Source organism: Neptunomonas marina, assembly GCF_004005935.1.
Lineage (GTDB): Bacteria > Pseudomonadota > Gammaproteobacteria > Pseudomonadales > Balneatricaceae > Neptunomonas > Neptunomonas marina.
Genome location: NZ_SACQ01000008.1, coordinates 54,887 through 148,067, shown reverse-complemented (window position 1 = coordinate 148,067; position 93,181 = coordinate 54,887). Strand labels below are relative to the sequence as shown.

At 51.7% G+C, this 93,181-nt stretch carries 79 protein-coding genes (1 of these 79 only partly in view); 54 read left to right on the top strand and 25 right to left on the bottom strand.

Going from position 1 to position 93,181, the window contains the following annotated elements; translation table 11 throughout:
* The first annotated feature begins 424 nt into the window (after nt 1-424).
* Nucleotides 425-718 (top strand): hypothetical protein, encoded by a 294-nt coding sequence (locus EOE65_RS15900; protein WP_127695529.1) that lies wholly within the window; start codon nt 425-427, stop codon nt 716-718.
* Between the two features lie 345 nt (nt 719-1,063).
* On the top strand, nt 1,064-1,360 hold the full coding sequence (locus EOE65_RS15895; RefSeq protein WP_127695503.1) for a hypothetical protein: 297 nt from the start codon (nt 1,064-1,066) through the stop codon (nt 1,358-1,360).
* 115 nt (nt 1,361-1,475) lie between these two features.
* On the opposite strand, the gene EOE65_RS15890 is transcribed toward EOE65_RS15895, so the two are convergent.
* Entirely contained in the window at nt 1,476-7,823 is a 6,348-nt protein-coding gene (locus EOE65_RS15890) for an AAA family ATPase (RefSeq protein ID WP_127695527.1), read from the bottom strand.
* A gap of 8 nt (nt 7,824-7,831) precedes the next feature.
* Nucleotides 7,832-8,548: a two-component system response regulator TorR gene (gene torR / locus EOE65_RS15885; protein ID WP_127695525.1), complete on the bottom strand. Its 717-nt coding sequence runs from the start codon at nt 8,546-8,548 to the stop codon at nt 7,832-7,834.
* Nucleotides 8,549-8,883: 335 nt separating this feature from the next.
* On the opposite strand from torR, the gene peaA (EOE65_RS15880) reads away from it, so the two are divergent.
* The 14 genes from peaA (EOE65_RS15880) (at nt 8,884) to EOE65_RS15815 (ending at nt 21,999) form a co-directional block, all read left to right on the top strand.
* On the top strand, nt 8,884-10,482 hold the full coding sequence (gene peaA, locus EOE65_RS15880; protein WP_127695523.1) for a quinohemoprotein amine dehydrogenase subunit alpha: 1,599 nt from the start codon (nt 8,884-8,886) through the stop codon (nt 10,480-10,482).
* A 51-nt stretch (nt 10,483-10,533) separates the two neighbouring features.
* Nucleotides 10,534-11,967, top strand: coding sequence for a quinohemoprotein amine dehydrogenase maturation protein (gene peaB / locus EOE65_RS15875; protein WP_127695521.1), 1,434 nt, complete (start codon nt 10,534-10,536; stop codon nt 11,965-11,967).
* Nucleotides 11,968-12,294, top strand: coding sequence for a quinohemoprotein amine dehydrogenase subunit gamma (gene qhpC / locus EOE65_RS15870; RefSeq protein ID WP_127695519.1), 327 nt, complete (start codon nt 11,968-11,970; stop codon nt 12,292-12,294).
* An 11-nt stretch (nt 12,295-12,305) separates the two neighbouring features.
* Nucleotides 12,306-13,439 carry a quinohemoprotein amine dehydrogenase subunit beta gene (gene peaD, locus EOE65_RS15865; protein WP_127695517.1) on the top strand — a complete coding sequence of 378 codons (1,134 nt, stop codon included), beginning with the start codon at nt 12,306-12,308 and terminating at the stop codon, nt 13,437-13,439.
* A 146-nt stretch (nt 13,440-13,585) separates the two neighbouring features.
* Nucleotides 13,586-15,334 carry an ABC transporter ATP-binding protein gene (locus EOE65_RS15860; RefSeq protein ID WP_127695515.1) on the top strand — a complete coding sequence of 583 codons (1,749 nt, stop codon included), beginning with the start codon at nt 13,586-13,588 and terminating at the stop codon, nt 15,332-15,334.
* Nucleotides 15,324-16,031, top strand: coding sequence for a subtilisin-like serine protease QhpE (gene qhpE, locus EOE65_RS15855; protein ID WP_164847135.1), 708 nt, complete (start codon nt 15,324-15,326; stop codon nt 16,029-16,031). The genes EOE65_RS15860 and qhpE overlap by 11 nt, the downstream gene beginning before the upstream one ends.
* Complete coding sequence (qhpG, locus tag EOE65_RS15850; protein ID WP_164847134.1) at nt 16,028-17,353, top strand: flavin-dependent monooxygenase QhpG; 1,326 nt, start codon at nt 16,028-16,030, stop codon at nt 17,351-17,353. The genes qhpE and qhpG overlap by 4 nt, the downstream gene beginning before the upstream one ends.
* 162 nt (nt 17,354-17,515) lie before the next feature.
* Nucleotides 17,516-18,091, top strand: coding sequence for an exopolysaccharide biosynthesis protein (locus EOE65_RS15845; RefSeq protein ID WP_164847133.1), 576 nt, complete (start codon nt 17,516-17,518; stop codon nt 18,089-18,091).
* A gap of 122 nt (nt 18,092-18,213) precedes the next feature.
* Entirely contained in the window at nt 18,214-18,507 is a 294-nt protein-coding gene (locus EOE65_RS15840; RefSeq protein WP_127695505.1) for a hypothetical protein, read from the top strand.
* A gap of 343 nt (nt 18,508-18,850) precedes the next feature.
* Nucleotides 18,851-19,147, top strand: coding sequence for a hypothetical protein (locus EOE65_RS15835; protein ID WP_127695507.1), 297 nt, complete (start codon nt 18,851-18,853; stop codon nt 19,145-19,147).
* A gap of 379 nt (nt 19,148-19,526) precedes the next feature.
* Nucleotides 19,527-19,820, top strand: a complete 294-nt coding sequence (locus tag EOE65_RS15830) for a hypothetical protein (RefSeq protein WP_127695505.1) — start codon at nt 19,527-19,529, stop codon at nt 19,818-19,820.
* A gap of 346 nt (nt 19,821-20,166) precedes the next feature.
* A complete protein-coding gene (locus tag EOE65_RS15825) occupies nt 20,167-20,463 on the top strand; it encodes a hypothetical protein (protein ID WP_127695503.1) in 297 nt (98 codons plus the stop codon).
* Nucleotides 20,464-20,656: 193 nt separating this feature from the next.
* Complete coding sequence (locus tag EOE65_RS15820) at nt 20,657-21,298, top strand: YceH family protein (RefSeq protein WP_127695501.1); 642 nt, start codon at nt 20,657-20,659, stop codon at nt 21,296-21,298.
* Nucleotides 21,299-21,333: 35 nt separating this feature from the next.
* Nucleotides 21,334-21,999, top strand: a complete 666-nt coding sequence (locus EOE65_RS15815; RefSeq protein ID WP_127695499.1) for a 2-hydroxychromene-2-carboxylate isomerase — start codon at nt 21,334-21,336, stop codon at nt 21,997-21,999.
* A gap of 38 nt (nt 22,000-22,037) precedes the next feature.
* On the opposite strand, the gene EOE65_RS15810 is transcribed toward EOE65_RS15815, so the two are convergent.
* A complete protein-coding gene (locus EOE65_RS15810; RefSeq protein WP_127695497.1) occupies nt 22,038-23,537 on the bottom strand; it encodes an aldehyde dehydrogenase family protein in 1,500 nt (499 codons plus the stop codon).
* Nucleotides 23,538-23,880: 343 nt separating this feature from the next.
* Here EOE65_RS15810 and peaA (EOE65_RS15805) point away from each other — a divergent pair, with 343 nt between their 5' ends.
* The 7 genes from peaA (EOE65_RS15805) to EOE65_RS15775 all read left to right on the top strand — a co-directional run bounded on the left by peaA (EOE65_RS15805) (nt 23,881) and on the right by EOE65_RS15775 (nt 33,766).
* Nucleotides 23,881-25,479 carry a quinohemoprotein amine dehydrogenase subunit alpha gene (peaA, locus tag EOE65_RS15805; protein WP_127695495.1) on the top strand — a complete coding sequence of 533 codons (1,599 nt, stop codon included), beginning with the start codon at nt 23,881-23,883 and terminating at the stop codon, nt 25,477-25,479.
* A 47-nt stretch (nt 25,480-25,526) separates the two neighbouring features.
* The gene (gene peaB, locus EOE65_RS15800; protein ID WP_127695493.1) at nt 25,527-26,960 is read left to right on the top strand and encodes a quinohemoprotein amine dehydrogenase maturation protein; all 1,434 of its coding nucleotides are present in this window, start codon (nt 25,527-25,529) and stop codon (nt 26,958-26,960) included.
* 1 nt (nt 26,961) lies between these two features.
* Entirely contained in the window at nt 26,962-27,279 is a 318-nt protein-coding gene (gene qhpC / locus EOE65_RS15795) for a quinohemoprotein amine dehydrogenase subunit gamma (RefSeq protein WP_420846535.1), read from the top strand.
* Nucleotides 27,280-27,295: 16 nt separating this feature from the next.
* The gene (gene peaD, locus EOE65_RS15790; RefSeq protein WP_164847132.1) at nt 27,296-28,450 is read left to right on the top strand and encodes a quinohemoprotein amine dehydrogenase subunit beta; all 1,155 of its coding nucleotides are present in this window, start codon (nt 27,296-27,298) and stop codon (nt 28,448-28,450) included.
* A 178-nt stretch (nt 28,451-28,628) separates the two neighbouring features.
* Nucleotides 28,629-30,575, top strand: coding sequence for a sigma-54-dependent Fis family transcriptional regulator (locus EOE65_RS15785; protein WP_127695491.1), 1,947 nt, complete (start codon nt 28,629-28,631; stop codon nt 30,573-30,575).
* A gap of 354 nt (nt 30,576-30,929) precedes the next feature.
* Entirely contained in the window at nt 30,930-32,375 is a 1,446-nt protein-coding gene (locus tag EOE65_RS15780) for a solute carrier family 23 protein (protein WP_127695489.1), read from the top strand.
* 116 nt (nt 32,376-32,491) lie between these two features.
* Entirely contained in the window at nt 32,492-33,766 is a 1,275-nt protein-coding gene (locus EOE65_RS15775; protein ID WP_127695487.1) for an MFS transporter, read from the top strand.
* A 93-nt stretch (nt 33,767-33,859) separates the two neighbouring features.
* Here EOE65_RS15775 and EOE65_RS15770 read toward each other — a convergent pair whose 3' ends face one another.
* From EOE65_RS15770 to EOE65_RS18375, 3 genes are all read right to left on the bottom strand, one after another.
* Nucleotides 33,860-34,567 carry a response regulator transcription factor gene (locus EOE65_RS15770; protein WP_127695485.1) on the bottom strand — a complete coding sequence of 236 codons (708 nt, stop codon included), beginning with the start codon at nt 34,565-34,567 and terminating at the stop codon, nt 33,860-33,862.
* Nucleotides 34,568-34,593: 26 nt separating this feature from the next.
* Nucleotides 34,594-37,455, bottom strand: a complete 2,862-nt coding sequence (locus tag EOE65_RS15765; protein ID WP_127695483.1) for a cache domain-containing protein — start codon at nt 37,453-37,455, stop codon at nt 34,594-34,596.
* 179 nt (nt 37,456-37,634) lie between these two features.
* Nucleotides 37,635-37,760, bottom strand: a complete 126-nt coding sequence (locus EOE65_RS18375; RefSeq protein ID WP_276317531.1) for a hypothetical protein — start codon at nt 37,758-37,760, stop codon at nt 37,635-37,637.
* Nucleotides 37,761-37,870: 110 nt separating this feature from the next.
* On the opposite strand from EOE65_RS18375, the gene EOE65_RS15760 reads away from it, so the two are divergent.
* The 7 genes from EOE65_RS15760 to EOE65_RS15730 all read left to right on the top strand — a co-directional run bounded on the left by EOE65_RS15760 (nt 37,871) and on the right by EOE65_RS15730 (nt 43,956).
* Nucleotides 37,871-39,502 (top strand): acyl-CoA synthetase, encoded by a 1,632-nt coding sequence (locus tag EOE65_RS15760; RefSeq protein WP_127695481.1) that lies wholly within the window; start codon nt 37,871-37,873, stop codon nt 39,500-39,502.
* 275 nt (nt 39,503-39,777) lie between these two features.
* Nucleotides 39,778-40,581, top strand: coding sequence for a hypothetical protein (locus EOE65_RS15755; protein WP_127695479.1), 804 nt, complete (start codon nt 39,778-39,780; stop codon nt 40,579-40,581).
* Nucleotides 40,578-41,624: a 4Fe-4S binding protein gene (locus EOE65_RS15750; RefSeq protein ID WP_127695477.1), complete on the top strand. Its 1,047-nt coding sequence runs from the start codon at nt 40,578-40,580 to the stop codon at nt 41,622-41,624. Before EOE65_RS15755 ends, EOE65_RS15750 begins: the two co-directional genes overlap by 4 nt.
* Nucleotides 41,621-42,334, top strand: a complete 714-nt coding sequence (locus EOE65_RS15745; RefSeq protein WP_127695475.1) for a sulfite exporter TauE/SafE family protein — start codon at nt 41,621-41,623, stop codon at nt 42,332-42,334. Before EOE65_RS15750 ends, EOE65_RS15745 begins: the two co-directional genes overlap by 4 nt.
* Complete coding sequence (locus EOE65_RS15740) at nt 42,331-42,924, top strand: MotA/TolQ/ExbB proton channel family protein (protein ID WP_127695473.1); 594 nt, start codon at nt 42,331-42,333, stop codon at nt 42,922-42,924. Before EOE65_RS15745 ends, EOE65_RS15740 begins: the two co-directional genes overlap by 4 nt.
* Nucleotides 42,914-43,315 (top strand): ExbD/TolR family protein, encoded by a 402-nt coding sequence (locus EOE65_RS15735; RefSeq protein ID WP_164847130.1) that lies wholly within the window; start codon nt 42,914-42,916, stop codon nt 43,313-43,315. The genes EOE65_RS15740 and EOE65_RS15735 overlap by 11 nt, the downstream gene beginning before the upstream one ends.
* On the top strand, nt 43,312-43,956 hold the full coding sequence (locus EOE65_RS15730) for an energy transducer TonB (RefSeq protein ID WP_127695469.1): 645 nt from the start codon (nt 43,312-43,314) through the stop codon (nt 43,954-43,956). Before EOE65_RS15735 ends, EOE65_RS15730 begins: the two co-directional genes overlap by 4 nt.
* A 110-nt stretch (nt 43,957-44,066) precedes the next feature.
* Here the strand turns inward: EOE65_RS15730 and EOE65_RS15725 are convergent, their stop codons facing one another.
* Together EOE65_RS15725 and EOE65_RS15720 are read right to left on the bottom strand one after the other, a co-directional pair.
* The gene (locus EOE65_RS15725; protein ID WP_127695467.1) at nt 44,067-46,190 is read right to left on the bottom strand and encodes a TonB-dependent receptor; all 2,124 of its coding nucleotides are present in this window, start codon (nt 46,188-46,190) and stop codon (nt 44,067-44,069) included.
* 137 nt (nt 46,191-46,327) lie between these two features.
* Nucleotides 46,328-47,245, bottom strand: coding sequence for a LysR family transcriptional regulator (locus EOE65_RS15720; protein WP_127695465.1), 918 nt, complete (start codon nt 47,243-47,245; stop codon nt 46,328-46,330).
* 112 nt (nt 47,246-47,357) lie between these two features.
* Here EOE65_RS15720 and speB point away from each other — a divergent pair, with 112 nt between their 5' ends.
* From speB to EOE65_RS15690, 6 genes are all read left to right on the top strand, one after another.
* Nucleotides 47,358-48,323: an agmatinase gene (gene speB, locus EOE65_RS15715; RefSeq protein WP_240657018.1), complete on the top strand. Its 966-nt coding sequence runs from the start codon at nt 47,358-47,360 to the stop codon at nt 48,321-48,323.
* 285 nt (nt 48,324-48,608) lie between these two features.
* A complete protein-coding gene (locus tag EOE65_RS15710) occupies nt 48,609-50,096 on the top strand; it encodes an aldehyde dehydrogenase (RefSeq protein ID WP_127695463.1) in 1,488 nt (495 codons plus the stop codon).
* 121 nt (nt 50,097-50,217) lie between these two features.
* Nucleotides 50,218-50,577, top strand: a complete 360-nt coding sequence (locus tag EOE65_RS15705; RefSeq protein WP_127695461.1) for a hypothetical protein — start codon at nt 50,218-50,220, stop codon at nt 50,575-50,577.
* Nucleotides 50,578-50,677: 100 nt separating this feature from the next.
* Nucleotides 50,678-52,069, top strand: a complete 1,392-nt coding sequence (locus EOE65_RS15700) for a TolC family protein (RefSeq protein ID WP_127695459.1) — start codon at nt 50,678-50,680, stop codon at nt 52,067-52,069.
* 10 nt (nt 52,070-52,079) lie between these two features.
* A complete protein-coding gene (locus EOE65_RS15695; RefSeq protein WP_127695457.1) occupies nt 52,080-53,789 on the top strand; it encodes an efflux RND transporter periplasmic adaptor subunit in 1,710 nt (569 codons plus the stop codon).
* Nucleotides 53,790-53,799: 10 nt separating this feature from the next.
* A complete protein-coding gene (locus EOE65_RS15690) occupies nt 53,800-56,949 on the top strand; it encodes an efflux RND transporter permease subunit (protein WP_127695455.1) in 3,150 nt (1,049 codons plus the stop codon).
* Between the two features lie 27 nt (nt 56,950-56,976).
* Here EOE65_RS15690 and EOE65_RS15685 read toward each other — a convergent pair whose 3' ends face one another.
* The 3 genes from EOE65_RS15685 to EOE65_RS15675 form a co-directional block, all read right to left on the bottom strand.
* Nucleotides 56,977-57,813, bottom strand: coding sequence for a LuxR C-terminal-related transcriptional regulator (locus tag EOE65_RS15685; RefSeq protein ID WP_127695453.1), 837 nt, complete (start codon nt 57,811-57,813; stop codon nt 56,977-56,979).
* Between the two features lie 158 nt (nt 57,814-57,971).
* On the bottom strand, nt 57,972-59,360 hold the full coding sequence (locus EOE65_RS15680; protein WP_127695451.1) for an aspartate aminotransferase family protein: 1,389 nt from the start codon (nt 59,358-59,360) through the stop codon (nt 57,972-57,974).
* Nucleotides 59,361-59,588: 228 nt separating this feature from the next.
* Entirely contained in the window at nt 59,589-60,308 is a 720-nt protein-coding gene (locus EOE65_RS15675) for a GntR family transcriptional regulator (RefSeq protein WP_240657017.1), read from the bottom strand.
* A gap of 210 nt (nt 60,309-60,518) precedes the next feature.
* Between EOE65_RS15675 and EOE65_RS15670 the strand changes: the two genes are divergently transcribed.
* The 6 genes from EOE65_RS15670 to EOE65_RS15645 all read left to right on the top strand — a co-directional run bounded on the left by EOE65_RS15670 (nt 60,519) and on the right by EOE65_RS15645 (nt 67,112).
* Nucleotides 60,519-61,856 (top strand): glutamine synthetase family protein, encoded by a 1,338-nt coding sequence (locus tag EOE65_RS15670; RefSeq protein ID WP_127695449.1) that lies wholly within the window; start codon nt 60,519-60,521, stop codon nt 61,854-61,856.
* Nucleotides 61,857-62,106: 250 nt separating this feature from the next.
* Nucleotides 62,107-63,198 carry a polyamine ABC transporter substrate-binding protein gene (locus tag EOE65_RS15665; protein ID WP_127695447.1) on the top strand — a complete coding sequence of 364 codons (1,092 nt, stop codon included), beginning with the start codon at nt 62,107-62,109 and terminating at the stop codon, nt 63,196-63,198.
* 182 nt (nt 63,199-63,380) lie between these two features.
* On the top strand, nt 63,381-64,550 hold the full coding sequence (locus EOE65_RS15660) for an ABC transporter ATP-binding protein (protein ID WP_127695445.1): 1,170 nt from the start codon (nt 63,381-63,383) through the stop codon (nt 64,548-64,550).
* Complete coding sequence (locus tag EOE65_RS15655) at nt 64,547-65,503, top strand: ABC transporter permease subunit (RefSeq protein WP_127695443.1); 957 nt, start codon at nt 64,547-64,549, stop codon at nt 65,501-65,503. The genes EOE65_RS15660 and EOE65_RS15655 overlap by 4 nt, the downstream gene beginning before the upstream one ends.
* A complete protein-coding gene (locus tag EOE65_RS15650; protein WP_127695441.1) occupies nt 65,500-66,321 on the top strand; it encodes an ABC transporter permease subunit in 822 nt (273 codons plus the stop codon). Before EOE65_RS15655 ends, EOE65_RS15650 begins: the two co-directional genes overlap by 4 nt.
* Nucleotides 66,322-66,389: 68 nt before the next feature.
* Complete coding sequence (locus tag EOE65_RS15645; protein WP_127695439.1) at nt 66,390-67,112, top strand: glutamine amidotransferase-related protein; 723 nt, start codon at nt 66,390-66,392, stop codon at nt 67,110-67,112.
* Between the two features lie 77 nt (nt 67,113-67,189).
* Here EOE65_RS15645 and EOE65_RS15640 read toward each other — a convergent pair whose 3' ends face one another.
* Nucleotides 67,190-68,308, bottom strand: coding sequence for a polyamine ABC transporter substrate-binding protein (locus EOE65_RS15640; RefSeq protein ID WP_127695437.1), 1,119 nt, complete (start codon nt 68,306-68,308; stop codon nt 67,190-67,192).
* 162 nt (nt 68,309-68,470) lie between these two features.
* Nucleotides 68,471-69,814, bottom strand: coding sequence for a glutamine synthetase family protein (locus EOE65_RS15635; protein WP_127695435.1), 1,344 nt, complete (start codon nt 69,812-69,814; stop codon nt 68,471-68,473).
* 214 nt (nt 69,815-70,028) lie between these two features.
* On the opposite strand from EOE65_RS15635, the gene EOE65_RS15630 reads away from it, so the two are divergent.
* Genes EOE65_RS15630 through EOE65_RS15615 form a run of 4 tightly spaced genes read left to right on the top strand, consistent with a single transcriptional unit; the run spans nt 70,029 to nt 72,984 of the window.
* Nucleotides 70,029-71,306 (top strand): NAD(P)/FAD-dependent oxidoreductase, encoded by a 1,278-nt coding sequence (locus tag EOE65_RS15630; RefSeq protein WP_127695433.1) that lies wholly within the window; start codon nt 70,029-70,031, stop codon nt 71,304-71,306.
* A gap of 18 nt (nt 71,307-71,324) precedes the next feature.
* Nucleotides 71,325-71,978: a TetR/AcrR family transcriptional regulator gene (locus EOE65_RS15625; RefSeq protein ID WP_127695431.1), complete on the top strand. Its 654-nt coding sequence runs from the start codon at nt 71,325-71,327 to the stop codon at nt 71,976-71,978.
* Between the two features lie 22 nt (nt 71,979-72,000).
* Nucleotides 72,001-72,639, top strand: a complete 639-nt coding sequence (locus EOE65_RS15620) for a cupin domain-containing protein (protein WP_338067683.1) — start codon at nt 72,001-72,003, stop codon at nt 72,637-72,639.
* 54 nt (nt 72,640-72,693) lie between these two features.
* Nucleotides 72,694-72,984 carry a DUF1272 domain-containing protein gene (locus tag EOE65_RS15615; RefSeq protein ID WP_338067682.1) on the top strand — a complete coding sequence of 97 codons (291 nt, stop codon included), beginning with the start codon at nt 72,694-72,696 and terminating at the stop codon, nt 72,982-72,984.
* Between the two features lie 80 nt (nt 72,985-73,064).
* Here EOE65_RS15615 and EOE65_RS15610 read toward each other — a convergent pair whose 3' ends face one another.
* From EOE65_RS15610 to EOE65_RS15565, 10 genes are all read right to left on the bottom strand, one after another.
* Nucleotides 73,065-76,190, bottom strand: coding sequence for an efflux RND transporter permease subunit (locus tag EOE65_RS15610; protein WP_127695427.1), 3,126 nt, complete (start codon nt 76,188-76,190; stop codon nt 73,065-73,067).
* Between the two features lie 5 nt (nt 76,191-76,195).
* Nucleotides 76,196-77,278 carry an efflux RND transporter periplasmic adaptor subunit gene (locus tag EOE65_RS15605; RefSeq protein ID WP_127695425.1) on the bottom strand — a complete coding sequence of 361 codons (1,083 nt, stop codon included), beginning with the start codon at nt 77,276-77,278 and terminating at the stop codon, nt 76,196-76,198.
* A gap of 192 nt (nt 77,279-77,470) precedes the next feature.
* Complete coding sequence (locus tag EOE65_RS15600) at nt 77,471-78,976, bottom strand: Na+/H+ antiporter NhaC family protein (RefSeq protein WP_127695423.1); 1,506 nt, start codon at nt 78,974-78,976, stop codon at nt 77,471-77,473.
* Between the two features lie 49 nt (nt 78,977-79,025).
* Entirely contained in the window at nt 79,026-80,309 is a 1,284-nt protein-coding gene (locus EOE65_RS15595) for an NAD(P)/FAD-dependent oxidoreductase (RefSeq protein ID WP_127695421.1), read from the bottom strand.
* A 248-nt stretch (nt 80,310-80,557) separates the two neighbouring features.
* Nucleotides 80,558-80,764 (bottom strand): transcription antiterminator/RNA stability regulator CspE, encoded by a 207-nt coding sequence (gene cspE / locus EOE65_RS15590; protein ID WP_127695419.1) that lies wholly within the window; start codon nt 80,762-80,764, stop codon nt 80,558-80,560.
* 286 nt (nt 80,765-81,050) lie between these two features.
* The gene (locus EOE65_RS15585; RefSeq protein WP_127695533.1) at nt 81,051-82,397 is read right to left on the bottom strand and encodes a sodium-dependent transporter; all 1,347 of its coding nucleotides are present in this window, start codon (nt 82,395-82,397) and stop codon (nt 81,051-81,053) included.
* A gap of 338 nt (nt 82,398-82,735) precedes the next feature.
* Nucleotides 82,736-83,539 (bottom strand): DODA-type extradiol aromatic ring-opening family dioxygenase, encoded by an 804-nt coding sequence (locus tag EOE65_RS15580; RefSeq protein WP_127695417.1) that lies wholly within the window; start codon nt 83,537-83,539, stop codon nt 82,736-82,738.
* A 14-nt stretch (nt 83,540-83,553) separates the two neighbouring features.
* Nucleotides 83,554-84,552: a hypothetical protein gene (locus EOE65_RS15575; protein WP_127695415.1), complete on the bottom strand. Its 999-nt coding sequence runs from the start codon at nt 84,550-84,552 to the stop codon at nt 83,554-83,556.
* A 20-nt stretch (nt 84,553-84,572) separates the two neighbouring features.
* On the bottom strand, nt 84,573-85,043 hold the full coding sequence (locus tag EOE65_RS15570; RefSeq protein ID WP_127695413.1) for a DM13 domain-containing protein: 471 nt from the start codon (nt 85,041-85,043) through the stop codon (nt 84,573-84,575).
* A gap of 9 nt (nt 85,044-85,052) precedes the next feature.
* On the bottom strand, nt 85,053-86,084 hold the full coding sequence (locus EOE65_RS15565; RefSeq protein ID WP_127695411.1) for an NAD(P)H-dependent flavin oxidoreductase: 1,032 nt from the start codon (nt 86,082-86,084) through the stop codon (nt 85,053-85,055).
* A gap of 156 nt (nt 86,085-86,240) precedes the next feature.
* Here EOE65_RS15565 and EOE65_RS15560 point away from each other — a divergent pair, with 156 nt between their 5' ends.
* Nucleotides 86,241-86,573 carry a DMT family transporter gene (locus tag EOE65_RS15560; RefSeq protein ID WP_127695409.1) on the top strand — a complete coding sequence of 111 codons (333 nt, stop codon included), beginning with the start codon at nt 86,241-86,243 and terminating at the stop codon, nt 86,571-86,573.
* Between the two features lie 10 nt (nt 86,574-86,583).
* Here the strand turns inward: EOE65_RS15560 and EOE65_RS15555 are convergent, their stop codons facing one another.
* Together EOE65_RS15555 and EOE65_RS15550 are read right to left on the bottom strand one after the other, a co-directional pair.
* The gene (locus EOE65_RS15555) at nt 86,584-87,105 is read right to left on the bottom strand and encodes a carboxymuconolactone decarboxylase family protein (RefSeq protein WP_127695407.1); all 522 of its coding nucleotides are present in this window, start codon (nt 87,103-87,105) and stop codon (nt 86,584-86,586) included.
* Between the two features lie 43 nt (nt 87,106-87,148).
* A complete protein-coding gene (locus EOE65_RS15550; protein ID WP_127695405.1) occupies nt 87,149-88,357 on the bottom strand; it encodes a cation:proton antiporter in 1,209 nt (402 codons plus the stop codon).
* Nucleotides 88,358-88,602: 245 nt separating this feature from the next.
* Between EOE65_RS15550 and EOE65_RS15545 the strand changes: the two genes are divergently transcribed.
* The 7 genes from EOE65_RS15545 to EOE65_RS15515 all read left to right on the top strand — a co-directional run.
* Entirely contained in the window at nt 88,603-88,857 is a 255-nt protein-coding gene (locus EOE65_RS15545) for a GIY-YIG nuclease family protein (RefSeq protein WP_127695403.1), read from the top strand.
* 138 nt (nt 88,858-88,995) lie between these two features.
* Nucleotides 88,996-89,724 carry a HAMP domain-containing protein gene (locus EOE65_RS15540; RefSeq protein WP_127695401.1) on the top strand — a complete coding sequence of 243 codons (729 nt, stop codon included), beginning with the start codon at nt 88,996-88,998 and terminating at the stop codon, nt 89,722-89,724.
* A 4-nt stretch (nt 89,725-89,728) separates the two neighbouring features.
* Nucleotides 89,729-90,484, top strand: a complete 756-nt coding sequence (locus EOE65_RS15535) for a substrate-binding periplasmic protein (protein ID WP_164847129.1) — start codon at nt 89,729-89,731, stop codon at nt 90,482-90,484.
* 78 nt (nt 90,485-90,562) lie between these two features.
* Nucleotides 90,563-91,189, top strand: coding sequence for a DUF2796 domain-containing protein (locus EOE65_RS15530; RefSeq protein WP_127695397.1), 627 nt, complete (start codon nt 90,563-90,565; stop codon nt 91,187-91,189).
* Nucleotides 91,190-91,197: 8 nt separating this feature from the next.
* Entirely contained in the window at nt 91,198-91,914 is a 717-nt protein-coding gene (locus tag EOE65_RS15525) for an ABC transporter ATP-binding protein (protein WP_127695395.1), read from the top strand.
* Nucleotides 91,904-93,154: an ABC transporter permease gene (locus tag EOE65_RS15520; protein ID WP_127695393.1), complete on the top strand. Its 1,251-nt coding sequence runs from the start codon at nt 91,904-91,906 to the stop codon at nt 93,152-93,154. Before EOE65_RS15525 ends, EOE65_RS15520 begins: the two co-directional genes overlap by 11 nt.
* A gap of 23 nt (nt 93,155-93,177) precedes the next feature.
* Nucleotides 93,178-93,181 carry the start of a DUF3299 domain-containing protein gene (locus EOE65_RS15515; RefSeq protein WP_240657016.1) on the top strand. The gene runs 554 nt beyond the window's last position, so 4 of the gene's 558 nt are visible here — the first part of the coding sequence; the start codon lies at nt 93,178-93,180; its stop codon lies beyond the right edge, outside the window.

Below are 93,181 nucleotides of genomic sequence, written 5' to 3'. Positions count from 1 at the left end.
TGACGGATTTTAGTTGCTCAGAGCAGCATCATAGTGAGAAAACTGGGGCTAAATGGCTCATTTGAAGTATTGTTGGCGTGCGAGCAAGTCAGACCAAAATTACCTGACTTGTTCGTAGTATCCTTAAACCAGAAGGAGGCCTTGGCCTCCTTTTTTGTGTGTGAAAAATAAAAAGCACTATATAACCGGAGTGCGCCTGTTTGTTTTCTAACATACGTCTGTTTGTTTTCTAAGGGTTATAGTTGGAAGTGACTTTGTATTTTTATAAGGCGTAATTTAAAAAATAAAAATATGTATTTCTTTGAATTAATCTAATTTCTTTCAGTTTCGTTTCAGATTGATCTTTTAATCTACACCCATCAAAACGACATTCAAGGCGCTGATCACGCATCACCGCCGACAACAGATTAAAAGGATCATCACCATGAAAACCGTTATCGCTTCTACACTTTTCGCCGTACTGGCTAGCTCTTCTGCCTTCGCTGCGAACGACCTCAGCCAGTTCTCTGATCACTCAGTACAAGCAAACTTAGCCGTGGGCCACAGCAGCACAGCAACCGGCTTTAACACCGCTAACCCTTTGTCTGAACTGGGTAATTCTAAAGAAGCACATCTTGCTTCTGAGACACGTGTTGCTGATGCGAATACACAGGGTGCGGTACTGGTTGCCTCTTACGGTCTTGATGTACCGAGCGTATCCAGCGAAGCAACATTGTAATACCCCACTTTTTTCATCACTGTTCCACCCCCTCTATCCTCAGGTTTACAGTACACACGTTGGGAGCTTCGGCTCCCTTTTTTTATGGCTGCTATTTGCGATTTTTTGCAGTGATAAAAACATAAAATGCCTATTGTTTTTCTCTGTTTATAACCTGCGGTTTAAAAGGCTTTAACAATAGGTTTAATCGGATTTTGCTGCGTATTTTTAACTAAAAATAAATAAAAGTTTTCAGGTTTTTTCAGTTTCGTTTCAGATTCGTCATATACATTTAACCCATCGAAACAAGCTATGAAGGCCACCAACAAGGTGAGCCACCGACAGAATCAAACAAGGTAAACGATCATGAAAACACTACTTAACACAGCCATCATCACATCCGCTCTTTTCGCAACGTCAGCGTTTGCGGTGAATGACCTCAGCCAGTTTGGTGCTAACTCGGTCGAGAGCAACCTCGCGGCACACACCGTCGCAACAGAGCAGGGTTTTGAAGCAGCAGTCAGCCCACTGACAGCGTTTGGTGCGTCAACAGAAGGTCACCTATCTGCTCAAGTGGACAGCGCGCCAACGTACAACGCTGATAGCAGCGTGGCATCGTTTGGTTTGGAAGTACCGGCTAACTCTAACGAAGCGCTGTTGTAATAAAGCACCACAGTAAGCTCCGAGTTTTATCGCTAAGCCCCGCTTAGCACAGCAGTAGCAGACGCATACTCTCATCATTGGACATCTTCTGTCAGGAGGCTTCGGCCTCCTTTTTTTATGCCTCGCGTTCTATATAGCTACGTAGCTGCAATAAGCTTTCGTCACCTACCACCGTTAGACTATTGAGTTGCTCAGGCGTTAGCGTTGCGCCCAACTGCTCGTAACCGCGGCACTTCACTGCCAGTTGATCAAGGCCAAAGTTTGCAGCGGCTCCGGCCAGTTTATGTAAAGCCTCTTGCTGCTGTTTGGCCGCTTGTTGCTGCACTAATTGCTCGAAGAGTGCCTGTACTTGTTGTTCAAGCTTGCCAATCAGGGAGATAAACGCAGTATCGCCTAATGCGCTTTGGTGCTGTTCAATTCGGCTAATATCTAGCAGGTGGTGGTGCACGTTGGGCTCCTCCATGGTTTGGGCTGTTTGCTTTCCGAGCAAGTGCGAGAGGGCGGCGAACTCCAGAGGTTTGCCAAGCACGCCATCGATTCCTGCTGCATGGTAATTATTGACCTGCGCTTCGGAGATGCTGGCAGTCAGAGCGATGATGCGCACATTCGCCTTGGATGTATCAGGGTGAGTGCGCATCTTACGGGTGGTTTCCATGCCATCCATATCGGGCAAATGGATATCCATCAGCACAATATCGTAACGGTTTTCATCGTGCAGGCGCAGCGCTGTGTAGCCATCGGCTGCAATATCAACGTGGTGGCCTTCGCTTTCGAGCAAACCACTCGCTACCTGTTGGTTGATGGGGGTGTCCTCAACAAGTAGTACTCGCAGCGGTGCGGTTGATGCTAACGCCGAATCGGGCGTTTGATCTTGGCTGCAGTGCTCGTCGGTACACTGGTAGGGAAGTTCAAACCAAAACTCACTCCCTTGGCCCTCGCTGCTGGTAAAACCTATTTTACCATGTTGGGTTTCTACCATCTGCTTGGCGATGGCTAGCCCTAAACCGGTTCCGCCATAGCGGCGTGTGATTGATGAGTCTGCTTGTGTGAAATGCTGAAAAATTCGGCTGTGGGCTTCAGTAGGGATACCAATACCGGTATCTCGGACGCGGCAACTGAGCACCATTTCAGATGCTTGTCGTGTGCAGCTGACCGCTAAGGTGATAGTACCCTCTTCAGTAAACTTGATGGCGTTTGAGCATAGATTCATCAAAACCTGCCCAAGCGCACGACGATCACCTATAACGTTTGCAGGAACCGCAGTGGGCACATCAAACTTAAATGCCAGCCCCTTAGATTGGCACAGTGAATCAACAATCAGGGTGGTTTCATCGAGTACTTTTTGAATCGAAAAACGGGAGGCTTCGGGTTGAAACTGGCCAGCTTCCACCTTGGTAAAATCAAGTACATCATTGAGTATCGACAGCAGAGATTGGCCCGATTGATAAATCGCCGCGACTTGTTGCTGCTGCTCGGCAGAAAGAGGGCTCTTCTCCAGTAGTTGCGCCATACCCAGAATACCATTCATCGGGGTACGAATTTCATGGCTCATCGAGGCCAGAAACTCTGATTTTGCTTGGCTTGCGGCCTCCGCTTTCTCTAGCTCAAGTTCTGCTCGACGTTGCTGTGTCAGCGCTTTTTCCCGTTCAACCCGTTCGGTGATATCTGTCACTGAACCTTCATAGTAGTTGGGCTGCCCGTGGGCCTCACTACGCTGGCGGACAGAGATTGAAACGTCCACCCGTGAGCCATCACGGCGTTGCCATTGTGTTTCAAATCCGATCACCTCAGCATGGGTGTTGAGACGGTCTTGCAGGCGCTGGTAGTCACGGCTGTGGGTAAAGCACTGACGCTCGATATCATCAATACCCGCTAAGCACTCAGCAGGAGAACTGTAACCCAATAGTCTGGCTAGCGCGGGGTTGGCGGATAGTAGTTTGCCGAATGCGTCGGTTCTAAAGATCGCTTCGACGGCGTGCTCAAACAGCGAGCGATACTCCTGCTCGGAACGTGCCAAACTTGAGTAAAGTTTCGCGTTTTCGATGGAGATCGCTGCTTGTGCCGACAATATCTGCAGGGTTTCCATGCGTGTACGGTCAAAGACATCGCGGCTTTCGTTGTTCTCCAGATAGAGAATAGCGGTGAGTTCGCCATGATAAAGAATCGGCATACACAGCAGCGAGCGAGGTTTGCGCCGCTGGATGTAGGTGTCTTGCATAAACATCTCATGGCGATGTGCGTTACTCAGTACCACATCGTCTTTAGTGCGTGCGACGTAGTGCACCACGCTAATCGGCACCAAGTGAGTATCGTTTAATGCCTGTGCCGTAAAGAAGGTTGGTGGACTATCGAGCTGGGCCTCAGCTTCAACAAAGAGCCCCTCCGTTTGGTTTAATACGAGAATCGCACGTTGCGCGCCAGCGTTCTCAAGTGCTAGCGCCATCAAGCGTCCGAGTAGCTTTTCGAGCTTAATCTCATCAGAGATGGCGTGTGATGCGCGGATGATCGCATTGGTATCGAGGTGCTGATTCGATAATCCATCTTGGATATCGACGACCTCAGGCTCAAGGGCCGTCGTTTGCATGGTGCGATGGGCGAAAATATCAGGGTAACGCGCGCTGAGTTGGCGCAGTTTAGCGCTCAACTTTAATGCTTCATAGGCACTCCACGCTTCACTCAGGTAGGTGCGAGCGATCTGGGTTTTGTCCCACTCAAGATAGCAGCGGCCCGCCAACTCATTGGCCAGAGCGCTGATCAGGTGGAATCCTTGGCTACGGCTTTGGTTAATGGCGGCGTCATAAAAATCCATCGCGAGACTAAACTCCTGCTTACTGCGATGCAGCTCAGCTTGGGTCAAGCTCAACAGGTGCTGATAGTTCTCGGGGCAGTGCTCTGCCCATAGCCTCAGTTGGCGCAAGTTGTCTTGGATACGCCTGAACTTATGGGGGTGGTGCAAAATGCTGAGTTTGGGCAGCTGTCTGATTTCAGCCAGTGTGGAGATAAAGACAAAACACGGGCTGGTGTAGGTAGCATTGATATGAGCGAGATAGCGTTGGCCTGCTTGGCTATGTTGCAACGCTTTTTCGTCGGCATCGAATAGATAGCATAATAAGGTGCTGTAGTAGTGATAGATACTGATGGCCGTGCGGTGATCTTCGCGGTGGTTTTCGGTTAGCATCTGTTGGTCAAAGAAGCGGCCACACAGATACGTTGGATCTTCGCTATTGCCTAGCAGGTTATCGATCGCTTGCAGCGCGAGCAGCGAGTACTGTAGCGATTGCTTTTGGCCGTAACCGGCTAAAAGCTCGGTGTATTGCTCTAACAGCGGCTGGCGGCTAGCAAAGTCTGCCGTTAGGTTAAAAGCGTACTGGATATAGGCCGCGAGACAGTAACTTCCCCACTCGATATCGCCGCCATCCAACGCTAACTGGTGCCCCTCTAAAAGCGAGTCCAGCGTGTTTGCTAGAGGCTCTTTCCAATGCCGCACGTAGGTGTTGAACAGGTAAAGTGTTTTGTGGCGGATCAAGCGGTTGGTGCTGCTGTTTTCGGGCCGCTGATCAAGCTCCATAGCAATGTTGCCCAGGGCGTAGCCATCGACAATTTTTTGCTCTTGGCCACACAGAATCCCTCCGTAGCCAGCCAACGCCATGGCCGCATGGGGTGTAATGCCGTGAGAGAGCGTCAGTTCCACCTGTTTCGCCATGACGATTGGGCGCAGGTTTGAACTTGAGAACTTCACCACTCCAAACATACTCGCCAAAATCGACAGCGTGGCGCGCTGGTGCGGATCTTCAATCGCGGGAGCGCTTAATAGCTGGTGTTGCTGCTGGCGGCGCAGTAACCACTGAGTCCGCCACATCCCCAGCTTGGTTTGCCAGCGGCTTGGATGGCGGGGCAGATCGACCTTGAGGAGCTTGAGTGTCTCAAGCGCGATATCCAGTGCTGCATCAAACTGGTTGCGGGCAATCAACGCCTGCATATGGATCTCATCAACACGTACCCGGTCTAAGCGCTCACGCGCATGGGCAATAACGGTATCGATAAAGCGCTGCATGGTATCGAACTCACCGCGAATATACGCAACCTCCGCGCCATGGGTATGCAGTGCTAGGGCCAGCGGATAGTGTGCCTGCCACGCATCGTGTGGCAGCAGCGCTACTCCCTCTTGCAGGTAACTGAGTGCCGCATCGAAAGCTGCCGACCCCAACGCTTGTGCGCCGGCTTGAGCGTTCAATTTAGCAAGCTCTAGTTTCGCATCGGGCGTATCGATCAGTGCTAACGCCTGATTGAGATGGTTGGTGATCTCGAAAACCGCGCTACTGTCGGTTTCGGTGGGCAGTTGCTGCTGTAGAATCCGGCCAATTTTTAGGTGGAGATCGGGTTGCTGAGCGGCGGGAATCAGCGAGTAAGCGGCCTGTTGGATACGATCATGGACAAAGCGGTAGCGCTTTTTATTGAAGGTCAGGCCAGAGTGTGACGAGTAGTTACTGTCCACCTGAAGTAGCAGGCCTTCACTGACTCCGGCACTTAAATCAGCTTGTGTCTGTTGCTGTGATTGCGACAAGATCGTGGATAGCGTTTGCAGGTCAAATGGACTGCCGATGCAGGCGGCAAGACGCAGAGCCTCACAGGAACTGGTGGGCAGCTTCTGAATTTTGTTCACCATAAGATCGATAACATTATCGGTCATTTCGCGTGAACGGATACGCGCTTCATCCCAGTGCCAGCGGTTCTCTTTAAAAGTGATTAACCCCTCATCATGCAAAGAGTAAAGAAACTGGGTAAGGAAAAAGGGATTGCCCTGGGTTTTGCTCAAGCAAAGCTGCGCGAGCACTTGGCAGTGGTGTGTTTCGCGGCGCAGCGTATCGGCGATTAAGCGTACGATCTGATTGTGGTTGAGTGGCTCGAGTACGATCTCATCAAGGTGCGCCGGACTGCTATGCAATTTCTCTAGGGTACGGCGTAGCGGATGTGCGGGGCTGACTTCATGGTCGCGGTAACTGCCGATAATCACAAGGTTGGTGAGATCCTCACTGTTGGCGAGCGATTCCAGCAGGTGAAACGATGCCAGATCTGCCCAGTGCAAATCATCGAGGAACAGCATTAAGGGGCGTTGTGAGGTGGCGAAGACCTGCAGCAGGGCAATAACCAAGCGTGAGAAGCGGTTTTGCTCCTCCATCACTGATAAGCGCGGAGCATCTTGCTGTGGGCCGATGATTAACTCCAGCTCAGGCACTAAGCGGATCAGGGCTTGAGCGTTATGTCCTAGTGCTGCTGTTAAAGCCTCGCGATAGCCTGCGATCTCCTGCTCATTTTCGGTGAGCAACTGCCGGATCAGCCCTTGCAGCGCCAAGAAAAGCCCTAGATAGGGGCGGGTGCGACGGTATTGGTCAAACTTTCCGCTGATAAAGCGCCCGTTTTGTTGATGGATATAGTGGCGCAGTTCGTGAACTAAGCTGGACTTTCCCACCCCTGCATAACCGGTGATGGTGACGATCTCTAGTGGCTTGCGGGTGGCGCGATCGAAGCAGTCACGTAACCGCTGAATCGTCGCCGCGCGGCCATACAGGCGCTGTGGTACCGCGAAGTGCTCAGAGACATCTTGCTGAGCAAGGGTAAAGTTGGTGATGTTGTGATGTTCGCGCCATTGATCTTCACAGCGTTTTAAATCTTGCAGCAGGCCAAAGCTGGATTGATAGCGCTGCGATGCGTCTTTTGCCAGCAGCTTAAGGACGATGCGGCTGAGCATCTCGGGCAGATCGGGGTTAAGCTGGTGCGGCGCAGGCGGATGCTGTGCGATGTGGCTGTGGATCAGCTGTGCCGGCTCTTTGCCGTGAAACGGTGTACGCGAGGTAAACAGCTCGTACAGTGTGGCGCCAAGGCTATAAAAATCACTGCGGTAGTCGATATGGCGGTTGATCCGGCCCGTTTGTTCGGGCGCTAGGTAGTGCAGAATATCGGGCTGTAATTGTTGGGCGTTCCAGCTGGCTTGTTCACGAGTTACGCGCGTGGCCATGGCAAAGTCGATCAGGCAAATATCGCGGCTTTCCGGAATCCACAAGACGTTATCGGGCGAAATCTTTTTGTGTATGACGCGTGCCGAATGCAGCAGGCCCACCAGATTCGCCAGCTGAATGGCCACGGGCAGTACTTGATCCCAGCGGTAGTGGTTGCGCTGCATCATTTGCCGCAGGGAGATCCCCCCCACATCGGGAAAGACGATCGCGGGGGCGGTTTTATGTGCCACCCAGCGCAGCGGCTTGATCACGCCTGCGACCTCAATATCGGACAGCAGCGCGTATTCATGCTCAAACTGCGCACATTCGGCAGCACTGGCGGTGCCGTTTGCCTGCTTGATGATTACCGGCTGATGATCGCTCTCTTGCAGCGCGCGGCTGACGGTGCTGTTTTTACCGCGGTGTAGTATCGTCTGAATCTGGTATCCCGGAAGGTGATGCAGCATAAGGTGGCCTAGTCTAAGGTGCCAGCAAACATATATCCGGCACCATGAGCGGTGAGGATAAAGTGTGGATCGGCTGGGTTGTCACCGAGTTTGCGGCGCAAACGGCCTATCATTACGTCCACTGAGCGGTCATTCGGTGTCCAAGCGCGGTCGTGGATCGCATCCATTAGCTGGTCTCTGCTGAGGACTTGGCCGGGCTTAGTGATCAGCGTATGCAGCAGCTTGAACTCTCCTTCTGGAAGGCGTTCGGTGCTGTTATCTGGGCTACTGAGTAACCGGCGGCTGCTGTCGAGCGACCAGCCCTCGAAGCGGATCAAACTATCGGTTTCTGCCGGTTGCGTGGCTTGGTCGGTCACGCGCCAAATAAGGTTCTTCGCGCGTACCAGCAATTCGCGTGGATTAAAGGGCTTTGTCACGTAGTCGTCGGCGCCGAGCTCAAGGCCCACGATGCGGTCGATCTCATCGCCTTTACTGGTGACTAAGATGATACCCACCTTGGATTGTACGCGTAGCTCGCGTGTTAGTGTGAGGCCGTCTTTACCGGGTAGGTTAATATCCAGCAGCACCAGATCGATATGCTCTGTTTGGATGCGCTGTAGCAGATCGTCCCCGTGATCGATTTCAGAAACGCGATAGCCCGCGTTCTCAAAATAACTGACCAGCAGGGCGCGAGAAGCAAAATCATCCTCGACGATCAAAATATGGTGTGGGTTAGCGTGTGTCATTGTCGTGTTGTGTCGCTATCTAGGCCAGCTCTTGGGCGTGTTGTTCGAGTGTAGCAACCCCACAAAGGTGAGAGAAGTGGCCGAAAAACGAAAGAAAGTTAAGTTGTTAATATGATAAAAGTTATTGAAAACAAAGGGTTGTAAATATAAAGGTGCTGTATTGTTACATTTTGTTACATACCTGCACAACTTAACACAAAACAAGGCAAGTTTATTTACACCGCGCCGGTAAGTTGGCCATTGTGTATAAACCGACACGTTCCTTAACTCGATGGGCCTGCATCGCTTTTGTGAAAGTGATGCTGCGACAATAATTCTTACAGGAGTAATTGGCCTTGAATAATAATAAATCCAAGCGAGCCCTACTGGGCGGAAGTGCACTGGCTTTGTTGGGGGCGATTGCTGCGCCAACAACCGTGTCTGCGATGGATGGTGCGAGCGTACTGCAAGAGAAATGCCTGATCTGCCATACCCGCACTGGCGATCCAGAGGCTCCCTATTCACGCATCAGCCAGCAGCGTAAAACCCCGGAAGGGTGGCACATGACCATCAACCGCATGCAGCGTTTGAATGGACTCGTTATCTCGCCGCAAGAGAAACAAGCTGTCATTCAATACCTCGCTGATACGCAAGGCTTGGCGCCATCTGAAACCGCGCCATATCGTTATGTATTAGAGCAGCAGCCCAACGTTGTTGAGCAGGACATAGATCCCGCTTACGTTGAGATGTGTGCGCGTTGCCACTCCAGCGCGCGCTTTGGCCTGCAACGCCGAACAGAAGCGGAGTGGAAGTTGCATGTCAACACCCACATGGCGATCAACCCAACCACTGAACTGCACGCCTTAGCGCGTGACCGCTCTTGGTACGATATCGCGTTAAACGATACGGCACCCAAGTTGGCAAAAGACTTTAACTTCCACGATGCTGCGTGGAAAAAGTGGCAAGCCGCGCCTAAACCGGAGCTTGCGGGCCGCTGGAGTGTTGCAGGCTTCTTACCTGAGCAGGGCGACTACAGTGCCACACTGACGATTACGCCAACCTCTAACAACCGCTTTGAGCTGACCCTCGATGGCCACTTTGTTGATGGCACTGCACTCAAAGGTAGCGGTAAAGCCAAACTATACGCAGGCTACGAGTGGCGTGCGCAATTGAACGTGAACGGTACCAAGATGCGCCAAGTGATGGCGGCATCTGAAGATGGCCAACAGCTAACGGGCCGTATGTATCAAGTGGGACGTGATGAGATGGGTGGCGAGATCAACGCACATGTTGGCACCGCTATCGCAGGTGTATCACCCGCTGCAATCAAGCAAGGTGCTGTACAAGAGATCACTATCATGGGTAGCGAGCTGAAGGGTAACGTCTCGTTAGGCCGTGGTGTTAGCGTTGAAAAAGTACTGACACGCGATAACGACCGCATCGTTGTGCTAGCGCGTGCCCAGAAGAACGCCACTGTCGGTGCGCGTGATGTTCGCGTTGGCCAATCCCGTGATCAGCAAGCGCTGGCTGTTTATGATCAGGTTGCGCGTGTGGCGGTGGTTCCGGCTGAGTCGATCGCTCGGGTCGGTGGTAATGGCGGCCTGGTACCGAAAGTGCAATCCACTTACCGTGCGCAAGCCTTTAGCGCTGGTCCAGATGGCAAAGCGGGTACAGCCGATGACCTCAATCTTGGCTATATGCCAGCGAACTGGTCTGTTGCGCCATTTAACGAAACAGCTGAACACGATAAAGATACGAAGTACGCCGGTTCAATCGACCAGCAGGGTATCTTTACACCGGGTGACGCAGGTCTTAACCCAGAGCGTAAGTTCTCGACTAACAACTTGGGTAACCTGAAAGTGGTTGCATCCATGGGTGAAGGCGATGAACAAGTTTCGGGTGATGCGCACCTACTGGTCACAGTGCCTGTGTATATCAAGCGAGCTGTTCAGTAGCCATAGGTGTGTGATAGCACCGGCGAAGTAGAATAATAAGAGGACGACCAAATGGGATCGTTAACACTCGTAAAACCCAACATGCATTTGGTGGATGTGGACGAGCGCCGCATGATGTTCCATGTACCGACAAGCAGCCTTTTCGAGTTGGATGCGTTGTCGGATGAGTTGATACAACTGTTTTCGGAAGAGGCGGAAGTATCAGCAGCACACATCAAAGCGCGCTTTGGCGGGCGCTTCCAGGTTGATGATGTGACGGAGACGCTAGCTGAGCTTAAGAGTCTCAAGATCATCGCAGATGCGGGCAGTGCCGCACAAATCAATATGGAGCCTCAAGCGGTGGAGTCATTTCCACTGACAACCATTGTGCTCAACACCAATACCGGCTGTAACTTGAGCTGCACCTATTGTTACAAAGAGGATCTGACGACCCCGTCCAAGGGCGACAAGATGGGCTTTGAAACGGCTGTGCAATCGATTGAGATGATGCTCAAGGAGTCGCCCAATCAGCGCCAGTACAATGTGGTTTTCTTTGGCGGAGAGCCATTGACCAATATGCCGCTGATCCGTGATGTGGTTGCCTACTGTGAAGAGCGCTTCGCTGCGCTTGAGTCAGAGGTGAGCTTCACAATGACCACAAACGCCACCATGCTCAATGAAGAGCTCGTGGATTGGTTTGATGCGCACCGCTTTGGCTTGACCATCTCGATGGATGGGCCAAAAGCGATGCACGATAAAAACCGTATCACGGTGGGTGGTCAGGGCACATATGACGTGGTGAAGCAGAAGGTAGCGATGCTGCTATCGCGCTATAAATCTCGTCCTGTGGGGTGCCGCGTCACACTGACGCGTGGGATTACCGATGTGGAAGCGATCTTTGATCACCTCTATAACGATCTTGGCTTTGCTGAAGTGGGTTTTGGGCCAGTGACCTCTGGCGATATTACCTCCTTTAACCTGACTGCCGATGAGATGGCAGAGGTGTTTGCAGGTATGAAGCGCTTAGGTAAAAAGTACCTGAAAGCTGCGCTTGAGGGCCGCAATATGGGCTTTGGCAACATGCATATGCTGATGACCGATATCCATGAGGGCAATAAAAAACAACTGCCTTGTGGGGCGGGTGTTGGGCTTTTAGCCGTGGATACAAAGGGGGGAATCAATCTTTGCCATCGCTTCACAGGTTCAGACCAGCCGCTGTTTGGTGATGTCAGCGAAGGGCTTGATAAAGCCAGCCTCGCGACTTTTGTGGAGACGCGTCTTGATCGCACGGATACCGGCTGTGAAACGTGCCGTATCCGCAATATCTGCTCGGGTGGCTGCTATCACGAAAGCTACGCAAAATATGGTGATGCAACCGTACCTTCCTACCACTACTGCGACCTACTACGTGACTGGGTTGATTATGGGGTAGAGGCGTACACACGCATCATGCTAGAGAATCCGAGTTTCTTCGAAGCTCATGTCTCTCCTAGAAGGAGTGCTTAAATGAAACATCTAAAGTCTTTTAACAAGAAAGCAAAAATGCTCGACCAAGCAACCTCTCAGAATGAGGTTGAAGAGGTGGTCGCGATGCAATCTGTGGTGGGCTGTACCTCCACGAATGATCCCGGCTGGGAAGTTGATCCATTTGGCGGGCTCGGTTCCTTGTGTCAGCCGATGGAGTCGGACCTTTACGGTTGTGCAGATGCGTGCTGGTGGCCAGCTCAGGTGCCTGACACCATGAGCAACTATCCAGAGTGGTCACAAGATGTGGCGAAAGCGAATGAAGATTGGCGCAAGCTTGACGGCATCTTCCCAGAGAACGACCAGTAACGGAGGCGCAGATGACTTTTTCTCGATTGTTTAAAGCGGTTGCGCTAATGGGTGCTGCCAGCGGTGCGGCCTTGTTAACCGGTTGTGCGGCTAACCCCATGGCTGAGCAGGGTATGAAAGCGGGTGGTCACGAATATGTACTGACGGTAACGCGCCCGAACCAACTGCATATCATTGATACAGAAACAAAGGATGTGGTGCGTAGCTGTGATGTGCCGGGCACCTTTGGTAGCGGCTCAATTGCTAGCTCACCCGATGGACGTATTGCGTACGTGTTAACCGCCGGTACTGAGAAGGTGGTGGGTTTTGATATTCGCAACTGCGACATCGTGTTTGCAGCAAACCAGTCAATCAATGGCGAGCGTGTAAAAACCTTTGTCTCGTTGGCGGTGAGTAACGATGGTAAAGAGCTATACACCGTGCAAAACCCAACGCGTAAGCTGAATGATCGCTACGATGTTCTGCAGCCGCGCTTAGCGGTTTATGACACGGCAGCTGGCCTCAATGCTAAGCCGCTACGCACGTATCCTGTGGATCGCCGTATCACTAAAATCGCTGTCATGGGCGATGGTCGTATCGTCTTGGGCGGCGCAGATCTGACTGCGATCAACCCGAACACGGGCGAAGTGAAAATGTTGAGCAAAATCCAGAACTGGAATCGTGCGGGCAGCTGGGTTCCACCTGATGCCTTCGCGATGTTCAACCAAGGTGAGCACGTGGGTGAATACATCATGCCGTACTTCACGATTAAGTGGAACGGCGCACCTGGGGATATGGAGAAAGCTGAGTTCTGGTGGGGTATGAACCGCATCGATCTGGCATCGGGTGAAGTAGAAGAGACTGAAACGGTGCCGTTTGAGTTTATCGTCTTCAACTGGATTACTGATCCGCTTAACAAAGATATTTTGTACGGCGCATTTAACCAGCTATCGAAGCACGATATCAGCAAGAAAGAGACCGTTGCGGCAGTGGATCTGGATCACACGTTCTACAGCATCAACATGGACAGCAACCGCACGATCTACATCGGCGGTGCATCTAGCGATATCTCAGTACATAACCCTGATACGCTGGAGAAGATCGCTTCCATCCAGCTAACTGGCGATATGTCTTCTGCGGACCTGCGAGTTGTTAAACTGCACTAATCAGGCTCAACAGTAGATATCGGTGAAAAAAAGGGCTGTCTTGGATAGCCCTTTTTGCGTTTCTCCAAGGTGATAGATTGGCACTAAAGCGCTGGTGGTTGCTCTTGGCGGCTGCTATAAAAAAGAAAAAATAATAAGGCGTTCAAATGGTTAAGTGGTTAGCAGCAGCGGTTGACGGAAAAGATCCTGCGAAATTAGAGCAGGCGTTCCGCTGGCTATATACCTTTATTCGGCCCCATCGGCGCGCCATTATCGGTCTATTGGGATTATCAATGCTCGGCTCAGCCTTTGTGCTGCTACAGCCTTGGTTGACCAAAATGTTGATCGATGATGCCTTGCTCGCGGGTGATTACAATTTGTTACTGGTGATGGCTGGCGCCATGATCGGGGTGGGCATACTGAGTACGATACTGTCGGGTGTGAATCGCTATCTGCACACTCAGCTCTCAGGACGCATCCTGTTTGCGCTGCGTGAACATCTGTATTGCCACCTACAAACACTATCGCCACGCTTTTTTGGCGGACGTCGTATCGGCGATATTCTCTCGCGCTTAGATGGCGATGTTTCTCAGATTCAACGGTTTGCGGTGGATAGTCTGTTCTCTGCGTTTAGCAGTGTTTTGGGCTTAGTTGGTGCATTGGTATTGCTGGTGTCACTCTCGTGGCAGCTCTCACTGTTGGTGCTGGTGCTGATCCCATTAGAGGTACTTTGGTTGCGCTGGATGCGGCGTAAAGTAGAGCGCCAAACCCGCATTATGCGTGAGCGCTCCGCTGATCTTAGCTCCTTTTTGGTGGAAACGCTGCCTGCCATGAAGTTTATTCAAGCCTCTGCACAAGAGAAACGTGAAGCGAACAAGCTCAACGGCTTAAGTGATCGTTACCTCGGCGAGCTTCTCAATCTTCAAGTTGTGGAGTTTTTTACGCAAGCGATCCCCTCGACATTGACCTCTTTAACCCGCGCCGCTGCATTTTTAATCGGCGGCTACTGGGTTATTCAGGGGCAGTGGCAGCTTGGTTCGCTTATCGCGTTCTCAACCTATTTGGGGATGGCGACGGGCCCTGTGCAAAGTCTCTTGGGGCTTTACGTTGCGATTCAGCGGATGTCGGTAAGTCTAGACCGAGTCATGGAGCTGCGCCGCGCAACACCAGAGGTCAGCTTGCCGGAGCAGCCGGTCACACTGCCTGAGCATGTGCAGGGGGATATTGTTTTTGAACAAGTGACATTCGGTTACCAAGCAGACCGGCCCATCTTATCGCAAGCAAATGCTCGCTTTAGCGCTGGTCGCAGCACGGCTTTGATCGGCCCATCGGGTGTTGGAAAATCAACTGTGATTGATTTGCTGCTGCGCTATTACGATCCGTCGCAGGGGCGGATTTTGCTAGATGGTGTCGAGCTGCGTCATATTCCGCTGGATCAGTTACGCCAACATATCGCGGTTGTAAGCCAAGAAGTGACACTATTTCGCGGCTCACTAGCCGACAATATTCGCTATGCTGCGCCCTCGGCAACTCAAGAGCAATTGCTCCACGCAATCGAGATGGCACAGCTAACTGACTGGGTGGCCACGCTACCGCAAGGGATCGAAACACCGATTGGCGAGCGGGGCAGCCAGCTATCGGGCGGCCAAAAGCAGCGTGTTGCCATCGCCAGAGCGCTGCTGCAGCAGCCATCGATCCTTATCTTAGATGAGGCCACGTCGGCGGTGGATGAAGCGACTGAACGTGAAGTGATCACCAATGTGAATCGGCTTTTCAGTGGCACAACGCGCATTGTCATTAGCCATCGTGCCTCAACACTGGTGGACGTTGATGAGCGTCTCCTGCTGCATGAACAGCAACTGCTAGATGATCTACCGCGTCACACAGATACAACGGGAGTGCAGGGTGCCAGTTAAGGTTGGAATGGTGGATAGCGGGTGCGGTTTTAGCCGTTCTGCGTTTTTAGACGTTAATCAGCGGGTTGTCGCGCAGGCGAGTTTTGTCTTTCGCGATGGTGGCGTTGAACAGGTGGCACCGATGGCGGATCAGCTCGGCCATGGCTCTGCTCTATTAGGTATTATTGGCCACTGCGCACCTGATGCGGAATTTGTGGTGGCGCAGATATTTCGCGAGCGCTTAACGACAACAGCAGCACAGGTAGCGGCGAGCATTGACTGGCTCGTTGATGAGCAGGTTGATGTAATCAACCTGAGTTTAGGGTTGCGCCAAGATCGCGATGTTCTGAAGCTAGCGTGTGATCGAGCACGACGAAAGGGCGTGATCTTGGTGGCCTCTACACCGGCACGGGGAGAACCCGTTTTTCCCGCCGCGTACGAAGGCGTGCTGCGTATGACAGGCGATGCGCGCTGTCAGCCAGATGAGTTTTCCCGGTTGCAAACGCGTTTAGCTGACTTTGGCGCGCATGTAAAAGGGGAGAATGGCGTTGTGGGGGCCAGCGCTGCGACAGCTTACCTAACTGGGTTTATAGCCCAGCACTTAATGGAGCACCCTCAGCATGATCTTGAGGCGCTCACGCGATGGTTGTGTGATGCTGCCACCTATCAAGGCGCAGAGGTGCTGCCATGGCAGCAAGCAGACGGAGAGCAAGCATGACAGATCCTATTCTGGTGTTGGGAGGTGGGCCCGCAGGCGGTGCCGTTGCGCTAGGGTTGGCCAAGTTAGGCTTCACGGTTGCGGTGGTGGCGACCCCGCGGCCATTTCGGGCGATGGAAGGCGTGTCTGAGCGCGTTGTCGAAGGTTTGCGCAATGTCGGTTTTCGTTATGCGCTTGAAGCGCTGCCTGCGCCCACACCACGTATGGCGAGCTGGAATGGCACGGCCGCGACAGCGAATACCGAGCGTCTGGTCGATCGTGAGCAGCTAGATGCTGGAATTCTTCAAGACTTGCAAGCCGCTAGTATCCGAGTGATCACAGGGCGCGTTAGTAAAGTTGAAGAGCATAACCATGGCTTTGATGTTTACCTGAAAGGGCAATCTGAGCCGCTTACGACCTCTTTTCTGGTTGAGGCTCGCGGGCGTAGTGCTCCAAGCGCCAGTTTGCCTCGTAAGCGCGGCCCAGAAACCGTCTCGTTGCTGCAGTATTGGCAGGGTGCTCCTATTGCGCCTTGCTCGGCTGCAGCTAGCTTTACAGAAGGATGGGCATGGATGGCTGCAGGTGCAGATGGGACCCGCTATCTGCAATTAACCTTTGATGTGGCGAGCAAAACGCTGCCGGAAAAGTCACTTCTAGTGGCGCACTGTAATCAGATTCTACTCTCCTTGCCGCAGGCTCAACACTTTACCCAAGACGCTGAACCGACTGGCGAGCTTCATGCGCGAACCAGTACCCCCATTCTTTGCGAACAAGCGGTTGGTGAGCGCTGGATTCGTGTGGGTGATGCTGCCATGGCGGTTGATCCGCTCTCGGGTAACGGTATTTTTCAATCGCTATCCAGTGCTTTACAGGCTCCTGCCGTGATCAATACCTTGATTAACAAGCCCGAGAATGCAGCTCTGGCGCAACAGTTCTATCAGCAGCGAGTTGATCACCTGTTTCATCGCTTTGCTCGCATTGGCCGCGACTTCTATGCATTGGAAGCGCAATGGCCGACACAGCCGTTTTGGCAACAGCGAGCCTGCTGGCCCGATACAGCACCGCTGCACCAAATAGCAGACCCAAGCTCCATTGAGGTCGTGATGATGCCGGTGGTTAAAGGGGGCTTTATAGAGCTTGCTGAAGTGGTGACCACCAATGATCAGCCACTGGGAATATGGCACCTCAATGGTCAGCCACTTGCACCCATTGCAAAAGCCTTAGCGCAGCGTAAGTCTCACGAAAGCTCTGAGGCCTGCTTTACACGAGTACTGGGGATGCCAGCCAAGGCTGCGGCCCAGTGGGCACTTTGGGCGAGTCAAAACGGTTGGGTTACTGAATAGAGCGCTGCGAACTAATTACAGCAGATGTTGTAAATGCTACAGGCAACGTCTCTGAAAATTGGGCGTGAAGCCCTCTTTTGTATGGTATGTATTTTGCTTTTCCTTTTGTACGTGTGACTTAACGCTAACGTGAGTTTGGTATGCAGGTACAAGGGGGATATTGTGAGAAACGGCTTAACTGATCTTTTGGAAAAGCTGGTAGACGACACCGAGGGCGACGATACGTCAATTGGTGAACTGGTCAAACAGTTGGAGAGCCGAGGGCTCGGCGCGATGCTCATCGTACCGGCCCTGATTGGTATTTTACCCACCTCTGCTGTACCTGGTGTTCCGAGTCTATGTGGAATCACGATTTTTTTGATAGCGATTCAGGGAGTCATGGGGGATCCATCGCCATGGCTACCGAAACGCTTAACCTCAATCACCCTGAGTCGAGACCGTTTTCTCAAAGGTGTGAACTACGCCCGTCCCTTCGCACAACGCTTGGATAAGATATTTAAACCGCGACTCAAATTTATGACACAGCAGTGGTCTAAGCGCGCCATCGCTTTTGCATGTGGGATCACGGGTTTGTTAATGATCCCTTTAGAACTCGTTCCTTTTTTAGCAGCATTACCTGCTTTAGCAGTTTTATTTACAGCGGTAGGCATTACCACAAATGATGGCGTCGTTGTTATCGCAGGTTGTACGTTTTCAGCTGGAAGTATTTACTTAGTATTAACTCAAGTTTCTATCTAGATAAATAAATAGATAGTTTTCAGTTTCATTTCAGATTGATCTTTTAATCTACACCCATCAAAACGACATTCAAGGCGCTGATCACGTATCACCGCCGACAACAGATTAAAGGGATCATCACCATGAAAACAGTTATCGCTTCTACACTTTTCGCCGTACTTGCTAGCTCTTCTGCCTTCGCTGCTAACGATCTTAGCCAGTTCTCTGATAATTCAGTGCAAGCAAACCTTGCAGTGGGCCATAGCAGCACAGCAACCGGCTTTAACACGGCTAACCCATTGTCTGAGCTAGGTAATTCTAAAGAAGCGCATCTAGCATCTGAGACACGTGTTGCCGATGCGAATGCACAGGGTGCGGTACTGGTTGCCTCTTACGGCCTTGATGTACCGAGCGTATCCAGCGAAGCGACACTGTAATACCCCGCTTTTTTCATCACTGTTCCATCCCTGCCATCCTCAGGTTTACAGTACACACGTTGGGAGCTTCGGCTCCCTTTTTTTATGGCTGCTATTTACGTTTTTTACATTGATAAAAAGATAAGGGAACTACGGTTTTTCTCTGTTTATAACCTTAGGTTTAAAAGGTTTTAACAAGAGGTTTAATCGGATTTTTCTGCGTATTTTATCTAAAAATAAATAAGAGTTTTCAGGTTTTTTCAGTTTCATTTCAGATTCGTCATATACATTTAACCCATCGAAACAAGCTATGAAGGCCACCCACCAGGTGAGCCACCGACAGAATCAAAAAAGGTAAACGATCATGAAAACACTACTTAACACAGCCATCATCACATCCGCTCTTTTCGCAACGTCAGCGTTTGCGGTGAATGACCTCAGCCAGTTTGGTGCAAACTCGGTTGAGAGCAACCTCGCGGCACACACCGTCGCAACAGAGCAAGGTTTTGAAGCGGCAGTCAGCCCACTGACACAACTGGGTGCGTCAACAGAAGGTCACCTATCTGCTCAAGTGGACAGCGCGCCAACGTACAACGCTGATAGCAGCGTGGCATCGTTTGGTTTGGAAGTACCCGCCAACTCTAACGAAGCCTTGTTGTAATCGATCAGTGCTGTAACCAACCAGCACGATAACGAATCACGCACGAACGGGAGATCGACACGTGATTTGAGCAAGTCGCTTAAACCAGAAGGAGGCCTTGGCCTCCTTTTTTTTGTGTGAAAAATAAAAAGCACTATATAACCGGAGTGCGCCTGTTTGTTTTCTAACGTACGGCTGTTTTTTTCTAAGGGTTATAGTTAGAAGTAACTTTGTATTTTTATAAGGCGTAATTTAAAAAATAAAAATATGTATTTCTTTGAATTAATCTAGTTTCTTTCAGTTTCGTTTCAGATTGATCTTTTAATCTACACCCATCAAAACGACATTCAAGGCGCTGATCACGCATCACCGCTGACAACAGATTAAAAGGATCATCACCATGAAAACAGTTATCGCTTCTACACTTTTCGCCGTACTTGCTAGCTCTTCTGCCTTCGCTGCTAACGACCTCAGCCAGTTCTCTGATAATTCAGTGCAAGCAAACCTTGCAGTGGGCCACAGCAGCACGGCAACCGGCTTTAACACCGCTAACCCATTGTCTGAACTAGGTAATTCTAAAGAAGCGCATCTAGCATCTGAGACGCGTGTTGCTGATGCGAATGCACAGGGTGCGGTACTGGTTGCTTCTTACGGTCTTGATGTACCGAGCGTATCCAGCGAAGCAACACTGTAATACCCCGCTTTTTTCATCACTGTTCCACCCCCTCTATCCTCAGGTTTACAGTACACACGTTGGGAGCTTCGGCTCCCTTTTTTTATAGCTGCTATTTGCGATTTTTTTGCAATGCTAAAAACATAAAATGCCTATGGTTTTTCTCTGTTTATAACCTGCGGTTTAAAAGGTTTTAACGAGAGGTTTAATCGGTTTTTGCTGCGTATTTTTAGCTAAAAATAAATAAAACTATTCAGGTTTTTTCAGTTTCGTTTCAGATTCGTCATATACATTTAACCCATCGAAACAAGCTATGAAGGCCACCAACAAGGTGAGCTACCGACAGAATCAAAAAAGGTAAACGATCATGAAAACACTCCTTAACACAGCCATCATCACATCCGCTCTTTTCGCAACGTCAGCTTTTGCGGTGAATGACCTCAGCCAGTTTGGTGCTAACTCCGTTGAGAGCAACCTCGCGGCACACACCGTCGCAACAGAGCAGGGTTTTGAAGCGGCAGTCAGCCCACTAACAGCGTTTGGTGCGTCAACAGAAGGTCACCTATCTGCTCAAGTGGATAGCGCGCCAACCTACAACGCTGATAGCAGCGTAGCATCGTTTGGTTTGGAAGTACCGGCTAACTCTAACGAAGCGCTGTTGTAATAAAGCACCACAGTAAGCTCCGAGTTCTATCGCTAAGCCCCGCTTAGCACAGCAGTAGCAGACGCATACTCTCATCATTGGACATCTTCTGTCAGGAGGCTTCGGCCTCCTTTTTTTATGCCTAAAATGTACTTTCGTCGTTCATAGCTTCGGTTTATCTTTAAACGTTCCTACCGTAGAGTGGAGCAACACGATGGACCGCCAACTGAATGATATCGAGATCCGTGTACTGGGGTGCTTAATCGAAAAAGAGCATACCACCCCTGATCTTTACCCCTTATCTCTCAATAGTTTAACTAACGCATGTAACCAGAAAAGCAGCCGTGACCCAGTCTTGTCTCTAACCGAAGCGGAGGTTGCGAACACCCTTGAGATACTGGAATCCAAGCGGTTAATTTTGGCTGAAAGTGGCTTCGGTAGCCGAGTGATTAAGTACAAGCATCGCTTCTGCAATACTGAGTTTAGCGAGCTTAAGCTAAGCCAAGCAGAGTTGGCGGTGTTGTGTGTACTGTTTTTACGCGGCGCCCAAACACCAGGGGAGTTGCGCTCGCGCTGTGCTCGCATCCATAGCTTCAATAATGTGGCAGAGGTGGAAGCTGTACTGCAGGAGATGCAGCAAGGCGAGTCCCCCTTAATTGTTATGCTACCGCGGGAGGCGGGGCGCCGAGAAGCCCGCTTCGCACACCTATTTGGCGATGCGCCCATCGAGACAAGCAGTGCTTCTTGTGCGGAGGTCGCGCCAGATCAAATAGCGCAATTACAGGCTCGTATCGCAGAGCTTGAATCTGAAGTAGAGCGGTTAAATCTCAAACTTAGCCACTACGAATCCCAGTAACGGAACAGACCCAAATTATAAGGAAGCCGCTGACGATGCGTGAACTGCACTTTTACTTCGATTTTATCTCGCCCTACGCTTACTTCAGCTGGCGTTGGCTACAGCCGTTTTGCCGCCAGCATCGCCTTACGCTGATACCGCACCCTGTGGTGTTCGGGAAGCTGCTCGACCACTGGGGTCAGTTAGGGCCTGCAGAGGTGAAACCTAAAAAAGCGGCACTGTATCGTTATTGTTATCGTTATGCTCACGCAGAGGGCTTCAATTTCAACCCACCCCAGCGCCACCCCTTCAATCCGTTACCGGCATTGCGGCTGAGCTTAAAAGAGGTCAGCGGCGAGCAGCAGCAGGCGCTGATCAGCGCTATTTTTGAGGCAGGTTGGTCTCGCGGTGCTGATCTTTCGTGCGAACACACACTCAAGCAGCTGGTAACGGATGTTGGATTAGACGCTGATATTACAATGGCGCGCATTCAGGAGGCTGATGTAAAAGCTTTATTGGTGCAAGAGACACAAGAGGCGCTCGCGCAGGATGTGTTTGGCGTTCCGACCTTCGTGCTAGACGGCGAACTGTTCTGGGGCAATGATCAGCGTGAGCATCTAAAGCTGTGTGTTGAAGGCAATGACCCGCTAGATCGAGAGGCGTTGGAAGAGATGCTGGCACGTGCTCGTGGCATTGATCGCAAGCAGTTTCAAAACCGTTAAGTGAGCAACGCGCGCTCAATCGAGCGCGCGGTTTAGAATCAGATACTCATCAGCACCGTTTTCACTTCTGTGTAGTACTCAATGGCTTCTGCGCCCATCTCACGGCCAAAACCTGACTGTTTATAGCCACCGAATGGCAGAGCAGGATCAAGTGCTGTGTGACAGTTGACCCAAACCGAACCGGACTTGATACGTGGAATCATCCGATGCACCTCGGATAGATTGTTCGACCAGATGCTGGCGCCCAAACCATACTGGCTGTCGTTGGCAATACGCACCGCTTCATCCACATCATCGAATGGCATGGCGACCAAAACGGGTCCGAAGATCTCTTCACGCACCACACTTGATTGCTGGTTTACATCCACCATAACCGTGGGTTGCACGAAGAAGCCGGGGCGATCAACCGCGCCACCACCGGTGGTGATTGTGGCACCGGCATCGCGGCCTTGATCGATATAGTTGCATACACGCGCTTGTTGCTTAGCAGAGACCAATGGCCCCATCTGAGCGGTTGCATCAAGACCACCACCCAACGTCATGTTGGCGGCAATATCCGAGATATCAGCCACGACGCGATCAAAGTGTTTTCTGTGCACATACAGGCGCGAGCCCGCGCAGCATACTTGGCCTTGGTTAAAGAAGATCGCGTTGGCAGCGCCTGCGGCGGCGGTGGCAAGATCGGCATCTTCTAGGATGATAGAGGGAGATTTACCGCCGAGCTCAAGGGTGATGCGGGTCATATTGTCGACCGCTGCATGGCCAATCAGTTTACCGATCTCGGTGGAGCCGGTGAAGGTGAGTTTATCAACATCCGGGTGTTGGCTTAGGGCAGCACCTGCTTCGTGGCCTAGACCGGTAACCACGTTGAACACACCCGGTGGGTAGCCCGCTTCTAGGGCAAGCTCCGCCAGCTTCAGCGCGGTTAATGGTGTATCTTCAGCGGGTTTCAGTACAACGGTACACCCCGTTGCGAGTGCAGGCCCTAGCTTCCAGCACGCGAGTAGCAATGGGAAATTCCAAGCGACAATCGCGCCAACCACACCAACCGCTTCGCGGCGGGTGTACCCATGAAACTGGTTATCCGGCATAAACGGTAGTGAGACATCGACGGTACGGCCTTCAATTTTCGTTGCAAAGCCTGCCATGTAGCGCAAAAAGTCAACGGCCAGACGAATATCCACATGCTCGGCGATCACCGCACTTTTACCGTTATCAATGGCTTCGATCTCTGCGAGCAGCGGTGCATTTTTCTCAATCAGGTCCGCGAAGTCGAGCAGCAACTTTTGGCGTGCGACAGGGCGGATGCGACTCCACTCCGAGTCATCGAATGCTTGGCGTGCGGCTGCAACCGCTTTGTTGATGTCGTTAACATCACCCGCTTGAATTGTGGTGATCTGCTCGCCATCAGATGGGTTAAGCACCGGGTGGGTGCGCCCACTAGAGGCTTCAAGCCACTGATCGCCAATTAACAGCTTATGTTGGCGCTGAATAAAATCGAGTGCAGCTTGGGATGGGGTGTTTGGAATATCGCTCATCTTTTCAACCTTTTAATTATTTTTGTGTAGGAACAGTGTTGTTATCGCAAGAGCTATGCCATTTCGGGTGGTTTTATTAACTTGTTGTTTTTTATATGTATTTTTTGTTTTGAGAGGGCTGTATCAAGGTGTCTCAGGTGTCTCATGATGAGACGGTCGCTGTATCAAAGTGAGACAGTGCAACAGGGTCAAAAGAACTAGAGGGCAGTGCGTAAGGATAATTAACTTATTGAAAAGTATGCATTTTGATTTCTTGGCATACGACATGCTTTCTATCTGAACAGGTTGGAATAAGTCGCGCCAGCGACGACTGAATAATAAACATAAGAGGAGTCTGGCCTTGATGAAGAATCGGAACCTACCCCGGTTGGCGGGTGGTGTGATGGTTGCAGGTATGCTGTTACCCACTACCTCAAGCTATGCGGCGGATGCAGAACAGATCATTCGTGATAACTGTTTGCTTTGCCACAGCGAAGAGAACGCGTCCGCCCCCCAATTTAGCCGCATGAGTCACCAACGGAAAACCCCAGAGGGGTGGTTGATGACGATTGCTCGTATGCAACTGATGCACGGCCTTAAGATCACTGATGAAGAGCGCCGTACGCTCGTCAAATACTTTGCTGATCGCCAAGGTTTAGCACCTGAAGAGACCGCAGGCTCGCGCTATGCCATGGAGCGACGCCTAAACACCATGGAATCCTTTGAGTCAGCTGACTTTGAACAGATGTGTGCCCGTTGCCACTCTGGAGCGCGTGTTGCATTACAGCGCCGCCCCGCGCAAGAGTGGGAAAAGTTGGTGCACTTTCACTTAGGTCAGTGGCCTTCTCTTGAGTATCAGGCGATGGCGCGTGATCGCGACTGGTTTGATATTGCACTTGAAAAGATGGTGCCGGAACTCACCAGCAGTTATCCGCTGCAGTCCAGCGCGTGGGAGAGCTGGAAAGCTGCGCCCAAGGCTGATCTTGCTGGGCGTTGGAGTTTCTCGGGCCAACTGCCAGGTAAGGGTGATCTGCACGGCACCATGACCGTGGTTGCTAAGCAAGGAGATCGCTACGAGGTCAGTGTTGATGGCCAATACGCCGATGGCAGCCCGATCAAAGGCAGTGGCCGAGCGATCGTGTATACCGGTTATGAATGGCGGGCAGACTTAACAATCGATGGCGTGAAAGTGCGTCAAGTATTTGCCGCTTCCAAATCGGGTCAGCAGCTAACCGGACGCATGTTCGAAGCTGTTCATGATGAAGTGGGTGCTGACATCGTCGCAGTACGCGAGGGTAGTGCTCCTATGTTGCTTGATGTGCAACCAGAGTACATTCGTGCCGGTAGCCGTGCCCAGTTAACACTGGTGGGTACGGGGTTAGGTGAGCAGGTGTCGCTAGGTGATGGTCTGCAAGTGGTGAAAGAGCTATATCGCGATGACAACAAGGTTGTTGTTGAGGTGATGGCGGATGCCGGTGCCAGCGAAGGTGCACGTCAGGTTTCAGCAGGTTCTGCTAACGGTGCTTCAGTCAATGTTTTCTCCTCGATCGATCAAGTGAAAGTGGTACCCGAGTTTGCAGTTGGGCGCGTCGGCGGTAACGGAGGCTCTACACCAAAATACAACGCTCAGTTCCAAGCGGAAGCATGGGCGAACGGCCCTGATGGTAAAGCAGGCACTGAGGATGATTGGCGTATCGGTTTTGTCCCAGCCAGTTGGCACGTGGAACCTTTTGATGAGCGCGCTAAAGCTGACCGTGACACTGAGTTTGCCGGTGTGATGGATGCACGTACGGGTAAATTTACCACAGGTGCAGCAGGGCCTAACCCAGAGCGGAAAATGTCCACGAACAATGCCGGTAACCTAAAAGTGGTGGCGGCTGTGAAAGAGGGCAGTGAAACCCTAACAGCGGATGGCCAGTTAATCGTCACCGTGCAGCGCTGGAACAATCCACCTCTGCCATAACACACGATGTCGAACCTAAAAAAATAATAATTGAGGAGGGTCCTGCGATGGGTGCCCAACTTACGATAGTCGAAAAGAACCTACATTTGGTGGATGTTACGGGGCGGCAGATGCTGTTCCATATTCCATCCAGCAGCCTGTTCGAGGTGGATTCTGCCAGTGCGCAGTTGATCGCTTTGCTGCGCCAGCAACCTGGCCTGACCGCCGAGGAACTGCTTGCGGCGATTCCACCGGGTGTGGACAGCAGTACTTACCAGCAAACCCTGCGTGATCTTATCGCGCTTGAGCTGGTGAGTGATGGCTCGCCACTGACGCCCGATGTAGGCGTTAAAAAAGTGACTGAGTTTCCGCTCAACACGGTGGTGCTCAACGTCAACACCGGTTGTAACCTCAGTTGCAGTTACTGCTACAAAGAGGATTTGGACAAACCCTCTGCCGGGAAAAAGATGGACTTTGCGACTGCGCGCCAGTCCATCGAGATGCTGTTGGCGGAGTCTCCCAACGAGGCGCGTTACAACATCGTCTTCTTTGGTGGCGAACCGCTGTCCAACTTCCGCTTGATCAAGGAGGTCGTTGCTTTTGCCGAGCAGCGCTTTGCTGAGCTTGGTAAGCCGGTGGACTTCACCATGACAACCAATGCCACGTTGCTCACGGAAGAGATCGCCGACTGGCTCTCTGAGCATCGCTTTGGCTTATCGGTCAGTATGGATGGCCCGAAGGCGATCCATGACAAGAACCGTATCACGGTGGGTGGCCAAGGCACCTACGATGTGGTGAGCCGCAAAGCCAAAATGCTACTGCAGCGCTATGGCTCGCGGCCGATTGGCGCACGTGTCACCTTAACTCGTGGTGTGACCGATATTAAGCGTATATGGGATCACCTATTCAATGAGTTGGGCTTTGCTGAGGTGGGCTTCGCACCGGTGACCTCTGGTGATATTAGCTACTACAACCTCAGTGATGAGGAGTTGGTCGAAGTCTTTCAAAATATGAAAGCGCTGGGTGAGCTTTACCTGGAAGCGGCACTTGAGCATCGCAATATTGGTTTCTCCAATATGCACCAGCTGATTACAGATCTGCACGAGGGCAACAAGAAAGCGCTGCCTTGTGGCGCCGGGGTTGCCATGTTGGCGGTTGATCACGAAGGGGAGCTGAATCTGTGCCACCGGTTTACCGGGTCTGATTTAGATACCTTTGGCAACGTCAACGACGGTGTTGATAAAGCCCGCTTGGGGGACTTTCTAGAGCAGCGCTTGGACCGCACCGACACCGGTTGCGCCAGCTGCCGAATCCGTAACCTGTGCTCTGGTGGCTGTTACCACGAAAGTTACGCCCGTTACGAAGACCCCACTCGTCCCACTTACCACTACTGCGATCTGATGCGCGACTGGGTTGATTTTGGTATCGACGTTTATAGCCGCATCATGGCCGAGAATCCGGCCTTTATCGATAGTTACATTTCTCCGCGGAGGGCCCATTAAGATGAAGCCGATTAACAACAAAGCACATACGCTGCAAAAAGCGGTGGAAGAGAACCATGTTGAAGAGGTAGTCGCGATGCAATCTATCGCTGGCTGTACCGCAACCACAGACCCCGGCTGGGAGATCGATGCTTTTGGTTCAGTCACATCGCTATGCCAGCCGATGGAATCTGATCTGTACGGTTGTGCTGATCCTTGCTGGTGGCCTGCACAGGTGCCAGACATGATGAACACCTACCCTGATTGGAACAAAGATGCACACGCATCTGGCGAGAACTGGCGCAACCTTGGCACCGTTTTCCCTGCGGACAAAGATTAATAGAAGGAAGTACACGATGAACAACAAGAATAAGCTTCGTTGCTTGGCTAAACGGTCATTTTCTATGCTGGGCTTCAGTGCTGCACTGGTCGGTGCTGCGGTCAGCTATTCAGCATCAGCTGCCGCTCAAGGCCCTGCGCTAAAAGCGGGGCAAGAGTATATGGTTGTTGCTAGCTATCCTAACCAACTGCATGTGATCGATGCTGAAAAAGATAGTCTTTATAAAAGCTGTGACATGCCGGGGCGTTTTGGGCCGGGAGCTATTCAGGTGGCGCCCGACCATAAAACGGCATATGTGCTCAACAACGGCTACGAAGATATTTATGGCGTCAACATGGACACCTGCGAGGTGACTTTCCATGCCAAGATGTCCCAAGCCTCAAATGAGCGCACCAAAACCCTGTATGCGTTTGCGCTAAGTTACGACGGTAAAGAGCTCTACACAGTTCAGAACCCGACGATCTTGCGCAGCGACCACTATGAAGTTCAGCCTACGCGGTTGGCGGTTTACGACACCTCGGCAGGCTTAAAAGCAAAACCTATTCGTACGTTCCCATCGCCACGGTTGGTGACGGCGATGCAGGTGGGTAAAGACGGTGGCCTTTATATGGCAGGTGCCGACATCTATAAAATGGATGTACACACCGGTGAGTATGAGGTAGCAGTACCGAGCCGCAACTGGCAGCGTGAGCGTTATGTGCAGCCTGATGTCTTGAATGTTTGGGCGGTACAGACCCCGACCGAAGATTTCACGATCCTCTATACAACAGCACGTTTCCAAGAGGGCTCGGAAGATCTTAATACCGCAGACTGGCTGTATGGTTATTTTAATATCAACCTTGCAACAGGCGAGACAACCACCCAAGACTTTGCTCCGATTACGGAGATCTACTTTACCGGCACACGTTCGCCAAAAGACTCGAACATCATGTATGGCGTACTCAACCGATTGGCGAAGTACGATATTGAGAAGCAAGAGTTGCTAGGCGTTGCGGAGTTAGATCACTCCTACTACTGCATCACGCCTAATAACGATGGGAGTAAGGTTTATCTTGCCGGTACCTACAACCACGTTGCGGTATACGATGCTGACACGCTAGCGCATCTCAAAACCATCACCTTGCCAGGTGGTGATATGTCTACAACCACGGCACAGGTCTTTATTCGCTAGTTTTACCCCAAAGAGCGTGAACGCGTCGGTGTGTTTAACACGCTCTCTGCACTGCATTCCTCACCGGCCTTAGGTCGGTGGGGCTTTTTTGCGTTGGTACATACACTTGAAACTTGGTTCTTATTTGAGTAATACATAAGGAGAAGTCGCCTTAAAACAACAATAAAGAGGTATGGTGATGAAGCATCAAGAAGCTATTCTGGCGCCTGCCGACATCGCACGTCAGCACCTGGCGCAGGATGGCGAACTACCTAATGGGCTGTTACGCAGTGAAATCGCTGATTCGTGGCAGCGCAGTTTAGCTGCCGGTTTAGCGTGTAATGCTCCGCTTGAGTTAGATAACCCCTCTAAGGATCAAGTTGATGACCTTAAAGCCGCTAACCGCACCCTGATCGAGACTGCACAGCCTGAAGTAGCGCAGTTGGTAGACTACTTCCATGGTGTTGGTGGACTCGTTATGTTGGCCGATTCCGACGCCAACCTATTAACCGTGCGCGGTGATAAGCGCCATATGGACAGCGCGTCGCGTTACGCGCTTGAGCCCGGTGCCAACTGGCACGAGGGCGCTCGTGGCACAAATGCATTGGGTACCGTTGTGGTGGAGAAAGCGCCGATCATGATCAAAGGTCGTGAGCACTTTCTTGATCAGGTTGGGCATCTGTCCTGCTGCTCGGCGCCCATTCATGATACTCAGGGCGGACTGCTCGGCGTGCTCGATCTAACCTCTCCGACAGAGGGGGAGCTGCCGCCCAATCTATCGCTTGTGCAGCAAGCGGTGCGCTCCATTGAGAACCGCATGTTCAGCGGCCAGTTCCAGCAGCAGGTCGTTATCAGTTTACACAGCCGTCCAGAATACCTGCGCTCCTCATGGCAAGGACTACTTGCGATGGAGTTGGATGGCTATATCCAAGCTGCGAATGAACAGGTTTGCCAACTGCTAGGCCGCAAGCGCGAGCAGTTGGTGGGTAAGCATCTTGAAGAGCTATTTGGCGTTAAACCTGAAGCGTTGTTGACCACGCTGCATCGAAAGGGGCGTGGCCAGCTACGGATGCGCAGTGGCGATTTTGTTTGCGAGCTGGTCAGCTTTCCAACGCGTATTAATAGCTATCAAAGTCGCTCGACAAAACCAAGTCCGCCAAAGCGCGAAACGCCCGCGCAATCCACGCTGCAAGCTCCCCAATTAGACGACTTAGCAGGGCAAGATCCTCGTCTTAAAAAAGGTGTGCGTATGGGGAGTCGTGCGCTTTCCCATGAACTGCCTGTCTTAATACAGGGGGAAACCGGAACCGGAAAAGAGGTGATGGCCAAGTCCTTACACCTAGATAGCCGTCGTAGCCAAGGGCCATTTGTTGCGGTGAACTGTGCGGCATTACCTGAAAGCTTGATTGAATCCGAGCTGTTTGGTTACCGCGAAGGCGCGTTCACTGGATCACGTAAAGGCGGCATGATCGGTAAGCTGCAGCAGGCGCAAGGAGGGACGCTCTTCCTTGACGAGATCGGCGATATGCCACTGCCCCTGCAAGCTCGCTTACTGCGGGTGTTGCAGGAGCGGGTTGTATCGCCCCTCGGTGGTGGTGAGGAGGTTGCGCTCGATATCGCTGTGATTTGTGCCAGCCACCGCGATCTTAAAGCATTGGTAGCGGAGGGCAGCTTTAGGGAAGACCTTTACTACCGATTAAATGGTGTTTGCCTACGTTTACCTGCGTTGCGCGAGCGTGCGGATAAACAGAACTTTATTTGTCAGTTTTTGCAGAAGCTTGCGCCAGATGGCCGCCAAATTTCGGTAAATAGCGGCCTGTTCGAGCAGCTTCTAGCATACCGTTGGCCCGGTAATGTGCGCCAATTGGAAACAATGCTTCGTGTTGCGGTGGCGTTTATGGAACCGGATGAACACTGCATCGATCAGTCCCATATCAGTGATGACTTCCTAGAAGAGCTTAACGGCGTACCTCCGGTCGTCCAGCCACAGAGTGATGGGCATACGTTGAAGCAGCGACAACAGCAGCAGATTACCGACATGCTGGCCCGCCATAGCGGTAACATGACAGCCACCGCAACTGCGCTAGGCATCAGCCGTGCCACACTTTATCGACGCTTAAAAGCGGCGCGTGCAGCAACCGACTAATATCCAAAGTCGGGTGCTGTCATGGCACACGTGTTTATGTTTGGTTTGTAACGAACTGTTGCAGATATCGGCTTCGTGGGGCCTTTTCTTGGCCCCAGCCACGTCTTCAGACTAATGGATAACACCCTGAAGCCCCTATTATTTCTGGGTTTATTGGGTTGTTACATTTCGTAAAAATTGAGAAAAAATTTCGACACTTTTCTGCGATCTACTGGCCCGCGTTTATTGGAAGCCTCGTTAGGCTGTCTCTTAACTGTCGCGGGATTGTGTCAGTAAAGAGGCGCTTGAGGCTATGTTCTCTGTTTCCTAAGGCAGCTGCTATAGAAGCTGTCGGCAATCATAAGGAAAATAATAATGCAGGTCTCGAAGCGAGAATATGGTGCTGAGCAGCCATATTGGCCGGCTGGCCCATTTAAGATAAGACTCCCGTTTATCCACTACCGTTGGGAAACGCCTGAGATGATTCAGGGGCTGGTGATGTTCGTCGTTGGATTGGCGATGATCCCCTTGCTGGAAAAATATTTGGGTATGCCTTATGAGGCAGCATTGGCGTTTACGTTCGTCGCAGGGATAGGTTATATCCTGCCAGCTTTGCTCGGCGTACCGCTGGTCCCCGGATGGATCACCCCCGCAATACCTGTGGTGTTGCTGTACCTGAAAGGCTTTGAGCCTGGCCCAGAGGCGATTAAAGCGCTCTTTGCCTTGCAGTTAGAGGTTACGTTTATCTTCCTCTTCTTAGGGGTAACGCGTCTCGGCTCTAAGCTGGTGGATGTGATCCCTAACTCATTGAAGTCAGGGATTATTATCGGTGCAGGTATTGCAGCGATGATGGGTGAACTAAAAGTGGGTGGCCGTATTGATGCAACGCCAATCTCTTTGATTGTTGGTTCGTTGATCTCCGCTTATGTACTGTTTTCTTTGTCGTTCAAGAGCGTTGTTGATGCTAACCCGCTGGCGAAGAAAATTGCCAACTTCGGTATGGTACCGGGCATGATCTTGGCCATGATCGTCGGCTGGGTTGTGGGTGAATACCCGCTGCCGGAGATCGAGTGGGGTATTACACAGCCTGACTTCGCGCTGATGTTCCAGTACTTAACATTCACAGTTGGCTTTCCAGGTTGGGATGTGTTCCTGCTAGCGATTCCAACGGCCGTGATCGCATACGTCATCGCATTTGGTGACATCATCGTTGGCTTTACACTCGTGAAACGTGTTGAAGATATCCGCGAAGACGAGAAGATCGAAGACAGCGTTGACCGTGTACACTTGGTGACTGCGCTGCGTAACGGTATCCACGCGTTCTTGGCACCATGGCCGGGCCTTGCTGGACCGCTATGGACAGCGGCTCACGCAACGGTTGCAGAGCGTTACGCCATGGGCCGTAAAGCGATGGACTCCATCTACAGTGGCGGTGGTACGTTCTGGATGACAGGTCTGGTTGCTCTGTTCATCTTGCCGTTGGTGACGCTGTTTAAACCGGTACTACCTATCGCGCTTTCGCTGACGTTGGTACTGACGGCTTATATCTGCATCATGGTGGGTATGGAACAGCTTAAAAACTCAGTAGAGCGTGGTGTCGCTGGTATTGTTGCGGTAACACTAGCGATGCCGGATCCTAAGTCTACTGTTTATGCGGTGGCGATTGGTCTGGTGCTGTATTTCCTTATTGAGCGTCCTAAGCTTTTGGGTCGCCATAACCCTGAAGATGAAGTGATCTTCGCAGATGGTGAAGAGGAAGCGTCAGCTGCAAAAGCGGCGCAGCAAGCGAAGCAAGCAAAAGAAACGGCATCAGTGGATTAAATCCGCAACGGTGTGTTTCCTTAAGAACCCGGCCATGTGCCGGGTTCTTTATTTCTGGCGCCCATCGCTTCTGCTAAATTGTATGGCTATTCCACTGAGCACGGAGCCATCGACCCATGTCTGCCACTGCACTGAACCGCAGCCAAGAAACTGCGTTATTTAATCCGGTTTTGATCGCCGGATGTATCATTATTCTGGTGAGCTTCGCGATCCGTGCGTCATTTGGACTTTTTCAAATTCCCATTGCAGACGAATTTAGCTGGTTGCGTGAAGAGTTTTCGTTTGCGATAGCGATTCAAAACCTGTTTTGGGGCATTGGTCAGCCGATCTTCGGAGCACTGGCGGAAAAGTATGGCGATCGCAAAGCGATCCTTGCGGGCGCTGCCTGTTATATCGTCGGGTTGGTACTGTCTTCTTTTGCGATTACTCCAGGGCAGCACCAGTTACTTGAGATGCTGGTCGGCTTTGGTATCGCTGGTACCGGTTTTGGGGTTATTTTGGCGGTGGTAGGGCGCGCGGCGTCTGATAAAAACCGCTCACTGACACTTGGTATCGTTACCGCAGCGGGGTCTATGGGTCAGATTGTAGGGCCTCCGCTAGTTCAGTTTTTGCTGGCTGATATGGGTTGGCAGCAGGTGTTCGTCGTATTGGCTGGGTTTGTTGCAGTTTCCATGCTGGCTCTGTTTTATATGCGCGTACCTAAACCTGCGGCAGCAACCCATCAAGATGAACAGATGGGTACTGTGCTTAAACGTGCCATCAAAGATCCAACCTTCGCTTTCATCTTCTTTGGTTTTTTCTCCTGTGGCTATCAGCTCGCCTTTATTACCGCGCATTTCCCCGCATTTATTATTGAGATGTGTAGCGCCGTCGCGCCCGGTAGCATTGTTCAGTCGCTTGGTATCAGCTCGACCTCAACGCTAGGTGCAGTTGCGATCGCGCTGATCGGCTTTTCCAACATTGGTGGTACCGTGTTCGCAGGCTGGTTAGGTAATCGTTACTCCCGTAAATACCTGCTTGCTGGGATCTACTTTCTGCGTACCGTTGTGGCAGCAGCCTTTATCCTAAACCCGATCACGCCAGAATCCGTGATGTTATTCTCAGTCTTGATGGGGGCGTTGTGGCTAGCCACGGTGCCGCTGACATCGGGCCTTGTCGCACAGATCTACGGTTTGCGTTATATGGGGACGCTGTACGGTTTGGTGTTCTTCTCTCACCAGTTAGGTGGCTTCTTAGGTGTCTGGTTGGGCGGGCGTATGTATGACCTGTATGGCAGCTATACACTGGTTTGGTGGGTTGGCGTGGGCTTTGGTGCGTTCTCGGCACTGATTCACTTACCGATCAACGAAAAGCCTTGGGAGAAGAGAGAGTCCGTGGCTGCGGCAGCTTAGATTTCTCGGTCTTTGGCAACACTTGTCGGCTGGATGCTCGGTGTTGCCGAACACGCTTATGCTTATCGGTAGCTGCCATGCAAACTTGTTGGTTTAGCTCCAACTCACATCCGTTGTCAGCATATATCCTACCCCGTAGATGGTTTTAATCAGCTTGGGGTTTTTGGGATCTGTCTCGATTTTTTTCCGTACGCGTGACATGCGCACATCGATACTTCGGTCGAAAGGTGATGCGTTTTCACCGAGTAGCTGATCTCGGGAGAGAATCGTCTTGGGCGCTTTGAGCAGTGCCAGTAGTAGCTCGCTTTCGGCGGAGCTTAACTCCACGGTGGCGTCATCACCGTTGGTGAGGGAAAGGGTGGCGGGATCGTATACGCAGTTTCCAAAGTGCGCTTGTCGTTGGCTCGTGGTTTGGGGCGGTTGCTCGAGCTTTTCTAAACGGCGCAACAAACTATTGACACGTGCCACCAGCTCACGAGGGATAAAAGGTTTAACAATGTAATCATCGGCACCGAGTTCGAGGCCAAGAATGCGATCAGGCACGCTATTGCGGCCAGAGAGGATCATCACGCCCACATTATTTTTGTCACACAGCTGGCGCACGAGGTCCATACCGTCCATGTCGGGAAGGCCCAAGTCGATAATGCACAGTGCTGGCGGCTTGTTTTTAATTGCATAGCCTGCTTGGGCGCCAGTGCTGAAGGTTTGTACCTGATAACCGAACAGCGTGAGCTCTTGTGCGACCAGTTCGCAGATATCGCGCTCGTCATCAATGACGTAGATACTTTTATTATTTTTCATGCACTTATCCATTTGAATACATCAACCTAGCGCAGTGGTATGCGGCGCTTCGGTTGTTCAAAGGCGCGTCTCAGATCTGTGCTATCAAACGGTTTCTCTAGCAAAATGAAGTCTGGATCGAGATTGCCTTTACTATGTTGGTAGGAGTAGCCGCTAATTAAAATGATATGGCTACTCGGATTATGCGTTTTGAGCCACTGCGCCAGCTCAATACCGTTGCGCTCGCCGGGCAGCATGACATCGGACACCATGGCGTAGAGTTCTGGGAGTAGGGGAATTAAGTTGACCGCCTCATCTGCGCTGCCTGCATCGATAACATCAAACCCCATATCAAGGAGCTGTTGGCGCACCAGCTTACGCACATCTGGATTATCCTCGACCAGCAGAACTAATTTTCCTTGGTAACTATTTTCAATCTCTGTGTGAAGGTCGCGAGGGACAGGATCGAGTGCTTCCACGGTTTGTGCAGGTAACAGCAGATGGATACACGAGCCTTGGTCGGCATGGTTTTCAATGCGGATATAGCCACGAGACTGCTTAATGAAACCGTACACCATACTTAAACCAAGCCCAGAACCTGAACCGCCCGATTTGGTGGTAAAGAAGGGCTCGAACGCTTGGTGAAGAGCGGTTTCCGAGAAGCCATTGCCGGTATCGGTGACCGTAATTTCAACGTAACGTCCCGGAGCAACCACCTCGTCGTAGAGGGGGGCGTCGTCAATGTCACGGTTGGCGACTGAAAAGTGAATTTTCCCGCCCTCTGGCATGGCATCTTTAGCGTTGAAAGCCAAATTCACAAGCGCATCCTCGAGCCTACCTGGGTCCACAAATGGCAGTGCATCGAGCGATGTTTGACTGAATTCCAACGCGATATTGTCGGGCAGCGAGCTATGCAGCAGTTGAATCGTCTCTTCGATCAATGCCCCGAGATCGACTAACGAGGGAGACAGCGGTTGGCGGCGTGAGAAAGATAACAAACGGCTGGTAATATCTGCACCACGGCGCGTTGCTCGAATCGCTGGACGTAGGCAGTCTGCTAACGGCTCGTTATCTGTGGCAAAACGGTCTTTGGCTGCATGTAGGTTGCCCAAGATAATGGTGAGCAGATTATTAAAATCATGAGCTAGGCCTCCTGCCATTTGACCCACGGCACTCATTCGGTGAGCTTCAGAGAGCTTCTGCTCCACCTCGCGCTCGTTGGTAATATCAAAGATCAGCAGCAGTAAACCGTCGACTTGGTCATTCTCACTGCCGCAAGGGATACAGGTAAGCTTCTCGATCTTAACCGCTCCCGCTTGGCCTGAAGTGATTTCGTGGACCACGGTCTTTCCCGCCAACGCAGCTTCAAATAGTGGCATGAGTTGATCAAGCTGTGTCTTACCAATAACAGGCCGCAGGTGCTTGCCGATAATCGCCTCTTTTTGCAGGCCTAAACGCTGGGCATAGCCTTGGTTTACAAACAGGTACGTCAATGAGGTATCGAGGTAGAGAATATCGGCCGGTAGTGCATCAAGAATAAGCCGCTGGCGTTCCTCAACTTTAGATAGCTCAACTTTGGCAAGTAGGATGGACTCTGAGGCGATCTCAAGCTCAACGTTCTTCTCAGCAAGTGCTTGAGTACGCTCAGCGACTTTGCTGTCGAGGTTTTGAATCGCATCGCGCAGCCGCTCCACCATATCATCAAAGGTGCGCGCCAGCAGGCCGATCTCATCGTCACGGTGGATGCCGCTTTTAGCCGTAAACTCACCTTGGCTGACACGTTCTGCTGTTCCGGCAAGGCGCATGATGGGCTCGGTGATACCGCGCGCGAAGGCAAATATCAGTAGCGTCAGTAGCGTCAGTGCGACCGCTGAGATCGTGATCAGGCGCTCAGCCAGCTGCTCGGAGCTGCTGCGTAGCTCATCCACATAGACGGATGAACAGATGTACCAATCAAAGCCCGGTAAGTAGCGCACCAGCGATAGCTTCTCGTAAACATAGTTACCCGGATCATTGGGGCGGTCCCACGTGTAGTGCAACTCTTTGCCGGTGTCGGCCACGCGGATCAACTCATCGGCAATGGATTGCTGTGTAAGGGGGTTTACCAAATCCCAAAAGTTTGTGCCGTTGATATTGGGGTTTGGGTGGATCAGCATGTTGGTTTTCGCATCGAAAATAAACAGATAGCCGCTGGTGGCGATCTTAATATCCCGAAGGCCCTCCGTTAGTTCCTGTAACACGCTGTCATGGCTGGTTTTGATCAATTGCTCAAGATCGTCGAGATAGACACCAGAGCCGATAACGATGTTCCATGCCGGTATATCTTTGAAGTAAGAGACTTTATCCAGTAGCTGCTCACCTGCGAGGCGACTCCATTGGTAGCGATAAAACCCTTCCCCCTGCTGCTGGGCCATCTCGACCATCGTACTGATGGCGGGGGCTTGGTCGTATTGGCTCAGCCGATCAAGTGATAAACCATCAAAGCGGGCATCGGGGTGAGCGACAAGGGTGCCTTGGTAGTTCGATGCCCAAATATAGTCGTTGTTTCCGTAGCTTAATGTGCGCAGTGTGTCGAAAGCGCGTGTTGTGGCGCTCTCTTGTGACAGCTCGCCAAGGGCCACTGCGGCACTTAAGCCATCAAGGTAAGACTCTGCCAAGCTGACAACATTTTTGAGCTGTTGCTTACGGGCATCGAGTGCATCTTTTCGGTGCAGCTCAATATCCGTGTGTAATTTGCTGGCCATCGAAAACACGCTATCTAGCGCGATGCGGCTGGCGTTGCGCTCAATCTCGTACACCTTTTCCTTCAGCAGTGGCACTGAATAGAAGTAGATCGTGGCAAATATCGCTGACATGACGATAAGTACGGTGATCAGAAAGCGTCTGACGAGGCGTGAACGGAGCAGCATGTAGGTATATTTACTTATTTTTTTAACATTCGTCCATTCTAACCAAAATGGTGCACAAGTAGAGCGATTGTTACATTTCGTAAGAATTGCGACAAATTAAAGCAAAGATCTTCCCTTTAACTAGCCCTACAGCAGTTTGTTAACTGCCTTCCCGAAAACAAAAACAATGAAGACATCATCTATAAGATGGTGCCAAGGGATAGATTCAGCGCATCGCCACGGTGAGCGATAGCACGAAACCCATCATCGTTGGGAATCCCCTGTGTAGTGTGGGTAACAGCCCTCACAGGAATAGCATTATCCATAAAAACCGAAATGTAGCGTTTGCACTGTGGGCGGGCGCTAGTGGAACAAAGGAGAGGTGGCTCAAATGCATCGGCATGGTTTGAGCTGCTGCTAGTAACAGGAACTAGGTATGTCTTTAACGCACAACATCTACAACCAGTCATTGGAACAGAACCACGCCAACTATGCGGCGCTAACACCTATTAGTTTTATAGAGCGTACGGCGGCCGTTTACCCCAATCGTATCGCGACGATTCACGGTGATACACAGCGCACTTGGGCGCAAACGTATCAGCGTTGCCTCCGTTTGGCGAGTGCCCTGAGCAAGCGTGGTGTAGGTGTTGGCGATACCGTATCGATTATTGCGCCAAACCTGCCTGAGCACTTTGAAGCGCATTTTGGCGTCCCGATGTCTGGAGCGGTGCTTAACTCGATCAACACGCGATTGGATGCTGAAGCGGTGGGTTTTGTGCTGCAACACGCAGAAACAAAAGTGCTAATTACTGAGCGCGAGTTCTCGGCAGTAGCTGCAAAGGCCGTAAAGATGTCAGGCCGTCAGATCCTTGTTATTGATATTGATGATCCGTACTTCGAAGGCGGCGAGTTGATCGGCCAAATGACATACGATGCATTCCTAGAAGAGGGCGATGCAGATTTTACGGCGGTGAAACCTGCTGACGAGTGGGATGCTATCACGTTGAACTACACGTCGGGCACGACGGGCGATCCAAAAGGTGTGGTGTACCACCATCGCGGTGCTTACCTCAATGCCGTGAGTAACATTGTATCTTGGCACATGGGTGAGCAGCCGGTATATCTGTGGACGCTGCCAATGTTCCACTGTAACGGCTGGTGTTTCCCTTGGAGTATTGCAGCGGCTGGTGGCACGAGTGTCAGCCTGCGCCATGTCCGTGCGAACGACATCTTCGATCTGATTAAAGAACATAAAGTTAACCACTTCTGTGGTGCGCCTATTGTACTGAATATGCTGAATGGTGCTGATGACAGCTTGAAAGCCGGCATCAACCACAGCGTAAAAGTCATGACGGCAGGCGCAGCGCCACCGGCGTCTGTTATCCAAGGGATGGAAGAGTTGGGCTTTAGCGTAACGCATGTATACGGTCTAACAGAAACCTACGGCCCATCCGTTGTGTGCGCTTGGCATGATGAGTGGAATGAGTATGACGAAGGTCAGAAAGCTCGCTTGAAGTCACGCCAAGGCGTGAAAGCACCGATGCAAGAAGATCTCATGGTTGCAGACCCAGAAACGCTAGCGCCAGTGCCGCAAGATGGCGAGACCATTGGCGAGATCTTTATGCGCGGTAACCTAGTGATGAAGGGCTACCTGAAGAATCCATCCACCACAGATGAAGCTTTTGCTGGCGGTTGGTTCCACTCAGGTGATCTTGCGGTATGGCATGAAGATGGCTATATCGAGATCAAAGACCGTTCCAAAGATGTCATTATCTCAGGCGGCGAGAACATCTCCTCCATCGAAGTGGAAGATGTGCTTTATCGCCATCCGAAAATCCAAGATGCCGCAGTAGTGGCGCGTCCAGACGAGAAGTGGGGCGAGACGCCTTGTGCGTTCGTCACTCCAGTCGAGGGTGCTGCGGTAACCGCAGAAGAGATCATCGCATTCTGCCGTGACAACATGGCCCACTTTAAAGCACCGAAAACGGTGGTGATGGGTGAGCTGCCAAAAACCTCTACCGGGAAAATTCAGAAGTTCTTGCTACGTGACCGTGCCAAGGAGCTGTAACTGTTTTGTTGTGTACCGTGAAAAGTAGACATTTTTCACATCCCTTTGGCTGGCCGTAAGGTCAGCCGCTTTTCACTCGTATCTTGTTTGTCCACTTGATGTCCTTTTGCCGGTGTGTACCGGCTTCTTTTTTTGCTGCCCTCTTGTAGCTGCCCTGTGCTCCCTATGTGTTGGTTCGCTACGGTGTGGCGTGATGTCGCATGTGGCATTTGGTCACGCTGCAACGCTTGTGTACTTCGCTAAACTCGCCACAAATTTTCATGGCTTGAACCCTTATGAAGTACACCGCTTTAATCCCCTTGGTGCTTTGCGCACCGCTTGCTCAGGCCGATTGGTACTGGGCACCCTATACTGAGACCGCTTCACATCATGGACACGGGCGTGGTGCAAAGCAGTTTGTGCTACACAACGCTACCACTGAACAGCAGCCTGATGTGGCGCTGATCCACTCTGATCTGGTGCGGGAAACGCTCCGGCTTGATGGTAACCGTTTAAAACTGCGGCCAACGGGCAAAAACAACTACCATCTGCTACTCGCCACAGCCAAGGGGCAGCGCTACGAATATGCTGCCGCTCGGTACCTCTACTTTAATGGCCGACCGGTAGATACATCGCCGACCGACTTACTGGCAGCGCCACAAGCCTCGTTAGTGCTCATTCCCGATCCGCTGCCGCGTGAGCACTGGAAATATGAAAGCCAAAAAAGCTATCGGTATCGCGCTACGTTTAACGGTGCGCCGTTGGCTAACCAGCCGGTGTTGGCGACCACCACCTTTGGCTCGACTGAGATATTGCATACCGATGCGTTCGGCGTACTCGAGGTTCATATTCCAGATGACTTTCCTGAGGTAGTACCTGCCAAGCGCGCTACACCACCGGGTGAGCTGAAGCTGTTTATCTCGCTGGAGCGCGGTGGGGTGGACTACCAATTTAGTTTAAGTAGTCGTTATCACGCGAGTGCGAAGCACTGGAAAAGCGCGTCAGCTGGCGCGCTGGTCTTGGGGCTTGGCATGTTTGCCGGATTCGTTGTGAACCGCCGCCTTCCCAGCCATGACCGCCGCCGGAGCAAAGTGAAATGAGCCAACGATTCTCTTTAACGGTGATTCGCCGCAGTGTGCAGCTTTTTATGTTCATTTTCTTGGTCTATGGCGCCTCGGTTGTAGGCTTTTACGCTGCCGATAAAATATCGGGGGCTTTGCCCTCGCTCAGCTGTGCCTACGACCAGATGAATGCGGACTATTGCGCGCTGATCCCGCTACAGCACCAGTTTCATCACCGTCTTGGCGCTGCGGTTGATACCGGAAATGCGTTGCAGATCTTGATGCCGGTACTCACCACATTGGGTACGTTCTTACTGCTGTTTGTCGTATTGAACAAAGCCTTTTGTGGCTGGGTTTGTCCGCTGGGCTTTTTTCAAGAGGTGATGAATATCGTCGGGCAAAAGCTCGGGTTGCGCCGGGTTAATCAGCTCCCCGATGCGACGGTGGATAAGATACGTCCGGTTAAGTGGTTGATGCTGGGCGGTTTAGTGTTTGGCCTCCCCGCGTTAACTAGCCTCGGATTTCTATCGGATGAGTGGGGCGACCCCTTTTGCCAGATCTGCCCGAGCAGAATACTGACCACCCTGATGACAGGCAGTCATGAGCAGCTGTTTGTTGATACCTCAACGCCAAGCTATATGGCGTTATCGATCTTAGGTGATTTTCTGTTTGGTCTGGTTATCGCGATGGCTTTGACGTTGCGCCAGCCTTTTTGCCGCATCTGTCCGATGTTGGCCTTACACGCGGTATTTCGTAAAGCCGGCTTTGCCCGATTAGTAAAAAAGGGTACATCGCGATGTGACCGCTGCGGCCTATGTGCGGACGCGTGCCCAATGGATATTCGTGAGCTGCAAACCGAGCACAACCACACCGATAAAGCACGAGGCATTACGCTGGCCGATTGCACGCTTTGTGGTCGTTGTGTGGAGTTCTGCCCAGATAAAGATGTCTTGCAGCTGCGCTATCTTAATCAACCGATCTTTAGTGCGAGTCCGCGCTATTTCAAGGCGCGTAAAAAAGCCCAAACCCAGTGGGAAAGAGTCAAGCTGGTGGAGATGCCAAAGTCGAAGGTGGAGTCATGAGTACGGAGTGGGTTGAGCTGAGTCTCTATACCGCGGTCTTCTCAGCATTTCTGATCGGTGTGAGCTTTGGAAGTGGGCCTTGTAATCTAAGTTGCTTGCCATACCTTGGCCCCGTTCTGCTCGGCCCTTCTGCCGCGAAGCCTGTAGCGGAGGTGCTGCTCCCCTTTATGGGAGGGCGGTTATCAGGTTACCTCGCATTGGGTGCTGCTGCGGGTGCATTTGGGCAAACACTGCAGCACTACCTTGAACACCCGGCTGTACCGTTGTTTGCGGCCAGTATCACCTTTTGGTTGGCCCTTAAAATGTGGCGTCAAGCGCGCCAGCCTGTGTGTCACTCCGTTTTGCCCAGTGCCGTGCCTGAGCCGCCTGCCAGCAACCTCATCGCAACGGATCGGGCGGTTGAGCCGCGTAACCGCTTGCAGCTCTATGGGTTGGGTTTTTCGCTGGCGTTAAACCCTTGTATTCCTCTGTTGGGGTTGTTGGCGGTGGCTGCACAAAGCGCCAGTTGGTTTTGGGGCGGCGCGGTGGCCTTTGGGTTTGGTATCGGAGCCATTGTGATACCGACACTCTTAGTGCGCTATGGCGTTGCGCTGCTGGGTAAGGAGCTACGCCGTCATTTGGCGCAGTGGCAGTTTGGTTTAACGCGCGTGGGCGCAGGCCTGCTGCTGTTAGTGGCCATTAACACGGCTTGGCGAGGGGTTCCCGCATGATGATGTTTGAGAAAGGTGGTCCCGTCGTGTGGATCCTGCTCGCGTACTCTGTTCTGGGTGTGTCTATTGTGGCAGCCCAGTACCTGCAGCTGATGCTGCGTAAACGCGCTAAGTTGCATCTGCCGATTGAGCAGTGGCCACAAGGGGGTGAGCTGCGCATTGTTGAACAGTTAACACAGGCGTGTGATGCGAAAGGGCACGGCGCCGAGCTGCGGGCAGCGGCTGCACACCACATTTATGATGAAATGCGCCCGATGGAAGCGGGCATCAAAACGGTTTCGTTGTTAGCAAATACTGCTCCGTTGTTGGGACTGCTGGGAACAATCACCGGCATGATTAAGGCGTTTCAGGTTATCGAAAGTGCGGGTGGCAAAGTCGATGCAATGGCACTGGCGGGCGGTATCTGGGAGGCGATGCTGACAACAGGCATTGGGCTAGCGGTGGCTATTCCTTTGCTAATACTGATCCACTTCTGGGAGTCAGCATTGACGCGCTATCACTGGCAGCTGCAACAAGCGGCAGCCTTGGTGCTTAACGACTCAGAGCAAGCGACGCTCTGGCAGCAGGAGAGTATCACGGGTGCAATATAGATCGCCGGTACAACAGACAGCTATCCTTAACTTAACCCCGCTCATCGATATCGTGTTTTTGCTGTTGGTCTTTTTTATGCTGACAGCTCATTTTGTGGAAGAGCAGGTGGTTGATCTGGCGCTGCCGACCGCTGATACCGGTGACGACCTGAGAGCTCAGCAAGCGCACAAAATTACTCTCACTCCCAGTGGCGCTATGTTTCTGGACGGTGAGCCCATTCATGCCAATGTTTTATCGCACCGCTTAACTGCGCTGATGCAAACAAAAGATACACTCGTGCTGCAACTGGCTGCTGATAAGGAAACACCATTTGAGCACATTGTGCAGGTGTTAGATGTGGCCAGAGCGCTGCATATCGATAATTTAGAGATATTAACTGAGCAGTCATGATGCAGTTGCACTGGAAAGCCTGCGGGTTTTTTTGTTCGTTACTGCTGCACCTAGGGCTTGCGTATCTATTGTGGAAGCAGCCCTTATTGGCGGGTGCTGCACAAGCGCCAGCGGCGTCGTTCTCTGCGGTGCGTGTTAGCGTAGCAGCGCCTGCTCCTGTTGCTCCGGCAGTGGCAGCTCCACTTGCGGCAGCCACACCGCCAGAACCTATCATTGAAAAGCCCAAGCCCAAGCCAGCGGTTCAACAAACGCTACCCACCCATACGCAAGTGGCTAGCGGTGCCAATATTGTGGCTAATAAAGTGCAGCACCAGGCAAGTGTGGATGCTGCAAACGAACAACAGCGAGCGGCACCGCCCATAAACCCAAAGGCGCAACGAGATCTACACTTTAATGAGCTAGCTGCACGTATTGATGCACACAAACATTATCCGTCTCGAGCACGGAAGCGAGGTATTGAGGGACGAGTGACTTTTATCGTATCGATTGATGCGTCGGGAAACCTAGCGGATGTTGAGTGGCTCAAGGGTAATCGTTTGTTTTACAAGAGCACTTTGCAGGCGATTCAGCGCTCTTTGCCGCTGCCATCCCCCCTGGGTGCGGTGGCGTATAAACTCACGCTGGTATATCAGTTAAAGTAGTTTGCTAGTGATCAGCTTAAGGCGAGGGCACTCTTTTAGATTCGCTTTTAGCCGCGAGAGTTGATTGTGTGAGATGCGATAAAAAAAGGGAGGTATTACCTCCCTTGCGGTTAAAACTGGTAGCGATAACTCAACATGATTGAGCGCGGTGCACCGGGTGAAAACGATTTTTCGCCGCTCGTATCTTTCTCCACTTCAACGGCATAGCGTTTATCAAACAGGTTTTGAATATTTAAGCTGATATCGTGCGGGCCTGTGGCATAACTGACGTTGAGGCTCGTGACAAAATCATAGCCTTTATATTTCTCTGTATTGGCGTTATCGAGGTAGTAATCTCCCCACGAGTCAGCTTGCACACGCGCTTTGATGCCGGAGGGGTGTTCATAGTTTGCGTTGATGCTGTAGTAATGCTTTGGAATGTAAGGCAGTTGATTGCCGGAACGGTCATGGTTTGTCGGGCGGCCACCGTAAACAATCTCAGAGAACTCATCATAGGTGTAATCACTGTAGGCATAGTTAAAGCCAAGTCGTAATTTACCGGGAATTTTACCCTGCAACACTTGCTTAGAGCCGCTGAACTCAAGCCCTTTTTTATCAGTACTGCCGGCGTTTTGATAGATGCTTTCGCCGTTGGTGCGTACTCGGATGATCTCGTCGTCAACACTGCTGATATAGGCGTTTAGGTCAAACTCCCAGCTAGCAGCGCGGCCTTTAAGGCCTACTTCGAAGCTACGGCTGGTGGGGCTGCGAAGATCGGGGTTGCTCTCTAATTCGCTAGCGAAGGGGACTTGCTCGCCTTGGGCGAGATTACCGAAAAGCGTAAACTGATCGTTGAGTTTGTAGCTAATGCCAACGCGGGGTGAGAATAGGTCGAAGCTGCGGTTAAGTGAGCTATAACCGCCACTGCCCGGTACGGTTACATAGCCGCCCATGCCGTAGTTGTAGCGTGTATCACTGCTCCAAGTGTTTTGCTCGATGGTGATGTGGTCAAAGCGAAAGCCTGCATCAATCAACAGCTTTTCGTTGGGTTGCAGGCTCTCTTGCACAAAGAAGCCCACCACGTTGTTCTTCTCATCTTGCTCCTCTAATAGCTCGCCCGGATCGTTAGATAGCGTGCGAATCACTTTGGGGCCAGCGGTCACGATATCTTGATAGGCGTATTTTTTAGCGCCTAGGTTGCGGTCTTGGCGGTAGGTCATGCCCATCACTAAGTTGTCCTGACCAAGCAGGCTGTGAGGGACTTCAACTTCGAGGTCTGTGCCCCAGATATTCACACCCGGCGTATCGTTGATACCGCCCGTCACTGGGTGGAAGTGGCTCCAGTGGTTGAAATAGAGACGCGGCTTAAAGGTAAAACTGCCCAGATCCATATTTAAACGGCTATTGAAAAAGACGATTTCAGAGTCCCGTGCGTTGTGCTTGAAGGGGCTGTTGTTGTCGGTTTGTTTGCCGGTTTGGCGAAACGCTTCGAACTGCTCTTGCGTCATATCTCCGGGGAGGTTGAGCTGCGCTTTGGTGTAGCTTAGCTCGGTCTCGAGTTCGGTGTAGTCATTGGGCAGATAGCCTGTTTTTATGCTGAGCTGATTCGATTCAAAATCGTTCCAACGGCGCCAGTTATTATCTGACTTGCGGTGCGATGCGGTAATCGCGACTGCGTTGCCTGCCTCCGACATATAAGACTTGCGTGCATGGAGGTTTTTGGTGCCAAACTCGCCTGCGCCGATGCGTAGTTGGTCGCGCCGATCATCGAAAACCGATTTAGAAATAATCTGTATGGCACCGCCGGTCGATCCGGCAGCATAGATATTTCCGGGCCCTTTGCTCACCTCGATCTGCTCGATATCTTGCGTATCGATAAAGTCCATCCGTGTGAAGCTGTCGGGGTCGGTGATCGGCACCCCATCGCGCAGCAGCATCACTTCGCGAATTCCGTATTGGGCCTTTAAGCCTGCGCCACGCACGATCATCCGCGAGCTGTATGCGCCACTGGTCGACTCAACTAAGACACCCGGTGTGCCTCTTAGCGCATCGTTGATATTACCCATGCGCTCCTGCGCAAGACGGCTTTGATCAATCACGGCGATGCTTTCAGGCACCTCAGACGAGACGCGCTCTGCACGCGTGGCGGTCACGGTGATCACATCGGTTGGGCCATCCACAGCGAGCGCTTGGCTGCTGATCAAGGCAGAGATAACAACGCACAGTTGTTTTTTAGGGGTGGGGGTTCCGATCATCTTTTTAACTCCAAGAAAAACTGACCGGAAAATAAGGGTATAGAGGCTTGTAAACAATGTGACATGATGTCACGCGGCAGATTGTCGCAGTGCTGCAAGGGGGTGTTAATACCGTCTTGGAACGCTGGTAATTGCGCTTAATTGTCACCCGATGTGGCGAGTTTCAATTGGTCCACCAGCCACTGACGTCCCGCTTCATTGCGTAATCGAGGGTCTTGAATGAGCGTCATCCGTTGGGTGGGGAACGCATCACTCAGTGCAAAGATTTTTACCGGTAATAAGGTCGCAAATAGCTCCGCCATGCGTTTGGGCAGTGTTGCGAGCATCTGGCTATTGGCAGCCATGCGTGCGCCCGCCATATAGTTACTCACTTTCGCAACCACTTGGCGATGTCGGTTTTGCTGGGCTAACCAGCGATCAACGGCGCTGTCGGCTTGCGAGGCCAGATCAAAAAAGGCGATATGCTCAGCCGCCAAATAGGTTGGCAGATCCAGTGGACCACGATGGTTATAGTGCTCGCTGCCAATCACCACTAAATGCTCCTCACACCAGATATCGATATCCAGATAGCTAGGAGTGGAAAGGTCGCTCTCTAGCCCGATAATCAAATCGACTTCACCACTGGAGAGGCGCTGTAGCGCTCGGTCTTCTGGGATGATGTCGATAGCGATCTGAATATGGGGCGCGCGCTTGCGTAATGTGCAGAACCAGTCTGGAAAAATAACCGATTCGAAGTAGTCCGTTGCTGCCAGCGTAAAACAGCGTTGGCTGGTGGCTGGCACGAACGCGGTGGGGGCTGCGATAGCACGCTCGATGGTAGCAAGCGCGTCGCGTACTTCAGGCAACATCGCTTTGGCACGCTGGGTAGGCTGCAAACCCTGTGGCGTGCGCACTAAAAGAGGATCGTTACAGTGTTCACGTAGTCTTGCTAAGGCATGGCTCATCGCCGACTGGCTGAGAAACACTTTTTCAGCGGCACGGCTGACATGACACTCGCTAATGAGCGCCTCAAACTGAATCAGTAGGTTCAGGTCAAAGTTGTGTAGATCCGACATGCCAGCACTCGTTAATTATCTATTGTATTAATAGTTATATCATCTATATGCATTTCACAGATAGTGGTGAGTGAAGTAGCCTGTTCTCTATTGAGATGACAGGAGCAAAACAATGACAAAACCAACCACACCCGGCCCCGTGGTCGCAGATGCTGACATGCCACTCTATGGCACATTAGGCATGACGTTTATGCAGGTTCCTTTTGTACCGGATCCGGCGCAGTTTAGTGGTGACGTGCTGGTGACAGGCGTTCCTTATGATATGTCGACATCAGGGCGCCCAGGTGCGCGCTTTGGGCCACAAGGTGTGCGTGCTGCATCGGCAAACCTTATTTGGGAGGGCGCGCGTTGGCCTTGGAACTTCGCGCTTGAGGAGCACTTAAACGTTGCAGATACCGGCAATCTGCTGTTTCGTCATGGCGAACCACAAACATTGGTTGATAATCTCACAGCGCACATTGATCAGGTGCTAGCGAGCGGCGCACAAGCACTCACATTTGGCGGAGATCACTACATTACGCTGCCGGTTTTGCGCGCGTACGCTAAAAAGCATGGTCCTGTGGCGCTGGTACATTTCGATGCCCATACCGATACCTACTCAGGGGGCACCCAGTATGATCACGGCACGCTGTTCTACCATGCGGTTAAAGAGGGGCTGGTGGATACGGATCATGCCATACAGGTAGGCATCCGGACGGCATATGAGCACGAAGATCACCCCTTCGAAGTGCTGGATGCGGCGTGGGTCAATGGCCATGGTCCTGATGCGACCCTTGAGCGGATAAAAGCGCGTATCGGTGACAAACCAACCTACGTTAGCTTTGATATCGATGGTCTTGATCCAGCGGTTGCACCCGGCACCGGCACACCAGTGTGCGGCGGGCTATCAATCGATACGGCGCTTAAAATTATCCGCGGTTTGCAGGGCGCTAACCTTGTGGGAATGGATGTGGTGGAAGTGGCACCGGCTTACGACCATGCTGAGGTGACATCGCTGGCAGGAGCAACGCTCGCACTTGAGTACTTGTATGTATTGGCTGCTAACAACGGCGCGGGAGGCTGCTATTTAAGCCGATAAAAAACCACCTGCCATGGGCAGGTGGGGAAATGAGGACGTACCTAAATACAAGCGGGGTAACGTGCGGTTAACCCCAACAGGCAGGCACAGAGGTTGGGCCGTGATCAACGGCTGAATCCTGAGACCATCACCATCATAGCGAGGCAAAACGGTTGGCCAGAGAGCCAACATCGCCTCGCGTATGAGTCCATCCCCTCACATACCTATTCGGGTGTATAGTGCGTCGGTGCGGCGCTATATAGTCTGTCAGTTAATGATGCCAAATTTATGCAGGAGTAAGACGTAATGAAAAGTTATCAGGAATGGGAAGCGCTACGCAGCGAACTGCGCTTTCGTGAGGGCGCGTTCATTAACGGTGAGTTTGTCCCAGCCATCAGTGGCGAGACCTTCCCCTCAGTCAATCCTGCAACGGAAGAGGTCTTGGTTAATGTAGCCAGCTGCGACACAGCAGATATTGATGTGGCTGTATCCCATGCCCGTGCGGCGTTTCAGTCGGGTGTATGGTCGCAGATGGCGCCACGTGCACGTAAAAAAGTGTTGCTACGTCTTGCGCAGCTACTCGATCAGCACCGAGATGAGCTAGCACTGCTCGATACCCTTGAGATGGGTAAATCAATTTCTGAGATGGTCGCCATCGATATCCCTGATACGATCGACTGCTTCGAGTGGACAGCGGAGTGCATCGACAAAGTCTATGGCGAAATCGCACCAACGGGCGTGGATACCCTGGCGTTGATCAGCCACGAGCCGTGCGGCGTTGTGGGCTGTATCACACCTTGGAACTACCCTTTGATGATGGCGGCGTGGAAAGTGGCACCGGCGTTGGCGGCAGGTAATAGCGTCATTCTAAAACCATCGGAAAAGTCAGTTCTCAGCTTGCTACGCTTGGCGGAGCTTGCGAAAGAAGCGGGTATCCCTGATGGCGTATTCAATGTTGTGACAGGCTATGGTCACACTGCGGGTAAAGCGTTGGCGCTGCATCAGGATGTCGACGTATTAGCCTTCACCGGCTCGACGCGTGTGGCGGGGATGCTCATGGGCTACGCTGGCGAATCCAACATGAAACGAGTGTGGCTAGAGGCTGGCGGTAAGTCGCCAAATCTAGTATTTGCCGATGCAGACTTGGATAAAGCCGCACAAACAGCAGCCGTTGCCATCTTTGGCAACCAAGGCGAAGTGTGTATCGCGTGCTCGCGCCTGTATGTTGATGCATCGGTTAAAGATGAGTTTGTCGAAAAACTGGTGGCGGCCGCTAAGCGTTTTCAGCCGGGTGATCCGCTCAACCCAGCAACAACGATGGGGCCTTTGGTGGACAAAGCACAGCTGGACACGGTTGCGCGCTATGTAAGTTCCGCTATCGAAGAGGGTGGCCGTGTACTTTTGGGTGGCGTACCTGAGCACCAAACAGGCGAAGGTTTCTTTGTTGAGCCGACCATCATTGATAACGCACACAACGGCATGACCTTTGTGAAAGAGGAGATCTTCGGCCCTGTGCTTGCGGTATGTACTTTTGAAACAGAGGAGGAGGCGATTCGCCTAGCGAACGATTCCCAGTACGGTTTGGGCTCTGCTCTGTGGACCGAAAGCCTCTCGCGTGCTCACCGTGTAAGCCGCCAGATTCAAGCCGGTATGGTGTGGGTAAATACATGGGGAGAGGGCGATACCACGGTTCCGTTTGGTGGTGTGAAAGCATCGGGCAATGGCCGTGATAAATCGCTACATGCCTTCGAGAAATACACCGATGTGAAAAACGTCATGATCCGTTTGTCGTAAGACCCATCAAGCCCCTGCAAGACGCAGGGGCTGCTCTTAGCATTTACATCCCCTCGTAACTGCCGTAGCATCTTTGGTATCTAGCGTTATTTAGCGACTGTATCTATCTGTTGATTCGCCCATGCTGAAGTCCTTTATCCATATACTCACGTTGTGTGCCTTACTGTTTGCCCCTATCGGCCAGACAGTCGCGCTGACGGCTATGGTGTGTCAGCAAGCGGATAGCCACGCCGAAATGATGGATCACTCTCAGATGGCAGAGCATCACGCTATGCTGCAGAGCAACGTGATGGGAGAATCTGCCCCCGACTGCTGCCAAGCTGATGAACACTGCCCTGCGATGTTTTGTGCTGCGTTATCTGCAGCTTACGCTGGGCCACTGCGCTTTGAAATCGAACGTGCTGCCTTGCTATCGCAGCAGCATTTAGCGCAGCCGCGCGATACAGTTCAGTCCCTCTATCGTCCTCCCATTCTTACCTAACACAGGGAAAGTGCGCCCTGATTTTGCGCACTGCCGCTTTTTCCTGTTTTTAGCCCGTTCGTTGTAATGGGTTTAGCCCAGAATATCTGGGGGTAAGATTATGCATTTCAAAAAACTCTATCGATGTGGAGCGCAGCCTCAGCTGCGCTTACGCATGTCCAATATCTCTTTCTATAGCCAAGGTCTTTATGGCTCTGTGCGCTGCTTACTTGGTGCTGGCTTACTAGTGGTGGCGTCAATGGCCAAAGCGGATACTCCGCTGACGCTGAACGATGCGGTAGCGATATCGTTACAAAACGACCCTTGGCTGCAGGGGAGTCTTTATCAGCAGCAGGCGATGCTTGAGCGAAGTGTCGCGCTCGGTGCCCTACCTGATCCGCGATTTTCCGTAACGCTGGCGAACCTGCCAACCAATACCGCTGATTTTAACCAAGAGGCGATGACACAGTTAAAGTTCGGCGTGACCCAGTTGTTACCTCGCGGGGACACTCTGTCTATCAAACAGGCCCGCCAAGAGGTGGCTGCTTCAAAGCAGTCGTTCTTGCGTGATAACCGTAAAGCACAGGTAGAACGCGATGTATCGCTGTTATGGCTCGATGCGATCAAAGCTGATAAGACAGCAGCCCTGATAGAAAGCGAGCTGCCATGGGTCGAAAAGGTTTTAGACGTTGCTCGGAGTAACTATGCCTTTGGCATTGGCGCGGCTCGCCAGCACGATGTTGTTCAAGCGCAGATGAGCGTCACACAGCTACAAGAGCGCCTGCTACGCCAGCAGCAGAGTTTGAGTGCTGCTTTGGCCGGCATAACTCAGTGGTTATACCCAGCGGCCTTGCCCGCCTCGGAAAGATTCGTTGGCCACCTGCCGGATAGCTTACCAGCACTTGAGCGGCCAACCCCTCCTGAAACAGATGCTCAGCGCATGGACCTTTTACGCCAACACCCTTTGTTGAGAGCGGCTGGTGTCGATCAGCAGGTGAAAGCGCAGGATATTGCGCTGGCACGCGAGCAGTACAAACCCCAATGGGCTGTAAGTGCTGGATATAGCTATCGGGATGATGCGCCCAATGGCCCCAGCCGTGCAGATCTGTTTTCAATTGGCATCTCGTTTGATCTGCCGCTATTTGCGAGCCAGAAACAAGATCGCAACGTGGCTGCATCCATCGCAGAGAGTGAAGCGGTGAAAACAGAAGCGGTGCTGCTTATGAACCAGATGCAAAGCGCCATGCATAGCGAGATGCGCACATTGGCGAGTCTAGAGAAGCGGCATCGGCTGTTTGAGCGCACGTTATTGGCGCAAGCGACCAGCCTTGCTGAGCTCACATTGAACGCTTACACCTTGGATGACGGCGAGATCTCTGCGGCATTGCAAGCTCGAGTGACGGGTATGAACACACGCATCGCAGCGCTGGATATCGCCGTTGAACGCTTAAAAAGCATTGTAAGACTCAATTATCTGCTCACCCAAAGCGGTGCAGAGCGAGTGGGCGAGTAAGGAGAGAAAGATGTCAGGAATTATCAAAAATCTGTTGGTGATGACCGCTGGCGCAGCGCTCGGTGTGGGTGGCGTTATCTTATTTGCCCCGGCCGTTTTGCAAGGCCAGCTGAGTACCGAAAGCGCTGAAAAGCAACCGCTATACTGGGTGGCGCCGATGGATGCCAACTATCGGCGTGATCAGCCGGGCAAGTCACCCATGGGCATGGACCTTGTGCCCGTCTATGAGGAGGCTAGTGACAGCACGGTGGCCGGAGCGGTCGAAATAGCTCCGCAGGTTGTTAACAACTTGGGTGTGAAAACGGCAGCCGTTATCGAGGCGCCCTTTGAGTCACGAGTGGATACCGTTGGTTACGTCCAGTACAGCGAAGATGCGTTAGTACATATCCATCCGCGTATTGAGGGTTGGGTTGAAGCGCTGTTTGTTGAATCGACGGGAAGCCCTGTGGAGCAAGGAGCGCCATTGTATCGACTCTATTCACCGCAATTAGTGACCGCTCAGCAAGAGCTGTTGATCGCGTTGAAACGAGGTAATCGCATCTTGGCCAAGGCTGCTCGTAGCCGTCTGGCGGCGTTGCAGGTACCAAGCCACTTTATCAAAGAGCTAGAGCGAACCCGAGAAGTGCAGCAGAGTGTGACTTTCTATGCGCCTCAGTCTGGTGTGATCGAGAATTTATCGGTGCGCGAGGGCTTCTATGTGAAGCCGGGCACAACGCTGATGAGTATTGCCAAACTTGATGAGGTTTGGGTTGAGGGGGAGGTTTTTGCAAACCAAGCGGCTTTTGTCACCCAAGGCCAACCGGTGCAGATGAGCCTCGATTATTTTCCGGGGCAGCAGTGGCAAGGGAGCGTCGAGTATATCTACCCAACCCTATCTACTGACACACGCACCCTGCGCCTGCGGATGCGCTTTGCCAACCCTGATCAACGCCTGCGCCCCAACATGTTTGCATCTCTGACGCTATTTGCGCGTGATAGTGAAACGACGTTGATGGTGCCCCGTGAGGCGGTCATTCGGACAGGCCGACAAGATCGTGTTGTTGTGGCACTGGAGGAGGGGCAGTTTAAGTCGGTGGCTGTGCAGTTAGGGCGCATGAATGATCGCTACATCGAGGTTTTGGACGGGGTGTTGCAAACTGACCGTATCGTCACCTCAGCTCAGTTCCTGTTGGACTCGGAGTCGAGTAAGTCTTCTGATTTTCTGCGCATGGCGCCTGCGCCGAGTAAGGTCTGGATGGCGGGGGAGGTCAACGCAGTGACGCCTGCAGAACGCCTCGTCAACATCAGCCATGAGCCTGCACCTGAGTGGAAATGGCCAGCAATGACCATGAACTTTGTGGCATCAGATCAGGTGGATATCAACCAGCTAGAAAAAGGGCAGACACTGCACTTTGAGGTGGCTAAAGGGGAGGCGGGAGATTATCAAATCACTGGGATCCATATTATGTCGCAGCCGCGTGTCTCGAGCGCCACGGTGAATGGCACGATTAACCGTATTGATATTGAAAACCGTGTTATCAACATCAGCCGAGATGCCATTGAAAAGTGGGATCGACCGGCCGCGACGATGGACTTTATCGCAAGCGAGGACGTTGATCTTGCTGCGTTAACGGTTGGAGCGGTGGTGCGCTTTACCTTTGAGGTGCGTGATGATCTTGTGATCACTGAGCTAACGCCTGCGCCCACCCATGCTAACCATTCTGATACTCAGCAACACTGAGGGTGGCCTAATGATTGAAGCTATTATTCGGTGGTCAATTGCTAACCGCTTTCTGGTTTTGGTGGCTGCTGCTGTCCTTATTGTAAGCGGTAGTTTTGCGCTAAAAAATACGCCAGTTGACGCCATACCTGACCTTTCTGATGTGCAGGTGATTGTTAAAACTAGCTACCCGGGCCAGTCACCACAGGTTGTTCAGGACCAGGTGACTTTTCCCCTAACCACGGCGCTTTTATCTGTACCCGGCGCAAAAACGGTGCGTGGCTACTCCTTTTTTGGTGACTCATACGTCTACGTCATCTTTGATGACGATACCGATATCTATTGGGCTCGTAGCCGAGTGCTTGAGTACCTCAGCCAAGCAACATCCAGCTTGCCGCAAGGGGCGACGACGCAGCTAGGCCCAGATGCGACGGGTGTGGGATGGGTCTTTATCTATGCGCTCACTGATCGCACCGGCCAACACGATCTCAGCGAGCTACGTAGCCTGCAAGACTGGTTTCTCAAATACGAGTTGCAAACTGTGCCCGGTGTATCCGAAGTTGCAGCAGTGGGTGGCATGGTGAAGCAGTACCAAGTGCAGGTCGACCCTGACCGGTTGCGTGCCCACCGTATCCCTTTAAGTTTGATTGAGATCGCGCTAAAACGGGGCAACCAAGAAGCAGGTGCTTCTGTTATTGAGATGGCAGAGGCGGAATATATGGTCACGGCCAGTGGCTATATTCAATCGGCGCAAGATATTGCGCAGATCCCGCTGGGTGTAAACGAGCAAGGCGTGGCGTTGACCATTGCCGATGTTGCTGAGGTGGTGGTAGGGCCGCAAATGCGCCGGGGCGTGGCGGAACTGAATGGCGAAGGGGAAACTGTCGGCGGCATTGTTGTGATGCGCTTTGGGGAAAATGCCCAGCAGACCATTGCTGGTGTTAAAGAGAAGCTCGCTTCTTTGGAAGGCTCCTTACCGGATGGAGTTGAAGTCATTCCGGTTTATGACCGTTCTGACTTGATCACCCGCGCGGTGGACAATTTGTGGAGTAAGTTGCTGGAGGAACTCGCCGTTGTTGCGCTGGTATGTGTGGCATTTCTCTTCCATCTTCGCTCATCCATCGTGGCGGTCGTCACGCTGCCCCTTGGAATATTGGTGGCGTTCATCGTGATGTATTGGCAGGGAATTAACGCCAATATCATGTCGTTAGGTGGTATCGCAATCGCTATCGGTGCGATGACAGATGGTGCCATCGTGATGATTGAAAACATGCATAAGCACATGGAGAGAACTCCGCTCACTGACCAAAACCGGTGGCAAGTGGTTGCACGGGCGGCCTCAGAAGTCGGGCCTGCACTGTTTTTCAGCTTACTGATTATCACCGTATCATTTTTGCCGGTGTTTATCCTTGAGGCGCAAGAGGGGCGGATGTTTGCGCCACTGGCGTTCACCAAAACCTATGCAATGGCGGCCTCAGCAGGGCTTGCGATCACATTGGTGCCGGTGTTGATGGGCTACTTTATCCGCGGAAAAGTGATCTCCGAGCGCAAGAATCCGCTAAATCGGTTACTGATTGCGCTCTATTTTCCCGTGCTGAAGCAGGTTATGAAGTTCCCTAAAGCGACGTTGGTGGGGGCGCTGGTTGTGACGGTCGCAGGCTTTTATCCGGTCGATAAGATTGGTAGCGAGTTTATCCCTGAACTGGATGAGGGGGATCTGATGTATATGCCAACGACATACCCGGGAATATCGATCGGCAAAGCGCGTGAACTGCTGCAGCAAACCGATAAACTGATTCGTACAGTTCCAGAGGTGGCCAATGTCTTTGGCAAGGTGGGCCGGGCTGAAACTGCAACGGACCCCGCTCCTTTAACGATGATCGAAACATTTATCCAGCTTAAACCGCGTTCTGAGTGGCGTGCAGGCTTGACGACAGCAGATCTAAAAGCGGAGCTAGATCGTTTAGTGAAACTGCCGGGCGTCACCAACGCATGGGTCATGCCCATCAAAACACGTATCGATATGCTGGCCACCGGTATTAAAACGCCGGTTGGTATCAAGGTGGCGGGGCCTGATCTGGGCGTGATTCAATCTATCGGGCAGCAGCTTGAGATGCTGCTACCACAAGTTAAGGGGACCGCATCGGTATACTCTGAACGTGTGGTCGGTGGGCGCTACATCAATGTGGATATTGATCGCCAGCGGGCGAGTCGTTATGGGCTGAATATTGCTGATATCCAGCAGCGTGTAGCCGTGGCTATTGGGGGGAGAAACATTACCCAAACCGTAGAGGGCCAAGAGCGCTATCCGGTGAACATACGTTATCCTCAAGACTATCGTGATAGCCCTGAGAAGCTCGCGATGCTGCCTTTGATGGCTCCAAACGGTGCTCAAATAACGCTGGGTGATGTGGCATCAATACAGATTAAAGAGGGCCCTCCCGGCATCAAAAGCGAAAACGCACGCCTTAATGGGTGGACATTTATCGATATCGACAACGTAGATATTGGTACCTATGTGGCTGATGCGAAGGCGATGTTGGCGCGCGAGCTATCACTGCCGGTGGGGTACTCCATTATTTGGGCTGGGCAATATGAATATATGGAGCGCGCCAAGCTAAAGCTATCGTATGTTTTGCCACTCACCTTAGCGATTATCGTGGTGTTGCTGTATCTCAATTTCAAAGCGTTTAGTGAAGTCGCTATCATCATCGCAACGCTGCCGATGGCGATGATTGGCGGGCTTTGGTTGATGTATTGGGAGGGCTTCAACTTTTCAGTGGCGGTGGGTGTAGGTTTTATCGCGCTGGCAGGCGTTGCCGTAGAGATAGGCGTCATTATGTTGGTATATCTCAACCAAGCCCTTCGCGAGCTTCAGGCTGAGGCCCGAGAAACAGGAAAGCCTATTACGCGTGCTGAGTATCGAGATGCGTTGCTGCGTGGAGCGGGGTTGCGCGTGCGTCCTGTTATGATGACGGTGGCAACAATCATTATTGGGCTACTTCCCATTCTCTATGCGGATGGCACAGGGGCGGAGGTCATGAGCCGCATTGCTGCCCCTATGGTTGGCGGTATGACCAGTGCTGTCATACTGGCGCTGATCGTGTTGCCGGTTGTTTACAGCTTGGTTAAGTGGCCGGTGATTGAACGGTTCAATCGCCAGTTGCCAACACCGTCGTGAGGGGTAGGTAATGTAAAGAGGGAGAGGCTATTGGGCCTCTCCTTCGTTGCTGCTATGTGCGTTTTCTATCTCGTTGAGGTGGGCTAGAAAGAGCGTAAAAATCTCAGATTGCGTTGAGGTGTTCAAACGAGTGTGGATATTTTTACGATGCACTTTCACGGTTCCAAGACTGATATTGAGCATCGAGGCGATCGCTTTGGAGGAGTGGCCCTGTAAAATTAGCCCTGATATCTCCTGTTCGCGTTTTGTTAACACGCCCGTACCGAAGGTTTTCAATGCTTGCTTCATCGCGCTATCGGATTTTTCAAACTGAACATACTCGGCCGCTTGCGAAAGCCAGAATTGGCGCACCAACGCACTAATCACGGGGAAGCTGTCCTGTAAGCGCAGCAGTTCGGCACGGGTGATGGTGCCAAGGTTCGTTTTCCGCCCTAAGGAGATGGCACAGGTAACGGTTTTATCCAGCTCAATGACAAGGTTTATCTCATCGACGAGATCAAAATCCTTGTAGCATGTTTGGTAGTATTCGGTCGTTTCGAAGGAGTCAGGGGCGATCTCAATGAGGCGGCTAACATCGGGAAGCCCACCAGCTTGGATACGGTTGAAGAGCGGGTCCAGAATATAGGATTTACTGAGGTAATTGTGCAGCGTTTGGCTCTGCTCAGCAGGGTCTGTCGGGTAGAGAATGACGGGCCTAAAACTCTTTTTAAACGTAACCATCAAGATGGTATCGAAGTGGCACAGGGTGCCTAAAAAGTCAGCGAGTACATGTGGGAAGCTGCGCAGCCTCACATGGTCTATTAAACTGGCGACATCTTTCTTCCATGCGCTGAATTGTGCATCTTGTTGGTATCTTTGGCTCATGGTGGGGCCTGCGTTTGCTGCTTTCTGGCGATAGGCTAATATCGCGGCGTTGACTCGTAGTTTACGATGGAATCGAGCAATAAAAAATCTGGCTGCGCGAGGCAGCCAGTAGAAAGTGAAGCATGCGGTGCTTCAGTGCTTACCGTGTCAGGGCTAATTTAGCCCTTATCTACAGAGGCCAAGGTAAGATCAAAACAGTGGCGCGCCTTTTCTAGGACTTCATCCACTTCGGCGTGGCTGATAACCAGTGGTGGCGAAAGCACCATACGGCTACCCACGGCACGCATAATAAGGCCGTTTTCGAAACAGTGGTCACGGCAGATTAGGCCGATATCTAAATCATCTGGGAAGAGCGTTTTGGTCGCTTTGTCTTTAACCAGCGCGATACCTGCAACTAGCCCCATGCCTTCGATGTGCCCAACGAGTGGGTGTTCGCTGAGCATTTCACGCAGCTTAGTTTGAAAGTAAGGCCCGATATCGTTCGCGACGTAATCAACGATGTTCTCCTCTTTCATAAGGCGGATGTTTTCGATAGCAACCGCCGCCGCCACAGGGTGGCCCGAATAGGTGAAGCCGTGGTTAAAGTCTTCATCGTGCTCGATAAACGCGTTGGCAATGCGATCACCAACGGCAACAGCCGCAATCGGCAGGTAACCGGAAGATAGGCCTTTGGCCATGGACATCAGGTCGGGCTGGAAATCAAAGCTTTGGCAGCCGAACCAGTTGCCGGTACGACCAAAACCACAGATAACTTCATCTGCTGCGATCAGTACGTCATATTTGTCGCAAATGCGCTTGATCTCTTGCCAGTAATTAGCGGGTGGCACGATAACACCGCCAGCGCCTTGGATCGGCTCACCTACAAACGCCGCAACGTTGTCAGGCCCTACGGCAAGAATCTTCTCCTCTAGTGCTTGTGCACAGGCAAGACCGAACTCCTCTTCGCTCATATCGCCTGCCTCGCCGTACCAGTAAGGCTGGCGAATACGCTCGATATTCGGTACCAGTGGGCCGCCTTGTTTATGCATGCCGCTCATACCACCTAGGCTGGTGCCGCCAATCGTACTGCCGTGATACGCATTTTCACGACCGATCAAGATATTTTTGTACGGCTTGCCTTTGATATTCCAGTACTGACGCACCAAGCGAATGACAGTATCAACCGCTTCGGAACCGGAGTTTGCAAAGAAGATATGGTTTAGATCGCCAGGCGTAACACTTGCGATCTCTTTGGCTAACTCTGCAGCAGGTGTATGAGTTGTTTGGAAAAAGGTGTTGTAGTAGGGCAGTGTTTGCATCTGCTGGTGCGCTGCTTCAACAAGCTCTTTGCGCCCGTAACCCATGTTGACGCACCAAAGGCCTGCCATGCCATCGATAATCTTGTTGCCTTCACTATCCCACAGGTAAACGCCTTCGGCGCGTTCGATAACACGTGCGCCTTTGCGGTTCAGTGCACCTGTGTTGGTAAATGGGTGCATGTGGTGGCTAGCATCGGTGGCTTGAATATCGGCGGTGTTAGCCGCTGTCGTTGTGCGATGGCTGGACATAACGTTACTCCAATTTAGTAGCAGCGACACCATCGCTTGAACACAGGTCGTGTGAATTTTCGATGGGGTCGTTGAGTGATCAAGTTTGAATTGATTTTGTGATCACAAAATTTAAAAGTCAATCACAAAGTTGATAAAAAATCGCACCACTTCGAGGCGTATACCTCGAAGTGCTTGATATCAAAAAAGAAAATATGGGGCGTAACGGGGCAAGGATGGTGCGCAGGGTTAGCTCTCAGACTCTTCGATAAAGCGCTGCAGTAACTCTGGGGTACTGGCGAAGGCAAAGCCCTCGCGAATATCGGCCGAAATGGCGATTTGTAGCGCAAAAGCATCTTTTCTTTCAATGGCTTGCATCGCATCGTTATGACGATCGACAAGGTAGTGATCTTTGAGATGATTGGTGGCTAAGCGCATAAATGGGCCGAGTTGCAGCCAGATGCTCTCGATCAACGGAAGCGTCACCTGGTGGGGGTTGGCCGTGTACAGGCTGCGGTGAAAGTTCTGATTCAAGATGCTAATTTTATTGAGGTTTCCCTGCTCTTGAGCATCATCAATCAGGCAGTCTAGCTGGCGTAACTCGTCTAATTTCACGTTATCAATATAGGGGAGCGCACGAGCCGCCGCATGAGATTCTATCGCAATACGTGCTTCACAAAGTTCATCGAATTTCATGGCTGTCATGTGGGGAACGAGCACCCGGCGGTTCCCCTGAATCTCAAGTGCGCCCTCGGCTGCGAGCTGCCGCAATGCTTCACGAATAGGCATGGGGCTGACATCGAGAAGTGCCGCCAGTTCGCGGATTGTAAGCGCGCGGCCAGGCAAAATTTCTCCGTTCATGACGGCGTTACGGAGCATCGAATATACCCACTGGGTGATAGTTACACCCTCGTTTCGCTCGGTTAAGGTAATTTCGATAGGGGATTTCTTGTCCATTGGCTTTGTCATCTTGTTGTTTGCCCTTATGTTACCGCTATCGCGGTTGAGGGTGAATGCAATAAGCTACTGACGAATAGTTGACCGAAAGAGAAATTCGTGATCACATTGTTGTGTATTTGTGATCACAATTCAATTAGATTGTGACCTGTGATCATCTAGCTGAAGAAGGCTGCACTCAGCTGTGCGGCGCTGGATGACACCGTGTTTAGAGAGAATCTTATGTCTTCTGATAATAACAACGAGTTTGATCTGTTCATCACCGACCTAAATGGCAACCTGCGCGGTAAGCGTATGCCAAGCAATACACTGGATAAAGTGATGGAAGAGGGGGTCAAGCTGCCGCGCTCAGTGGTTGGATTCGACTTCTGGGGAGATGATGTACTGGAGAATGGTCTGGTTTTTGAAACCGGCGATAGTGATGGTGTTTGTATGCCAGTGCATCCAGAGCCCGTTCCCGTAAGCTGGGCTGAAACTGCCCGCGACCAAATCTTGGCGACGATGTACAACCCAGATGGCTCGCCTTTCTTAGCTGATCCTCGCCAAGTTCTGAGCGCAGTGGTTAAGCGTTATAAAGAGAAAGGGCTGACACCCGTCGTTGCGACCGAGCTTGAGTTCTACTTGATGGACGGCAAGTCAGAAGAAACACAGCGCCCGCAGCCACCTGTTTTAGTGGAAGGGCACGGCCGGCGCCTATCTGAGACTGATTGTTACTCCATTGATGAGATGGACGGTTTAGCGCTGTTCTTTGCGGAAGTCCGTGAAGTGTGTGAACAGCAGGGAGTGCCGGCGGATACTATTATCTCCGAGCTTGGACCAGGTCAGTTTGAAATTAACCTAAACCACGTTGATAACCCTATGTTAGCGGGTGATCAGGCGATCATGTTTAAGCGTCTGGTACGCGGTATTGCACGCAAGCACGGATACGCTGCCACCTTTATGGCTAAGCCATACGCGGACAAGAGCGGTAACGGTTTCCATGTGCATTTCAGCTTGCTAAACGAGGCGGGTGAAAACGTGTTTGATAATGGCGGCGACGAAGGCACCGATATGCTCAAGCACGCTGTTGCTGGCATGATGCAGACGATGGCAGATGGCATGCTGACGTTCGCACCCCATATGAACTCTTACCGCCGTTTCATGGTGGGCGCTCATGCACCAACGTGCGCTAGCTGGGGTTACGAAAACCGCACCGTAGCGATCCGTGTACCGGATAGCCCATGTGTCGCACGTCGCGTGGAGCACCGTGTGGCAGGAGCGGATGCCAACCCATATCTGGTACTTGCGGCGATTTTAGCGGGTGCTTTGTATGGTATCGATAACAAACTGATGCCACCTGCTCCGGTTGAAGGTGACGCCTATGCCGAGATGGACCCTGAGTTGGTCTTGCCTAATCGCTGGGATGACGCCACCGAGGCGTTCGCGAACAGTGATGTGCTATCCGAGTACTTGGGTGAAGAGTTCATTCGTGTTTTCACCGCGGCGAAGCGCCAAGAGCAGCAAAAATTACATGCGCAGATTTCAGATATCGAATACGAGTCTTACTTAGGCTTTCTTTGATAAATACCACGCAGTTGAACTTTCGTCATACCACCTGCGAGGTATGTCGAAAGAGCAGTCAGCTACGTAGATTGGTACCTGCCGCTATCGCACAAAGGGCGGCAAAAGCTGGTTTTCGCTGTAGGTTTAGCACAACAAGCATAATGCACGGCTAAAGCTACAGAGAGTTAGGTTAGCAACAATAACAAAAAGCATGTCACCATCCTTCATTAGAGAGTGTGAAGCGGTGGCACCTAAACGGAGTGTACCTATGTATAGCAAAAAGGCCGCACTGGCTATTGCGCTTTCAGCGTCGATCTCAACAGCGGCATTGGCCGAAGAGAAGGTTCTAAACGTCTATAACTGGTCTGATTATATGGACCCAGCGGCTATCGAAGCATTTGAGAAAGAGACGGGCATCAAGGTCAACTATGATGTTTATGACTCTAACGAAGTGCTCGAAGCGAAGTTGATGTCTGGTGGCACAGGTTACGATGTTGTCATCCCAACGGGCTCTTTTCTGGAGCGTCAGGTAAAGGCGGGTATCTACGCTAAAATCGACAAACAGAAGCTGAGCAACTTGAAAAACCTCGATGCTGAGCTGGTTGAAAAGGTTGAACGTCACGACCCTGGCAATATGCACAACGTACCCTACACATGGGGCACCATTGGGCTTGGCTACAATAAAGAAGAGGTGACCAAGCGCCTTGGTACAGACTCTTTCAATACTTATGATCTGATCTTTAAGCCGGAAGTTGCGGCTAAGCTAGCGGATTGCGGTATTGGCTTACTCGACTCACCGGCTGAGGTGATGTCTATCGCGTTGAACTACTTGGGCCTTGATCCAAACTCCGAGAAGAAAGCGGATCTAGCGAAAGGAACTGAGCTATTAAAGTCAGTGCGTAGTAGCTACAAGTACTTCCACTCCAGTAAGTACATCTCGGATCTAGCGAATGGTGATGTGTGTGTTGCCTTAGGCTATAACGGCGATATTCTGCAAGCTCAGAGCCGTGCACAAGAGGCAGGTCAGAAGCACACCATTGAGTATATGATTCCAAAAGAGGGTACGCTGGTCTGGTTTGATCTGCTGGCAATCCCTGCTGATGCTCCGCACCCTGAGGCGGCTCACCAATTTATCGATTACATTCTGCGCCCAGAAACTGGCGCGAGTATCGCTAATTTCGTTTACTATGCCGTTGCAAATACGGCGGCTCGTCCTCTCTTGAATGAGGATGTCGTTAACAACCCGGGCATTTACCCTGCCGATGAGGTAAAAGCGCGTCTGTTTACGCAAAATGCACACACTGCGAAATTTGATCGCCAGTTGACTCGTGCATGGAGTGGCATTAAAACCGGACGTTGATAGATAGTGCACCGGGATACGTGTCAACGCGTTCCCGGTGTTCTACAACTGCGACGATAAGGCGCCAAAGGCACTGACGTATCGTTTGTGCTTCAGCATATTTAGCTAGCCGTTTTAACCCTGACGCTTGCCTTGTGTGGGTAGGTGGAGGGATCTGTATAGCAACGACGCGAGGGTAAGTTATGACCTCCTCCCAGAATATCGAGACATCACTGTCATCTAATACTGCAACTGATAGTGTACCTGCATGGAAGCAAGAGGGTGCTGAACCCTTTCTACGTATCGAAAACCTGACTAAGAAATTTGGCGAGTTCACTGCGGTGGATAACATCTCGCTAGATATATACAAAAATGAGCTGTTTTGTTTGCTCGGCGGGTCGGGCTCCGGTAAGTCCACGTTACTTCGCATGTTGGCAGGCTTCGAGACGCCTACTAGCGGTCGCATTATTATCGACGGTACCGATATGTCGGGTATTCAGCCGTGGAAGCGCCCGGTTAACATGATGTTCCAGTCTTACGCGCTGTTTCCGCACCTCTCGGTTGCAGACAACGTGGCTTTTGGCTTGAAGCGCGAAGGTGTGGGCCGTGCTGAAGTGAAACAGCGTGTTGCGCAGATGTTGGATATGGTACAGCTTGGGCATCTTGGCAAGCGCAAACCGCATCAACTTTCTGGTGGTCAGCGTCAGCGGGTTGCGCTAGCACGTTCCTTGATTAAACGTCCTAAGTTGCTGTTGTTGGACGAGCCGCTGGGCGCGTTGGATAAAAAGCTCCGCGAAGAGACCCAATTTGAACTTGTGAACATTCAAGAGGAGTTGGGAGTTACCTTCGTTGTGGTAACCCATGACCAAGAGGAAGCGATGACGCTCGCAACCCGTATTGGTGTCATGAACCACGGTGTGATCGTGCAAACGGATGAGCCACACGATGTTTACGAGTATCCAAATAGCCGCTTCGTTGCACGCTTTATCGGTTCCGTGAATCTGTTTGCCGGTTTCGTCGTGCAAGATGAGCCGGATGCGGTGCATATCGAATCGGCTGAAGCGGGCACAACGATTGTAAAACACCATGGTATTAGCTGTGCGCCGGGCCAAGAGGTAAGTGTGGCGGTGCGCCCAGAGAAGATCTCTATCAGCTATGAGCGCCCAACCGACGCTGATAACATCCTAGAGGGCGAGATCGAAGATATCGCTTACATGGGCAGCCTTTCAGTCTTCCGAGTGCGCCTGAACAGTGGCAAAGAGGTGCGAGTCACTCAACCGAACTTCGACCGCCACGTCGGTGATCGTTTTACATGGAACGATAAAGTCTTCCTATCTTGGAAGTCCGATAGCACCGTGGTACTCACGTCATGAGTATTCTAAAAGGATCGGCCTGGATAGGCGATGAGTCACAAATTGGCGTGAAGCGCCCGTTCTTCTCACGCATCCGTTGGGGAAAGTTAGCAGTTATTTCAATGCCAATGTTTTGGCTCGGGCTATTTTTCTTCGTGCCTTTTCTGGTGGTGTTCAAGATCTCATTGGCCGAGACGGCGATTGCCGTACCGCCTTACACATCACTGCTAGAGTGGAACTTAGAAGAGGCTTACCTCAACCTCAAAATTAACTTGGGTAACTACTTTTATTTGGTCGAAGATACCTTTTATCTGGATGCGTATCTTAACTCGATCAAAATTGCCGCGATCTCAACGCTTATTACACTGATTGTCGCGTTTCCTATCGCATACTTGATTGCGCGCAGTGAGGGCAGCGTGCGTGGTTTGCTGCTAGCTGCGGTGATTTTACCATTCTGGACCTCGTTTCTATTGCGTGTGTATGCATGGATGGGGTTCTTGAAAAAGAACGGTATCGTGAACGATATGCTGCTGGGTATGGGTGTGATCGACCAGCCTTTGCAGATGCTACAAACAGACTTCGCCGTCTATGTGGGTATCGTTTACACCTACCTGCCATTTATGGTGTTACCGCTATACAGCGCCCTCGAAAAGATGGATATGACGTTGCTGGAAGCGGCAGAGGACTTAGGTGCTCGGCCAGTAACCGGTTTCTGTTTAGTGACACTGCCGCTGGCACTACCGGGCATTATCGCCGGTTGCTTGTTGGTATTTATCCCTGCGGTTGGTGAGTTTGTTATTCCTGCGCTGTTGGGTGGTTCGGATACTTTGATGATTGGTCGAGTGCTCTGGGATGAGTTCTTCTTGAACCGGGATTGGCCGATGGCCTCAGCGGTGGCGATTGTTATGCTCATCGTGCTGGTGTTGCCGATTATGTTGATCCGAAATACGCAAGGTAAGGAGGCAGCATCATGAAACGACGTTCATGGTTCCTGAACCTATCAGCTACGGCTGGCTTTATTTTCCTGTACGCGCCGATTGTTGCGCTGATCGTTTACAGCTTCAACAAGTCCAAGCTTGTAACGGTATGGGGTGGCTGGTCACTGAAGTGGTATACCGAGCTATTCAACAATGAACAGATCATTGAGGCGGCTTGGTTGAGCGTGAAGATCGCCTTTATCAGTGCATCGCTGGCCGTGGTGCTCGGCACGTTAGCAGGGTATGCGATGAGTCGTTTTGGGCCGTTCCGTGGCAAGATGATCTTATCTGGTTGGGTAACGGCGCCGCTGGTTATGCCAGAGGTCATTACCGGACTCTCGTTGCTGCTGCTCTTTGTGGCGATGGAACGTATCTTTGGCTGGCCCTCAGGGCGTGGGACTGGCACGATTATCATCGCACATACGACCTTCTGTATGGCCTATGTTGCTGTTATTGTGCAGGCGCGGCTCTCGTCGATGGATGAGTCACTCGAGGAAGCAGCGATGGACCTGGGTGCACGTCCAAGTTCGCTATTCTTCCTCGTGACGTTGCCCTTGATAGCTCCTGCGATCATCTCGGGGTGGCTACTATCCTTCACGCTGTCGTTGGATGACTTGGTAATCGCGAGTTTCGTTTCGGGGCCGGGTAACAGTACATTGCCTATGGTGATCTTCTCGAAAGTACGTTTAGGCGTAACACCAGAGGTCAATGCGCTCGCAACGCTGATGATATTGATTGTTGCGGTTGGCGTGATCGCTGCGATGTACCAAATGCGTCGCCAAGCTCGCTTGTTAGAACGTTTAGACAACAACTAGCGCGTTGCGCAGTAGGGGCTCTGCCTGCTGCGCGTTTTTCGCGGCTCAGTTTATAAAAGGTAGTAAAAATGAAGTTAGGTATCCTTGAAACCGGTATTACGCCAACCGAGCTACTCGATGAGCATGGCTCTTATGCGCAGATGTTTATGCAGCTGTTTGATAAGGCGGGCTACGACTACCAATATGAGGTTTTTGAGGTAAAAGCGGGCCAGTTTCCGAGCAGCCCGACCGAGTGCGACGGCTGGATTATCACCGGTTCAAAGTCCAATGTTTATGAGCAACTACCGTGGATGGCGACGTTGAAGGAGTTTATCCTGGCTATCCATCAGTCTGAGCGCCCGATGGTGGGTATCTGCTTTGGACATCAGATTGTGGCCGAGGCGTTTGGTGGTGTCGTAGAGCAATATGCAGCAGGTTGGGGGGTAGGTTTGCATACCTATCGTTTGGAAGGGAAAACCGACTTTATTAAGGATGTACCGAACGCATTTACGATCAACGCTGTGCACCAAGATCAAGTTGTCACCAAACCGGATAACGCTGAAGTCTTTGCTACATCAGAGTTTTGCCCGCTGGCAGGGCTTGTTTACGATGATCGAATCTTTACGCTGCAGTCTCACCCTGAGTTCAACGTGGCCTATGAAGAAGCGTTACTTACGCTACGCGACGGAGATGGTATTCCGAATGCGGCGGCACAAGCAGGGCTGGCGTCACTGCGTGAAGCAGGCGCGAAGGCCGATTCTCTGGAAGTCGCGCGCTGGATGGCCGAGTTCTTAGAGGCGCGGGTCAAATAAATACAGTCAAAGAGCAAAATCTCGAAACATAAAAAAGCCAGCATGTCGCTGGCTTTTTTGTGGGTTTGGCAGAGGTGTTATTTGCCGCGCTTGATCTCGGCCCATAAGCGGTTGCGGACTTTGGCGATCTTCGGTGGTACCTGAGAGCTGATATACAGGTTGTTCATTGTCGCCTCATCAGGATAGATGGCAGGGTCGCTAGTGATCTCTTTATCAACCAGTGCGGTAGCGTCTTTGTTTGGGTTGGCATACCAAACATAGTTAGTGATCTCTGCAATGACGTCAGGGCGCAGCAGGTAGTTGATAAACTTATGCGCGTTCTCTGCATTGGGTGCGTCTTTAGGGATCACCAGCATATCGAACCAGATCTCAGAACCCTCTTTAGGGATGCTGTACTTCACCTCAACGCCGTTATTTGCCTCTTCGGCACGTGCCGCGGCTTGAAACACATCGCCAGAGAAACCGACGGCAACACAGCTATCTCCATTGGCAAGGTCGTTCACATACTGCGAAGAGTGGAACTGCTTCACGTAGGGGCGAACACCTTTCAGTACCTTGGCAGCGTCGGCATTGGGTTTAAAGTCGGCCACGTTGTGGGAGTTTGGATCTTTTCCTGCGTAAAGCTGCGCAAATGGGATCATCTCATCGGGTGAGTCTAAGAACGTGACGCCACAGTCTTGTAGTTTCGCCATATACTCGGGTTTGAAAACCAGATCCCAGCTATTGACGGGAGCATCCTCGCCCAGTGCCGCTGCAACTTGTGCAGGGTTATAGCCAATACCCGTTGTGCCCCAAAGGTAGGGAATACCGTATTGGTTGCCCGGGTCTTTACGGCCGAGTGTTTCCATCAAGCTAGCGTCGAGGTGCTTGTAATTCGGCAGCTTTGTTTTATCAATTGGCAGGAAAATACCCGCTTTGATCTGTAACTCCATAAAGTGTGACGTTGGCACAACCAAGTCATAACCTGAGTTACCCGCTAAGAGCTTTGCTTCGAGCGTTTCGTTGCTGTCATAAACGTCGTAAGTCACCTTGATACCGGTCTCTTTCTCAAAGCGTTCTATCGTCTCTTCAGCGATATAGTCAGACCAGTTATAAAAGTTTAACTCCTCTTGCGCTTGAGCGGCTGAGGAGGCTGCAATACTTAAAGCCAATGCTGAAAGCGTAAAGGTAAAACGAGAGGGTAGAGCGCTTTTCATAGTTTACAGTCTCCAGTTGCAGTGGGTTCGACATCCGTCTCAAATGACGCAACACGAATGCCAATCATAGTAATCTATGAGGTCAGGGAGTCCAACGAATAAATCTGTCAGAGCTGACCAGAAAATCGGATCAAAAAAGGCAGCCGAGGCTGCCTGATTTTGTTAAACGTTTAGTAGCAGGAATTCACGCTCCCACGAACTAATGACTTGGTGAAAGGTTTCAAACTCAGCACGTTTAACGCCGATGTAGGCTTCAACAAACTTTTCACCCATGATTTCGCAAAGTTCCGGGCAGCTTTCAAGTAAGCGTAGCCCCTCTTCTAAGGAGCGTGCTAGCTCCACCATATCGCCCTCTTCAGCAGCAAGATCCGAGGTTGGTTTGGTAGGCTGCAGCTGCTTCTTGAGTCCGAGGTAGCCACAAGCAAGGCTTGCTGCGATGGCAAGGTAGGGGTTGCTATCAGCGCCTGGAAAACGGTTTTCGATACGAGTTGCGTCTGCAGTTGCTTCCGGTGCACGCAGGCCTGTCGTCCGGTTATCGATACCCCACTTCATGTTGACCGGGGCGGACATCTCGGGCGCAAAACGGCGATAGGAGTTAACGCTGGGTGCATAGAAGCTGATCGCATTTGGTGTGAACTTCTGCAAACCACCAACATAATGATAGAAACGTTCGCTAAAGCGGCTATCGGTTCCGGCAAAGATATTTTGCTGTGTTTCTAAGTCGATCAAGCTTTGGTGAATGTGCATCGAGCTGCCGGGTTCATGGCTCATCGGCTTCGCCATAAAAGTGGCGTAGATACCGTGCTTAATGGCAGTTTCACGCACAGTGCGCTTAAACATAAAGACTTGATCGGCTAACTCTAACGGGTCGCCATGCAGGAAATTGATCTCTAGTTGCGCTGGGCCGGATTCGTGGATCAGTGTATCGACATTGAGCTCTAGTGCTTCGCAGTAGTCGTAGAGCGTATCGATGATGGGATCAAACTCATTGACGGCATCAATGCTAAAAGACTGACGCGCGGTTTCGCGGCGGCCTGAGCGTCCAACAGCTGGCTTTAGCTCATAGTCTGGGTCGGTGTTCTTCTGGATAAGATAGAACTCAACCTCGGGCGCGATAATCGGTTGTAAACCTTCATCTTCATAAAGCTTGAGCACTTTACGTAGTACGGAGCGGCTCGCTAAAGGATGTAGTTCACCATCAACGGTGTAGCAATCGTTAATCACCGACGCGGTGGGCTCTCCGGCCCAAGGAACAATACGCAAGGTTGTGGCGTCTGGTGTCAGAATCATATCGCGGTCGCTGGCATCGACCAGATCGTAATGGTTGTCTGCCCAGTCCCCCGTCACGGTTTGGACCAATAACGACTCGGGAATACGGCCACCTTGCTCGGAGAGAAATTTCTGCGTGGGGTAAAACTTGCCGCGGGCATTTCCCGTCATGTCGGGTAGTGTGGATTCGACTTCCGTGATTGCATTTTCCTGAAGAAACCTAGCTACGGCTTCCATAAGTCACCTGTTGAGTTCTCTGTTGCTTTCAGCGTGTAGTGCACTGCTAGCGGATGGTTAAATTCGAATAAAGATTCGGTTTTACTGCTGGGGTATGGCTAATTATTAAGCACCAAAGATTTGTGATTATCAATATAGAATGTAGCTTGTTTCGCAAAAAAAACCGAATTAATATTCGGTTTAATGCTTTTTATACGTGGAGAGAGCCGTACTCATGATGGGCCATATTGATTCCTACTATGCAGCAACCGCGAAAGGTTTCTCTGAATATCAGAGGCTACAAGGAGAGCAAACAGCGGATGTTTGTATCGTGGGTGCTGGCTTTACCGGGCTTTCTGCGGCTTTGCATCTGGCCGAGCAAGGCCACTCGGTGGTGTTACTCGATGCCGAGCGTGTCGGGTGGGGAGCATCAGGGCGCAATGGCGGCCAAGTTTGCCAAGGTCACAATATGGATCATGATGAGCTGAGCGATGCGCTAGGTAAAGATGGCGCGGATAGGCTCTGGCAGCTCTCTCTGGAGTCGGTTGATCTAGTGAAGGCGCTCATTGCCAAGCATAAGATCGACTGCGACCTAAAATCAGGGGTGTTGCATGTGGCAAACAAAGCAGGCCATGCCAAAGAGATGCAAGCCTCGGTCCGCTACAAGCAGGATAAGTTGCACTATAACGCAATCCGTTATGTTGATAGGCAGGAGGTTGCCGACCTGTTGGGCACAGATCACTACCATGGTGGTGAGTATTGGCAAGATGCGGCGCATCTCCATCCTTTGAACTACGCGCTAGGTCTCGCGAACGCGTGTACGCAAGCTGGTGTGGCGATCTTTGAGCAATCTCGGGTGACAGAGATACAAAAAAACGCCGCGGGTGTGGTGGTGAAAACAGCGCAAGGACATGTGAGCGCTGCGTCGGTTGTACTGGCCTGCAATGGCTATCTGGAGAAGCTGGAACCACGCATTGCCGGTAAGATCATGCCGATCAATAATTTCATTTTGGCCACTGAGCCGTTGCCGGATGCACTGGCTCGTAAAATCAATCGTGACGACGTTGCGGTGGCGGACTCACGTTTCGTAATCAATTACTTCAAGCTGTCTGCGGATAATCGCTTACTTTGGGGGGGCGGAGAGAACTACACGCGCCGCTTCCCCAGCGACATCAAACAGTTTGTACGCAAGCATATGTTGGAATTTTATCCTGAGCTGCACGATGTACAGATCGATTATGGCTGGGGCGGCACGCTAGCCATCACACTGAACCGAATGCCCCATTTTGCGCGTCTGGATCAATATACGTGGGTTGCGCAGGGATACTCTGGCCACGGTGTGGCATTAGCAACGTTGGGCGGCAAGTTGTTGGCTGAAGCGTTCGGTGGGCAAAGCGAGCGCTTTGAAGCCTTTACTCAGCTACCCACCCGAACCTTTCCAGGAGGCACCTTGTTGCGCTGGCCGGGATTGGTGGCAGGCATGTTATATTATGCGCTCCGCGATCGGCTGTAATGTCAGGGAAAAAGAGAGATGGTTTCGAAACGACAGGTCGTTGCCCGGCAGCAATCTCAGGAGCTGGAGGCGCGCAGTAGCCAAGTGCAAGGGCGCGCGAAGCAGCGTAACCAGCAGATTCTTGATGTTACCAATACATTATTGGAGCAGGTTGGGCTTGATGATTTAAGCACTGCTCTCATTGCCAAAGAGGTGGGAATCTCCGTCGGCGCCTTATATCACTACTACCCCAATAAGTACGCCATTCTCTATGCGATAGGTAAACAGTGGTTAGATGAGATTGAGCGTGCGCTGCTGGATATGGTGCAGTGGGATATCGAGAGCACGCCTCTGGAGATATTAGTTGATGCGATGTTGGCGAGAAATCTTAAGGTTTATCAGCGTCAGCGAGCGGTTTTAGCCTTGGTACAGGCGATGTTCTCTGTGCCCGAGCTACGTGAGCTAGATCAGCAGCACGATGCGATGGTGATCTCCTACATGGCAGAATTGTTTAAACGGATGGGTATTAAGCGCCGTATCAATGAGCGCGAGCGGCTTGCACGTCTCTACCTTGAGTGCAGCCATGCCGCGTTTCTGGTGGTGGTTAATCAAAAAGGGGAGCGGGCTAAGCGGACGCTGGCAGATACCAAGTTGATGCTCTGTGCGCTATTAAAGGCCCACCTTAGCGAATAACGAAGACGTATAAAGCGAGACGATGATGCTAAACATGGATATGACTCAGCCTTTGCTGATTCACAATGCTGATCAGCCATGGTTACCCAGCCCAATGGCGGGGGTGCTGCGTCAGCCGCTAGAACGTGCGGCCGCTGAATCGGGCCATACCACCAGTATTGTGAGCTATGCCGCGGGTGCATCGTTCTCATCCCATCCGCACCCACAAGGCGAGGAGATCTTGGTGCTATCGGGCGTATTTTCTGATGAGTCAGGAGACTACCCCGCAGGCACCTATCTGCGTAACCCGCCCGGCAGTGAGCATGCGCCTTTTAGTCACGAAGGCTGTGAGATATTCGTCAAGCTGAACCAGTTTGATCCACACGATAGCGATGTTGTGCGCATAGCTGCATGGCAAGATGCGCCAATCTTGAGCCGGCAAGTACAAGAGCTACACACGAGCGCGATTGAAACCGTAAACCTAGTGCGTTTACCTGCCGGTGAAGAGTTCCTGTTGGACATTATCGGGCAGCGGATCGAAGTACTCGTGATAGCGGGAGCGCTTGAGTCGTCAGGGCAGCGATGGGTGGCGCGAGATTGGCTACGCATTCCGAAAAGCCAGTCGGTTTTACGTGTGACTGCGAGTACCGCGAGTTTACTGTTCATTAAACAATGGTTGTAGATAAAACCACGCTTTCTTTGTGGAAAAAGCCGATTTCTTTTCTAAGCTTGATAGATGAGCGCGGGGCACGGATTGATAGCCCTCGCGTCTATCTCGGCGAAAAGGAGTTTGCATATTATGTTGGAATTGAAACCCACCTGTGAGTGCTGTGGCGAAGTGCTCCCACCCAACTCTCCAAAAGCAGTCATTTGCGCTTATGAGTGCACGTTTTGCCTCACTTGCGCCCGTGAGCACTTAAACCATATTTGCCCTAACCATGGCAGTAAGCTGGTTGAGCGCCCGAGCTTGCCGGTATCTGCCATGGTAAGCCCGTTGAGCGGAGCTTCATCCACTTCAGCCGTTTAGTTACCAGAGAACATGAAAAAGGGCAGGATATCCTGCCCTTATTAGTTTTAACGCCACTGGCGGTGAGTGGTGGTAAAGCTTTATTGATCTACCTTAGGTTGCGTACCTTTAACGCGCTCGCGCAAGCGTTGCATCATCACGTAGAGTGACGGAATAAACACTAAGCCGATGACCGTTGCGGCCACCATACCCGCCAGTACAACAAAGCCAATGGAGATGCGGCTTGCTGCCCCAGCGCCAGAGGCAAATACCAGCGGTAGTACACCCAAAATAAAGGATAGGGCCGTCATCAACACGGCTCTAAAGCGCAGGCTTGCTGCGTTGGCAGCCGCCTCCAGAATCGACTCTCCCTCTTCACGGCGTGCCTTGGCAAACTCCACAATCAGAATGGCAGACTTTGCAGCTAGGCCAATCAGCATCACGATACCGATCTGGGCGTAAAGGTTGTTGTCGAGAAATGGCAACAGGTACATGGGAATCAGTGCACCAAAGAGTGCCACGACGATAGAGATCATCACCGACATAGGGATCGTCCAGCTCTCGTATTGAGCAACCAAGAACAGGTACGCGAAGAGTATCGCCAAACCCATAATCATGACTGCGTAACCGCTCGACTCTTGCTCTTGCTGTGTTGTGCCAGTCCACTCCAGTACATAGCCATCCGGTAGTACTTCGGCGGCAAGCTGTTCAAGCTCGGCGATGGCGGCCCCAGAGCTGACATTATTGCTTGGCGTGGCATTTAAGTTAGCGGTACGGCGCTGGTTGAAGCGTGTTAATGACTGCGGGCCAAGGACGGTCTCTACCTGAACAAGTGAGCCAATAGGAATTTGTGCTCCACTGGTACTGCGTACATGCAATGAGGAGATATCGTCTATGTTGTCGCGGAACTGGGCATCAGCCTGCATCATGACACGGTAGTTCTTGCCATACAGGTTGAAGTCGTTGATGTAGCTCGAACCTAAATATGACTGGAGCGTGCCAAAAAGCTCCGCTACCGGTACCCCAAGGCTTTCTGCCTTGCGACGGTCTACGATCAGCTCCAGCTGAGGTACGTTGGAGGAGAAAGTACTGAAAACCTGCGCAAACTTATCGCTTTGGTTTGCCGCAATCACCAAACTGTTCACCGCTTGAGAGAGCTCTAAAGGTGTGCCGTTATTTAGGTCGAGCACCTGTGCTTCAAGGCCCCCGGCGGTACCCAAACCCGGGATAGGCGGTGGTGGAAATGCAAAGACATTAGCACCAGCAATCCCTGAGACTTTTTGGTTGATATCGCCAAGTATTTTATACCAAGCTAACGATGGATCTTGGCGCTCGTCCCAGTGCGTAAAGATAGGAATCGCGACGGCACCATTGGATGCAGCGCCGCCTAGCAAGCTGAACCCCGACACTCCAACCACCTCACGCACGCCGGGCTGCGCTTCAAGTATCTCCTCGACTTCGCTTAGCACCTCACCGGTACGATTGAGCGATGCGCCATCTGGCAGCTGAATATTCACGAATACCGCACCCTTGTCCTCATAGGGAATGAAACCTGTTGGGACTGTATTGAACATATACACTACGCCTGCCGTGATTGCAGCGAGCAATCCAGCGCTAAAGAGTAGGTGGCGGTTTAAAAACGTTGCTTGTTTAAGGTAGCCAGTACGGAGGTTATCGACGCGAGCATCGAACCAATGAAAAAAGCCCCGTTCAGGTGCGTTACCCGACTTCAATAACAGAGCGCATAGCGCCGGGGACAGCGTTAATGCGTTTAGCGATGAAAACGCGACCGCCACCGAGATCGTCAGCGCGAACTCTGTGTAGAGCTTGCCGGTGAGACCGGGCATAAACGCAACGGGAACAAAAACGGCCATCAAAACTAATGTGGTCGCGATAACCGGCCCAAAAACCTCTTTCATCGCAACGCGAGTTGCGTCTGGCGCACTGAGGTTGTCATCAGCCATATGCCGTTTCACGTTCTCCACCACCACAATGGCATCATCCACGACGATACCGATAGCTAGAATCAGAGCGAATAACGAGATGGTATTCACTGAGAAACCCACCACGCTCAACACCGCGAAGGTGGCGATTAAAGAGACAGGGATGGTTGCCGCTGGAATCAGTGTGGCGCGCCAGTCCGCTAAGAAGAGGTAGGTGACCAAAATAACCAGCACAAAGGTTATGCCAAGGGTTTCCACCACCTCTTTCAATGAGGCGCGTACAGCTTGGGTGGTGTCATAGGTGATTTTGTATTCCAGATCGTCAGGGAAACGGGTGCTCAAACGCTCTAGTTCGCTGTAGATCTGATTCGCCACATCTAATGCATTAGCACCTGGCGTCTGGTAGATCACGATAGCCGCAGAAGGGTCTCCATTCAGTCGGCTGGCCGCGCTATAGCTTTGCGAACCTAGCTCGACCCGCGCGATATCCTTCAAACGCACGCTAGAACCATCGGGGTTCGCGCGTATTAGAATGTCTTCAAAAGCGCTAGGCGAGTTCAAACGGCCTTCGGCGCGTAAGTTGTATTGGAGTTGTTGGTTGAGGTCAACAGGCGCTTGCCCAATGATACCCACCGAGGCCTGAATATTTTGTTGGCGAATCGCGTTGCTGACCTCTGTAGTACTTAGATTCAGGGCGGTCATTCTGTCTGGGTCTAGCCAGATACGCATGCCGTAGTCGAGCGGGCCGAACTGGCTTGCTGAACCTACGCCATTAATACGTGCTAACTGATCCTGAATATTGATGGAAGCGTAGTTACTCAGGAACAAGCCGTCATGGGTGCCGTTGGGTGAGAACAGGTTGACGATCAAGAGCATGTCAGATGCTTGCTTACGTGTGGTGACGCCTTGGCGCACAACCTCTTGAGGTAGCAGCGATTGGGCGAGCGCAACACGGTTCTGCACGTTGACGGCGGCTTGGTCGCCATCGGTGCCAACTTTAAAGGTGATATCAAGCGTGTAGCTACCGTTATTGGTGCTCGTTGAGGACATATACAGCATGTTCTCGACGCCGTTAATCTGCGCCTCAATGGGGGCTGCGACGGCCTTTTCGATCACCTCGGCGTTTGCGCCAGGGTAGCTGGCGGTGACTTGTACTTTAGGCGGCGCGATATCAGGATATTCTGCGACGGGGAGCGCCAGCAGCGCTAGCCCACCCGCGATGATCATCACAATCGAGATGACCAGTGCAAACTTGGGGCGATTGATGAAAAACAGAGAGAACATCCTGCTTACTCCTGTGTTGGGGAAACAGGTTTACCGGGCTTAGCCTTCTGCAAGCCCTCTACGATAATGCGATCTCCCTGATCAAGCCCAGACTTAATAGCCCATAGACCCTCAAACTGCTCGCCCACATCAACACGGCGGATTTGGGCGATATTATTGCGGTCAACCGCTAACACGAAGAACCCTTCACGATCTTTTTGCACGGACGACTGCGGCACGGTGAGCGCAAATTGAGGTTGCTTCGTCTCTATTTTCACTGTTACAAACTGGCCAGGTAGCAACACATGAGCCGGATTTGGGAAGGTGGCGCGGACACCAATGGTATCAGTGTTTGGGTCGACTTCGGGGTCAACAAAGTTGAACTCGCCTAGATGCTCATACTGGCTACCATCTGCCAAAATCAAACGTGGCGCAAACGGTGGGTTTTCAGTGTTAATCCCTTGGCGTCTCGCATCGATGAGTAGCTTCTCACTTACGGATATCTCAACATAAATGGGATCTAAGTTAACGACGGTTGCCAATACTCCACTGGAGGGGGTTACCAGGTTGCCGGTTGAAAAATTTGCTTTACCGATACGACCGGCGATGGGGCTAGTGACTTGGGTGTAGCTAAGATCGAGCTGTGCACGCTTAACGCCGGCTTGTGCTTGCAAAACACTCGCTTTGGCTTGGTCATACTCGGCCGCTTTTTGATCGAGCTGGGCTTGGGAGACGGCGTTTCTCTTTTTCAGTGCTTGTGCGCGAGTTAACTCTGTGCGCGCGTTTTTCTGGGTTGCTTGAGCCCCAGCCAGTTGTGCTTGCGCCTGTTGTAGGGCGATTTGGTAACTATCTTTCTCGATCAGGAAGAGTTCGCTACCTTGGGTAACGTCGGAACCTTCCACGAAGGACTGCTTCTCTAAAAAGCCGGAGACTCGCGCAAGTATGTCCACACGCTCAGTGGCTTCCACGCGGCCAACCGTCTGAAAACCTGAAGAAACCTCAACGCGCTTAACTTGATCAACCACTACGGCCGGTGCGGGTGTATCTGCCGCCCAGAGCGTCATGCTCAGCGATGTGAATAGCAGTGCAGAGATAATTCTGTTAGTCATAAGCCCCTCTAACAATAGATGACGAAACGTCAGAATAAGCGCTTAGTGTACACGCTTAGAGCAAAAGTTCAGTGTGCATTCTTTAATAATGAGCAATAGCGGGAGAAATACCAGCTTAGAATAGAGATTTACATAAGAGGTGACGACCTGCGGTGAGACCGGCACACAGGCCGGTCTCAAAAAGGTATGGTTTTAAGCGAATGCAAAACCGAGCGCAAGGAGGGCTGCAAAGGTGATAACAGCACCAATCAACGCGTAGGGGATCTGTGTTAATGCGTGCTGCATTGCGGTACATCCAGAGCCCTGAGATGATAGCACCGTTGAATCACTGAAGAAGCAAGCGTGGCTACCAAAAGCCGAAGCAGATAGCAGAGCGCCAACGGTGAGAGGCATCGACATGTTCATGGACATGGCCATAGGAATTACGATCGGTAGCGATACCACGAAAACACCCCAGCTCGATCCTGTGGCAAATACCACAGCAGCCATGGCAGCGAATACTAGCGCCGGCAGCAGGGCAGGAGATAGCCAAGGCGTGAGGGACTCAATAATGTAAGGTGTCATGCCAAGCTGGTCGTTAACGTCTTTGAGCATAAAGCCTGCACAGACCACAGCGATGGGGTGAAGCATCACTTTAAAGCCATCGAGCATGGCATCAACTAGCTCACCAAACGACAGCAGGTTTTGCCAAAAATAGAGAATCATAGTGAATAGAGATGCGACGAGTGCGCCCAGCAACAGGTCGATCTCGTAGTAAACACTGGCAGCCACCAACACCGCCATCGGTAATAGAAAGTTCATCAGCCCAACAACGGGATGCGTTTTTGGTAGCTTGCCAGTATCGAAGCCATCTTGTGCGCAACCATCAGGAACCGGCTGGCCTGCTTGTGCGCGCATCTCAGCATCTTTCATTGGGCCGATGTCACCTAAAATGCCAGCAGCGACCAAAAATACCACCATTAGCGCGATCCAGCCGTAGGCCATGTAAGGGATCGCTTCGATGTAGAGAGACATCCCTTCACCCTTAGATGCCGCTCCGTTCTCTTCCAGCAAGGCTGCGAAATAGACCGCCCACGTCGAAACCGGCACCAGAATACAGACCGGCGCTGCGGTGGAGTCCACCAAGAAGGCGAGCTTCTCGCGGGAGATGCGGTAGCGGTCTGTTAGGTTTTTCATTGACGCTGAAACGGCCAGTGAGTTTAGGTAGTCATCGATAAATACCATCACGCCCAAAGTACAGGTTGTGAGCATGGTCGCGCGTTTTGACTTGATACGAGAAGCGAGCAGTTCACCAAAGCTTAAAACGCTACCGCCGCGCTCCAGCATATTGATCAAGCCGCCCATCATGCCGCACACCAGAACGATCCATGCGATCGTTTCATCCATAACAACACTCATTGAGATATCACCAAGACCGGTGATTAAGCTGCTAGGATCGAGTAACAAGAGCCCCGCTACAATGCCTGAGAAGATAGACTCGAGCGGTTTTTTGGTAATGACCGCAACGATCAAGATCAAAATAGCGGGCAATAGGCTCAGCCCGCCGTAGGGTGTTCCACTTTCATGGGTAGAAGATAGATAAACAAAACCGCCCATAATTGCGGCAAAAAACAGCACCCAGCGGCTGGTGGCACGTAACGACCGTGGGGGCAAAGCACTCGAACTCAATGTGTCGGGCGTAGCGACATCGGTATTCATAAATACACCTTGTTTATATTTGTTATAAAAGAGAAGCGTCCTTGGGTGCCTAGATTCCTAGCTTGTCCCGAAGGTCGTAATACCAAGCACCCATAGCTGTATAAGGGATGCGAAGAGCACGCCCGCCAGGGAACGGATACTGCGGCAGGCTGGCGAGCACATCGAAGCGCTCGGCTTGGTTCTGGATAGCATCGCTCAGCACTTTGCCAGCGAGATGCGAACTTGTAACGCCGTGGCCACTGTAGCCCTGAGCGTAATAGATGTTATTTTCAATGCGGCCGAACTGTGGCAGACGCATCAGCGTCAACAGGAAGTTACCTGTCCATGCGAAGTCGACTTTAGTGCCTTTTAGCTCAGGGAAGGTTTTGAGCATCTTAGGTACGATCAGCGCTTCGATCTTGTCCGGCTCGCGCGCACCATAAGTAACGCCGCCGCCGTAGATCAGGCGGCCGTCGCCAGAGATGCGGTAATAATCGAGCAGATAGTTGCAATCTTCCACGCAGTGATCGTTTGGCAACAGTGCTTGCTGCTGATCTTTAGACAGCGGCTCCGTCGCAATGACTTGCGTACCGCAGGGCATCGATTTGCTCTCTTGCTTAGGAAGCAGGCCTGTCTGATAGGCGTTACCTGCAACAACGACAAAATCGGCTGTCACACTGCCTTGAGCTGTGCACACTGTTGCTTTGTTGCCCGGTTTAATTTCTGTAACCGCGCTATCCTCATAGATAACCCCTCCTAACGATTCCAGCGCTGCGGCTTCGCCTAGCACGAGGTTTAAGGGGTGGAAGTGGCCGCCGGAGTCGTCGAGTAGTGCACCCTCATAACGATCTGAGCCAATGTGCTGCTGCGTTTGTGTCGCATCTAAAAGGGTGAGCTGTTTGTGACCATAGCGTTCCCACAACGCCTTTTTGCTTTCAAGCTCGCGGAACTGTTTCTTGTTGCATGCAGCGAAGATACCGCCTGGCTTTAAATCGCAGTCGATACTGTAATCGCTCACGAAACGGCGCAGAATTTGTCCGCCTTCGAAGGCCATAGCGCCCATCGTAGCGGCTGTTTTTTCGCCATAGTGCTGCTCGATAAAATCGATATCACGGCTATAGCTGTGGACGATTTGCCCACCGTTACGTCCAGACGCCCCGAAACCGATGCGGCTAGCTTCAAGTACAGCGACACGAAAGCCCTGCTCTGCCAAATGAAGCGCTGTCGACATGCCGGTGAAACCAGCACCAACGATACAGACATCGACCGAAATCTCCTCGTTGAGTTGAGGACGCAGGCGAGTGTCGTTCGCTGAAGCTGCATAGTAAGATCCGGTGTGGGAAGGTTTTGCCATAATTGCTCTCTACCAATGAACAGTGTCTCGTGCGTGAACAAGCCACGCACTTGTATTGAGTTTTTAAGATAGAGCTTGGCAGGTATTAACAGCTATACCCCGAAGGGGATATTTGTAGAGATATTCTGTTATACGTAAGGAGGGTGTGTATCTCTTTGATTTATAACACAAATAAAAAAGCACGGCGTTAGCCATGCTTTTTTTTGCTTACTATCGAGTCGATAGAAGCGAAGTGATAATACCGGATATTACAGCTTAGTGATGTTTTCCGCTTGTGGGCCTTTTTGGCCTTGCGTTACTTCAAACTCAACCTGCTGACCTTCAGCCAGTGTACGGTAGCCGTCACCTTGGATAGCGCTGAAGTGAGCGAAAACGTCTGGGCCGTTTTCTTGTTGAATGAAGCCGAAGCCTTTCTCTTCGTTAAACCATTTAACTGTGCCAGTAATCTTAGACATTAATTAGTCCTATAAACTCAATCTATTGGAAGTACTGAAAATGCAATTTTGCATTAACAGCGTAAATTTTTTGGTGCAAAAGCTTTCTAGAAATTATGAATTACAGGACGAGGCACTCGTTAAAGGCTTCGCATTGAAACATAAATCGGTGAAATCTAAAGCAATGCCGAGTATAGCGAGTGATGAAATTAAGTGTCAATTCAAACTTCAGTGTATTCAGCAAACAATTTTCAGCTGGCTCAATTAGGGGCAAGCTAACGAGCTTTGCCCCATAAAAGGTCACTCGTTACAGTAGGTTATAGAGAAAGACAATCAGAACAAGAGCCGGTGAAACATAGCGCATAACGAAATGAGTCAATCGGTATACATTATCGGACTTAATCCCCACCTCATGGCGCGCGGCGTCTGGATTCATAAACCAGGCAAAGTACACCACGATAAACAAGCCTCCCAGTGGCAGCATGATATTAGCTGTCAGGTAGTCGAAAATATCGAAGAAAGTTTTCTCAGCGAAGACGGGCACAAATGACAGCGGGTGTAGGTCTGCCCAATTGTTAAACGAGAACACCGTTAACAGTCCGACACTCCATACCAGCACGCCCGCAATCAAAGCGGCCACTTTACGGTTGATGCCCCGTTGCTCCTCTAGCCATTCAATCAAAGGCTCCAGCATGGAGATCGCCGATGTAATTGCAGCGATCAAAAGCAGAGAGAAGAACAGTGTCGCGAAGAACGTGCCAGCAGGCATCTGCCCAAACGCGATCGGCAGGGTTTGGAAGATCAGGCCAGGGCCTGCACTTGGTTCAAGTCCGTTTGCAAAAGCCAGCGGGAAGATCGCTAAACCTGCCAGCAGTGCAACAACAGTGTCGATGACTGAAACGGTGATCGCGGTGCGCGCCACAGAGACTTGGCTGGGTAAGAATGAGCCATAGGCCATCATGGCGCAGGAGCCGAGGCTTAGCGTAAAGAAGGCATGACCCAACGCACTTAATACGCCCTCTGTTGTGAGCTTTGAAAAATCCGGCGTGAATAAAAAGTCGACCGCTTGCGAAAACTGGCTTGTTGACATCGCGTAGCCAACCATCACGAGCAACAGCAAGAAGAGCATGGGCATGAGGACGTTAACCGCTTTCTCCAAGCCAGAGCGAATACCCTGCGATAAAATAGCGACAACGATAAGTAAAAATACCGAATGCCAGATCATCAGTGTTTCAGGGCTGGATAGCATAGCACCGAAGATCGCCCCAATTTTATCGCTGCCAGCACCTTCAAACTCGCCGGAGAAGGCGTGGCCGATATAAGAGAGCGACCAACCACCAATGACTGAATAGAAAGAGAGAATCAAAAACGCCGCGATCACGCCCATCCAGCCGAGGTACTTCCAGTTTTGCGAGGCGCCATCAGCACGCGCGAGCTGTTTCATGGTATTAATCGGGCTTAATCGGCCACGGCGGCCGAGGCTGACTTCGGCGATCATGATGGGGATACCGATCATCGCAATACACAACAGATAGACAACGACGAATGCGCCGCCGCCGTTCTCTCCTGTGATATACGGGAACTTCCAGATATTTCCTAAGCCCACCGCAGAGCCGGTTGCCGCTAGGATGAAAGCTAGACGTGATGACCACATGGGGCTGCCTGCGCGAGCCGCTGGGTTGATCTCGGTATGGTTGCTCACCCGATACTCCTGTTATCTCTATTCGATTAAGCCAAAGTGAGGAGCTGATGATACGAATACACAAAACCTAGCTCGCAAGCTAGCGCTGGACTACCTGATCGGCTTTGTTGGATCGCAACAAACACGACGTAGTTGTGTGTTGATCGCCCGTCTCATCTTTTGGACTCTAACTGGGAGGTCGAACACTATAGCGACTTCGTAGCCGTTGCAAGCAAAGTCGCGTGTGTTAAAAGGTTTACGCCGCAAAAGTGTAAATTATCTGCCGTGTATCAGCAGGGAGGTGTTCTTTATTAGCGCCACAGATATCCGCTCACCTTCTGGCGGAGCATATAGTCCGAGAAAACATGCTCTGCAGGAGCATCGCCGCCAGCACCTAGGCAGACGTGTAATGGGAGGAGGTGCTCTTCACGTGGGTGGCAGTAGCGCGCCTCGGGTGCAGTTTCCCAGTTGATCAAACGCTCGCAACGTGCGGCGTAACTGTGATTCGGCGCACAGCAGGTGTCCGTTAGCCATTGGTCAAATTGTTCGCCTCGAGCGCCATCCGCTTGGCGGTCAAAAAATACTTTCAAGTTGTGAAAGCTCAAGCCGGAACCGATGATCAAAACGCCTTTCTTGCGTAATTCGCGCAATGCTTCGCCTAGCTCAATGTGGGTTTCGGGGTTTAAATGATCTAGCAAAGATAGCTGGACGCAGGGGATATCGGCATTGGGGTAGAGCAGTGTTAAGGGCACAAACACGCCGTGATCGAGTGGGCGCAGCTCATCTTGTACCGCTAGCATCCCCTGTTGTTTTAAGAGCGCGATAACCGTGCGTGAGAGTGCCGGGCTCCCTTTGACTGGATACTCTATTTTGTAAGCCGCCTCGGGAAAGCCGTAATAATCGTGCACGATACCTGGGTCTTCACTGGCCGTTACGCTGGGGACGGGGGTTTCCCAGTGCGCGCTGATCACTAGAATCGCTTTCGGCCTTGGAAGGTTAGGCGCTAGCGTTGAGAGCCAGTCCACAAACGGCTTATGGCTAGGTTCACCAAGTAGTGGCAGTGGCCCACCACCATGTGGCAGAAACAGAACAGGAGCAAGGAGGGTATCTGACATATGGATGGCCTGTGTTAGCGAGGAAGGTAGCGCAGCAAAGTTGCAGGGGCAGCGCGCAGGAGTTGTTCGCGGCAGTTACGCCAGAAAACCGATAGTAGTAGCAACAAAGAGCCGATGACCATGGCGGCCAGTGCAATATTGAGCTCAATGGCACCGTAATTTTCAAACAAGCTACTCAATGTATAGATCACATAGAACAATGCAGAGACGAGCAGCGCTCTGCGATCTACCAATAACGAGATCAAGCCGATAACAAGGTAGATCGTTAAAGTCGCGACTGCCGCGGTGATGCTGTTGTCCATCTCTAGCACGCCTGCGAGTAAAAATATCGGGTGGATAATCAGTGGCGAAGCGAGTAAGTGGAGCCAAAATGCCACATCAGAACGACGGGTAGTGCGCTGCAGATCTGATATATCCCAGCGCATCGCAAAGAGGAACACGCCAACGCCTAAGCTGAGCATCACTAAGTTTGCGAGTTGCTCCTGATCAGGAAACTCAACCAAAACAAACGAAAAGATCATAGCGACCAATGCAGCAGTACCTGCCGCAATGGTGATTGGCACCTGAAATCGCCACCAGTGTAGTGTGGCAGCGGCCGCTGCTATGCCGCTGGCCACCATAAAGCGCGCGGGCAGGTCATCAGGTATTGCTCCGCTCAGTTGCCAACCCACACCAAAACCTGCGCCAGTAAAAGCAAGCAAGAGCGCAATGGAGGGCAGGGCCATATGTCGACGCTTCGTGAAGTACTCGCTCAAACCCCATGCGCCAACAGCCAGTAGGAGACTGCCGAGCAGATCGTTTAGGGCGGTTGTTACAAAGTAGAGGGCTGTCAATGTTAGTGCGCATGCGATTAAAACGAAGATATCGTTAAAGCCGCTGACGAGTCGGATATGCTCTTCATCGACTGATTGGGTGTGTTGCTGTTCACTGATAAAGGAACGAAAGCGGCCCACGTCTTCGGCCGTTAATACGCCTGCATCAACGGCTTGGTTTAAATCGTCATCGCTGTACACGAACTACCTCTAATGATGTGTTACTTAAACTGTGCTGATGTGATGTATTGATCAAAAGACTCACACCACACGATAACGCTATTGTATTGGCTCAGGTCGACGTTATCACCCAGTGGCACGACGAAACGATCAAAGGTCGCGATATCTCCCACTTTCAACATCTTGCTTTGATGCTCGGCAAATGCCGCTTCTGTCTCTACATAAACCGGTGAGAGGTAAAGCTTGTAAGCAGGGCCTGGGGCTAGCTCACCAGAGAAAGCGATCTCTTTTGCTGAGATAAACACATCGCCCTCGCCCCAGTGTAGAAAATCACTGTCGGCGCGCTCTTTACTGAATGTCGTGCGATAGGTTGCAGCCTGCTCGACTTGCTGAACCGCATTTTCCGGTGGCGCAGAGGGCGCCATTAAAATGGGCAGCATATAGATACCGAGAGCGAAACCTGCGAGTGCTGTAGCGGTGTGTGAAACAACCAACGATAGCATTTTAAACATAGTGATCTCCTAGATGTCTTGGCACAGTCTATAGAGTAGCTCAGCTGCGGGAATGGATTGGCACCCAGATCTGTTTTGACCGCACCATAGCGGTGAATAATCGCTGCTATTTTGCGCCTCGGCAGCTTGTCGAAGTGCGGTGATCGCCGTTGAAGCAAGAGGAAAAGGTGGTGCGGCCTCATTCATGGCTCCAAGGTCCCGCATAACGCCATTGACGATACCGCGTGCTGCGCCACCGGAGAAAAGGTTGGTGAGAGCTGTATGGTTTGCGTCCTCACTTTGCAAAGCGGCGCGATGCAGTGGGCTGGTTGTGGCTTCATCGCAGAGCAGGAAGGTGGTACCTAACTGAACAGCGCAGGCACCGAGCGTAAGGGCTGCATTGATCCCCTTGGAATCTGCGATGCCTCCTGCAGCAACAACGGGGCAGCTAACGGCTGCAATAACTTGGGGTAGTAAGGCGAATGTCCCCATTTGGTGTTCGACCTGTCTATCCAAAAAGTGACCGCGATGCCCGCCGGCCTCTAGGCCTTGTGCAACAATGATATCTGCGCCGTTTTGCTCCAACCATATCGCCTCGGCGGTGCTAGTGGCGGAGGAGATAACCACGCTGCCGCAGCGTTTAACACGTTCCAGTAGCGCTTTGTCTGGCAGGCCAAAGTGAAAGCTGACATAGGCTGGCTTGAAGCGCTCGAGTACCTCAGCGGCCGCTTCATTGAACGGTTGTCGTGAAGCGCCTCCCGTGAGTGTGCTGGGGTCAATATTAAACTTGGCGAAGTGCGGAGCCAGAGCTTCATGCCAGCGCGTAATCTGCTCTGGCTGAACTGTAGGTTGTGTGTGGCTAAAAAAGTTAACATTATAGCTGTTATCGGTCGCTTCGCTGAGCGCCAGAAGTGCCTGCTCGAGTTGCTCTGTATTGAGCATCGCAGCAGGTAACGAGCCCAGCCCACCAGCATTTGAGATTGCCGCTGCTAAACGGAAATCCTGAACTCCCGCCATGGGGGCTTGAATAATAGGATACAGGGTGGCTAACGGTGCTTGCATACACACTCCTTATCTGCGCAACTTATCTCGTTTTAGGCCGATTAGTAGAGCTAATCTATTCCTTAGTTTTCATGATCATACCGGCGTTGCAGCGAAGTAGCTATTCACAAGCCTGCCCCCTACAATGGGCAGCTTTAGTTACGTTGAGGCCATAGCATGAAGAGTTGGCTATTTTTGGTGATAGCGATTATCTCGGAGGTTGTCGCTACGTCTGCACTTAAGCAAAGCGAAGGGTTTACCAAGCTGCTGCCGTCAGGCCTTGTAGTCGTGGGCTATGGTTTGGCGTTTTACTTTCTCTCGCTCACTCTAAAGTCGATTCCTTTAGGTGTGGCGTATGCGATTTGGTCGGGTGTTGGTGTTGCGTTAATCGCATTGGTCGGTTGGTTATTGTACGGGCAGCGTCTTGATCTACCTGCGCTGCTTGGGCTTGGCCTGATCGTGGCTGGCGTGTTGCTGATTAGCTTAATCTCCAAAACAACCAGCCACTAGCAGATATCGCCTAGCTGGTGGGTGCTAGTGTTCTGGCATTAAAGGTCGCTTGGCACAACGCTGAAACGGCTGCTGTTAGGCGCATCGCTTGATCGATCGCTGCATCCGTCTCCCCAGCTTGGAGCAAGCTGCTCATATGGCTTTGATAGCAGGCATAACCGCCATTGATCATCGAGATTGCTATGCATGCATAGTGGTATGCCGTTTCGTTTTCGATCCCCAGAGAAGCGAAAGGAGGCATGGCTAGCACCTCTAAGCTGCCGCCAGCATTAGGCGCGAAGAACTGGCGACTAAAGAAGTAAGGATTGGTAACCGCCATCCGATTGAGTGCGTGCTCTAGCGCGTATTGTTCGTCTGGTTGCAGTGGTTCGATATGGCGCGAGATCAACTGCACCACCGCATCATCTTTGCTGGCTAACGCAGCTGCCCACGCGACCCAGCGGCGATATGTTGGCTGCAGATGTGTTTCATTTAGTGCAGCAGATTGAAAGAGCGCGACCTGATGTTCGGCTGTTGTGTGTAGAAGCTCCATGCGCCTCTCCTTTGTTGTCTTTGGTACGCTCAGCTTAACCTAATCAGGCCTCGATGGGGTGCTGCGCTTTTCTAAACCGCTGTTTCATCAGGTAAGGCGCCAGTAGCGTGGTATAGACAATAACGACGATGAGCGCGGTGTAAACGTCGTTATCAAATACGCCCGCTGTTGCGCCGATCCCCGCAAATATTAGCCCTACCTCTCCTCTAGGCATCATTGCAATACCGATAATAAGACGACGCTGCAATGGCTCCTTGAGCAGCATGGCTCCGGTGAATTTAGCCAGTATCGCGACAGCTAGCAGGCTGATAGACAGATACCAAAATAGCGGCGAGCTCCAATCAACGGTGGTGAGGTCGAGTGATAACCCCACGGTGACAAAGAAGATCGGCGTGAACAGTTGAATAATGGGCAACATCTGACGCTCGATCTTGTGTGAAAAAGCGGGTTGAGCGTGCATCGATAGGCCAAACGGTAGGAAAAAACGGCGCGAAAGGGCGATACCAGCAGCGAAACCGCCCAATAACTCCGGTGCGCCCGCCTCATGTGCTGCCCATGCAAAGAAGAGCACCAATGATACGATGGTGGTGGGTATCAGGCCCGGGTTATCGATACGGGTATCGAGGTGTTGAATAACGCTGGACATAAGCCGCGCTAATATGGGTGCTAACAGAAAAAAACTACCAACAAAGATCATCACCTTAGCGGTATTGGCCCAGTTAACTGCCCCCGAAACAGTAAAGTCATAGAGCAGCGCGAGTAATATAACGCCCAACACATCATCCAATACGGCTGCACCTAACGTGATTTGTCCTTCGCGGCTGTTGTGCCTACCAAGGTCCGTCAAGGCACGAACCGTCACGCCTATGCTGGTGGCGGTGAGGGTGCCGCCAATGAAAAGGGCGACCAAATAGGGCAGATCAAATAGATAGTAGGCGAGACAGAAGCCTGCGATTAGTGGCGCAAAAAAACCGCCCAGTGCAACGATGGTTGACTCTTTCCCTGCGCTAATCAGCTTTTCGACATCGGTTTCCATCCCCACTTGGAAAAGCAGCAAGATAACCCCGACCTCGGCAAATAGGTGTATTAGCTCATGGTTCTCCACCCACCCAAATAAGCTGGGGCCAATAACAATGCCAGCGACTAACTCACCTATGACTGGCGGGGCTCCTATGGCTGCTGCTAGCTCTCCAAAGATGCGTGCCGAGACCAGAATAATAAGTAAAGCAAGTAAAAACTGATGTGCTTCCATAGAGCCTCCATGGCATCCCTAGAGCGTGTTACAGAGCCATAGTATCACCGAATATTAGGATTTTTTTATATTGATATCTAGGACGATCTGTTTCTTGTCTTTGCTCAATACACCGCTGGATATCGTGTAGCATGCCATGCGTTAGTGATGTTCTGGTTACGGGTTCATAATCACTTAATATCTACTGAAAGTGTGTTAACATCGCGCTATCTTGTTGAAAAAAATAACTATATTGAGATCCCTTTGTGTGGTTCGTTTATCTCCTCGAATGTGCTGATAAAACACTCTATGCCGGAATCACGACAGATTGTGAGCGGCGTGTCGAAGAGCACAACCACGACCCTCGGAAAGGTGCCAAGTACACGCGCGCAAGGCGTCCGGTTGCTCTGGTATGGTCAGAAGCGCAACCGACTCGTGCGGAGGCGACGCGGCGTGAGTTAGCCATCAAACGTTTAAGCCGAGCTAAGAAATTAGCGCTAATCGCAAATCTCAATAACTAACGTGCCGTTGCGGGGCAGGTTGTACCGCTTGCCTAAGTGATTGCTTTGGCGCGTGAATTAAAGCGTTTATACCTGTTGTGTATAGGGTTATACGAAAGTATTATCGGTCAGGTTCCAAACCAGTCAATGGAGTAGTTAATGAGCAGGCAATACACAGGATCGATTCGTAGCAAAGTTATTATGATCACTTTGGTCTGTACGACAGCGATTCTCGCCGCAGTCGGCGTCTATGATGCGCTGGAGGTGGTCGCCAAGGAGGAAGCTCAACTGGAAGACCGTGCAAATGTAACGGCCCAACGGATTGCGCGTCACCTGACCATCCCTGTGTGGAATTTGGATAAAGAGCGTATTGATGCTTCGATTGAAGCTGAAATGCTTGAGCCCAGTGTGTTAGCGATTGTGGTGCACGATAGCGATGGGAAAGATGTAATGGGCGCTAAGGAGCGCGATTACAATTGGGAGATAATTGGCTCGTCCGGCACCATTCAGACCGGTGCGTTCGCTATCTCCGATGCGCCAGTGTTCTACGAGGACAAAGCGATTGGTTCGGTCTCGGTCTATATCAGCGACCGTTTTGTCAAAGAGGACATTCAGTTCCAAGTGATATTGGAAGTGGTGCGTGTTGTGGCACTGAACCTCGTTATTTTTGTGATCTTGGTGCTGTTGCTCGGTAAATTTTTGATCACGCCGATTCGTCGCTTGGCGGAGCAGGCGAGTGAGATCAGCTCAGGGCGTTTAAATACAGTCATCGATATCTCCAGCAATGATGAGATCGGCCTACTGGCTGATTCGCTATCGCGTATGCAGCGTAGTCTCTCCGTTGCGTTCAAGAAGATTCGCCAAGCGAACAAAGCGCGGGAGCAATAACGTGATGCGTCGTCTACTTTGTATTGCACTGCTATTGCTCAGCAGTCTATCGACAGTGGCTCAGGAGGCAGCCGGTGCTGCGCAGGACGACGCTGCTGCGAGCTACCCACCCATTGCGCTGGTGACGGAGAACTACCCTCCTTTTAATATGTTGGCACGTAACGGCCAGATTACCGGGATCTCAACCGATATCGTGCGTGCGCTAATGGAGCGCAACCAGATTCAAAACGAACTGTCGCTGCTGCCGTGGAATCGTGCTTATAACCAAGCGCAAACTGAGGTGAATACGGGAGTTTACTCCACCACACGCACCGAAGAGCGTGAATCTTTGTTTAAGTGGGTGAGCCCATTAACAGAGAACAAGTGGGTGTTTCTTGCCATGTCTGATAGCGACATTAAGATTAGCTCGCTCGAAGAGGCAAAGCAGTATCGTATTGGAGCCTACCGCGGTGATGCGACTGCACTGTTCTTAGCCGATCAAGGGTTTGAACTAGATTTGGTGCGTCGCGATGAACTAAACGCCCGTAAGCTTGCGCGCGGGCGCATCGACTTATGGGCCACAGGACATCTGTTAGGGCCTTATCTTGCCAAAAAAGAGGGCGTTGGGGCACTCAAAGAGGTGCTGACTTTCAAGCGTACGGTTATGGGTATCGCATTTCACCCAGATACCCCCTCGTCGCTGATTGATCTTCTGAATAGTAGCCTTAAAGAGATGTATCGAGACGGCTCTATCGACCAGATTACCGCAAAATACCGTTAGTACAGCAAAGATGGATGGCTCCATCTTTTATTTTCGATATGTTATGTTATAACGAATTGAAAATCTTAACGTGCTGGAATGAAAACGATGAAACAGTTATGTGTTTTAGGGTCTTGTTTACTGGTTGGTTTTGCTGCTAGCGCAGCTTCTGCGAGCGATGCTCATGAGCATGGCATTGCTGAGTTAAATGCTGCGTTTGAGGGCAAGCGCCTCGATATCATGTTTAAGTCGCCAGCTGATACGATTGTGGGTTTTGAACATGAAGTCAAAAATGAAGCCCAACACAAGCAAGTGATTGCGGCGGTTCAGCAGTTGCGTGATGGCTACCAAAACATTCTGTTGCCCGACGCTGCCCTGTGTATTCTTAAGCATGCTAATGTTGAGCAGGCCTTAGTGGCGATGTCTGATGACCATGACACGCATGAGAAGCACGGCCATGAAGATAAGCACGGCCATGATGAAAATATGGCAGCTTCTGACGACCACGACCACGACCACGATAAACACCAAGATCATGGTGGTCACAGCGACTTTATGGTTGAGTATACGTTCGAATGCCAAAAACCGAAGGAACTCAATAGCCTGCAGGTGGGTCTGTTTAACCACTATCCAGCCCTAGAAACCGTTCGTTATCAAGCTATTGGTATCAGCGGTCAGAAGGGCGGAGAAGTCAACAGCGCAACAGCGAGTATCTCCCTGAAATAGAGAACGATATGGCAGCGATCTCCATCGAGGCGCTGAGCTTTGCATGGGCTCAGCAGTCGCCGGTTATTGATATCCCTTCATGCAGTATTGCAGCGGGCGAGATGGTTTTTTTACAAGGACCATCTGGCAGCGGAAAAAGCACCTTGCTCAACTTGATGACGGGAATGCTAGTCCCGCAGCGGGGGGAGATCAGAATAGGGGATACGAGGTTAAACCGGTTAAACTCGGTGGCAAGAGATCGCTTCCGTGCTGATCATATCGGTTTCATTTTTCAATCACTTAACCTGCTTCCCTATCTCTCGATTGAAGCTAATGTGCAGCTGGCCTGCCGCGTTTCGAAGCAGCGGCGGCAGCGCGCAATAGCGCGCTTTGGCTCGGTTCAAAGCGCGTGTACATCGCTGCTTAGCTCATTAGGCCTTGCGGAACTTGTCGATGAGAAGCGACCGGTTAGCCAGCTCTCGGTAGGTCAGCAGCAGCGCGTGGCCATTGCTCGAGCGCTGATTGGTGCTCCGGAGTTGATCATTGCAGATGAGCCAACCTCCGCACTCGATACTGCCTCGGCACAGCGTTTCGTTGCATTGCTCCAAGCTGAGGTGAAAGCTGCGGATGCGACCTTGATTTTAGTGAGTCATGATGAGCGACTGGCCCCCCAGTTTGATCGAGTTATTCAGTTAGCTGATATCAATCAGGCTTCGAAAACGATGGGTGGTGTTTATGTTGATTAAAGAGGCGATTGCCAGTAGCTGGAGCCGCCGTGGCACGTTGGCTTTTATCGTCCTAACCATTGCCCTCAGTGTTGCTCTGCTCATCGGTGTTGAAAAAGTACGGGAAGAGGTTCGCGCCAGCTTTGACCGTTCGATCGCCGGTACTGACCTTATTGTTGGAGCACGCGGTGGCGAGTTACAGCTATTGCTGTACTCAGTGTTTCACATTGGGCAGGCTACCCGAAATATCAGCTGGGATAGTTACCAGAAGATCGCAGCTAATCGTTATGTCGAGTGGGCTGAGCCGATCTCTTTGGGTGACTCCCATCGTGGTTATCGTGTGGTGGGTGCTGCGCCGTCCTTTTTTGAGCATATCCGTATTGGTCGCGATACCGCATTGGGCTTTAGCCAAGGTGCCCCTTACAAAGATCTCTATGATGTCGTGCTCGGCGCAGAGGTGGCTAAGGTACTCGGTTATCAGTTGGGCGAGCAGATAGTTTTGTCCCATGGTATGGGCAAGAAGAGCTTCTCTGATCACAAGGATAAGCCGTTTCGTATCGTGGGTATCTTGGCAGGTACAGGGACTCCGGTAGATCGCTCCTTGTTTGTCAGTAATGAGGCGATCACAGCTATTCATGTCGGCTGGGAGGCGGGCGTACCCATCGCAGGGATGCAGCAATCGGCAGAAGAGGTGCGCAAGCTCTCTCTGACGCCTAAAGATGTGACTGCCGTGTTGGTTGGGGTGAAATCGAAGCTTGGTACATTCCACCTTCAGCGCCAGATTAATAGCTATCGCAAAGAACCGTTACAAGCTATTTTGCCCGGTGCTGCCTTACAGCAGCTTTGGGAGCTGCTACGTAATGTCGAGAGTGCACTACTGATCGTCTCAGCCTGCGTTGTAGTCGCCGGTTTGATCGGTATGTTAGCGGTCTTGCTGACCAGCCTTAGTGCGCGGCGCCGTGAGCTGGCGATCTTTCGCGCTGTGGGCGCAAGACCTTGGCACATCGTGTTTATGCTGGTGCTTGAATCGGCACTGGTCTCTTTAGTAGGTGCGTTGCTAGGCCTATTGGCTGCCGTACTAGGGCTCTATCTTCTATCGCCTGTGCTTGAGGATATGGGGCTATATCTTGAAAGCTATTATCCCTCTTGGGAGTACTTAACGCTGCTTCTTATGATCGTGGCTGCGGGTGGTTTGACCGGTATCTGGCCGGGATTACAAGCGTACCGACTTTCTGCCGCAGATGGGTTATCCTCTCGCTAGTTATCATGATTAGGAGAGTCTTTGTGG

What these genes read in the sequence shown, in the direction of transcription:
- EOE65_RS15635 (WP_127695435.1), bottom strand. Translation starts at nt 69,814, where the DNA reads ATGGAAGCCGTAGCTAGGTTTCTTCAGGAAAATGCAATCACGGAAGTC.
- EOE65_RS15900 (WP_127695529.1), top strand. Translation starts at nt 425, where the DNA reads ATGAAAACCGTTATCGCTTCTACACTTTTCGCCGTACTGGCTAGCTCT.
- EOE65_RS15605 (WP_127695425.1), bottom strand. Translation starts at nt 77,278, where the DNA reads ATGACTAACAGAATTATCTCTGCACTGCTATTCACATCGCTGAGCATG.
- EOE65_RS15520 (WP_127695393.1), top strand. Translation starts at nt 91,904, where the DNA reads ATGTTGATTAAAGAGGCGATTGCCAGTAGCTGGAGCCGCCGTGGCACG.
- EOE65_RS15675 (WP_240657017.1), bottom strand. Translation starts at nt 60,308, where the DNA reads ATGACAAAGCCAATGGACAAGAAATCCCCTATCGAAATTACCTTAACC.
- EOE65_RS15820 (WP_127695501.1), top strand. Translation starts at nt 20,657, where the DNA reads ATGGACCGCCAACTGAATGATATCGAGATCCGTGTACTGGGGTGCTTA.
- EOE65_RS15670 (WP_127695449.1), top strand. Translation starts at nt 60,519, where the DNA reads ATGTCTTCTGATAATAACAACGAGTTTGATCTGTTCATCACCGACCTA.
- torR (WP_127695525.1), bottom strand. Translation starts at nt 8,548, where the DNA reads ATGACACACGCTAACCCACACCATATTTTGATCGTCGAGGATGATTTT.
- qhpC (WP_420846535.1), top strand. Translation starts at nt 26,962, where the DNA reads ATGAAGCCGATTAACAACAAAGCACATACGCTGCAAAAAGCGGTGGAA.
- EOE65_RS15615 (WP_338067682.1), top strand. Translation starts at nt 72,694, where the DNA reads ATGAGCGCGGGGCACGGATTGATAGCCCTCGCGTCTATCTCGGCGAAA.
- EOE65_RS15530 (WP_127695397.1), top strand. Translation starts at nt 90,563, where the DNA reads ATGAAAACGATGAAACAGTTATGTGTTTTAGGGTCTTGTTTACTGGTT.
- EOE65_RS15650 (WP_127695441.1), top strand. Translation starts at nt 65,500, where the DNA reads ATGAAACGACGTTCATGGTTCCTGAACCTATCAGCTACGGCTGGCTTT.
- cspE (WP_127695419.1), bottom strand. Translation starts at nt 80,764, where the DNA reads ATGTCTAAGATTACTGGCACAGTTAAATGGTTTAACGAAGAGAAAGGC.
- EOE65_RS15710 (WP_127695463.1), top strand. Translation starts at nt 48,609, where the DNA reads ATGAAAAGTTATCAGGAATGGGAAGCGCTACGCAGCGAACTGCGCTTT.
- EOE65_RS15815 (WP_127695499.1), top strand. Translation starts at nt 21,334, where the DNA reads ATGCGTGAACTGCACTTTTACTTCGATTTTATCTCGCCCTACGCTTAC.
- EOE65_RS15645 (WP_127695439.1), top strand. Translation starts at nt 66,390, where the DNA reads ATGAAGTTAGGTATCCTTGAAACCGGTATTACGCCAACCGAGCTACTC.
- EOE65_RS15750 (WP_127695477.1), top strand. Translation starts at nt 40,578, where the DNA reads ATGAGCCAACGATTCTCTTTAACGGTGATTCGCCGCAGTGTGCAGCTT.
- EOE65_RS15660 (WP_127695445.1), top strand. Translation starts at nt 63,381, where the DNA reads ATGACCTCCTCCCAGAATATCGAGACATCACTGTCATCTAATACTGCA.
- EOE65_RS15785 (WP_127695491.1), top strand. Translation starts at nt 28,629, where the DNA reads ATGAAGCATCAAGAAGCTATTCTGGCGCCTGCCGACATCGCACGTCAG.
- EOE65_RS15630 (WP_127695433.1), top strand. Translation starts at nt 70,029, where the DNA reads ATGATGGGCCATATTGATTCCTACTATGCAGCAACCGCGAAAGGTTTC.
- qhpG (WP_164847134.1), top strand. Translation starts at nt 16,028, where the DNA reads ATGACAGATCCTATTCTGGTGTTGGGAGGTGGGCCCGCAGGCGGTGCC.
- EOE65_RS15780 (WP_127695489.1), top strand. Translation starts at nt 30,930, where the DNA reads ATGCAGGTCTCGAAGCGAGAATATGGTGCTGAGCAGCCATATTGGCCG.
- EOE65_RS15695 (WP_127695457.1), top strand. Translation starts at nt 52,080, where the DNA reads ATGTCAGGAATTATCAAAAATCTGTTGGTGATGACCGCTGGCGCAGCG.
- EOE65_RS15665 (WP_127695447.1), top strand. Translation starts at nt 62,107, where the DNA reads ATGTATAGCAAAAAGGCCGCACTGGCTATTGCGCTTTCAGCGTCGATC.
- EOE65_RS15560 (WP_127695409.1), top strand. Translation starts at nt 86,241, where the DNA reads ATGAAGAGTTGGCTATTTTTGGTGATAGCGATTATCTCGGAGGTTGTC.
- EOE65_RS15585 (WP_127695533.1), bottom strand. Translation starts at nt 82,397, where the DNA reads ATGTGGTCATCACGTCTAGCTTTCATCCTAGCGGCAACCGGCTCTGCG.
- EOE65_RS15890 (WP_127695527.1), bottom strand. Translation starts at nt 7,823, where the DNA reads ATGCTGCATCACCTTCCGGGATACCAGATTCAGACGATACTACACCGC.
- EOE65_RS15765 (WP_127695483.1), bottom strand. Translation starts at nt 37,455, where the DNA reads ATGCTGCTCCGTTCACGCCTCGTCAGACGCTTTCTGATCACCGTACTT.
- EOE65_RS15680 (WP_127695451.1), bottom strand. Translation starts at nt 59,360, where the DNA reads ATGTCCAGCCATCGCACAACGACAGCGGCTAACACCGCCGATATTCAA.
- EOE65_RS15580 (WP_127695417.1), bottom strand. Translation starts at nt 83,539, where the DNA reads ATGTCAGATACCCTCCTTGCTCCTGTTCTGTTTCTGCCACATGGTGGT.
- EOE65_RS15720 (WP_127695465.1), bottom strand. Translation starts at nt 47,245, where the DNA reads ATGTCGGATCTACACAACTTTGACCTGAACCTACTGATTCAGTTTGAG.
- EOE65_RS15730 (WP_127695469.1), top strand. Translation starts at nt 43,312, where the DNA reads ATGATGCAGTTGCACTGGAAAGCCTGCGGGTTTTTTTGTTCGTTACTG.
- EOE65_RS15610 (WP_127695427.1), bottom strand. Translation starts at nt 76,190, where the DNA reads ATGTTCTCTCTGTTTTTCATCAATCGCCCCAAGTTTGCACTGGTCATC.
- EOE65_RS18375 (WP_276317531.1), bottom strand. Translation starts at nt 37,760, where the DNA reads ATGGATAATGCTATTCCTGTGAGGGCTGTTACCCACACTACACAGGGG.
- EOE65_RS15570 (WP_127695413.1), bottom strand. Translation starts at nt 85,043, where the DNA reads ATGTTTAAAATGCTATCGTTGGTTGTTTCACACACCGCTACAGCACTC.
- EOE65_RS15555 (WP_127695407.1), bottom strand. Translation starts at nt 87,105, where the DNA reads ATGGAGCTTCTACACACAACAGCCGAACATCAGGTCGCGCTCTTTCAA.
- peaB (WP_127695521.1), top strand. Translation starts at nt 10,534, where the DNA reads ATGGGATCGTTAACACTCGTAAAACCCAACATGCATTTGGTGGATGTG.
- EOE65_RS15595 (WP_127695421.1), bottom strand. Translation starts at nt 80,309, where the DNA reads ATGGCAAAACCTTCCCACACCGGATCTTACTATGCAGCTTCAGCGAAC.
- EOE65_RS15775 (WP_127695487.1), top strand. Translation starts at nt 32,492, where the DNA reads ATGTCTGCCACTGCACTGAACCGCAGCCAAGAAACTGCGTTATTTAAT.
- EOE65_RS15770 (WP_127695485.1), bottom strand. Translation starts at nt 34,567, where the DNA reads ATGAAAAATAATAAAAGTATCTACGTCATTGATGACGAGCGCGATATC.
- EOE65_RS15760 (WP_127695481.1), top strand. Translation starts at nt 37,871, where the DNA reads ATGTCTTTAACGCACAACATCTACAACCAGTCATTGGAACAGAACCAC.
- EOE65_RS15740 (WP_127695473.1), top strand. Translation starts at nt 42,331, where the DNA reads ATGATGATGTTTGAGAAAGGTGGTCCCGTCGTGTGGATCCTGCTCGCG.
- EOE65_RS15830 (WP_127695505.1), top strand. Translation starts at nt 19,527, where the DNA reads ATGAAAACAGTTATCGCTTCTACACTTTTCGCCGTACTTGCTAGCTCT.
- speB (WP_240657018.1), top strand. Translation starts at nt 47,358, where the DNA reads ATGACAAAACCAACCACACCCGGCCCCGTGGTCGCAGATGCTGACATG.
- EOE65_RS15535 (WP_164847129.1), top strand. Translation starts at nt 89,729, where the DNA reads ATGCGTCGTCTACTTTGTATTGCACTGCTATTGCTCAGCAGTCTATCG.
- EOE65_RS15840 (WP_127695505.1), top strand. Translation starts at nt 18,214, where the DNA reads ATGAAAACAGTTATCGCTTCTACACTTTTCGCCGTACTTGCTAGCTCT.
- EOE65_RS15550 (WP_127695405.1), bottom strand. Translation starts at nt 88,357, where the DNA reads ATGGAAGCACATCAGTTTTTACTTGCTTTACTTATTATTCTGGTCTCG.
- EOE65_RS15810 (WP_127695497.1), bottom strand. Translation starts at nt 23,537, where the DNA reads ATGAGCGATATTCCAAACACCCCATCCCAAGCTGCACTCGATTTTATT.
- EOE65_RS15755 (WP_127695479.1), top strand. Translation starts at nt 39,778, where the DNA reads ATGAAGTACACCGCTTTAATCCCCTTGGTGCTTTGCGCACCGCTTGCT.
- EOE65_RS15725 (WP_127695467.1), bottom strand. Translation starts at nt 46,190, where the DNA reads ATGATCGGAACCCCCACCCCTAAAAAACAACTGTGCGTTGTTATCTCT.
- EOE65_RS15700 (WP_127695459.1), top strand. Translation starts at nt 50,678, where the DNA reads ATGCATTTCAAAAAACTCTATCGATGTGGAGCGCAGCCTCAGCTGCGC.
- EOE65_RS15835 (WP_127695507.1), top strand. Translation starts at nt 18,851, where the DNA reads ATGAAAACACTACTTAACACAGCCATCATCACATCCGCTCTTTTCGCA.
- EOE65_RS15525 (WP_127695395.1), top strand. Translation starts at nt 91,198, where the DNA reads ATGGCAGCGATCTCCATCGAGGCGCTGAGCTTTGCATGGGCTCAGCAG.
- peaD (WP_127695517.1), top strand. Translation starts at nt 12,306, where the DNA reads ATGACTTTTTCTCGATTGTTTAAAGCGGTTGCGCTAATGGGTGCTGCC.
- EOE65_RS15690 (WP_127695455.1), top strand. Translation starts at nt 53,800, where the DNA reads ATGATTGAAGCTATTATTCGGTGGTCAATTGCTAACCGCTTTCTGGTT.
- EOE65_RS15860 (WP_127695515.1), top strand. Translation starts at nt 13,586, where the DNA reads ATGGTTAAGTGGTTAGCAGCAGCGGTTGACGGAAAAGATCCTGCGAAA.
- EOE65_RS15640 (WP_127695437.1), bottom strand. Translation starts at nt 68,308, where the DNA reads ATGAAAAGCGCTCTACCCTCTCGTTTTACCTTTACGCTTTCAGCATTG.
- peaA (WP_127695495.1), top strand. Translation starts at nt 23,881, where the DNA reads ATGAAGAATCGGAACCTACCCCGGTTGGCGGGTGGTGTGATGGTTGCA.
- peaD (WP_164847132.1), top strand. Translation starts at nt 27,296, where the DNA reads ATGAACAACAAGAATAAGCTTCGTTGCTTGGCTAAACGGTCATTTTCT.
- EOE65_RS15745 (WP_127695475.1), top strand. Translation starts at nt 41,621, where the DNA reads ATGAGTACGGAGTGGGTTGAGCTGAGTCTCTATACCGCGGTCTTCTCA.
- qhpC (WP_127695519.1), top strand. Translation starts at nt 11,968, where the DNA reads ATGAAACATCTAAAGTCTTTTAACAAGAAAGCAAAAATGCTCGACCAA.
- EOE65_RS15620 (WP_338067683.1), top strand. Translation starts at nt 72,001, where the DNA reads ATGATGCTAAACATGGATATGACTCAGCCTTTGCTGATTCACAATGCT.
- EOE65_RS15705 (WP_127695461.1), top strand. Translation starts at nt 50,218, where the DNA reads ATGCTGAAGTCCTTTATCCATATACTCACGTTGTGTGCCTTACTGTTT.
- peaB (WP_127695493.1), top strand. Translation starts at nt 25,527, where the DNA reads ATGGGTGCCCAACTTACGATAGTCGAAAAGAACCTACATTTGGTGGAT.
- EOE65_RS15895 (WP_127695503.1), top strand. Translation starts at nt 1,064, where the DNA reads ATGAAAACACTACTTAACACAGCCATCATCACATCCGCTCTTTTCGCA.
- EOE65_RS15625 (WP_127695431.1), top strand. Translation starts at nt 71,325, where the DNA reads ATGGTTTCGAAACGACAGGTCGTTGCCCGGCAGCAATCTCAGGAGCTG.
- EOE65_RS15825 (WP_127695503.1), top strand. Translation starts at nt 20,167, where the DNA reads ATGAAAACACTCCTTAACACAGCCATCATCACATCCGCTCTTTTCGCA.
- EOE65_RS15565 (WP_127695411.1), bottom strand. Translation starts at nt 86,084, where the DNA reads ATGCAAGCACCGTTAGCCACCCTGTATCCTATTATTCAAGCCCCCATG.
- EOE65_RS15655 (WP_127695443.1), top strand. Translation starts at nt 64,547, where the DNA reads ATGAGTATTCTAAAAGGATCGGCCTGGATAGGCGATGAGTCACAAATT.
- EOE65_RS15600 (WP_127695423.1), bottom strand. Translation starts at nt 78,976, where the DNA reads ATGAATACCGATGTCGCTACGCCCGACACATTGAGTTCGAGTGCTTTG.
- EOE65_RS15540 (WP_127695401.1), top strand. Translation starts at nt 88,996, where the DNA reads ATGAGCAGGCAATACACAGGATCGATTCGTAGCAAAGTTATTATGATC.
- EOE65_RS15685 (WP_127695453.1), bottom strand. Translation starts at nt 57,813, where the DNA reads ATGAGCCAAAGATACCAACAAGATGCACAATTCAGCGCATGGAAGAAA.